Origin of the sequence: Tropicibacter sp. Alg240-R139 (assembly GCF_900537075.1) — a bacterium.
GTDB lineage: Bacteria > Pseudomonadota > Alphaproteobacteria > Rhodobacterales > Rhodobacteraceae > Falsiruegeria.
On record NZ_UNRA01000005.1, the window covers coordinates 115344 to 226676 of the forward strand.

120 protein-coding genes and 1 riboswitch (2 of these 121 running past the window's edge) are annotated in these 111333 nt (G+C 57.0%); of the genes, 57 read left to right on the top strand and 63 right to left on the bottom strand.

Annotated elements, in window-relative coordinates; genetic code table 11:
• A protein-coding gene (locus G6R15_RS18180; RefSeq protein ID WP_164661399.1) for a LysR family transcriptional regulator crosses the window boundary here: on the top strand, nucleotides 1–38 show its final stretch. 838 nt of this gene lie to the left of the window's left edge; only the last 38 of its 876 coding nucleotides appear in the window; the start codon falls outside the window, past its left edge; it ends in the stop codon at nucleotides 36–38.
• Nucleotides 39–190: 152 nt separating this feature from the next.
• On the opposite strand, the gene G6R15_RS18185 is transcribed toward G6R15_RS18180, so the two are convergent.
• The gene (locus G6R15_RS18185) at nucleotides 191–613 is read right to left on the bottom strand and encodes a glyoxalase (protein ID WP_164661400.1); all 423 of its coding nucleotides are present in this window, start codon (nucleotides 611–613) and stop codon (nucleotides 191–193) included.
• 78 nt (nucleotides 614–691) lie between these two features.
• Nucleotides 692–1117, bottom strand: coding sequence for an arsenate reductase family protein (locus G6R15_RS18190; RefSeq protein ID WP_164661401.1), 426 nt, complete (start codon nucleotides 1115–1117; stop codon nucleotides 692–694).
• 88 nt (nucleotides 1118–1205) lie between these two features.
• Between G6R15_RS18190 and ade the strand changes: the two genes are divergently transcribed.
• From ade to G6R15_RS18205, 3 genes are all read left to right on the top strand, one after another.
• The gene (gene ade, locus G6R15_RS18195) at nucleotides 1206–3008 is read left to right on the top strand and encodes an adenine deaminase (protein WP_164661402.1); all 1803 of its coding nucleotides are present in this window, start codon (nucleotides 1206–1208) and stop codon (nucleotides 3006–3008) included.
• Nucleotides 3005–4468, top strand: a complete 1464-nt coding sequence (locus tag G6R15_RS18200) for an AMP nucleosidase (protein ID WP_164661403.1) — start codon at nucleotides 3005–3007, stop codon at nucleotides 4466–4468. The genes ade and G6R15_RS18200 overlap by 4 nt, the downstream gene beginning before the upstream one ends.
• 131 nt (nucleotides 4469–4599) lie before the next feature.
• Nucleotides 4600–4887, top strand: coding sequence for an HU family DNA-binding protein (locus G6R15_RS18205; RefSeq protein WP_164661404.1), 288 nt, complete (start codon nucleotides 4600–4602; stop codon nucleotides 4885–4887).
• A 172-nt stretch (nucleotides 4888–5059) separates the two neighbouring features.
• Here G6R15_RS18205 and G6R15_RS18210 read toward each other — a convergent pair whose 3' ends face one another.
• Nucleotides 5060–5488, bottom strand: coding sequence for a nuclear transport factor 2 family protein (locus G6R15_RS18210; RefSeq protein WP_164661405.1), 429 nt, complete (start codon nucleotides 5486–5488; stop codon nucleotides 5060–5062).
• Between the two features lie 108 nt (nucleotides 5489–5596).
• On the opposite strand from G6R15_RS18210, the gene G6R15_RS18215 reads away from it, so the two are divergent.
• Nucleotides 5597–6046 (top strand): GFA family protein, encoded by a 450-nt coding sequence (locus G6R15_RS18215; RefSeq protein ID WP_164661406.1) that lies wholly within the window; start codon nucleotides 5597–5599, stop codon nucleotides 6044–6046.
• 185 nt (nucleotides 6047–6231) lie between these two features.
• Complete coding sequence (locus tag G6R15_RS18220) at nucleotides 6232–6804, top strand: hypothetical protein (protein ID WP_164661407.1); 573 nt, start codon at nucleotides 6232–6234, stop codon at nucleotides 6802–6804.
• A 6-nt stretch (nucleotides 6805–6810) separates the two neighbouring features.
• On the opposite strand, the gene G6R15_RS18225 is transcribed toward G6R15_RS18220, so the two are convergent.
• Nucleotides 6811–6972 (bottom strand): hypothetical protein, encoded by a 162-nt coding sequence (locus G6R15_RS18225; protein ID WP_164661408.1) that lies wholly within the window; start codon nucleotides 6970–6972, stop codon nucleotides 6811–6813.
• 96 nt (nucleotides 6973–7068) lie between these two features.
• Here G6R15_RS18225 and G6R15_RS18230 point away from each other — a divergent pair, with 96 nt between their 5' ends.
• The 3 genes from G6R15_RS18230 (at nucleotide 7069) to msrA (G6R15_RS18240) (ending at nucleotide 8991) form a co-directional block, all read left to right on the top strand.
• Nucleotides 7069–7971, top strand: coding sequence for a DMT family transporter (locus tag G6R15_RS18230; RefSeq protein ID WP_164661409.1), 903 nt, complete (start codon nucleotides 7069–7071; stop codon nucleotides 7969–7971).
• Nucleotides 7972–8032: 61 nt separating this feature from the next.
• Nucleotides 8033–8482 carry a peptide-methionine (R)-S-oxide reductase MsrB gene (gene msrB, locus G6R15_RS18235; RefSeq protein ID WP_164661410.1) on the top strand — a complete coding sequence of 150 codons (450 nt, stop codon included), beginning with the start codon at nucleotides 8033–8035 and terminating at the stop codon, nucleotides 8480–8482.
• The gene (gene msrA, locus G6R15_RS18240; protein ID WP_164661411.1) at nucleotides 8479–8991 is read left to right on the top strand and encodes a peptide-methionine (S)-S-oxide reductase MsrA; all 513 of its coding nucleotides are present in this window, start codon (nucleotides 8479–8481) and stop codon (nucleotides 8989–8991) included. The genes msrB and msrA (G6R15_RS18240) overlap by 4 nt, the downstream gene beginning before the upstream one ends.
• A 62-nt stretch (nucleotides 8992–9053) precedes the next feature.
• On the opposite strand, the gene G6R15_RS18245 is transcribed toward msrA (G6R15_RS18240), so the two are convergent.
• Nucleotides 9054–9767 carry a class II aldolase/adducin family protein gene (locus G6R15_RS18245; protein ID WP_164661412.1) on the bottom strand — a complete coding sequence of 238 codons (714 nt, stop codon included), beginning with the start codon at nucleotides 9765–9767 and terminating at the stop codon, nucleotides 9054–9056.
• Nucleotides 9768–9891: 124 nt separating this feature from the next.
• Here G6R15_RS18245 and G6R15_RS18250 point away from each other — a divergent pair, with 124 nt between their 5' ends.
• Nucleotides 9892–10428 (top strand): dihydrofolate reductase family protein, encoded by a 537-nt coding sequence (locus tag G6R15_RS18250; protein WP_164661413.1) that lies wholly within the window; start codon nucleotides 9892–9894, stop codon nucleotides 10426–10428.
• Nucleotides 10429–10434: 6 nt separating this feature from the next.
• Here G6R15_RS18250 and G6R15_RS18255 read toward each other — a convergent pair whose 3' ends face one another.
• The 5 genes from G6R15_RS18255 to G6R15_RS18275 all read right to left on the bottom strand — a co-directional run bounded on the left by G6R15_RS18255 (nucleotide 10435) and on the right by G6R15_RS18275 (nucleotide 16230).
• Nucleotides 10435–12438: a hydantoinase/oxoprolinase family protein gene (locus G6R15_RS18255; RefSeq protein ID WP_164661414.1), complete on the bottom strand. Its 2004-nt coding sequence runs from the start codon at nucleotides 12436–12438 to the stop codon at nucleotides 10435–10437.
• A 73-nt stretch (nucleotides 12439–12511) separates the two neighbouring features.
• Nucleotides 12512–13549 (bottom strand): tRNA epoxyqueuosine(34) reductase QueG, encoded by a 1038-nt coding sequence (gene queG, locus G6R15_RS18260; RefSeq protein WP_164661415.1) that lies wholly within the window; start codon nucleotides 13547–13549, stop codon nucleotides 12512–12514.
• 28 nt (nucleotides 13550–13577) lie between these two features.
• Nucleotides 13578–14243: a glutathione S-transferase family protein gene (locus G6R15_RS18265; RefSeq protein ID WP_164661416.1), complete on the bottom strand. Its 666-nt coding sequence runs from the start codon at nucleotides 14241–14243 to the stop codon at nucleotides 13578–13580.
• A gap of 57 nt (nucleotides 14244–14300) precedes the next feature.
• Nucleotides 14301–15041, bottom strand: a complete 741-nt coding sequence (gene mtgA / locus G6R15_RS18270; RefSeq protein ID WP_164661417.1) for a monofunctional biosynthetic peptidoglycan transglycosylase — start codon at nucleotides 15039–15041, stop codon at nucleotides 14301–14303.
• Nucleotides 15042–15081: 40 nt separating this feature from the next.
• On the bottom strand, nucleotides 15082–16230 hold the full coding sequence (locus tag G6R15_RS18275) for an NnrS family protein (RefSeq protein WP_240336807.1): 1149 nt from the start codon (nucleotides 16228–16230) through the stop codon (nucleotides 15082–15084).
• 182 nt (nucleotides 16231–16412) lie between these two features.
• On the opposite strand from G6R15_RS18275, the gene G6R15_RS18280 reads away from it, so the two are divergent.
• The 7 genes from G6R15_RS18280 to G6R15_RS18310 all read left to right on the top strand — a co-directional run bounded on the left by G6R15_RS18280 (nucleotide 16413) and on the right by G6R15_RS18310 (nucleotide 21201).
• A complete protein-coding gene (locus G6R15_RS18280; protein WP_164661419.1) occupies nucleotides 16413–17027 on the top strand; it encodes a ribonuclease D in 615 nt (204 codons plus the stop codon).
• Nucleotides 17024–17983, top strand: coding sequence for an SIS domain-containing protein (locus tag G6R15_RS18285; RefSeq protein WP_164661420.1), 960 nt, complete (start codon nucleotides 17024–17026; stop codon nucleotides 17981–17983). Before G6R15_RS18280 ends, G6R15_RS18285 begins: the two co-directional genes overlap by 4 nt.
• Before the next feature lie 11 nt (nucleotides 17984–17994).
• Nucleotides 17995–18594, top strand: coding sequence for an LPS export ABC transporter periplasmic protein LptC (lptC, locus tag G6R15_RS18290; protein ID WP_164661421.1), 600 nt, complete (start codon nucleotides 17995–17997; stop codon nucleotides 18592–18594).
• Between the two features lie 3 nt (nucleotides 18595–18597).
• On the top strand, nucleotides 18598–19089 hold the full coding sequence (locus G6R15_RS18295) for an LptA/OstA family protein (RefSeq protein ID WP_164661422.1): 492 nt from the start codon (nucleotides 18598–18600) through the stop codon (nucleotides 19087–19089).
• Nucleotides 19089–19847: an LPS export ABC transporter ATP-binding protein gene (gene lptB / locus G6R15_RS18300; protein ID WP_085797753.1), complete on the top strand. Its 759-nt coding sequence runs from the start codon at nucleotides 19089–19091 to the stop codon at nucleotides 19845–19847. The genes G6R15_RS18295 and lptB overlap by 1 nt, the downstream gene beginning before the upstream one ends.
• 254 nt (nucleotides 19848–20101) lie before the next feature.
• Nucleotides 20102–20665 carry a ribosome hibernation-promoting factor, HPF/YfiA family gene (gene hpf / locus G6R15_RS18305; RefSeq protein WP_164661423.1) on the top strand — a complete coding sequence of 188 codons (564 nt, stop codon included), beginning with the start codon at nucleotides 20102–20104 and terminating at the stop codon, nucleotides 20663–20665.
• Between the two features lie 71 nt (nucleotides 20666–20736).
• Nucleotides 20737–21201 (top strand): PTS sugar transporter subunit IIA, encoded by a 465-nt coding sequence (locus G6R15_RS18310; protein WP_164661550.1) that lies wholly within the window; start codon nucleotides 20737–20739, stop codon nucleotides 21199–21201.
• 68 nt (nucleotides 21202–21269) lie between these two features.
• Here G6R15_RS18310 and G6R15_RS18315 read toward each other — a convergent pair whose 3' ends face one another.
• On the bottom strand, nucleotides 21270–21782 hold the full coding sequence (locus tag G6R15_RS18315) for a CAP domain-containing protein (RefSeq protein ID WP_164661424.1): 513 nt from the start codon (nucleotides 21780–21782) through the stop codon (nucleotides 21270–21272).
• Between the two features lie 168 nt (nucleotides 21783–21950).
• Here G6R15_RS18315 and G6R15_RS18320 point away from each other — a divergent pair, with 168 nt between their 5' ends.
• Nucleotides 21951–22550, top strand: a complete 600-nt coding sequence (locus G6R15_RS18320; protein ID WP_164661425.1) for a L,D-transpeptidase — start codon at nucleotides 21951–21953, stop codon at nucleotides 22548–22550.
• Between the two features lie 138 nt (nucleotides 22551–22688).
• Nucleotides 22689–22871, top strand: a complete 183-nt coding sequence (locus tag G6R15_RS18325) for a hypothetical protein (RefSeq protein WP_085797748.1) — start codon at nucleotides 22689–22691, stop codon at nucleotides 22869–22871.
• Nucleotides 22872–22949: 78 nt separating this feature from the next.
• On the opposite strand, the gene hemH is transcribed toward G6R15_RS18325, so the two are convergent.
• The gene (hemH, locus tag G6R15_RS18330) at nucleotides 22950–23999 is read right to left on the bottom strand and encodes a ferrochelatase (protein ID WP_164661426.1); all 1050 of its coding nucleotides are present in this window, start codon (nucleotides 23997–23999) and stop codon (nucleotides 22950–22952) included.
• A gap of 57 nt (nucleotides 24000–24056) precedes the next feature.
• Nucleotides 24057–24887, bottom strand: a complete 831-nt coding sequence (locus G6R15_RS18335; RefSeq protein WP_164661427.1) for a methyltransferase domain-containing protein — start codon at nucleotides 24885–24887, stop codon at nucleotides 24057–24059.
• A 17-nt stretch (nucleotides 24888–24904) separates the two neighbouring features.
• Here G6R15_RS18335 and G6R15_RS18340 point away from each other — a divergent pair, with 17 nt between their 5' ends.
• Genes G6R15_RS18340 through G6R15_RS18355 form a run of 4 tightly spaced genes read left to right on the top strand, consistent with a single transcriptional unit; the run spans nucleotide 24905 to nucleotide 27214 of the window.
• Nucleotides 24905–25633 carry a ComF family protein gene (locus tag G6R15_RS18340; RefSeq protein WP_164661428.1) on the top strand — a complete coding sequence of 243 codons (729 nt, stop codon included), beginning with the start codon at nucleotides 24905–24907 and terminating at the stop codon, nucleotides 25631–25633.
• A 39-nt stretch (nucleotides 25634–25672) separates the two neighbouring features.
• Nucleotides 25673–25930 carry a glutaredoxin 3 gene (gene grxC / locus G6R15_RS18345; protein ID WP_085797744.1) on the top strand — a complete coding sequence of 86 codons (258 nt, stop codon included), beginning with the start codon at nucleotides 25673–25675 and terminating at the stop codon, nucleotides 25928–25930.
• Complete coding sequence (locus G6R15_RS18350) at nucleotides 25930–26760, top strand: carbon-nitrogen hydrolase family protein (RefSeq protein ID WP_164661429.1); 831 nt, start codon at nucleotides 25930–25932, stop codon at nucleotides 26758–26760. The genes grxC and G6R15_RS18350 overlap by 1 nt, the downstream gene beginning before the upstream one ends.
• 13 nt (nucleotides 26761–26773) lie before the next feature.
• On the top strand, nucleotides 26774–27214 hold the full coding sequence (locus G6R15_RS18355) for a MarR family winged helix-turn-helix transcriptional regulator (protein ID WP_164661430.1): 441 nt from the start codon (nucleotides 26774–26776) through the stop codon (nucleotides 27212–27214).
• Nucleotides 27215–27224: 10 nt separating this feature from the next.
• Here the strand turns inward: G6R15_RS18355 and ubiG are convergent, their stop codons facing one another.
• Nucleotides 27225–27971, bottom strand: coding sequence for a bifunctional 2-polyprenyl-6-hydroxyphenol methylase/3-demethylubiquinol 3-O-methyltransferase UbiG (gene ubiG, locus G6R15_RS18360; RefSeq protein WP_164661431.1), 747 nt, complete (start codon nucleotides 27969–27971; stop codon nucleotides 27225–27227).
• Between the two features lie 48 nt (nucleotides 27972–28019).
• On the opposite strand from ubiG, the gene pip reads away from it, so the two are divergent.
• The 6 genes from pip to infB all read left to right on the top strand — a co-directional run bounded on the left by pip (nucleotide 28020) and on the right by infB (nucleotide 35318).
• Complete coding sequence (pip, locus tag G6R15_RS18365; protein WP_164661432.1) at nucleotides 28020–28997, top strand: prolyl aminopeptidase; 978 nt, start codon at nucleotides 28020–28022, stop codon at nucleotides 28995–28997.
• Entirely contained in the window at nucleotides 28994–29800 is an 807-nt protein-coding gene (locus tag G6R15_RS18370; RefSeq protein ID WP_164661433.1) for an ABC transporter substrate-binding protein, read from the top strand. Before pip ends, G6R15_RS18370 begins: the two co-directional genes overlap by 4 nt.
• A gap of 171 nt (nucleotides 29801–29971) precedes the next feature.
• Nucleotides 29972–30562, top strand: a complete 591-nt coding sequence (gene rimP, locus G6R15_RS18375; protein ID WP_164661434.1) for a ribosome maturation factor RimP — start codon at nucleotides 29972–29974, stop codon at nucleotides 30560–30562.
• A complete protein-coding gene (gene nusA / locus G6R15_RS18380; RefSeq protein WP_164661435.1) occupies nucleotides 30562–32190 on the top strand; it encodes a transcription termination factor NusA in 1629 nt (542 codons plus the stop codon). The genes rimP and nusA overlap by 1 nt, the downstream gene beginning before the upstream one ends.
• Before the next feature lie 23 nt (nucleotides 32191–32213).
• Nucleotides 32214–32837 carry an RNA-binding protein gene (locus G6R15_RS18385; RefSeq protein WP_164661436.1) on the top strand — a complete coding sequence of 208 codons (624 nt, stop codon included), beginning with the start codon at nucleotides 32214–32216 and terminating at the stop codon, nucleotides 32835–32837.
• A gap of 9 nt (nucleotides 32838–32846) precedes the next feature.
• Nucleotides 32847–35318 (top strand): translation initiation factor IF-2, encoded by a 2472-nt coding sequence (infB, locus tag G6R15_RS18390; RefSeq protein WP_164661437.1) that lies wholly within the window; start codon nucleotides 32847–32849, stop codon nucleotides 35316–35318.
• Nucleotides 35319–35782: 464 nt separating this feature from the next.
• Here infB and mutT read toward each other — a convergent pair whose 3' ends face one another.
• The 3 genes from mutT to G6R15_RS18405 are packed head-to-tail and all read right to left on the bottom strand — an operon-like array spanning nucleotide 35783 to nucleotide 38261.
• Nucleotides 35783–36181 (bottom strand): 8-oxo-dGTP diphosphatase MutT, encoded by a 399-nt coding sequence (gene mutT, locus G6R15_RS18395; RefSeq protein WP_164661438.1) that lies wholly within the window; start codon nucleotides 36179–36181, stop codon nucleotides 35783–35785.
• The gene (argJ, locus tag G6R15_RS18400; RefSeq protein WP_164661439.1) at nucleotides 36178–37404 is read right to left on the bottom strand and encodes a bifunctional glutamate N-acetyltransferase/amino-acid acetyltransferase ArgJ; all 1227 of its coding nucleotides are present in this window, start codon (nucleotides 37402–37404) and stop codon (nucleotides 36178–36180) included. Before argJ ends, mutT begins: the two co-directional genes overlap by 4 nt.
• Nucleotides 37405–37409: 5 nt before the next feature.
• Entirely contained in the window at nucleotides 37410–38261 is an 852-nt protein-coding gene (locus G6R15_RS18405; RefSeq protein ID WP_164661440.1) for a peptidylprolyl isomerase, read from the bottom strand.
• A gap of 177 nt (nucleotides 38262–38438) precedes the next feature.
• On the opposite strand from G6R15_RS18405, the gene secA reads away from it, so the two are divergent.
• From secA to G6R15_RS18420, 3 genes are all read left to right on the top strand, one after another.
• Complete coding sequence (secA, locus tag G6R15_RS18410; protein WP_164661441.1) at nucleotides 38439–41156, top strand: preprotein translocase subunit SecA; 2718 nt, start codon at nucleotides 38439–38441, stop codon at nucleotides 41154–41156.
• A gap of 127 nt (nucleotides 41157–41283) precedes the next feature.
• Nucleotides 41284–42270: a hypothetical protein gene (locus tag G6R15_RS18415; protein ID WP_164661442.1), complete on the top strand. Its 987-nt coding sequence runs from the start codon at nucleotides 41284–41286 to the stop codon at nucleotides 42268–42270.
• A gap of 24 nt (nucleotides 42271–42294) precedes the next feature.
• Nucleotides 42295–43854 carry a phosphate ABC transporter substrate-binding/OmpA family protein gene (locus G6R15_RS18420; protein ID WP_164661443.1) on the top strand — a complete coding sequence of 520 codons (1560 nt, stop codon included), beginning with the start codon at nucleotides 42295–42297 and terminating at the stop codon, nucleotides 43852–43854.
• Nucleotides 43855–43860: 6 nt separating this feature from the next.
• On the opposite strand, the gene radC is transcribed toward G6R15_RS18420, so the two are convergent.
• The 13 genes from radC to dnaK all read right to left on the bottom strand — a co-directional run bounded on the left by radC (nucleotide 43861) and on the right by dnaK (nucleotide 55446).
• Nucleotides 43861–44616, bottom strand: a complete 756-nt coding sequence (gene radC / locus G6R15_RS18425) for a DNA repair protein RadC (protein ID WP_164661444.1) — start codon at nucleotides 44614–44616, stop codon at nucleotides 43861–43863.
• Between the two features lie 36 nt (nucleotides 44617–44652).
• Entirely contained in the window at nucleotides 44653–45387 is a 735-nt protein-coding gene (locus tag G6R15_RS18430; protein WP_164661551.1) for an ABC transporter permease, read from the bottom strand.
• Nucleotides 45387–46115 (bottom strand): ABC transporter ATP-binding protein, encoded by a 729-nt coding sequence (locus tag G6R15_RS18435; protein WP_164661445.1) that lies wholly within the window; start codon nucleotides 46113–46115, stop codon nucleotides 45387–45389. The genes G6R15_RS18430 and G6R15_RS18435 overlap by 1 nt, the downstream gene beginning before the upstream one ends.
• Nucleotides 46112–46795: a thiaminase II gene (tenA, locus tag G6R15_RS18440; protein ID WP_164661446.1), complete on the bottom strand. Its 684-nt coding sequence runs from the start codon at nucleotides 46793–46795 to the stop codon at nucleotides 46112–46114. The genes G6R15_RS18435 and tenA overlap by 4 nt, the downstream gene beginning before the upstream one ends.
• Nucleotides 46792–47727, bottom strand: a complete 936-nt coding sequence (locus tag G6R15_RS18445; protein ID WP_164661447.1) for an ABC transporter substrate-binding protein — start codon at nucleotides 47725–47727, stop codon at nucleotides 46792–46794. Before G6R15_RS18445 ends, tenA begins: the two co-directional genes overlap by 4 nt.
• A gap of 19 nt (nucleotides 47728–47746) precedes the next feature.
• Nucleotides 47747–48712 (bottom strand): thiazole biosynthesis adenylyltransferase ThiF, encoded by a 966-nt coding sequence (locus G6R15_RS18450; protein ID WP_164661448.1) that lies wholly within the window; start codon nucleotides 48710–48712, stop codon nucleotides 47747–47749.
• Nucleotides 48709–49305 (bottom strand): thiamine phosphate synthase, encoded by a 597-nt coding sequence (locus G6R15_RS18455; RefSeq protein WP_164661449.1) that lies wholly within the window; start codon nucleotides 49303–49305, stop codon nucleotides 48709–48711. Before G6R15_RS18455 ends, G6R15_RS18450 begins: the two co-directional genes overlap by 4 nt.
• Nucleotides 49302–50066 carry a thiazole synthase gene (locus tag G6R15_RS18460; RefSeq protein ID WP_164661450.1) on the bottom strand — a complete coding sequence of 255 codons (765 nt, stop codon included), beginning with the start codon at nucleotides 50064–50066 and terminating at the stop codon, nucleotides 49302–49304. The genes G6R15_RS18455 and G6R15_RS18460 overlap by 4 nt, the downstream gene beginning before the upstream one ends.
• 3 nt (nucleotides 50067–50069) lie before the next feature.
• Nucleotides 50070–50264, bottom strand: coding sequence for a sulfur carrier protein ThiS (gene thiS / locus G6R15_RS18465; protein WP_164661451.1), 195 nt, complete (start codon nucleotides 50262–50264; stop codon nucleotides 50070–50072).
• Complete coding sequence (locus G6R15_RS18470) at nucleotides 50248–51225, bottom strand: FAD-dependent oxidoreductase (protein ID WP_164661452.1); 978 nt, start codon at nucleotides 51223–51225, stop codon at nucleotides 50248–50250. The genes thiS and G6R15_RS18470 overlap by 17 nt, the downstream gene beginning before the upstream one ends.
• Nucleotides 51222–52022 carry a bifunctional hydroxymethylpyrimidine kinase/phosphomethylpyrimidine kinase gene (gene thiD, locus G6R15_RS18475; RefSeq protein WP_164661453.1) on the bottom strand — a complete coding sequence of 267 codons (801 nt, stop codon included), beginning with the start codon at nucleotides 52020–52022 and terminating at the stop codon, nucleotides 51222–51224. Before thiD ends, G6R15_RS18470 begins: the two co-directional genes overlap by 4 nt.
• Nucleotides 52023–52067: 45 nt before the next feature.
• A riboswitch (TPP riboswitch) is annotated at nucleotides 52068–52170 on the bottom strand.
• 139 nt (nucleotides 52171–52309) lie between these two features.
• Complete coding sequence (dnaJ, locus tag G6R15_RS18480) at nucleotides 52310–53461, bottom strand: molecular chaperone DnaJ (protein ID WP_164661454.1); 1152 nt, start codon at nucleotides 53459–53461, stop codon at nucleotides 52310–52312.
• 74 nt (nucleotides 53462–53535) lie between these two features.
• Complete coding sequence (dnaK, locus tag G6R15_RS18485) at nucleotides 53536–55446, bottom strand: molecular chaperone DnaK (protein ID WP_164661455.1); 1911 nt, start codon at nucleotides 55444–55446, stop codon at nucleotides 53536–53538.
• Between the two features lie 213 nt (nucleotides 55447–55659).
• Here dnaK and G6R15_RS18490 point away from each other — a divergent pair, with 213 nt between their 5' ends.
• Nucleotides 55660–56262, top strand: coding sequence for an alpha-ketoglutarate-dependent dioxygenase AlkB (locus G6R15_RS18490; protein WP_164661456.1), 603 nt, complete (start codon nucleotides 55660–55662; stop codon nucleotides 56260–56262).
• On the opposite strand, the gene G6R15_RS18495 is transcribed toward G6R15_RS18490, so the two are convergent.
• Nucleotides 56259–56852, bottom strand: a complete 594-nt coding sequence (locus G6R15_RS18495) for a COG3650 family protein (protein WP_164661457.1) — start codon at nucleotides 56850–56852, stop codon at nucleotides 56259–56261. The two genes, G6R15_RS18490 and G6R15_RS18495, sit on opposite strands and share 4 nt — an antisense overlap.
• Nucleotides 56849–57622 (bottom strand): ABC transporter permease, encoded by a 774-nt coding sequence (locus G6R15_RS18500; RefSeq protein WP_164661458.1) that lies wholly within the window; start codon nucleotides 57620–57622, stop codon nucleotides 56849–56851. The genes G6R15_RS18495 and G6R15_RS18500 overlap by 4 nt, the downstream gene beginning before the upstream one ends.
• A 169-nt stretch (nucleotides 57623–57791) precedes the next feature.
• Here G6R15_RS18500 and cysQ point away from each other — a divergent pair, with 169 nt between their 5' ends.
• The 6 genes from cysQ to G6R15_RS18530 all read left to right on the top strand — a co-directional run bounded on the left by cysQ (nucleotide 57792) and on the right by G6R15_RS18530 (nucleotide 64773).
• On the top strand, nucleotides 57792–58589 hold the full coding sequence (gene cysQ, locus G6R15_RS18505; RefSeq protein ID WP_164661459.1) for a 3'(2'),5'-bisphosphate nucleotidase CysQ: 798 nt from the start codon (nucleotides 57792–57794) through the stop codon (nucleotides 58587–58589).
• Entirely contained in the window at nucleotides 58589–59389 is an 801-nt protein-coding gene (locus G6R15_RS18510; protein WP_164661460.1) for a manno-octulosonate cytidylyltransferase, read from the top strand. Before cysQ ends, G6R15_RS18510 begins: the two co-directional genes overlap by 1 nt.
• A gap of 8 nt (nucleotides 59390–59397) precedes the next feature.
• Nucleotides 59398–60438 (top strand): glycosyltransferase family 2 protein, encoded by a 1041-nt coding sequence (locus tag G6R15_RS18515; protein ID WP_164661461.1) that lies wholly within the window; start codon nucleotides 59398–59400, stop codon nucleotides 60436–60438.
• 214 nt (nucleotides 60439–60652) lie between these two features.
• On the top strand, nucleotides 60653–61639 hold the full coding sequence (locus G6R15_RS18520; RefSeq protein WP_164661552.1) for a glycosyltransferase family 2 protein: 987 nt from the start codon (nucleotides 60653–60655) through the stop codon (nucleotides 61637–61639).
• A complete protein-coding gene (locus G6R15_RS18525; RefSeq protein ID WP_164661462.1) occupies nucleotides 61636–63333 on the top strand; it encodes a beta-1,6-N-acetylglucosaminyltransferase in 1698 nt (565 codons plus the stop codon). The genes G6R15_RS18520 and G6R15_RS18525 overlap by 4 nt, the downstream gene beginning before the upstream one ends.
• A gap of 6 nt (nucleotides 63334–63339) precedes the next feature.
• Nucleotides 63340–64773 carry a sulfotransferase family 2 domain-containing protein gene (locus tag G6R15_RS18530; protein WP_164661463.1) on the top strand — a complete coding sequence of 478 codons (1434 nt, stop codon included), beginning with the start codon at nucleotides 63340–63342 and terminating at the stop codon, nucleotides 64771–64773.
• Nucleotides 64774–64776: 3 nt separating this feature from the next.
• Here G6R15_RS18530 and G6R15_RS18535 read toward each other — a convergent pair whose 3' ends face one another.
• The 8 genes from G6R15_RS18535 to G6R15_RS18570 form a co-directional block, all read right to left on the bottom strand.
• Nucleotides 64777–65298, bottom strand: a complete 522-nt coding sequence (locus G6R15_RS18535) for a murein L,D-transpeptidase family protein (protein ID WP_164661464.1) — start codon at nucleotides 65296–65298, stop codon at nucleotides 64777–64779.
• A gap of 61 nt (nucleotides 65299–65359) precedes the next feature.
• The gene (locus G6R15_RS18540; RefSeq protein WP_164661465.1) at nucleotides 65360–66145 is read right to left on the bottom strand and encodes an ion transporter; all 786 of its coding nucleotides are present in this window, start codon (nucleotides 66143–66145) and stop codon (nucleotides 65360–65362) included.
• Nucleotides 66146–66166: 21 nt separating this feature from the next.
• Nucleotides 66167–67399 (bottom strand): class I SAM-dependent RNA methyltransferase, encoded by a 1233-nt coding sequence (locus G6R15_RS18545; RefSeq protein WP_164661466.1) that lies wholly within the window; start codon nucleotides 67397–67399, stop codon nucleotides 66167–66169.
• 38 nt (nucleotides 67400–67437) lie between these two features.
• The gene (locus tag G6R15_RS18550; RefSeq protein WP_164661467.1) at nucleotides 67438–69270 is read right to left on the bottom strand and encodes an ABC transporter ATP-binding protein; all 1833 of its coding nucleotides are present in this window, start codon (nucleotides 69268–69270) and stop codon (nucleotides 67438–67440) included.
• Nucleotides 69267–71105 (bottom strand): ABC transporter ATP-binding protein, encoded by a 1839-nt coding sequence (locus G6R15_RS18555; RefSeq protein ID WP_164661468.1) that lies wholly within the window; start codon nucleotides 71103–71105, stop codon nucleotides 69267–69269. Before G6R15_RS18555 ends, G6R15_RS18550 begins: the two co-directional genes overlap by 4 nt.
• Before the next feature lie 197 nt (nucleotides 71106–71302).
• The gene (locus G6R15_RS18560) at nucleotides 71303–72457 is read right to left on the bottom strand and encodes a CCA tRNA nucleotidyltransferase (protein WP_164661469.1); all 1155 of its coding nucleotides are present in this window, start codon (nucleotides 72455–72457) and stop codon (nucleotides 71303–71305) included.
• The gene (locus G6R15_RS18565; protein ID WP_164661470.1) at nucleotides 72454–73017 is read right to left on the bottom strand and encodes a CoA pyrophosphatase; all 564 of its coding nucleotides are present in this window, start codon (nucleotides 73015–73017) and stop codon (nucleotides 72454–72456) included. Before G6R15_RS18565 ends, G6R15_RS18560 begins: the two co-directional genes overlap by 4 nt.
• A 25-nt stretch (nucleotides 73018–73042) precedes the next feature.
• On the bottom strand, nucleotides 73043–74029 hold the full coding sequence (locus tag G6R15_RS18570) for an Hsp33 family molecular chaperone HslO (protein WP_164661471.1): 987 nt from the start codon (nucleotides 74027–74029) through the stop codon (nucleotides 73043–73045).
• 77 nt (nucleotides 74030–74106) lie between these two features.
• On the opposite strand from G6R15_RS18570, the gene G6R15_RS18575 reads away from it, so the two are divergent.
• Complete coding sequence (locus tag G6R15_RS18575) at nucleotides 74107–74553, top strand: NUDIX hydrolase (protein ID WP_164661472.1); 447 nt, start codon at nucleotides 74107–74109, stop codon at nucleotides 74551–74553.
• A gap of 66 nt (nucleotides 74554–74619) precedes the next feature.
• Here the strand turns inward: G6R15_RS18575 and G6R15_RS18580 are convergent, their stop codons facing one another.
• A complete protein-coding gene (locus G6R15_RS18580; protein ID WP_306432355.1) occupies nucleotides 74620–75888 on the bottom strand; it encodes a PP2C family protein-serine/threonine phosphatase in 1269 nt (422 codons plus the stop codon).
• Nucleotides 75889–76064: 176 nt separating this feature from the next.
• Between G6R15_RS18580 and G6R15_RS18585 the strand changes: the two genes are divergently transcribed.
• A complete protein-coding gene (locus tag G6R15_RS18585; RefSeq protein ID WP_164661474.1) occupies nucleotides 76065–76391 on the top strand; it encodes an Hpt domain-containing protein in 327 nt (108 codons plus the stop codon).
• Here G6R15_RS18585 and ilvA read toward each other — a convergent pair whose 3' ends face one another.
• The 4 genes from ilvA to G6R15_RS18605 form a co-directional block, all read right to left on the bottom strand.
• Complete coding sequence (gene ilvA, locus G6R15_RS18590; protein WP_164661475.1) at nucleotides 76392–77618, bottom strand: threonine ammonia-lyase IlvA; 1227 nt, start codon at nucleotides 77616–77618, stop codon at nucleotides 76392–76394.
• 50 nt (nucleotides 77619–77668) lie between these two features.
• On the bottom strand, nucleotides 77669–78379 hold the full coding sequence (locus tag G6R15_RS18595; protein WP_164661476.1) for a hypothetical protein: 711 nt from the start codon (nucleotides 78377–78379) through the stop codon (nucleotides 77669–77671).
• Nucleotides 78380–78479: 100 nt separating this feature from the next.
• Nucleotides 78480–78788 (bottom strand): hypothetical protein, encoded by a 309-nt coding sequence (locus G6R15_RS18600; protein WP_164661477.1) that lies wholly within the window; start codon nucleotides 78786–78788, stop codon nucleotides 78480–78482.
• 80 nt (nucleotides 78789–78868) lie between these two features.
• Nucleotides 78869–79228, bottom strand: a complete 360-nt coding sequence (locus tag G6R15_RS18605) for a hypothetical protein (RefSeq protein WP_205520561.1) — start codon at nucleotides 79226–79228, stop codon at nucleotides 78869–78871.
• 219 nt (nucleotides 79229–79447) lie between these two features.
• Here G6R15_RS18605 and G6R15_RS18610 point away from each other — a divergent pair, with 219 nt between their 5' ends.
• The gene (locus tag G6R15_RS18610; RefSeq protein WP_164661479.1) at nucleotides 79448–80671 is read left to right on the top strand and encodes an argininosuccinate synthase; all 1224 of its coding nucleotides are present in this window, start codon (nucleotides 79448–79450) and stop codon (nucleotides 80669–80671) included.
• Between the two features lie 104 nt (nucleotides 80672–80775).
• Here G6R15_RS18610 and G6R15_RS18615 read toward each other — a convergent pair whose 3' ends face one another.
• Together G6R15_RS18615 and G6R15_RS18620 are read right to left on the bottom strand one after the other, a co-directional pair.
• Nucleotides 80776–81294, bottom strand: a complete 519-nt coding sequence (locus G6R15_RS18615) for a toxin-activating lysine-acyltransferase (RefSeq protein WP_164661480.1) — start codon at nucleotides 81292–81294, stop codon at nucleotides 80776–80778.
• Nucleotides 81291–82247, bottom strand: a complete 957-nt coding sequence (locus tag G6R15_RS18620; protein WP_164661481.1) for a Hint domain-containing protein — start codon at nucleotides 82245–82247, stop codon at nucleotides 81291–81293. The genes G6R15_RS18615 and G6R15_RS18620 overlap by 4 nt, the downstream gene beginning before the upstream one ends.
• Nucleotides 82248–82466: 219 nt before the next feature.
• Here G6R15_RS18620 and G6R15_RS18625 point away from each other — a divergent pair, with 219 nt between their 5' ends.
• The gene (locus G6R15_RS18625) at nucleotides 82467–82751 is read left to right on the top strand and encodes an SCP2 sterol-binding domain-containing protein (protein ID WP_164661482.1); all 285 of its coding nucleotides are present in this window, start codon (nucleotides 82467–82469) and stop codon (nucleotides 82749–82751) included.
• A 41-nt stretch (nucleotides 82752–82792) separates the two neighbouring features.
• On the opposite strand, the gene G6R15_RS18630 is transcribed toward G6R15_RS18625, so the two are convergent.
• Nucleotides 82793–83506 (bottom strand): HAD family hydrolase, encoded by a 714-nt coding sequence (locus G6R15_RS18630; protein ID WP_164661483.1) that lies wholly within the window; start codon nucleotides 83504–83506, stop codon nucleotides 82793–82795.
• Between the two features lie 138 nt (nucleotides 83507–83644).
• On the opposite strand from G6R15_RS18630, the gene tmpT reads away from it, so the two are divergent.
• Together tmpT and msrA (G6R15_RS18640) are read left to right on the top strand one after the other, a co-directional pair.
• Nucleotides 83645–84283 (top strand): thiopurine S-methyltransferase, encoded by a 639-nt coding sequence (gene tmpT / locus G6R15_RS18635; RefSeq protein WP_164661484.1) that lies wholly within the window; start codon nucleotides 83645–83647, stop codon nucleotides 84281–84283.
• Between the two features lie 107 nt (nucleotides 84284–84390).
• Nucleotides 84391–85065, top strand: coding sequence for a peptide-methionine (S)-S-oxide reductase MsrA (msrA, locus tag G6R15_RS18640; protein WP_164661485.1), 675 nt, complete (start codon nucleotides 84391–84393; stop codon nucleotides 85063–85065).
• Here the strand turns inward: msrA (G6R15_RS18640) and G6R15_RS18645 are convergent.
• Together G6R15_RS18645 and G6R15_RS18650 are read right to left on the bottom strand one after the other, a co-directional pair.
• Entirely contained in the window at nucleotides 85062–85934 is an 873-nt protein-coding gene (locus tag G6R15_RS18645; protein ID WP_164661486.1) for a ribokinase, read from the bottom strand. The genes msrA (G6R15_RS18640) and G6R15_RS18645 overlap by 4 nt on opposite strands.
• 3 nt (nucleotides 85935–85937) lie before the next feature.
• Nucleotides 85938–88193 (bottom strand): NADP-dependent malic enzyme, encoded by a 2256-nt coding sequence (locus tag G6R15_RS18650; protein WP_164661487.1) that lies wholly within the window; start codon nucleotides 88191–88193, stop codon nucleotides 85938–85940.
• Nucleotides 88194–88353: 160 nt separating this feature from the next.
• On the opposite strand from G6R15_RS18650, the gene mutS reads away from it, so the two are divergent.
• Nucleotides 88354–90972, top strand: a complete 2619-nt coding sequence (mutS, locus tag G6R15_RS18655; RefSeq protein ID WP_164661553.1) for a DNA mismatch repair protein MutS — start codon at nucleotides 88354–88356, stop codon at nucleotides 90970–90972.
• 46 nt (nucleotides 90973–91018) lie between these two features.
• Here mutS and G6R15_RS18660 read toward each other — a convergent pair whose 3' ends face one another.
• Together G6R15_RS18660 and hrcA are read right to left on the bottom strand one after the other, a co-directional pair.
• A complete protein-coding gene (locus G6R15_RS18660; RefSeq protein ID WP_164661488.1) occupies nucleotides 91019–91582 on the bottom strand; it encodes a nucleotide exchange factor GrpE in 564 nt (187 codons plus the stop codon).
• A gap of 10 nt (nucleotides 91583–91592) precedes the next feature.
• Complete coding sequence (gene hrcA, locus G6R15_RS18665; protein ID WP_164661489.1) at nucleotides 91593–92657, bottom strand: heat-inducible transcriptional repressor HrcA; 1065 nt, start codon at nucleotides 92655–92657, stop codon at nucleotides 91593–91595.
• Nucleotides 92658–92769: 112 nt separating this feature from the next.
• Between hrcA and rph the strand changes: the two genes are divergently transcribed.
• Genes rph through G6R15_RS18685 form a run of 4 tightly spaced genes read left to right on the top strand, consistent with a single transcriptional unit; the run spans nucleotide 92770 to nucleotide 95598 of the window.
• Nucleotides 92770–93483 carry a ribonuclease PH gene (rph, locus tag G6R15_RS18670; RefSeq protein ID WP_108785306.1) on the top strand — a complete coding sequence of 238 codons (714 nt, stop codon included), beginning with the start codon at nucleotides 92770–92772 and terminating at the stop codon, nucleotides 93481–93483.
• Nucleotides 93480–94094 (top strand): RdgB/HAM1 family non-canonical purine NTP pyrophosphatase, encoded by a 615-nt coding sequence (gene rdgB / locus G6R15_RS18675; RefSeq protein ID WP_164661490.1) that lies wholly within the window; start codon nucleotides 93480–93482, stop codon nucleotides 94092–94094. Before rph ends, rdgB begins: the two co-directional genes overlap by 4 nt.
• Complete coding sequence (gene hemW, locus G6R15_RS18680; protein WP_164661491.1) at nucleotides 94084–95241, top strand: radical SAM family heme chaperone HemW; 1158 nt, start codon at nucleotides 94084–94086, stop codon at nucleotides 95239–95241. Before rdgB ends, hemW begins: the two co-directional genes overlap by 11 nt.
• A gap of 3 nt (nucleotides 95242–95244) precedes the next feature.
• Nucleotides 95245–95598: a YbaN family protein gene (locus G6R15_RS18685; protein ID WP_164661492.1), complete on the top strand. Its 354-nt coding sequence runs from the start codon at nucleotides 95245–95247 to the stop codon at nucleotides 95596–95598.
• Here G6R15_RS18685 and G6R15_RS18690 read toward each other — a convergent pair.
• The 7 genes from G6R15_RS18690 to G6R15_RS18720 all read right to left on the bottom strand — a co-directional run bounded on the left by G6R15_RS18690 (nucleotide 95588) and on the right by G6R15_RS18720 (nucleotide 102966).
• A complete protein-coding gene (locus G6R15_RS18690) occupies nucleotides 95588–96484 on the bottom strand; it encodes a ParB/RepB/Spo0J family partition protein (RefSeq protein WP_164661493.1) in 897 nt (298 codons plus the stop codon). The genes G6R15_RS18685 and G6R15_RS18690 overlap by 11 nt on opposite strands.
• 15 nt (nucleotides 96485–96499) lie before the next feature.
• A complete protein-coding gene (locus G6R15_RS18695; RefSeq protein ID WP_164661494.1) occupies nucleotides 96500–97309 on the bottom strand; it encodes a ParA family protein in 810 nt (269 codons plus the stop codon).
• Nucleotides 97302–97925 (bottom strand): 16S rRNA (guanine(527)-N(7))-methyltransferase RsmG, encoded by a 624-nt coding sequence (gene rsmG / locus G6R15_RS18700; RefSeq protein WP_205520563.1) that lies wholly within the window; start codon nucleotides 97923–97925, stop codon nucleotides 97302–97304. The genes G6R15_RS18695 and rsmG overlap by 8 nt, the downstream gene beginning before the upstream one ends.
• Nucleotides 97922–99790 carry a tRNA uridine-5-carboxymethylaminomethyl(34) synthesis enzyme MnmG gene (mnmG, locus tag G6R15_RS18705; protein WP_164661495.1) on the bottom strand — a complete coding sequence of 623 codons (1869 nt, stop codon included), beginning with the start codon at nucleotides 99788–99790 and terminating at the stop codon, nucleotides 97922–97924. The genes rsmG and mnmG overlap by 4 nt, the downstream gene beginning before the upstream one ends.
• A gap of 12 nt (nucleotides 99791–99802) precedes the next feature.
• Complete coding sequence (gene mnmE, locus G6R15_RS18710; protein WP_164661496.1) at nucleotides 99803–101092, bottom strand: tRNA uridine-5-carboxymethylaminomethyl(34) synthesis GTPase MnmE; 1290 nt, start codon at nucleotides 101090–101092, stop codon at nucleotides 99803–99805.
• Nucleotides 101093–101122: 30 nt separating this feature from the next.
• The gene (gene rho / locus G6R15_RS18715; protein ID WP_164661497.1) at nucleotides 101123–102394 is read right to left on the bottom strand and encodes a transcription termination factor Rho; all 1272 of its coding nucleotides are present in this window, start codon (nucleotides 102392–102394) and stop codon (nucleotides 101123–101125) included.
• A 122-nt stretch (nucleotides 102395–102516) separates the two neighbouring features.
• Nucleotides 102517–102966 carry a CopD family protein gene (locus G6R15_RS18720; RefSeq protein WP_164661498.1) on the bottom strand — a complete coding sequence of 150 codons (450 nt, stop codon included), beginning with the start codon at nucleotides 102964–102966 and terminating at the stop codon, nucleotides 102517–102519.
• Nucleotides 102967–103372: 406 nt separating this feature from the next.
• Here G6R15_RS18720 and G6R15_RS18725 point away from each other — a divergent pair, with 406 nt between their 5' ends.
• From G6R15_RS18725 to dnaQ, 4 genes are read left to right on the top strand one after another with little or no spacing between them, the layout of a single operon-like run.
• The gene (locus G6R15_RS18725; protein WP_164661499.1) at nucleotides 103373–103972 is read left to right on the top strand and encodes a nucleoside triphosphate pyrophosphatase; all 600 of its coding nucleotides are present in this window, start codon (nucleotides 103373–103375) and stop codon (nucleotides 103970–103972) included.
• The gene (locus G6R15_RS18730; RefSeq protein WP_164661500.1) at nucleotides 103969–104802 is read left to right on the top strand and encodes a shikimate dehydrogenase; all 834 of its coding nucleotides are present in this window, start codon (nucleotides 103969–103971) and stop codon (nucleotides 104800–104802) included. Before G6R15_RS18725 ends, G6R15_RS18730 begins: the two co-directional genes overlap by 4 nt.
• A complete protein-coding gene (gene coaE / locus G6R15_RS18735; RefSeq protein ID WP_164661501.1) occupies nucleotides 104799–105392 on the top strand; it encodes a dephospho-CoA kinase in 594 nt (197 codons plus the stop codon). The genes G6R15_RS18730 and coaE overlap by 4 nt, the downstream gene beginning before the upstream one ends.
• Complete coding sequence (gene dnaQ, locus G6R15_RS18740) at nucleotides 105385–106110, top strand: DNA polymerase III subunit epsilon (protein WP_164661502.1); 726 nt, start codon at nucleotides 105385–105387, stop codon at nucleotides 106108–106110. Before coaE ends, dnaQ begins: the two co-directional genes overlap by 8 nt.
• A gap of 28 nt (nucleotides 106111–106138) precedes the next feature.
• Here the strand turns inward: dnaQ and secB are convergent, their stop codons facing one another.
• Nucleotides 106139–106642: a protein-export chaperone SecB gene (secB, locus tag G6R15_RS18745; protein ID WP_164661503.1), complete on the bottom strand. Its 504-nt coding sequence runs from the start codon at nucleotides 106640–106642 to the stop codon at nucleotides 106139–106141.
• Nucleotides 106643–106698: 56 nt separating this feature from the next.
• Nucleotides 106699–107232, bottom strand: coding sequence for an FxsA family protein (locus G6R15_RS18750; protein WP_164661504.1), 534 nt, complete (start codon nucleotides 107230–107232; stop codon nucleotides 106699–106701).
• A 108-nt stretch (nucleotides 107233–107340) separates the two neighbouring features.
• Here G6R15_RS18750 and G6R15_RS18755 point away from each other — a divergent pair, with 108 nt between their 5' ends.
• The 3 genes from G6R15_RS18755 to G6R15_RS18765 are packed head-to-tail and all read left to right on the top strand — an operon-like array spanning nucleotide 107341 to nucleotide 109633.
• The gene (locus G6R15_RS18755; protein ID WP_164661505.1) at nucleotides 107341–107997 is read left to right on the top strand and encodes a Tim44/TimA family putative adaptor protein; all 657 of its coding nucleotides are present in this window, start codon (nucleotides 107341–107343) and stop codon (nucleotides 107995–107997) included.
• Nucleotides 107994–109046, top strand: a complete 1053-nt coding sequence (locus tag G6R15_RS18760; RefSeq protein WP_164661506.1) for a murein transglycosylase A — start codon at nucleotides 107994–107996, stop codon at nucleotides 109044–109046. The genes G6R15_RS18755 and G6R15_RS18760 overlap by 4 nt, the downstream gene beginning before the upstream one ends.
• Nucleotides 109046–109633 (top strand): Smr/MutS family protein, encoded by a 588-nt coding sequence (locus G6R15_RS18765; protein ID WP_164661507.1) that lies wholly within the window; start codon nucleotides 109046–109048, stop codon nucleotides 109631–109633. Before G6R15_RS18760 ends, G6R15_RS18765 begins: the two co-directional genes overlap by 1 nt.
• On the opposite strand, the gene G6R15_RS18770 is transcribed toward G6R15_RS18765, so the two are convergent.
• The gene (locus G6R15_RS18770; RefSeq protein WP_164661508.1) at nucleotides 109630–110850 is read right to left on the bottom strand and encodes an MFS transporter; all 1221 of its coding nucleotides are present in this window, start codon (nucleotides 110848–110850) and stop codon (nucleotides 109630–109632) included. The genes G6R15_RS18765 and G6R15_RS18770 overlap by 4 nt on opposite strands.
• Nucleotides 110847–111333, bottom strand: the 3' portion of a protein-coding gene (locus tag G6R15_RS18775) for an alpha/beta hydrolase (protein ID WP_240336808.1). The gene runs 635 nt beyond the window's last position; only the last 487 of its 1122 coding nucleotides appear in the window; the start codon falls outside the window, past its right edge — the gene reads right to left on this strand; the stop codon is at nucleotides 110847–110849. Before G6R15_RS18775 ends, G6R15_RS18770 begins: the two co-directional genes overlap by 4 nt.

The following is a 111333-nucleotide window of genomic DNA, read 5'->3' on the forward strand; positions in this document are numbered from 1 at the left end:
GGCTGAGGTCCGAGATATCTGCCGAGATATCTCTTTGATCCACAAGCACTCCCGCCCGTCGTCGATGCTCCTATCGGAACATCTCCTCCCGTTGGGCCAGGCTCATGTGGGCTTTGCCCACATGAGCCTGGCCCCCTGCCGTCCGCAGGACGCGTAACCGCAAGCTCGCGCTGCTTGGCAATTGGCTTGACTAGCCCTTGGGTCTGCTTGGCACCCAAGCATACCCATCCGCGCACAGAATATACGCCTCGCGCAGCCCATGCGGTTTGTCCGTCGCTGCTTGCAAAACGGTGGCTCCGAACGCGTCTGCCCGCTGTACGGCCGAATCCGGGTCGCTGTCATAAAGGCGGATTTCCAGACCCGCCCCGCGGGGTGGGTTTTCGGGCAGCAGGCTCAGCAACGGGTTTGCGTGATACGTACCATCCGAATGCAGCTGAAACAGCTGATCGCCATACGTCACGATAGCAAAGTCCGCTGACACTTGATGGCTCTGCATCCTGAACACTTCGGACAGAAAGGCGCATTCGGCCTGCACATCCCGCACCAGTAGGTTCAGGCCAATCCCCTTTAGAGACCGACCAAAGGCATCTGCACCCACTGTTTCATAATCCATGGTTTGCCTCCCGTTCCGCCATCTGATGAGAGCGAAAAGGGCGGCGGCATACAAGGGGATTTCCGACGAGAACACCGCCTATTCCGGCAAACGTTTCCCCTGTTCGTTGATCAGCAACGTGCCATCTTCCTTGGCCCAAGGTGCTGGCGGCCATTTGTTCAGCAGATCCAGGACGACTCCGGACGGGCGACAAAGCTTCACCCCGTTGGCGCAGGCCACGATGGGGCGGTTCACCAAAACCGGGTGCTCCAACATCGCATCAAGCAAACCTTCGTCCAAGACGGACAGGTCGAGCAAACCAAATTCTTCAGCCCGGGATTTGCTGGTGCGCAGCGCCTGGCGCGGTGTAATACCAGCGACTGCAAACAGCGCTTGCAATTGCGGGCGGGTCCAGCCGGTGTCCATGTACGGGACAACAACCGGATCATAGCCAGCGTCGCGGATGATCCGCAGCACGTTGCGCGAGGTGCCGCAGGCGGGGTTGTGATGAATGACGATTTCCATGAGGCCCTATACCCGACCACATGTAACCCTTTCATGATACCGCGACGGGAGGGGTTGCACAGGCGCTAACATTCGGGAAAGTTGAACCATGGAACAGACAACTTTCCCCAGCTGGCCGGACGTGGCCCCCCGATTGATCGCCGTCGCCGCAGGGCGTGAGGCCGCAGACACTGTCATCAACGGTGGAATTTGGGTCAATGTCCACACCCGCGAAACTCTCGCTGATCACTCGGTCGCCATCGCTGCCGGGCGGATTGCCTTTGTTGGCCCCGATGCCAGCCATTGCACTGGCCCCGACACGCAGATCATCGAGGCCAACGGGCGTTACATGATCCCCGGCCTGTGTGATGCGCATATGCACATCGAAAGCGGCATGCTAACGCCCGCCGAGTTTGCCCGCGCCGTGATCCCGCATGGTACCACGTCGATGTTCACTGATCCCCATGAAATCGCCAACGTCCTTGGTCTTGATGGCGTGCGCATGATGCATGACGAGGCGCTGATGCAGCCCGTCAATATCTTTACCCAGATGCCGTCTTGCGCACCCTCGGCGCCGGGCCTGGAAACCACCGGGTACGAAATTTCACCCGAGGACGTGGCCGAAGCGATGACATGGCCGGGCATTGTCGGGTTAGGTGAGATGATGAACTTTCCCGGTGTCACAAACGCCGATCCCAAGATGCTGGCCGAAATCGCCGCCACACAGAACGCAGGCAAAACCGTAGGCGGGCATTATGCCTCGCCTGATCTGGGCCCGGCCTTTTCGGCCTATGTCGCGGGTGGCCCGGCGGATGATCACGAAGGGACATGTGAGGCTGACGCGATTGCCCGTGTCAGGCAGGGCATGCGGTCGATGATGCGGCTGGGGTCTGCTTGGTACGATGTCGAAAGCCAGATTACGGCTGTGACGGAAAATGGGCTGGACCCGCGCAACTTTATCCTGTGCACCGACGACTGCCATTCGGGCACGCTGGTCAACGAGGGCCACATGAATCGGGTTGTGCGTCATGCAATTGCTTGCGGTTGTGATCCGGTGATCGCGTTGCAAATGGCAACGATCAACACCGCAACTCATTTTGGCCTGGAGCGTGAGATCGGTTCGATTACGCCTGGTCGGCGGGCGGACATCATCCTGACCTCGGACCTTGCTGAACTGCCGATTGAAACCGTGATTGCACGGGGGCGGATCGTTGCTGAAAACGGCTCTATCATGATTGAATGCCCGCATTTCGCTTGGCCGGACAGCGCACGGGGTACCGTGCATCTGGGTCATGAACTGAGCGGCGGTGACTTTGAAATCAAGGCCCCCGAAGGCGCAAATTCGGTCCGCGCCAATGTAATCGGCGTTGTGGAAAATCAAGCCCCAACCAAGGCGCTCAAGACGGACCTGCCGGTGCGCGAGGGGCTGGTTGAAGGTGATGGGGAAACTTGCCAGATCGCTCTGGTGGAACGGCATCAGGCCACAGGCGGTGTGACCAATGCCTTTGTTTCGGGGTTTGGGTATCAGGGCCGTATGGCTATGGCCTCGACCGTGGCGCATGACAGCCATCACATGATCGTTGTCGGCACCGACCGCGCGCAGATGGCTTTGGCTGCAAACCGGCTGGCCGAGGTTGGCGGCGGCATTACGATCTGGCAGGATGACGAAGAACTGGCGCTGGTGGAGCTGCCCATAGCCGGGCTTATGTCCGACAGCCCCGCGACAGACGTGGCCGAAAAGGCCGAAAAGATGGTTGCCGCGATGCAATCTTGCGGCTGTGACCTGAACAACGCTTACATGCAGCACTCACTGTTGGCGCTGGTGGTGATCCCGGAATTGCGGATCTCGGACCTTGGGTTGATAGATGTGCGAACCTTTGAAAAGATTGACCTGCTGGATCCCCTTGAATGACAAAATACGCCACCCCTGAGATCCTTGAACCAGAGAACTTTACCGACCCGGCACAGGCTGTCGAGCGATTGATAGTTCTGTATGATCAGGCAACGGCCTTTCTGTGTCAGCGGTTTTCTCAGGCGATGGTCGAAGGCGCGCCCGAGCGTCATGTGCGCGCGTTCTACCCCGAGGTTCGTATCAAGACGACCAGCTATGCACAAGTCGACAGTCGGCTGAGCTATGGGCATGTCACCAATCCGGGTACCCACGCCACGACCATCACACAGCCACGGCTGTTCCGGTCTTATCTGACGCAACAGATTGCACTGTTGATCAAGAACCACGGACAACCCGTCACGATCGGCCCTTCGACGACGCCAATTCCGGTGCATTTCGCCGTGGCCGCTAACCCCGGACTGACAGTTCCGCAAGAAGGGGCCGCAGGTTTCACTCTACGCGATGTGTTTGACGTACCGGATTTGAGCACCACAAACGACGACATCGTCAACGGGACGTATGTGCCCAGTAACGGCACCGGTCCGCTAGCTCTGTTTACTGCACAGCGCATCGATTATTCACTGGCGCGGCTGTCACACTATACGGCGACAGACCCGGATCACTTCCAGAACCACGTCCTGTTCACCAACTATCAATTCTACGTCTCTGAATTCGAAGCCTACGCTCGCGCCCAGCTTGCTGACCCTGACAGCGGCTACACCAGCTTTGTCAGCACGGGGAATGTTGAGATCACGAATGCCGACACACCCATCGAAACGCCCGCTAAGCTGCCGCAAATGCCGACCTATCACTTGAAGCGGGCTGATGGGTCGGGGATCACTTTGGTCAACATCGGTGTGGGCCCCTCTAACGCCAAAACCGCGACTGACCACATAGCGGTTCTACGTCCACACGCCTGGTTGATGGTCGGGCATTGTGCTGGCCTGCGGAACACACAGGCCTTGGGGGACTTTGTGCTGGCGCATGCTTACTTGCGCGAAGATCACGTGCTGGACGACGATCTGCCGGTCTGGGTACCGATCCCGGCGCTGGCAGAGATCCAGATCGCCCTGGAACAGGCCGTGGCCGAGGTGACAGAACTGGCCGGTTATGATCTGAAACGAGTGATGCGCACCGGCACTGTTGCCACCATCGATAACCGTAACTGGGAACTGCGCGATCAATCCGGCCCGGTACAGCGTCTCAGCCAGTCGCGTGCCATCGCGCTGGACATGGAAAGCGCTACGATTGCCGCCAATGGCTATAGGTTCCGTGTGCCTTATGGCACCTTGTTGTGCGTCTCGGACAAGCCCCTGCATGGCGAGTTGAAGTTGCCAGGCATGGCGTCCGAGTTCTATACAACCCAGGTCAGCCGCCATCTGGCCATTGGAATTCGCGCGATGGAGGCCCTGCGCGGGATGCCTCTGGAACGTCTACACAGCCGGAAATTGCGCTCGTTTGATGAGACCGCCTTCCTTTGATCGCAAAAAACCGCCGAAAACCCCATATTTTCTTGGTTTTCGGTGCTACTATTCGTTGTGTTACCTCACAATATCCAGTTAGAGTTGCGCGATGAGGCCCAACTGATCGGGCACAGTAAGGAGACCAAGAAATGGCAAAGCCTATGACCAAAACTCAGCTCGTCGCAGCACTGGCCGAGGAAATGGGTACCGATAAAAAAGCCGCTGGCGCAGCGCTCGACGCCGTCACTGGCCTGATCACCCGCGAAGTTTCCGGCGGTGGTGCCGTGACTCTGCCGGGCGTTGGCAAGATCTATTGCCGTGAGCGCCCCGAGCGTATGGTGCGCAACCCTGCCACCGGCGAGCAGTTCAAGAAAGAAGCCGACAAGGTCGTGAAAATGACCATCGCCAAAGCGCTAAAAGACAGCGTGAACGGCTGATCGGATCATCTTGATCTGAACGGATTGGGGTCGCCAACTGGCGGCCCTTTTTCTTTCAATTGGGCAAGTAGCGGGCCAACCCTGAACAGTGAAAATGTCCGCTATGAGCCCATTTAGCGAAATGCTGCATTGTGCATGTCAGGTGCAATAACGGCCAAAACCAAACCTAGTTTCAGTCTCTGTTGGTAGGATAGGCAGCTCCATCCTCTTGTGAGCCCGCGGCGGCGGAAGCGTGACGGTGAACCCACTTCCATCCTTCATTGGTCATTACGAGTGAAACAGTCCAGCGGACCGGCACGACGAGGTTTTCACCTTCCATAGTCAAGTGGATGAAAAGCGTGATGGCTACGGTCGCGGCTTTCCCATGAATTGCGATGTCTTTCCACTTCCACTCGAATTGCGTTGCCGCTGCGTCTCTGAATTTGCGCTCAAACACAGATGCGACAGCTTTCCGACCGGAACACAGCTCATCGGCCCCGGTCCCGATGAGGGAAATATCCACGCCATCCACGAATATCGCCATAAGGCGTTTCAAATCTTTGGCGCAATACGCTTCGGCATACTCCTCCAGAGTCGCTAACACGGCGGTCCGGTCATTCATCACAATCCCTTTCTGAAAAAGCCCCATCTCGATGGAAGATCGAGTACACAGGGTCGAGGTTGGAGTGCACGACAGAACTCCGGAGCCGAGCAGAAAGCGGGGAAGACGATGAGCGAATACCCAAATACTGCGACAGGTGGCTGCCTTTGCGGCGCTGTTCGATACCAGGCAACGGCAGAGCCTGACTTCGTTGCTTACTGCCACTGCAACTCTTGTCGTAAAGCCACCGGCGCGCCTGTTGCGGTCTATGCAACCTACTTTGAAAAGGATGTTCATTTCACTCAAGGTAGGCGAAAAACCTATGCATCGTCGCCAGGTGTCAGCCGGACGTTCTGCGGGGATTGCGGGACGCCTATCTCATACGAAGCGGAGTGGAACGGCGACATCGTCATCGGTTTTTTTGTCAGCACGTTGGACAACCCAGAAAACTTCCCACCGCAGAAACACGTCGCCCACGGTGATCGAATTAGCTGGTTCGACGCCGCCGATAAATTGCCACGGTTCCTTGGTTTTCCCGGTACCGGCCAGAAACCGGACAGTGTTGGTCCCGAGCCGTAAGTAATGGGCCCTTCACTTTATGCCCAACTCAGTCACGTTGGAGACGCCCAGCAAACACCTCTTCGTTCACAGCGCCGCTTACAGAGGCGTGGGGTTGCAGTCATAGATAATATCACGTGATACATGACGTTTTCTCGTAAGCCTGTCGATTTCCAGCTATAGTCGCCCCCTGAGAGGAGCAGATCATGAAAGACGGAGTTCGAGCGACCCTGAGACAGTTGATATTTCTGGCCTCTTTCATGAACTTGGGTGTGCCAGGAATGGCGTGGGCCAATGATGATTGCGACGTTTCAAACATTGCGAGCATGGTGAAGACAATAAGCATCCTCCGGCAGGTTGAGAATTCATTGAACTTACTGGCTTTATCCCAAATCGACGCAATTGCGGATATTGCAACTGGCGTACATACCTTAGAACTCTACAATCACGAAAGCGGCTTTTATGGACCGTTGGGTGGATTGCGCAAAGCAACAGATAAAAACGAAGCCGTACTGGGCAGTTTTGATAAAGCCATCCGTCGTCTGACTACTTTTGAAGCAGTTGAACCACGGTATCGCGATATTCGTGAAAACGCGGCTCAAATCATTGCCGCAGGCTACGACGTACTCAGCAAGTTAGAAGCCGGCGACACTGCCCAAGCAACGCGAGTCTATGCAAGTACAACTGTTGTTGCACTTAACGAGGCCAGAGCCGATGCATACACCGCCATGTCCGGGTTAGAACAAAGCATATCCCTTGCCGGAGCGCGCTGCCGATAGTCGCTGTCAGTCCCTCAACACTTGCTCGTCACACAAGCGTTGTTGTGCGCCGACCACGGTCATTGGCCCACCTGCAGCAAAAATAGGTTTTTTCCTGCACATCAGACACAGCAGGAAAAATCGTTGTTTGAAGTCAGCGAACGCCGCCCGCAAAATCGAGTCGAACATTCCGCAGCACATTTGTATCAACACGTACCTACGCTCTTGCATGCATGTGTGATTTGAGGAACTGTCGCCCGCGACGTGAGGAAGAGGGACAGCATCATGGACATGCGCGCCATCATCATGGGTCTGGCCTTTGCTTTCATGTGGTCGTCGGCCTTTACGTCAGCACGGATTATCGTTGCCGATGCCTCGCCGCTGTTCTCGCTCGCGCTCCGGTTCCTGATTTCCGGGCTACTAGGAGTGCTCATCGCGCGCGCCATGGGGCAAAGCTGGCGGCTGACCCGTCCGCAGCTGTTTGCAACAATTATGTTCGGGGTTTGTCAGAACGCCCTGTATTTGGGTCTGAACTTTTACGCGATGCAAACGATCGAGGCCTCGGTTGCGGCCATCATTGCCTCAACCATGCCACTGATGGTGGCTTTGGCAAATTGGCTGATCTTCAAGGAACGTCTGCGGCCCTTGGGCATGATTGGCCTGCTTTTGGGGTTCGGAGGCGTTGCCTTGATCATGGGCGCGCGAATTTCGGGGGGTATCGACCTGTTTGGCCTGATGCTGTGCGGGTTGGGCGCCTTGGCGCTGACCTTTGCCACACTATCAGTACGCGGTGCCACCTCGGGCGGGAATTTCATGATGGTGGTGGGGCTGCAGATGCTGGTTGGCTCGGCCGTTCTGTTCGCCGCAGCACCCGTGTTTGAAACAATCTACATCAACCCGACGATGCCCTTCCTTCTGGCCTTTGCCTATACCACGCTGGTTCCGGGGCTTGCCGCGACGCTGATCTGGTTCCTTCTTCTGGATCGGATTGGGGCGATCCGCGCCTCAACCTTTCATTTCTTGAATCCCGCGTTCGGTGTTGCCGTAGCCGCCGCGCTGCTCGGCGAAAGCATAGATCTGCTTGACGGTCTCGGCGTTGTGATCACTACACTGGGCATATTGGCGGTACAACTGGCACGCCAACCGGCACCTTCGCCAATGCACGAGCGCGCGAGCAACGTGAAATAAACCTTTGAATTTGGCATCGGTCAGCCCATTTACTGGCCAACATGAATGACCGGAGGACGACATGACCAACTACACCAAGGACCCTCAGGCCATCGCCGCCCTGTCGCGCGAAGAGTTCTATGTGACCCAAAACAGTGGCACGGAACGCCCCGGCACCGGCAAGTTGCTGGGCAATAAAGAACCCGGCATCTATGTGGACATCGTATCGGGCGAGCCACTGTTTGCATCATCCGACAAATACGAATCCGGCTGCGGCTGGCCCAGCTTTACCAAAGCCATCGAACCCGCCCACGTGCAAGAAATCGAAGACCGCACCCTGGGCATGATCCGGACCGAGGTCCGCTCGACCCATGGCGATAGTCATCTAGGACACGTCTTTCCTGACGGCCCGATGGATCGGGGCGGGCTGCGGTACTGCATCAATTCTGCCTCGCTCCGTTTCGTTCACCGCAACGACATGGTGGCCGAAGGCTATGGCGACTACATCAATCAAGTGGAGGATATCGCATGAGCACTGGACGCGCCGTTCTGGCAGGTGGCTGTTTCTGGGGCATGCAGGACCTGATCCGCAAAATGCCCGGCGTTTCCAAAACGTCCGTCGGATACACCGGCGGGGACGTTCCCAACGCCACCTATCGCAACCACGGCACCCACGCCGAAGGGATCGAGATTTTTTTTGACCCCGCGCAAATCAGCTATCGCAAGCTGCTGGAATTCTTTTTCCAGATTCATGACCCGACCACAGTGAACCGTCAGGGCAACGACATGGGCATGAGCTATCGCTCGGCGATCTACTATGTGGATGAGGCCCAAAAGGCGACCGCGCTGGATACCATCGCGGATGTAAACGCCAGTGGCATTTGGCCCGGCAAGGTCGTGACCGAAGTTGAATCTGTGGGTGATTTCTGGGGCGCAGAGCCCGAGCATCAGGACTATCTGGAGCGCATACCCAACGGGTATACCTGTCACTTTGCGCGTCCTGATTGGGTGCTGCCGAAACGGTCAGAGGCCGCGGAATAACTAACCGGTAAGACCCCAAAATCCTCGCCCCTCCGTTTTCGGTGGGGCGTTTTTAGTTCTGCTCAACCGACGTAATCCGGTTCGTCCCGATCCAACAGCCGTTTCATCGCCGCAAAATGAAAGTCGATCTGCCGTTCATCCCACATGCCTGCCGCGAGCTTTTTGGCCACATCATCGGGCAATATGGCAAGCGGACGGCCCGAGGCCATCGCGATCATCTGGTATTCGCAGGCCGCTTCAAAATTGTAGAAATCATCATACGCGCGCGCCACGGTTTCCCCGACCACAGTGATCCCGTGATGGGCCATGACCACGATATTTCCGGTTCCGATAGTGGCCGCTATCCGCCGGCCTTCGCCGTCATCAAATGCCGATCCACCAAAATCCCCATCGTAGGAAACACGGCCCAAGAACCGCAAGGAGTCCTGATGGCAGTTCTCCAACCGTCCCCCTTCGATACAGCCAAGCGTAGTCGAATAGGTTGGATGAGCATGCAGAACACAGCGCGCATGGGGCACCTTGCGATGGATGTGCGAGTGAATGTAGAAGGCCGACGCCTCGATCTCTCCCGCGCCTTCCACCACGTTGCCGGTGTGATCGACCAGCAACAAGTTCGATGCAGTGACTTCGGACCAATGCAGGCCTCGTGCGTTGACCAGGAAATGGTCGCTGTCCACAGACAACGAAAAGTGATTGTCGACCCCCCGCTGCCATCCATTGCGTGCGGCCAGCCGTAAGCTCGCTGCTAGGTCGATTCTATCTTGTTGGTGCCGCATCGTCATCCTCGCTGAAAACTGCATGCACGATAGACTCAAATGTCAGTGACGCCCGATCCGAAACCGTCACCGCTGTCGCAAGTGGGCATCGCCCTGTATTACTGTCGATCCAAAGGAGATCATCATGACCACAGGCCACGTCTTTATCGCCACAAGTTTGGACGGCTATGTCGCACGCCCTGATCATGCATTGGATTGGCTCATGAAGCAGCCGACCGTCGAAGGCGACGACGGCGGGTTTTCAGCGTTCTTCGATACTGTGGACGGGTTGATCATGGGGGCAGGTTCGTTTCGAACGGTCGCCGGTTTCGGAAAGTGGCCATATACCAAACCGGTGATTGTTATGAGTCATTCGATGGTCAGTGATGACATTCCCGACGACTTGAAGTCCAAAGTTGAACTGTCTCAATTGGAACCGGCGGCCTTGATGGAAAGCTTGGATGCGCGTGGCTGGTCGCGTGCTTATGTCGATGGTGGCCGCCTGGTCCAGTCGTTTCTGCGGGCGGGGTTGATTGCGGATCTGACGATCACCCAAGTGCCCATCCTGATTGGCCAAGGCATCCCGCTGTTCGGGGAGCTGGACCGCGACATCGACCTGAAACTGGCAGGTGCCAAGACATTGACGTCCGGCATGTTACAGACCACCTATCGCGTTCTCTGATCCAAACTAACCAACAGCAACCCGGGGTCGTCCGCTGGCCTCGACGGTCAACATTCCTTCGACGAACACATCCCGAGCTTCAATTCGGGCGGTGCGGATGTCACGTTCGACCAGAACCCTGATATCCGCCGCACCTGCGGCTTTGGCTTCACCTTCGGCTTCTTGGCGTAAAACCGTCTCTAACAAGGTCAAAGCCGCATCGGATTCGGTAAAATCTTGCGGTCCGGTTTCCAGGTGGACGCGGTATCTTCCCTCGGACGGGGACGTCACGGTGCCACTGCGCCGGAACGTGACCCGCCCGACAACAGCCCCTACGGCATTGGCCACACCTGCATGCTCTGGCAGGATCATGTTACAACGCAGCCGTTCTCCCACCGCTGGGTAATAGCTGGGCGCCGAAGCGCCAAGGCCCACGACATCGACATTTAACGACGCTTCCAAGGCCAGTAGGCCGCGATGATTGGATAGACCCTTTTGCAACAGAACATGGCGTGCAAGTTGTTCAGGCGGCACACCAAAGTCTTCAGCCTCTTCTGCAAAAGCAGTCTCTAACAAAGTCAAAGCCGTCTGTTCGGTCAATTGATCCACAATGATTCGCGCCATGTCGCGGGGCGACGCGGCAATACGATCGCCCGTGCCAACACGTTTACGCGCAAAAAGCTCAAGCGCCTTTTCCGCCGCCGCAGTGTCCCATGTTTCCAACCGGCCCAAGACATGACTCGCGTCCGAGGGGGTCACGCCCGAAACCTGAACGATCCCGCGATCCACCAGCCGCCCAAGCGTGCCATGCTCCATTCGGGTCCGCAGGACCTGATCCAGTGGCACAACTCGATCCCCTAGGCGTTCGATCAATACGGCCTCGCGATCCCCTACACCGTCAACCGGCACACCCGGTACGATCCGCGCAAAGCGGGCGTCGTGTTCTCCCGGCGTGGGCGAGTGTAGTTGCATGTCCAACACATCATGCACCACCTCGGGCGCCTCGAACGCGATCAACGAAACAGGCACTACCCGGCGCGGGCCAAGGAAGACGCCGCCTGACAGCCCCTCGCTCACCACATGCACCTGACTGTCGCCGCCCAGGCCGCTGGTGCGCATCGCCACAGCCTCGACCATGGTGCGAAAACCGCCAACCCGCGCGCCTGCGGGGTCAATCGCGGGCTTTCCGTCCTTGATCAGAGCCACATCCGTCGTCGTTCCGCCAATGTCCGAGACCAGCGCGTTTTCCGTATCAGTCAGCCAACACGCGCCGACGATAGACGCTGCTGGACCGCTCAAAATAGTTTCGATGGGCCGCTCGCGCGCCTGTTCGGCGCTCATCAGTGCTCCATCGCCACGCACCACCATCATCGGCGCCGTGATTCCCAAGTCCACCAATGTGTCCTGCGCCCGACCAATCAGGCGATCAATCATGCCGATCAGACGGGCATTCAACACGGCCGTCACCGCCCGTTTGGGACCGTTCAACTTGGCCGACAGCTGGTGCGAACAAGTCACCGGAACGCCGGTGCGCTCGGTGATGATGCGGGCCGCTTCAAGCTCGTGCGCAGGGTTTCGGGTAGCGAACTGCGCAGCAACCGCATAGCCCGATATCCCTGAATTGGCGTCAATGAATGCCTCAAGTGTGGCTACATCAAGTGGTGCTTTTTCGCTGCCTGCATGACTGTGCCCGCCCGCAATCACCAGCGCCGGGTCACCTTTGAGCGCATCTGAAAGCCCGTGCTTTTCCAGGTCTTGCTCGCGAAATCCGATGTAGATCAGCGCAACCCGCCCACCTTGCCCTTCGACCAGGGCGTTGGTGGCCAGCGTGGTCGACAAAGAGGCCAGCGTCACCTGATCCGCGCTGACATCTGCCTGCGCCAGAACCGACTTGATCGCCTTGCCAACGCCAATCGCCAGATCGGTCCGTGTGGTGAGCGACTTGGCCGAGGCGATCACATCCCGTTCGTCCCGGATCAGCACCGCATCCGTATAGGTCCCGCCAGTATCCACGCCCAAAGACAGCGCCATCTTGATCCTCCATTTGCGTCGTGATCCCACCACATAGCGAGTTCGCGCGACACGTCCTGCCTGTTTGCGTCACTTATTGCAATTGTTCCACGGCCCAACGGGCGGCATCGGCCACGGTTGCATCCGCATCTTTGGTCAAACCCTGTGCGGTTGGCATCAATGCCGCATCACCCGAGTTGCCGATGGCATAGAGGACATTGCGCACGAACCGGTTCCGCCCGATCCGTTTGATCGGCGAGCCCGAGAAAAAAGCCCGGAACGCTGCATCATCCAGCGCCGCCAATTCAGCCAACGCCGGAGCTTTAAGCTCTTCACGGGCGGCGTATCGCATGTCACTGGCCGCCACTGCGAATTTGTTCCAAGGACACGCGGCGAGGCAATCGTCGCAACCGTAGATGCGGTTGCCCAGTTTGCCGCGCAGTTCTTCGTCAACCGGGCCTTTGTGTTCGATGGTCAGATACGAAATGCAGCGCCGCGCGTCCAATTGGTAGGGCGCAGGAAAAGCATCAGTTGGACAAGCCGCCAAACAAGACCGGCAAGAGCCGCAATGGTCAATCTCTGGCGCGTCTGCAGACAGGTCGAGTGTGGTAAAAACAGAGCCTATGAAGGCCCAATTGCCCCAATCCCGACTGACGAGGTTGGTGTGCTTGCCTTGCCATCCCAGACCAGCAGCCATGCCCAACGCCTTTTCCGAAACCGGAGCGGTGTCGACAAAGACCTTCACCTCTCCGCCGCCCTCGGCGATCAGCCAACGGGCCAGCCGTTTAAGGCGTTTCTTGACTAGATCATGATAGTCCTTGTTCTGCGCATAGACAGAGATTGCACCGCGATCGGGAAGTTCCAAAATGGCACGCGGGTCGTGATCCGGGGCATAGCTTTCGGCCAGCATGATAACTGACTGCGCTTCAGGCCAAAGCTCGGCAGGGTTGCTGCGCCAGTGCATCCGCTCGGCCATCCAGCCCATCTGCCCGTGATACCCAGCCTCGACAAAGGCGGCCAAACGGTCCGGCACCTGCGGGATGTCCCACGGGCGACAAATACGACAGGACACGAACCCCTCGTCCAGGGCTTGCTGGGTCAGTCTCTGTTTCAGGTCGGAACTGGTGGTCATGGGATTTGGGCCTCTGCCCAAAGGTCTATCAGAAATCCAGATCGGCGTAATGGGCGGGCGGGCGGAAGCCCGGGATCTGATCAGCCAGAATCGAGCGGAACGCAGGACGCGATTTGATCTTGGCGTACCAATCCTTGACGATCTGGCTGCGGTTCCAATCCACGTCCGAGATATAGTCCAGCGACGACAAATGTGCGGCAGCAGCAAAATCAGCCAATGTCATCGCATCACCCGCAAGCCAGCGGCGGTGATCCAACAGCCAGGCCATATAGTCCAGATGATACTTGATCGCTTTGGCGCCAGCTTTGACGTTACGGCTGTCAGGATAGCCCTGCCCCTCCATTTTTTTGTTCACCCGTTCATAAAGCAGCTTCGACGTCACCTCATGGTGAAATTTGTCATCAAACCAACTGATCAAACGGCGTACTTCATAACGAGCATCAGCGTCTTTGGGCATCAAAGAAAGTTCCGGGCGGGTCTCTTCGATGTATTCGCAGATGGCCGCACTTTCCGCCATCATCTTGCCGTCCAGTTTGATCACCGGCACCTTGCCCGCAGGGTTTCGGCGCAGAAAGTCTGGGTCTTCTTCCCAGTATCTTTCTTCGACCAGCTCAACCTCGATCTTCTTTTCGGCAAGCGAAAGCCGAACCTTGCGACAAAATGGGGAAAGGGGAACGTGAAACAGGCGGGCCATGGTGATCCAGTTGAACGAATTGTGTTGATCCAGCAATGCCCTGTAGCGTCGGGATTTTCAATCCTCGAAACAATCGGCGCGCCCGTCTGCGCGGATGGTGGCCGCTCCATCGATGATAGAAGCCGTCCGCCGACGAACCTTCGCGCTTGGTTTCGAGGCCGAGCGCGACTTGGGCGCGGGCAACACCGCCGCGATGCGCGCAGCCTGCAAAGGCGTGAGCTTATCTGGTGTCACGCCAAAATACTCTTGCGCCGCCGCATCAATGCCGAACACGCCCTCGTCCATCTCGGCCACGTTCAAATAGACCTCAAGTATGCGCCGTTTGGACCAGATCACCTCGACCGCGGGAGTAATCGCCGTTTCCAGCGCCTTGCGAATCCAACTGCGGCCTTGCCAGAGGAACACGTTCTTGACCACTTGTTGCGAGATCGTGGATGCCCCTCGCCCGCTGCCGGAATCGATAGCGGCCCGAATCGCCTTGATGTCGAATCCCCAATGCACGCAGAAATCCGCATCTTCGGCTGCAACAACAGACCGTGCCATCACCGGGGCAATATCCTCGATCGGGACCCATTGGCGATCAACCGAACCCAAACGGCGTTTTTCGGACCAGATGGTATGTGTGATCGGCGGGTTAACGACAGTGTACAGCAGCACCAGCGCAAGAACTGTCAAAATCAGAACCGTGGTGCCACGCAATGCGATGAACCCAGCCCAAGACAATAGCCAAGGCAGCGGTTTGAACCGTGTCTTTGCCTTAGATCTGCTCTTTTTCTTGCCTGCCGTTTTTTTGGCCATGGTCACTCTATAATCGACGTCAGGCCATCCGACAAACCTTCTAAGGGGTCTTTGAGGGCCGCAAAAGCCACGGCCCAACCCGGAAAGCGAAAACACCAAAGGACAAGATCCAAAGTGTCGCCGACATATCCAGCATCCATGCAGGTAATCCCCAAAGTGACCACGCAGCCCGAGCGCCTGCGGCCAGAACCAGAGCAATCAAGGCTGCATTCATCCAGCCATCAGATTTCAGCGGCCGCCCGGTGTGCCCCATGCTGGCGCGCAACATTACGGCAAATGTCATCCCGCCAATCGCAGCGATCCCGATGACGTGCAGACCAGCAGCATAAAACGCCCAATCAAGCGGCGCAGCTGCCAGCATGAGCAACCCCAAAGGAATCATCGCAAAGCACCCATGCAGTGCAAAGAGGATCGGGTTCGAAAAGGTTCGCAATCCGCGCCATCGCCCCAGACGCACCGCTTGCAGGAAGGCCGCAACCGACAATAGACCACCACAATAATATGTGTCCGGCCAAACGATCCACAGAACCAAGGCTAGAACGCTGATCAAAAGGCTGACAGCATCAAATCGGCCAAAAGTGGGCGGCAGATGTGAGCTGCCCTGTTTCTTTAGCCAACTGCGCGTGAACGCAGGCGTGATCCGCCCCCCGATCAGCATTAGCAATACCGTGATGCCCGCGAACCCGGCACGAGTGGAATATTCAGCGTATCCAGTCTGCGCGACCTCGATATGAAATCCCAAGTTCGCCAGAGCAAACACGCTGACTGGTCCCACCACCATCAGATTGCGCCAGTTGCGACTGGCAACTATCTCGCGCGCGATAATGGCCAGCACGGCAAACAGAAAAAGCGCGTCGACGACCGCCACATTCCATCCACTGCCCCATAGCATCGCCGCGCGGCCTGCAATCCACAAAACCGTCAGGCCCAATAGTAAGGACCCCGCAACAGGGGTCCTCCCAGTCCAGCTAGGCACAGCGGTCAGCAAAAACCCGGTCAAAACAGCTGAAATGTAACCAAACAACATCTCGTGCGTATGCCATAGGTAGGGATCATCATAGAGCGGTAGATCAACGGCACCGCGTATAGTCAGAATCCAGACCAGAACGGATAGGATTGCAAACAGCGACGCGCCCAGAAACATCGGGCGAAATCCATAAGAAAAGAAAGTGGTTTGATGAAGGGACATTAACCTACGCGACATGATCGTATTCCATTGAACAGCCCCCGCATAACATGCAGCCCCAAAGTTGAGTTTGTGATAGATCAATCTTTGCGCCGACCCGCAGTTTTGTTCGGTTCCGCCATCGCAGTTGAGTTTGGCATCCAAACCCCCTATCTCAGCCGCATACGGCGCAAAGGACATCATTCGTGGCAAACCACCTGTACAAAAACGACCTACCCGACGGGCTGGACCTGGGCCCCATCGTGGCCATCGATTGCGAAACCATGGGCCTGAACCCGCATCGAGACCGGCTGTGTGTGATCCAGATGTCCGGCGGTGATGGCGATGCTCATATCGTTCAGGTCGAAAAGGGCCAGACCGCCGCGCCGAACCTGTGCGCGATGCTGGAGAACCCGGAAGTGCTGAAGCTCTTTCACTTTGGCCGCTTTGACATCGCCGCGATGTACAACGCCTTTGGTGCACTGACGGCCCCGGTCTATTGCACCAAGATCGCCAGCCGCCTTGTGCGCACCTACACCGACCGCCACGGGTTGAAGAACCTGACACAGGAGTTAATCGGCGTCGACATCTCGAAACAGCAGCAGATGAGCGATTGGGGCGCCGAAACTCTGACCACTGCGCAGTTGGATTATGCGGCGTCCGATGTGCTGCATTTGCACAAGCTGCGTGAAGAACTGAACAAGCGCCTGGCGCGCGAAGGCCGCACAGAAATGGCGCAGGCCTGTTTTGATTTTCTGCCCATGCGCGCCAAGCTGGATTTGGCGGGTTGGCCCGAAACGGATATATTTGCACACTCATGACCGATTTTCAGAAAATCGCGCGTCGCGTCATAGCGGTCGAGCAAGACGGGCTGAGGCAACTGGCTGACGGTCTGGACGAAAGCTTTGACAAGGCCGTTGAAACCCTGCTGAACGCCACCGGGCGCATCATCATCTCTGGCATGGGCAAATCAGGTCATATCGCGCGTAAAATCGCGGCCACGCTTGCATCCACTGGGACGCCCGCGCATTTCGTGCACCCGGCCGAGGCCAGCCATGGCGATCTTGGCATGATGGCGCAGGGTGATGTGGCTCTGGTCTTGTCCAATTCGGGCGAAACGCCCGAACTCGCCGACATGGTTGCCTATACCCGGCGCTTCAACATCCCATTGATCGGGGTCGCAAGCCGACCAGATTCGACCTTGCTTAAGCAATCGGATGTGGCACTGGTTTTGCCAAAAGCCCAAGAAGCTTGCGGAACCGGCATCGTGCCCACGACGTCAACCACGATGACCCTGACCTTGGGCGATGCTCTGGCTGTGGCACTGATGGAACACCGCTCGTTCACGCCGGAGAATTTCCGCGAGTTCCACCCAGGTGGCAAATTGGGGGCTCAGCTCAGCAAGGTGCGCGATTTGATGCACCGCGATCTGCCTTTGGTGGCTTCGGGTACATCTATGGGTGACGCTCTGCTGGTCATGAGCCAAAAAAGTTTCGGGGTTGTTGGCGTGACCGATGCGGGCAATGCGTTGCTGGGCATCGTGACAGATGGTGACTTGCGTCGACATATGAAAAACCTGCTTGAGTTGGACGTTGATCATGTGATGACGACCACGCCCCGAACGATCGGTCCCGACGCTATGGCGGAAGAGGCCGTGGCGATGATGACGCTCCAGTCCCCTCAGATCACCTGCCTCTTTGTTGTCGATCCGGACGGCTCAGGCAACGCCGAAGGGATCTTGCATATCCACGACTGTCTGCGCGCTGGTCTGGGGTAGGAGTTTCCACTGTGGACGGTTATTCGCGTGTAGTTCAACTGCTCAAGGTGCTGCTGCCACTGGCCGCACTTGCGCTGTTGTCGACTTTGTTCTTGCTGTCCCGTAGCGTCGATCCCAACGCCACTATCCCCTTTGCGGAACAGGATATGGCAGATCGAATGCGCGACCAGCAGGTGACAAAACCGTATTTCTCGGGCACGACTGCCAAGGGAGAAGAGGTACTGGTCACAGCCTTGATCGCGCGACCGGGTGGCCCGAATGCTCCTGCTGAGGCAACGGATCTGGACGCTCAGATCAAGCTCATCGACGGCAAGATCATACGCCTGACTTCAAAACTGGGAAATGTCGCTCTGGATCAGGACATGGCGGTTTTTTCCGGCGACGTGCGGATCACCTCGACCGACGGCACCGAAATCCGGACCGAAGTGTTGAACACTGCGCTTAGCGGGATCAGGGGATCGACTCCTGGAACCGTCACAGGAACGGGCCCAATCGGTGACTTTACGGCCGGAAACATGGAAATGGGCGCAAAAAACGACGATGGACCCATCCACATGCTATTCAAAAACGGGGTTAAGCTGATATATGATCCCCAAAAGCAAGAAAGATAACCTGTGATCTATTTTCGCGCTCTGATTTTCAGCATCCTTTCGGTCTTGGGCGCGGCATCAGTGTCGGCACAGGGCGCTAACGTTGCATTTGGCGCGATCAAGGCTGATCCGAGCCTACCTGTCGAGGTCACGGCCGACACGCTGGACGTAAACCAGGAAAGCGGATCTGCAGAATTCAAGGGTAACGTATTGGTAGGACAAGGCGAAATGCGCCTGTCGGCACAGCGCGTCCTTGTTATCTACAATCAGGAACAATCTGGCATCCAGCGGATGGAGGCGACGGGCGACGTCGTGCTGGTCAGCGGTCCCGACGCTGCGCAAGCAGAGCGCGCTGATTACACCATCGATACCGGCGTTATCGTGATGACCGGAAATGTGTTGCTGACGCAGGGTGAAAACGCCCTGACGTCGAATAGGATGACCGTCAATCTGATCACCGGAACAGCGCAGATGGTTGGCCGAGTGAAAACAATTTTGAACTCGGACAAGAATTGATGGCGAAACCGAAACTCAGCGTGACCGAAGGCTCCTCGGGGCTGAAAATCGAGAAACTGCGCAAATCTTATAGCAAAAAAACCGTGATTCGGGATGTGTCCATGTCGCTGGACCGATCCGAGGTTGTTGCGTTGCTGGGTCCGAACGGATCGGGCAAAACGACGACATTTTATTCCATCGCGGGACTGGTATTTCCCGAAGCGGGCTCCGTAACCATCGACGGGCAGAACGTGACAACGCTGCCGATGTATCGTCGTGCACGTTTGGGGATCGGATACCTGCCGCAGGAAATGTCGATCTTTCGCGGCCTAAGTGTCGAAGACAACATCTCGGCCGTGCTGGATGTGACTGTCAAACATGCACACAAGCGCAAGGAACGGCTCGAAGAATTACTGTCTGACTTTTCCGTCGAGCACCTGCGCCGCGCACCGGCGCTGGCCCTGTCTGGCGGTGAACGTCGCCGGGTTGAAATCGCACGATGCCTGGCTGCGGACCCAAAATACCTGCTGCTCGACGAACCATTTGCGGGTGTTGACCCGATCAGCGTTGGCGACATTCGCCATCTGGTCGCGGATCTGAAAAAGCGCGGCATCGGCGTGCTGATCACAGACCACAATGTGCGCGAAACGCTCGAGATCGTGGACCGCGCCTATATTCTGCATGACGGTCAGGTCCTGATGTCCGGCACCCCCGAAGAGGTGGTGGACAACGAAAACGTGCGCCGTGTCTACTTGGGCGAAAACTTCCGTATTTCATGAACTTACGGCGGATGAGCGCCGAAGGTGACGAAGAATCGCACAACTTCTTTGCTGCTTTCGATTGACTCTCGGCGCGTCTCTTGCCTCAATCAGGATATGGCAAACTTGCGGTTCTATGCTGTCTTGGGTCGCCCCTTCATCGAAGGGTCAAATAGGACGCAACCTGCGCAAATGCCTAATCCAATCACCCGTTATTGACAGGCGCGGCCAATTTATTGGGCGTGAATGCGGGTGAGAATTGTGAAGGAGATCACATGCGTTACCAAATCAGCGGAAAACAGATTGATATCGGCGAAGCCCTGCAAACTCACGTGCAGACGGAACTGGGCGATGCTGTGGCAAAATATGCAGAACGCCCCACGGATGCCAATGTCGTCTTTTCCCGCTCGGCGCATGAATATGTGTGCGAAACAACTGTTCATCTTTCGACCGGCCTGACGGCTCAGGCCAAGGCTCATGCCAACGAAATTTACGCCGCGTTCGAGGCGTGCTGCGACAAGATGGAGACGCAACTGCGTCGCTACAAGCGCCGCCTAAAGGATCACCATAAGGATCGGTCGGAGCCGGTTGAACTCTTTGGCGCGTCCTCGTATATCCTCGCGTCGGAAGAACAGAACACCGATAATGAGCCCGAGTCGCTACAGCCGATTATTGTGGCCGAGATGGAGACTAAGATTCCATCGCTTTCGGTTGGCGAGGCCGTTATGCAAATGGAGCTGGCTGGCGCCCCGGTGCTGGTCTTTCGGAATGAAGGCAAGGATGGGTTGAACGTGGTGTACCGTCGCGATGACGGAAACATCGGTTGGATCGACCCGTAATAGGCAAGAAATATCAAATGGCCGCCCTCTGGCATGATGATCAGGGGGCGCCCGTGCGGAGCAAGCAAGACATGGAGCTTTCAAGCATCCTCAAGCCTGAGGCGGTAAAGGTATTTGCCGCTGCCTCGAGCAAGAAACGTCTGTTCCAGGAAATCGCCGAAGTGGCACATGCCGCTCATGGGTTTGAACCCCAGTCGACGGTCGAGGCCCTGATGGAACGCGAGAGCCTGGGACCGACCGGCGTTGGTCACGGTGTGGCCCTGCCGCATGCGCGCTTGTCAGGTATGGACAAGGTTACCGGCGTATTCGTCGTGCTGGAAAAGCCGATGGATTTTGGCTCGGTTGACCGTCAGCCGGTCGACATCGCCTTTACCCTCTTCGCCCCCGAAGAAGCAGGTGTCGAACACCTTAAAGCGCTTGCTCTGGTGTCGCGTACGCTGCGCGAGCAACCGCTTTGCACCAAACTGCGTGCCAATCTGGATCCCACAAAGCTTTATGCGATCTTGACCGAGGCCCAGTCTGTTCAAGCTGCTTGATCCCAAACACAGTATTCAGAATCAAAAAGGCCCCGCGCGGGGCCTTTTTTCGTGGGAATCGGTCGGGTTTAGCCGCCCATTTCCATCGTCCACCAGATCTTGCCGCCTTTTTCCTGAAACCAGGCAAATCCCATGTTGATCGCCGTCGGGTCCAGTATCACCGAGCGGGTGCCGGGCTCTTCCATCCAAGCGGCCAGAGTTTCCAGCTCAGTTTCATAAGTTTCCGAGATCGCCTCGCCCACCAGGGGGCCTGGATATCCGGCCCGCGCAATTCGATCCAACGGCGACGAGCCGTCCGAGCCAAAGTGCCAGGGGCGATTCTGTGCCGCCATGTCACGCGAATGAGTTGCGGCCGCCGCGTTCAGCTGTGCGTTCAACTGAACTGGGGACACCCCCGATGCCGAGCGTAGCGCATTGACCGAGTCCAACATACGGAACTGAAGCTTCGATGCATTGCCCCGAATCTTGTAAACCGTAGGCAGAGGCTGGCCATCTGCACCCAGTCGGTCCGGTCCCGAAGTGGGCGTACAGGCGGCCAAGCCCAGGAACAGTATCGTCAAAAGGGAAATCAGTCGCGTCATAAGGCACCCCGGTACATCTATCGGACCATGAGATAGCGCGACACGGGTTCAGGCGCAAATGCAACTCTGCCACAGTGTGCGCATTCGCGCTGGTTTGATTTGCGACTGAGGCTTTCGCGCCATATTATGCTCCGAATACTGGGATTGAACACATAAAGGTCTGCAACCATGGTCAAAAAGTCATTCGAATCCCCGACTCGCCGTAGTTTCTTGATTGGCGCGACAGCCACGTTGGGCACTCCTGCTATCGCTCAATACACGCCAAACGATCCATTGCGCCCTGCACCAGAGGCTGAACCAGCGGTTCGTCGCAATATTTCGAGCTTCCGTGCCAAGAGTTGGAAACCCTACTTCAGCAACACCCGCAACGGTGCGATTCTGGTCGATACCACGTCGCGCGCGCTGCATTATTGGTCAGACGATCAGTCTATCTATAAGCTGTATCCTTCGTCAGTGCCCTTGACCGAGGAACTAACCCGACTTGGCCGCACCAGCGTAATTCGCAAGGTCGAAGGCCCCAGCTGGTCGCCGACCCCTTCGATGAAAAAACGCAATCCGGAGTGGCCAGATTACATTCCGCCAGGCCCCGACAACCCGCTGGGCACCCATGCATTGTATCTCAGCTGGAAATATTACCGCATCCACGGCACGCACGACACACGCAAGATTGGTCGTCGATCGTCGAACGGGTGCATTGGTCTGTACAACGAGCATATCTCTGAATTGTTCTCAATGGCCAAGGTGGGTACGCAAGTGTTGCTAATTTGACGACATTTCAGCGCACTGAATCGGGTTCGGGGTAAGTAGCATTTGCAATTCAACCCCATAGCTGATTAGAAAAAACCACGAGGTAAGTCTTGGCTGTGCGGTTCATTATGTCGAATCGCGCAAATTCTGGAGGTTAATATGAAAAAACTCGTTCTTGCTGCTGCTCTGACAGCCGCTGCTTCGACCGCATACGCAGGCAACATCGCTGAGCCGATCGTTGAACCGCCGGTCATCGTTGAAGAAACTCAGTCGTCGTCGTCGGGCATCGTCCTGCCGCTGCTGCTGCTGGTTCTGGTCGGTGCCGCTGTTGCATCGAGCTAAGATTTTCAGCTTCGGCTGATACGGAAAAGGCGGTGGTCACCCACCGCCTTTTTCATTTTCTGAAACGGGCTTTGGGCGTCAGTCGATCCATCCCGACAGATTCTCTGCAACCACGGTACTCAGCGCTTTGATATGCGCGTCATCATCGTTCAGGCATGGGATATAGGTGAACCGCTCACCACCCGCCCTTTCAAAGCTTTCCTTGATCTCTTCGTTGATCTCTTCGAGCGTTTCGATGCAATCGGCCGAAAAAGCGGGCGCACAAACAGCGATGTTCTTTTTACCCTGTTTTGCAAGTTCAGCCACGTGGTCAACTGTGTAAGGCTTTAGCCACTCTTCGGGTCCAAAGCGCGACTGAAAGGTCGACACAATATCCGTCTCTTCCCAGCCCAGGCGTTCGCGCAGCAAACGGGTCGTTTTCACACATTGGCAATGATAGGGATCACCCTGCTGCAGGTAACGCTCGGGCATGCCGTGGTAGGAACACACCAGAACATCGGGGCGCGTTTTCATATCTGCATAGGCCCGCTCGATCGACTGCGCCAACGCCTCGATATACCTCGGGTGGTCAAAATAGGGGGCGACCGTGCGGCTGGCCGGTTGCCAGGTTTCCCGCATCAACGCACGGAAAAACTGGTCATTGGCGGTAGCCGAAGTCGCGCCCGCGTAATGCGGATAAAGCGGAAAAAACAGGATCTTGTCACATCCTGCAGCCACCATCTCTCGCACCTTTGATTGCGTGGACGGGTTGCCGTAGCGCATGGAGAAATCCACCACCACCTGGTCGCCGTACCGTTCAGACAAGGCCTCGGCCATCTTGGCGGTTTGATCCTTGGTGATCGTCATCAGCGGACTTTCGCCCTGATTATGGTTCCAGATGGATTTGTACGCCGCCCCAGACGTGAACGGTCGCTTGGTCAGGATGATCAACTGCAACAGCGGTTGCCATTTCCATTTGGGGTAATCGATCACCCGCTGATCGGACAGAAATTCGTTCAGATAGCGCCGCATCGGCCAGTATGAATAGTCATCCGGTGTGCCCAGATTGGCCAGTAACACGCCAACCTTGCCGAACTTCACCTTGGGGTGCTCGGTCGGCGCATGGGTGGGGCGGGTGGCATCAAACATGTTTGGCGTCCTGAATTTGTCGTGTGTAGGGCTGAGATAACCGGAAATCCCTTTGGGTCAATCCGGCAGTTTACCCTCAGGGGTTTTGAGAACATCGGCCAGCCTTGCCGTGGCAGAGCCGGGGCGCAGAGGTTTGGGTTGGCTTTCGTCCGGGGACCAACCGGTGAGGCAAATCAAATCGAAAGTGGCAGGCAATCGCCCACTCCCAGTCACAAAGTTGCTCTGATACAGTTCTTGCGCCCGTTGGAACACTCCCCGTCGGGTGGGATGGCGCAAGCGCGCATGGAGGGCGTTACCCTCGCCCATGGTGCGCAGATCACGCATCAGATGCCAGATGTCTCGGTATTCAGCCCGCAGTTCCACGTTGTCTGCTACAGGCAGAGCAAACCCTGCGCGCTGCAACAACCCACCCAGATCCCGAATCTCGGCCATCGGGGCGATTCGCGGAGATAGGCCGCCAGATACTTCAACCTCTGCTTGCCCCAGAGCGGCACGCAATTCGTGCAATGTCTCGCCGCCCAGCGCGACGGCCAGCAGCAAGCCGTCCGGTCTTAGTGCGCGCCGACATTGGATCAACTGCCCCACAGGGTCATTTGCCCAATGCAACCCCATCGCATGCACGACAAGGTCATACGAACCCGGCCCTAAGTCTAAAACCTCAGTATCTTCGATCACATGCGCTCCGGGTATCACATCGTCCCAGACCTGCGGCAAAGGCGTCACGACGGCAGGCAGCGTAAACACTCTGTTAACCATGGACAGGCGATCCTGCACTTCGTCGATGGCCGCGTCGTGCAGAAACAGCGCATCTGGATTGATACGGCGGCGATTGGCGGCACGGGCAACGCGATCGACCAGTTTTGGCGTGTCTTGGGGTGGAATTCTCATGGGGGGCAGATAATCCGATGTGGAGCAGGATTCAAACCGCTGTCGAAATGATCTATCCGCCACGCTGTCTGGGCTGCGGCGAATTGGTGACGTCCGACTTTGGCCTGTGTGGATCCTGCTGGCGCGATACCCCGTTCGTCGCGGGCACCGTGTGCGAGGCTTGCGGCACCCCCCTGCCAGGCCAGCAAGACGGCTATCGCATCGAATGCGACGACTGCATGGCCACTCCACGCCCATGGAAAGATGGGCGGGCGGCGCTGCTTTACACAGGACGTGCACGGCGGATGATCCTGGCGCTCAAGCACGGCGACCGGCCCGAATTGGCGCGCCCTGCGGCCCTGTGGATGGCCAAGGCGGGCAGATACATGCTGCACGACAAGATGCTGATCGCACCAGTCCCGCTGCATTGGACCCGCCTGCTCAAACGTCGATACAACCAATCGGCCCTGCTGGCCCAACATTTGTCAGATGAAACCGGCCTATCCCATTGCCCAGACCTTATGATCCGGTCCAAGAAGACACCGATGCTTGAAGGGAAAACGCTCCGGGAGCGAACCGAGATCTTGTCCCAAGCGATTGGAGTGCACTCCAAACGCCGCCATCGGCTGACATCACGTGACATCCTGCTGGTGGATGACGTGATGACATCTGGCGCAACCTTGACGGCCTGTGCACGCGCCTGTTTGGACGCCGGGGCAAATCATATTTTCGTGCTCACACTGGCACGCGTTGCCAAAGATGCCTAGTTCCCCCTAGATTACGCCAAATTTGCCAAGGGAACGCCCATGAAAGCCGTTGAAATCTACACCTCGCCGCTCTGCGGTTTTTGCCACGCGGCCAAGCGCCTGCTGAACCAGAAGGGCGTCGAATTCACCGAGATTGACGTGATGCGGAACCCTGACCGCAAGCCCGAGATGATCCAGCGCGCCAATGGTGGCCGCACCGTGCCGCAGATATTTGTCGGCGAAACCCACGTGGGCGGCTGTGACGACCTGTATGACCTGGAACGCTCCGGCAAGCTTGACCCGCTGCTGGCTGCCTGATGAAAACCGCCCTGATCCAGATCACTTCATCTGACGATCCTGCTGCAAACCTGGACATGGTCCACGACATGATTGCCGAGGCTGCAACCAACGGCGTCCGGTTCGTTCTGACGCCCGAGGTCACCAATTGTGTCTCTACTAGCACAACGCGACAGCGCGAGGTGTTGCAGTATCAAGAAGATGACATCACCTTGGCCAGTCTGCAGGCGCAGGCAGCTGAGCTGGGGATCTGGCTCCTGATCGGATCACTGGGGATCAAGACGCATGATGCGGACGGACGTTTCGCCAACCGCTCGTTCATGATCAACCCGCAGGGCGAAATCGTCGCGCAGTACGACAAGATCCACATGTTCGACGTCCAAGTGACCGAGCATGAGACATTCCGCGAATCCGCCAACTATCGCCCCGGCACGCAGGCGGTTGTGGCGGATACGGACTTTGGCAAGGTCGGCATGACCATCTGCTATGATGTCCGTTTTCCACATCTGCACGCCAAACTGGCGCAAGAGGGCGCGACGATCCTGACTGTTCCGGCGGCCTTCTCTCCGGTCACGGGTGCTGCGCATTGGGAACCCCTGCTGCGCGCCCGCGCGATTGAAACGGGATGCTGGGTTCTGGCCCCCGCCCAATGCGGCGAGCACCCCAAGACCCGCGGCAAGACTCGCTATACCCATGGTCACTCGCTGATTGTCGCCCCGTGGGGAGAGGTCGTGATTGACGCAGGCAGCGAACCGGGCATTCACTATTTTGATCTGGATGATACATCTGTTACAGACGCACGACGCAAAGTGCCGTCTCTGACTCACGCTCGGCCGTTCGACGGTCCCTGACCCAGATCTGGAAATGACAGACGAAACCAATGCCCTAGCGGTCACGCTGTTCAGCGAGATCCTGACAGCAGACCAGTTGTTGCGCAACCGGCTCAGCCGGGTGCTGCCAAAGGGCATGGAAATCTCACATTTCTCGGTCTTGAATCATCTGGTCTTTGTTGGCGGCGAGCGCACCCCCGCGCAATTGGCCGACACGTTCCATGTGACACGCGGTGCGATCACCAACACACTCGCGAAACTGGAATGGGCCGGATACATCCACATCCGCCCCGATTGGGACGACGCCCGCCGCAAGATGGTCGCCATCAGCCCCGCAGGCCGCCAAGCCCGCGATCAGGCAATTTCGTCCATCGCACCGCTGATCAACAAGGTGGTCGGAGAGCTGGGACCGGATCGCGTTCGATCTACTCTACCAGTTTTGCGAGACCTGCGAATAAAGCTCGAAGACGAATAGGCGGCGCCGACTATTCCGGTTTCACGCTCGCCGTCACATAGTTCACGCTCAGATCGCGGTCGGAAATTGACCAGCTCCACAGGATCGGATTGAATACGAACCCCTTGCGGTCGACCGGGTCCAAACCCGCCTGGCGCAGCAGATCAAACAGCTCGTCCGGTGTGATGAACTTGTTCCATTCATGCGTGCCCTTGGGCAGCCAGCGCATCACCACCTCGGCCCCAAATATCGCAACGGCATATGATTTCGGGTTGCGGTTGATCGTCGAGCAGATTTCCAGCCCGCCGGGTTTGAGCAGCTGCTGCGTCGCGGTCAGATAGCTGAGTGGATCGGCAACATGTTCGACCACTTCCATGTTCAGAATCACATCGAACTGCTCGCCCGCTTCGGCCAAAGCCTCCGCCGTGGTGTGGCGATAGTCGATGTTCAGCCCGGACTGTTCCGCGTGAATGCGCGCGACAGGCAAATTGCCCTCAGCCGCATCAGCGCCAACAACCTCGGCCCCCAAACGCGCCATCGGCTCGCTCAGCAACCCGCCACCACAGCCTATGTCCAAAAGTCGCAGGCCAGCGAACGGGCGCGGCCCGGTCAGATCACGTTCGAACTCACCAGCGATTTGCTGCGTGATGTAGTCCAATCGGCACGGGTTGAGCATGTGCAGCGGCTTGAATTTGCCGTTGGGGTCCCACCATTCGGCGGCCATAGCCTCGAATTTTGCGATCTCCGAAGGGTCAACCGTGTTCGCAGGCGCTTGCATTCCTGTCTCCGTGTGCTCTTTTACGCTTAAGGACTATATAGGGCCATAATGGACAAGTACTCGGACCAAAAGCGCGCAGTGCAATTTCTTTACCCGCCGATCGAACCTTTCGATCAGCAGTTGATTGATGTTGGACAAGGCCATCGCGTTTATTTTGAACAGTGTGGCAACCCCAACGGTATCCCGGTCGTGGTGCTGCACGGCGGCCCCGGTGGCGGCTGTAGCCCTGCGATGCGGCGCTATTTCGATCCCGAAGTGTACCGGGTGATTCTTTTTGATCAGCGCGGATGTGGCCGGTCGCGGCCCCATGCATCGGTCGAAAACAACACGACGCATCATTTGGTCGCAGATATAGAGCTGATCCGGCGCCAGCTGGACATCGACGCTTGGATCGCATTCGGCGGCAGTTGGGGCGCAACGTTGGCGTTGATTTATGCCCAGGCACACCCGGACCGCGTAACGCATCTGGTGCTGCGCGGCGTGTTCCTGATGACGCAAAGCGAGCTGGATTGGTTCTATGGCGGTGGGGCTGGCAAGTTCTGGCCGGAAACCTGGGCCAAGTTCGCCTCGCTCATCCCCGAAAACGAACAGCACGACATGATCGCCGCTTATAACAAGCGGTTGTTCTCCGGCGACCGCCCGCTTGAGACGCGTTATGCCCGTGCCTGGTCGGCGTGGGAGAACGCGCTGGCGTCGATCCATTCGTCTGGCACCAGCGGTGAAAGCCCCGGCGATTACGCCCGCGCCTTTGCCCGGCTGGAGAACCACTATTTCATCAATAACGGCTTTCTCGAGGTCGATGGGCAAATTCTGGCCAACATGGGGCGGATATCGCATATTCCCGGCGTTATCGTTCAGGGGCGCTATGACATGATCTGCCCCCCCACATCCGCTTGGAAGCTTAACAACCTCTGGCCCGCGTCCGAGCTGCGGATGGTCCGCAATGCAGGTCACGCCCTATCGGAACCAGGCATCAGTGCCGAACTTGTACGCACCATGGACCGGATCGCCGAGGTTCTGACATGACCCGCATCGACCGCCGTGCGCTTTTTTCCACCGGTGCCGCCGCCGCTTTGCTGGCGGCCACTGGTGTGTCGCTGGACGCAGCACCCAAAGCTGGCGGAACCCTGCGGCTGGCCGTACCCAAGGACGGATCGCTTGACTGTGTCGCACGTGGCGCCATGTTCGACACCCTGACCGAGATTGCGCCAGACGGCACCTTGCGCGGCGAACTGGCACAAAGCTGGCACAGCTCGGATGAAGCCCGCATCTGGACTTTTGATCTGCGTGCGGACGTGATGTTTCACGACGGCGCACCCCTTAGGCCCGAAGACGTTATCCAAGCGCTCACTCGTCTGCCTGATCTGGCCAGCATCGAAACTGTCGCTGACCATCAATTGCGCGTCGAACTTACAAACAGCACGCCCGGCCTGCCATTCACCCTTGCAGATGACGCCTTTTGCATCACACGGGATCAGACCATTGGAACCGGCTGTTACCGTGCCGTACACCTGCAAGAAGGCCGGAATTTCCGTGGGGCAAAAATTAAGAATCACTACAAGGCTGGTCAGGCCGGTTGGCTGAACCAGATCGAGGTCATCATGATCCCCAACGCCAACGTCCGCGCCGAAGCGCTGCGCGACGGCTATGTTGACGTTGCCGCCCTGCCTGCCCCCAGCGGTCTGCGCGAGCGCGCCAAGTATCGCTATCACCCCTCGGAACGTGACATGGCTTTGGCTGTCGCAGACACCGTTGGCTTACCCCGTCAGGTCAGCATCCGCGCTGCTTTGGACGACGGGCGCATCGCGGAACGGTGGTGGATGACCTGATCCAAACAAGGTCTTAGCTGACAATTTCACGCTCCCCCTTGCAGACTCACCTCATCCGCCGTATATGGCTTGATAACAGCGGCGCGTCGGGTCCTTGGATCCGAGGTTCCACCGGAGTTTCGACGGGCCGCGCGCCCGTTTTTTTGTGCCCGGAGCTTGGGTAATCTGACCATGACAAACGACCTGATAGCAAAAGCAGCCATCGACCAGCGCCTGGCCGAAATCATCTCCCCCGTGATCGAAGATCTGGGGTATGAATTGGTCCGCGTTCGTCTGATGAGCGGCAAGGAATCAACGCTGCAGATTATGGCCGACAAGGCCGGTGGCGGCATCGAAGTGGACGACTGCGGCGAAATCTCGAACGCGGTCAGCGCCACACTGGATGTCGAGGACCCTATCCTTGACGCCTATACGCTTGAGGTGTCTAGCCCCGGTATCGACCGCCCGCTGACACGCCTGAAAGATTTCGACATGTTCGAAGGCTACGAGGCCAAGCTGGAAACCACCGAACTTATCGACGGACGCCGCCGCTTTAAGGGCGAACTGGCGGGCATCGAAGGGGACGAGGTTCTGATCAATATCGACCAGAACGGCGAAACCGTGACCATCGGGTTGCAGTTCGACTGGCTCAGCGACGCCAAACTGGTGCTGACTGACGAGCTGATCAAGGAAATGCTGCGCCAGCGCAAAGACGCCGGCGTTCTGAACGAAGACGCGTTCGACGACATCGAGACCGAAGGGTCCCAAGAGGAGACGAAGTAATGGCAATCACCTCTGCAAACCAGCTGGAGCTGTTGCAAACCGCCGAGGCCGTGGCCCGCGAAAAGATGATCGACCCCGGTCTGGTCGTCGAAGCGATGGAAGAATCCCTCGCTCGCGCCGCGAAATCCCGCTACGGCGCCGAGATGGACATCCGCGTCCATATCGACCGCAAGACCGGTAAAGCGACCTTTACCCGGGTCCGCACCGTGGTCGAGGACGAAGAGCTGGAAAACTACCAGTCGGAATTCACCGTCGAGCAGGCCAAGCAGTACATGGCTGACCCAGTGATCGGTGACACCTTTGTCGAAGAGGTTCCGCCGGTTGAAATGGGTCGGATCGCTGCGCAATCCGCCAAGCAGGTGATCCTGCAGAAGGTGCGCGAAGCCGAGCGTGATCGTCAGTTCGAAGAGTTCAAAGACCGAGCGGGCACCATCATCAACGGTGTCGTCAAACGCGAAGAATACGGCAACGTCATCGTCGACGTGGGTGCTGGCGAAGCGATGCTGCGCCGCAACGAAAAGATCGGCCGCGAAAGCTATCGCCCGAACGACCGTGTGCGCTGCTACATCAAGGATGTGCGCCGCGAGGTCCGTGGCCCGCAGATCTTCCTGTCGCGCACCGCGCCGGAATTCATGGCCGAGCTGTTCAAGATGGAAGTGCCGGAAATCTATGACGGCATCATCGAGATCAAGGCTGTGGCCCGTGACCCCGGTTCGCGCGCCAAGATTGCTGTGATCAGCTATGATGGCTCAATCGACCCTGTAGGTGCCTGCGTTGGTATGCGCGGCAGCCGCGTGCAGGCCGTTGTGAACGAGCTGCAGGGTGAAAAGATCGACATCATCCCTTGGAACGAAGATCAGCCGACTTTCCTGGTAAACGCACTGCAGCCCGCCGAGGTGTCCAAGGTGGTTCTGGATGAAGAAGCCGGCAAGATCGAAGTTGTTGTTCCCGAGGAGCAGCTGAGCCTCGCCATTGGTCGCCGTGGTCAAAACGTGCGCCTGGCGTCGCAGCTGACAGCCTTGGACATCGACATCATGACCGAGGCCGAAGAATCGGCGCGCCGTCAGAAAGAATTCGAATCCCGCACCAAACTGTTCATGGACAGCCTGGACCTGGACGAATTCTTTGCACAGCTGCTGGTGTCGGAAGGGTTCACCAACCTGGAAGAAGTCGCATACGTCGAAATCGACGAACTGCTGGTCATCGACGGCATCGACGAAGGCACTGCCAACGAGCTGCAGACCCGCGCCCGCGAAAATCTGGAAGCACAGGCCAAAGCCGCTCTGGACAACGCCCGCGCTTTGGGTGTCGAAGACAGCCTGGTTGAATTCGAGGGCCTGACACCCCAGATGATCGAAGCGCTTGCTCAGGATGGTGTGAAAACGCTGGAAGACTTTGCAACCTGCGCCGATTGGGAATTGGCTGGTGGTTGGACGTCCGTCGATGGCGAGCGTGTAAAAGACGATGGTATCCTGGAGCCCTTCGAACTGTCTCTGGAAGATGCACAAGATATGGTTATGACCGCCCGCGTATTGCTGGGTTGGGTTGACCCCGCCGAACTGGAAGCCGAAGCGGAAGAAGTCGAAGACGACGATCAAGACGAAACAGCAACGGAGGCCGGGGCCTGATCTCAGGCCCCAGGGGTTTCGAGATGGGTCGCGGTGGCGTTCCAAAGGATCACACGGATGGTCCAGACCGCAAGTGCATTGCCACGGGTGACGTGCAGCCAAAATTTGGGCTGATTCGCTTTGTGGTGGGCCCTGACGGTCAGGTCTATCCCGATGTCATGGGCAAATTGCCCGGCCGAGGCGCCTATGTCGCTGCGGATCGGGAAGCGTTGGCCATGGCGGTGAAAAAGAAACTGTTTTCCCGCGGTTTCAAAATGCAAGTAACGGTTCCCGACAACCTGATAGATGAAGTCGAACGTCTGCTGGCCCGTCGCGTGGTCGATCTGCTGAGCCTGGCCCGCAAGTCAGGCGATGCAGTTGCCGGTTACGAAAAGGTAAAATCCAGTCTGGATCGAGAAGAGGCAAGCGTTTTGATTCAAGCCTCGGACGGATCAGGACGCGGGAAGTCAAAGCTGAGCACGCCACACCGCGGAAATTACATCGGTTGGCTGACAGCGGATGAGTTAGGCATGGCGTTTGGACGCCAAACTGTGATACATGCCGCCCTCGCCTCTGGTGGACTCAGTAAACGTGTTGTAGAGGAAGCGCAGCGTTTGCGTGGCGTGCGCGAAACGGATGACGGCGGCAAGGGCCGCACGGAAGGGTAGTTAGGCTTTATGAGCGATAGTGACGGCAAAAAGACATTGGGTCTGCGTGGGTCCCGTCCCGCGAATGTGAAACAGAGTTTCAGCCACGGACGGACCAAGAATGTCGTGGTGGAAACCAAGCGCAAACGCGTTGTGGTTCCCAAGCCCGGCGCTGGCAAACCCGGAGGCTCGACGCCTTCTGGCGACCCGTCGCGTCGCCCGGCTGGCATCACAGATGCGGAAATGGCGCGCCGCCTGAAGGCTGTTCAAGCGGCCAAAGCTCGTGAAGCTGAAGAAACCGCAAAGCGCGCTGCCGAAGAAAAGGCACGCGAAGAAGATCGTGCGCGCCGCCGCGCCGAGATTGAAGCCAAGGACCGCGAAGAAAAAGAGCGCGCCGAACGGGCCCGTCAAAAGGCCGAAGACGAAGAGCGCAAGCGTAAAGAGGCTGAAGAAGCTGCCAAACGCGTTGCCCAAGCGCCCGCTCCCAAAGCGGATGCACCGTCACGCCCGACGCCCAACAAACCGGCACCTGCCGCGACCCCGCGTAAATCCGACCGTGAGCGCGAACAGCGCAACAACCGTGGCAAAGGCCGCGATGATGGTCGTCGTTCGGGTAAGCTGACATTAGGTCAGGCCACCGGTGGCGAAAACAACCGTCACCGTTCGATGGCCTCGATGAAGCGCAAGCAAGAGCGCGCACGTCAAAAGGCGATGGGCGGTTCGGTCGAGCGCGAAAAGGTATTCCACGACGTTCAGCTGCCCGAGGCCATCGTGGTTTCGGAGCTGGCCAACCGTATGGCCGAACGTGTTTCCGATGTCGTCAAATCGCTGATGAACATGGGCATGATGGTCACGCAGAACCAGACCATCGACGCTGACACAGCCGAACTGATCATCGAAGAGTTTGGCCACAAGGTTACTCGTGTCTCTGACTCGGACGTTGAAGACGTCATCAAAGAGGTCATCGACAACGACGAAGATCTGCAGTCGCGTCCCCCTGTCATCACCATCATGGGTCACGTCGACCACGGCAAAACCTCGTTGCTGGATGCCATCCGCGACGCGCGCGTTGTGGCAGGCGAAGCTGGCGGCATCACCCAGCACATCGGTGCTTATCAGGTGACCACCGACAGCGGCTCTGTGCTGAGCTTCCTGGATACGCCCGGCCACGCGGCATTTACCTCGATGCGCTCACGTGGTGCTCAGGTGACGGACATCGTGGTTCTGGTTGTTGCGGCGGACGACTCGGTCATGCCGCAGACGGTCGAGGCGATCAACCACGCCAAGGCGGCCGGTGTTCCGATGATCGTTGCGATCAACAAAATCGACCGCCCCGCAGCCGACCCGAACAAGGTCCGCGCCGAGTTGCTGCAACACGAAGTGATCGTGGAACAGATGTCGGGTGAAGTGCAGGACGTCGAGGTTTCGGCGGTAACAGGTCAGGGCCTGGATCAACTGCTGGAAGCCATTGCGCTGCAGGCCGAGATCCTGGAACTCAAGGCGAACCCGGATCGGGCCGCACAAGGTGCCGTAATCGAAGCACAGCTGGATGTGGGCCGCGGTCCCGTTGCCACCGTTCTGATCCAGAATGGTACACTGCGCCAGGGTGACATTTTTGTTGTGGGTGAGCAGTACGGTAAGGTCCGTGCGCTGATCAACGACAAAGGCGAGCGTGTTCAAGAAGCTGGCCCCTCGGTTCCGGTCGAGGTTCTGGGCCTGAATGGCACGCCCGAAGCAGGCGACGTTCTGAACGTGACCGAAACCGACGCGCAAGCGCGTGAGATCGCAGAGTACCGTGAGCAGGCTGCCAAAGACAAACGTGCCGCAGCTGGTGCCGCCACCACGTTGGAACAGCTGATGCAGAAGGCGAAAGAAGACGAAAGCGTCTCTGAGCTGCCGATCCTGGTCAAAGCTGACGTACAGGGTTCTGCCGAAGCCATCGTTCAGGCTATGGAAAAGATCGGCAACGACGAAGTGCGCGTGCGCGTCCTGCACTCGGGTGTGGGTGCCATCACCGAGACCGATATCGGCCTGGCCGAAGCGTCGGGTGCTCCGGTTATGGGCTTTAACGTTCGTGCCAACACATCGGCACGCAACACCGCCAACCAAAAAGGCGTCGAGATCCGGTACTACTCGGTGATCTATGACCTGGTGGATGACGTCAAAGCCGCCGCATCGGGCCTGCTGAGCGCAGAGATCCGCGAAAACTTCATCGGTTACTCCGAAATCCGCGAAGTCTTCAAGGTTACCGGCGTTGGCAAGGTTGCCGGCTGTCTGATCACCGAAGGCGTCGCACGCCGTTCGGCTGGCGTCCGCCTGCTGCGCGACAACGTGGTTATCCACGAAGGCACGCTGAAGACCCTCAAGCGCTTCAAGGACGAAGTGGCCGAGGTTCAGTCGGGTCAGGAATGCGGCATGGCGTTCGAGAACTACGACGATATTCGCGCTGGTGACGTGATCGAAATCTTCGAGCGGGAAGAAGTTACTCGGACCCTGGATTGATCTGAACCAACCTGAAACAAAGAGCGGCGGTCCCATTGGGCCGCCGTTTTTCATTTGTGCGCACAAAACAAAAAAGGGACGACAAACATGCCATCCCCATTTTGCAGTTAGTGTGAGTGGTGGTGCAATTTATATTCAGGCTGCAGCAGTAATAGCCTTACCGACAAACACCTTGTCATCCACGCGGACTACAATACGTCCGTTTGGCAGGCTACGGACAAATGTACCTTGAATTGAGACACAGCTGCCGATTGTGATCGTACGAAGCAAGTCAAATCCTCCCCAAAGGAATAGACAAAATTATCATACCATAAAGGAGAGTAAAAATACACGGAAACTCTGCCTTTGATTTCTTGGGTTTAAAGAATAAAATACCAAATATCGGTTCAACAAAGGCCGATTGGTCTAAATGAGCGAGAGCTGCCATGTTTGCGAACTCATCCTATAGACGAATCACGAAACCGTCATAGCCAATCTCGCAAAATTGGAACCAGCGGCACGTCAGCGGCAGGCATTGGGTAATCCCGCAGCTGATTTGCGGTAACCCATTTCAGCGCCTGCCCTTCTTTCGATTGCGGGATGCCTTCCCATTTGCGGCAGGCAAACAGCGGCATCAACAGGTGAAAGTCATCGTAGCTGTGGCTGGCAAATGTCAGCGGAGCCAGGCACGAGGCCCAAGTGTTGATCCCCAACTCTTCTTCCAGCTCGCGGATCAGGGCCACCTCTGGGGTTTCTCCGGCCTCTATCTTTCCGCCTGGAAACTCCCACAGGCCCGCCATGGATTTACCTTCCGGGCGCTGCGCCAACAGCACCCGGCCGTCAACGTCAATCAACGCAACCGCCGACACCAGAACTGTTTTCATGAGCGATAGTCCGCGTTGATCTCGATATAGCCGTGAGTCAGATCACAGGTCCAAACGGTCAATTGCCCGTCACCCAAACCCAAGTCCACAGCGATCACCAGCTCTTGGCCTTTCATATAGGCTGCAGCTTCATCCTCGCCGTAGCTCGGGCTGACCCAGCCGTTTTCCGCCACCAGGATATCTCCGAACCAGATACTCAGCTTGTCCCGGTCCGCAACCGCACCCGACTTGCCGATGGCCATGACCACGCGGCCCCAGTTGGGGTCTTCTCCCGCCACAGCGGTCTTGATCAGCGGAGAGTTCGCAATCGCCAGCCCGTGCACCTTGGCGTCCGCATCTGACGCGGCACTGGTCACGCGGATCTCGACGAACTTCGTCGCGCCTTCACCATCGCGCACCACCTGATGCGCAAGATCCAGCATCACACCATTCATCGCTTCGGCAAATACGGCATTGCCAGTCACATCCACACCCGAAGCACCCGTCGCACATAGCAGCAAGCTGTCCGAGGTCGACGTATCACTGTCCACCGTGATGCAATTGAACGACGTATCTGTCTGACTGCTCAACAGGGATTGCAACGCGCCCTGTTCGACCTTGGCATCGGTGAAGATGTAAACCAGCATCGTTGCCATATCCGGTGCGATCATGCCCGAACCCTTGGCGATGCCAGCAATGGACACCACTTGACCATCAATCTCGACCTGGGCGCTTGCGCCCTTTGGGAAGGTATCGGTGGTCATAATGGCGCGCGCCGCGTCCTCGATCGCGTCACCAGACAACGCGCCATTCAATCCCTCAAGCTGAGCCAGAATGCGGTCATGCGCCAGCGGTTCGCCAATCACGCCCGTGGACGAGGTAAAAACGCGCTCCACCGCAACACCGGTCACATCCGCAACCGCCTGCGTCACCGCTGCGACCGAGGCTTGACCGTAATGCCCGGTGAACGCGTTAGCATTGCCCGAGTTCACAAGGATCGCAGCCGGGCCATCGCTGGCCCCGCCGATTTTTTCCTGACAGTCCAGTACCGGAGCAGCACGGGTGGACGAGCGTGTGAACACACCCGCTACTGAAGTGCCTGCATCCAAAACCGCCAACATGACGTCCGTCCGGCCCTGATACCGCACGCCCGCCTCGACGGTTGCAAATCGCACACCGTCAATGACCGGCAGCTTGGGAAACGCAGCAGGCGCCAGAGGCGAGACTTTGGTGATCGTGGCCATAGACGTTACTCCTGTACCAGCTCGACGTCGCGCAGGATCGACGGCTCTAGCCCCTCGACCTCAGGACGCTCGATCTCGCCTGCTTTGGTCAGTTCAGCCACTTTGGCGTCAACCGCGTCCTGCTGGATCTTGCTGGCTAGCTCACCGCGCACCGCGTCCAGCGTGGGTGCCTCGGCCTTGCGCTTGTCGCTGAGCAGCACAACGTGCCAGCCAAACTGCGTTTTGACCGGGTCCGAAACCTCGCCTGGGTTCAGGCCAACAACCGCTTCTTCGAACTCTGGCACCATGGCACCCATGCCAAACCACCCCAGCGAGCCGCCATTGGGGCCGGATGGCCCAGTCGACTTTTCTTTGGCCATAGCGGCAAAATCTGCGCCGTTGTCCAGATCAGCCTTGATTGCTTTGGCTTCTTCTTCGGTTTCGACCAGGATATGCGAGGCTTGGAATTCATCACCCCCGGTCCATTCGGAATACTGAGCGTCATAAGCAGCCTGAACGGCATCGTCTGACATGGCACCGCTTGCGATGTCTTCCAGCAGATCTGCCGCCAAAAGCGAGCGCTGTTCGTTTTCCAGAGCCAATTCGACATGCTTGGGCACATCCGCACCGCGCGACTGCTTCAGCAGGTTTTGCTGGATCAGCTGATCCAAGATCGCTTGAAACAGAACCTCATCCGGCAGCTGCTGATACTGCTGCGGCAGGGCGGCGCGCGCCAGGATCATGTGACCCAATGTGATCTCTTCGCCGTTGACGCTGGCAACAACTGTATCGGCGGTCGGCTTTGTCTCGGCCGCCAACGGCAGAGCCATAACGACTGCTAGCGCCAGCGATGGCAAAAAAGTGAGGCCTTTGGGCATTCAAATCATCCTATTCTCAGGCCGCGACGGGGCGCGGCGTTGACACTCTATGACCTGCCGCTTACATCGCTTGAAGCCTAGGACAGGACCGCCTTTCACTCCCCGTATCTATGGGTTGACTGCGTGGCGGGCAAGCCTGTCGAAATGCACGATTAAGATAGACCCGTTGGAGTGAACATGCTGGGATTCGGAACGCTTGCCAAAAAGGTCTTCGGAACGCCGAACGATCGCATGATCAAGGCGACCCGCCCGCTGATCGCCAAGGTCAACGCACTTGAAGAAGAGTTCGAACAACTGTCGGACGACGGTCTGATCGAAAAAACCGCCGAGCTGCGCAAACGCGCGCTGGATGGCGAGAGCTTGGACGATCTGCTGCCCGAAGCCTTTGCCAACTGCCGCGAGGCAGCGCGCCGCGCCTTGGGTCTGCGCGCGTTCGACACACAGTTGATGGGGGGCGTATTCCTGCATCAGGGCAACATTTCAGAAATGAAGACGGGTGAGGGTAAGACCCTCGTTGCCACCTTCCCGGCCTATCTGAACGCGCTGACCGGCAAGGGCGTACATGTCGTCACCGTCAACGAATACCTGGCCAAGCGTGACTCGGAATGGATGGGCAAGGTGTTTGGTGCCCTCGGCATGACCACCGGCGTGATCTATTCCAACCAGCCCGACAACGAAAAGATGGCCGCCTACTCCAGCGATGTTACCTATTCGACCAACAATGAATTGGGTTTTGACTATCTGCGCGACAATATGAAGTCCGAGCTGGATCAGGTGTTCCAGAAGTATCACAACTTTGCCATCGTCGACGAGGTCGACTCGATCCTGATCGACGAAGCCCGGACTCCGCTGATCATTTCCGGTCCCGCTCAGGACCGCTCGGATCTGTACGTCGCCATCGACGCAGTGATCCCGTCGCTGACCGACGAGCACTTTGAGCTGGACGAAAAAACCCGCAACGTAACCTTTACCGACGACGGCAACGAATACCTTGAGCAGCAGCTCAGGGCGCGTGGCCTGTTGGAAGAAGAACAGTCGCTGTACGATCCGGAAAGCACCACTGTAGTGCACCACGTCAACCAGGGTCTGCGTGCGCACAAACTGTTCACCCGCGACAAGGACTACATCGTGCGCGATAACGAAGTGGTGCTGATCGACGAATTCACTGGCCGCATGATGCCGGGCCGCCGCCTGTCGGATGGTCTGCACCAGGCGATCGAGGCCAAAGAAAATGCTCAGATTCAGCCGGAAAACGTGACACTGGCCAGCGTTACGTTTCAAAACTACTTCCGCTTGTACAACAAGCTGTCGGGCATGACCGGCACCGCCGTGACCGAAGCCGAAGAATTTGGCGAAATCTATGGTCTGGGCGTGGTCGAGGTTCCGACCAACCGCCCCATCGCTCGTGCAGACGAGGACGATCAGGTCTATCGCACCGCCAAAGAGAAGTATGAGGCGATGATCCGCGAGATCAAAAAATCATACGAAAAGGGTCAACCCGTTCTGGCGGGTACCACCTCGATCGAAAAGTCGGAAATGCTCAGCCAGATGCTGACTGCAGAGAATATCAAGCACAACGTCCTGAATGCCCGTCAGCACGAACAAGAGGCGCAAATCGTCGCCGATGCCGGTCGTCTGGCGGCGGTTACCATCGCCACCAACATGGCCGGCCGCGGCACCGACATTCAGCTGGGCGGCAACGTCGAGATGAACGTGCTCGAAGCCATCGCTGCCGACCCCGAGGCCGACCCCGCTGAACTGCGTACCAAAGAAGAGGCGCGTCATGCCGAAGAGAAACAAAAGGTGCTCGACGCGGGCGGCCTGTTTGTTCTGGCGTCCGAACGTCACGAAAGCCGCCGAATCGACAACCAGCTGCGCGGCCGTTCGGGCCGTCAGGGCGATCCGGGTCGCACCGTGTTCTTCCTAAGCCTCGAAGACGACCTGATGCGCATCTTTGGCTCGGAACGTTTGGACAAGGTGCTCAAGACTTTGGGCATGAAAGAGGGCGAAGCGATCATCCACCCTTGGGTGAACAAATCGCTGGAGCGGGCCCAAGCCAAGGTCGAAGGCCGCAACTTTGACATTCGCAAAAACGTTCTGAAATTCGATGACGTGATGAACGATCAGCGTAAGGTGATCTTTAACCAGCGCCGCGAAATCATGTCTGCCGGTGACCTGGCTGAGATCGTATCGGATATGCGCGAGCAGGTGATCGACGACCTGATCGACCACCATATGCCGCCTAAAACCTATGCCGATCAATGGGACACCGAAGGTCTGCACACCTCGGTCATGGAAAAGCTGGGCGTTGATGTTCCAGTTGTCGAATGGGCTGCCGAAGAAGGCGTCGATGACGAAGACATTCGCGAGCGTCTGATCAAGGTCACGGACGAGCAGATGGCCAAAAAGGCCGTCGATTTCGGCCCCGAGAACATGCGCAACATCGAAAAACAGGTGCTGTTGCAGACCATCGACAGCAAGTGGCGTGAACATCTTCTGACGTTGGAACACCTACGCTCGGTCGTGGGTTTCCGGGGCTATGCGCAACGCGATCCGCTGAACGAATACAAAAACGAAAGCTTCCAGCTGTTCGAAAGCATGCTGGACGGCCTACGCGAAACCGTAACCCAGCAACTGGCCATGGTGCGCCCTCTCACCGAGGAAGAGCAGCGTGAGATGATGGCCCAGATGGCCGCGCAGCAAGCACAGATGCAGCAGACCGCCGCAGATGCCACCAACCAGGCCGAAGCAATTGCCGAAGCCGACGCATCAGGCGATCCGCGCCCCGGCTTTGACGAGAGCGATCCCAGCACCTGGGGTAACCCCTCGCGCAACGACAAATGCCCCTGCGGATCGGGCAAAAAGTTCAAACATTGTCACGGTCGGCTGGCGTAAGCCTGCCTTATCTCTGACAAAATGACTCCTCAAGGCGGCCATATGTTGGCCGTCTTTTTTAACGACACTGCCTCTGAGCCAATGTGTGATGAGGTGTGGAATGTTGCCTGCTCGACGTAGAATTCTGATGGCCGCCGGAACGATGTCCTGCGCGCTTGCAACCGGCTACCTAATGCAACAGGACAGCCCGTATCGGAACCCCAACATCGCCACCAAACCCGCAATCGTCTCGGCGCAACCCGCCCCGACCGCGCAGACTGTTGCCGCAGATACGACTGCCGATCAAATCATGCTGGACAGTGTTCAGGATATCACTTTGACGTCCGCTCTGCCCGATTTGCCCGCACCGCGCCGCTTGCCCGACGCCCCGATGGAGGGCGTCAATTCGGGTCGCGGATTGCTGGATGGGGCCGTTCTGCCAGAAACACCGCAAGATCCCGAGGTACCACAACTGGGCTGCGCCGTCACCGCAACGACAGCTCCGGCGCCCATGGCCAGCGTCACGCTGTCAGTCGACGCGCCGTGCTTTGGAAACCAGCGTGTGAGCGTTCACCACAGCGGCCTAATCTTTACCGAAATCACAGATGAAGTCGGTAAATTGAACGTTACCGTCCCCGCCCTGTCCGAAAACGCCGTCTTTGTCGTGGCCTTTAGCAACGGCAAGGGAGCTGTTGCGATGACACAGGTACCCGATTTGGATTTGATCGACCGTGTTGCTGTGCAATGGGCTGACCGCGCTGGCCTGCAAATCCACGCCCGCGAATTTGGCGCCGGATACGGCGATACGGGCCATGTCTGGGCCAACGCAGCGCAGGCCGGGCAAGGCACGTTCACCCGCTTGGGCCGCGCCGACACGTTCGAGCCGCAATTGGCCGAGGTTTACAGCTTTCCCCAGGGCGACACGGCCACCGAAGGCTCCATAGCCCTCAGCATCGAAGCAGAGGTGACCCAAGCCAACTGCGGACGCGAGATTTCGGCACAATCGCTGGAACGCCGTGACGGAAATGCGCTAAAGACCCGCGACCTGACATTGTCAATCCCCGGATGTGACGCCGCAGGTGATTTTCTGGTGTTGAATAATCTTGTCGAAGACCTGAAAATCGCGGCCAAGTGATCCGCAGGTAATTTCAGGTTTCTCATGGCTTGGTATCGTGCGGCGGTTTTCGCCGCACTTTTTCTTTTTGTTGCCCCCTTAAGTGGGTTTGCGCAGGACATCACGCTGACGTCCCGCGATGGCAAAGTTGAAATCAACGGAACCCTGCTGGGTTTCGATGGCGAGTTCTATCGCGTTGACACTCAATTCGGTGAACTGACAGTAGATGGGTCAGGTGTGATCTGTGACGGTCCCGCCTGCCCCAGCCTTGTGGATTATGTGGCCAAGATCACCCTGTCGGGCTCTTCCACTATGGCCGAGGTGCTGCTGCCGGCCCTGATCGAAGGCTTCGCGCTGCGCAACGGCTATCAGGCACAGCGCAAAAATCTAGGCGGCGCGCAGTTTCTGTACAGCCTCAGCCAAGGCCCCGGCACCGCGCCGATTGCCGAGTTCACATTTCGTGTAACATCCACAGATGAGGGGTTTGCTGATCTTTTGGCAAACGAGGCGGACATCGTCATGGCCTTGCGCGAAATCCGCCCCGACGAACGTAAGCTCGCGCGCGAGGCGGGCATGGGCGACATGACGGAGGCCAACCGCTCACGTGTTCTGGCGCTCGACGCCATGGTGCCAGTCGTGGCGCCGGGCAATCCGGTGCACCGCATCTCCCTGCCGCAACTGGCCGACGTCTATGCGGGCGAAATCACCAACTGGCAGGATCTGGGTGGTCCCGACGCGCCGATTTCAGTTCATTTGCCGACAGCAGGTTCTGGTCTCGCGCAGGCTGCAGAGGATCGGCTGCTGCGTCCTTTGGACACCCCACTTGTTAACGACGTTGTCCGCCACAAACGCAGCAGTGACCTGGCGCGTGTGGTTACCACTGACCCCTTCGCCATAGGCATTGCCAGTTTTGCCGAAACCGGTACCGCACGGGCATTGACGCTCACTGGTGCTTGCGGCTTTTCGCTGTCCGCCAGCCGCCGCACGATCAAGACCGAGGACTATCCGCTCAACTCGCCCATGTTCCTCTACTTGCCTGCCCGCCGCCTTCCAGATGTAGCAAGACAATTTCTGTCTTACACGCGTGGACCTGCCGCCCAGCTTGTGATCCGGCGCGCGGGCTTTGTGGATCAGACGCCCGAATCGATTTCAATGAATGCCCAAGGCGACCGCCTGGCCAATGCCATCTCATCTGCAGGAGAAGAGGTACCGCTGGACGAGCTGCATCGCATGATCGCACGGCTGTCTACTATGACTCGCCTGTCGACATCGTTTCGATTTGAAACCGGATCAACCCGCCCCGACGCTCAGTCTCGCGCCAATATTGCGCAATTGGCCCGCGCGCTTGAGGCTGGTCGATACGACGCTCGCCAATTGGCCTTTGTCGGGTTCAGCGACGGCGAAGGTCCGGCCGCAGGCAACGCAAGGATCGCCATGAAACGCGCCGAAGCTGTCCGAGATGCTGTCCTTAGTGCGGCCGAAACCGCCAATCCCGAACGGGTGGACATCACCATCGACGCCTTTGGCGAAGCGATGCCCATGGCCTGCGACGACAGTGATTGGGGTCGTCAGGTCAACCGCCGGGTCGAAGTGTGGGTCAGATAACCAACTCTACAGATACCCCTCGGACCGAAAACTCAGCTCGGTCGACTTTCCGATGATAAGGTGATCGTGCAAGGTCAGCCCCAAAGCGACACAGGCACTTTGTATCTGATTGGTCATGTCGACATCCGACTGCGACGGCGTTGGATCGCCTGATGGGTGATTGTGCACCAGAATGAGCGCCGAGGCATTCAGCTCCAACGCACGTTTGGCGACTTCACGCGGATAGACCGGCACATGATCCACTGTGCCGCGCGCCTGTTCCTCGTCTGCGATCAGCACATTTTTGCGATCCAGATAGAACACGCGGAATTGCTCGGTCTCGCGATGCGCCATGGTGGTATGGCAGTAATCCAGCAGCGCGTCCCAGCCCGAAATCACCTGTCGCTGCATCACCCGCGCTCGCGCCATGCGATGCGCCGAGGCCTCAAGGATCTTGAGATCGGTGATCACCGCGTCACCCACACCCTTGACCTCTTGTAGCCGCTCAACCGGGGCTGTCAGCACACAATTGAAATCGCCAAACGTGTCCAGCAATAAACGCGCCAAAGGTTTCACATCCTGACGCGGGATCGAACGGAACAGCACCAGCTCCAACAGCTCATAATCCGGCATGGCAGCTGCCCCACCCTCCATGAACCGTTCGCGCAGGCGTTTGCGGTGATCCTTGATGTAAGATGGCAAGCGACCCGACGGCAGCGGGGCCTCGGGCGCCTCGTCCAGGTCAAACAGCATCGGGGCTTCGGCAAAAGCATTTTGGGTCATACCGGCAAGCGTCAACCCGAATCGGTTTCTGAAAGGTTAACCGCCCTCGCCCGCCATCCGCATCGTGGCCTTACGCACGGCGATGTGCAGCAGGACCGAAAACACCCCTAGCGTCAGCATCGCAGCAAACATCAGGTCGGTCTTGGCGCGGCCATTAGCCAACAGCATCAGATACCCCAGCCCTTTGGACGCGCCCACCCATTCGCCGATCACGGCCCCAATGGGCGCATAGACTGCTGCCAACCGCAGGCCCGACGCCAAGTTTGGCAAGGCTGCAGGAATACGGATGTGCCACAGCACCGCGCGTGGGCTTGCCTGCATCGTGCGCGCCAGATCCAGATAACCAGGCGGCGTGCGCATCAGCCCATCAAAGAACGACGACGTCACCGGAAAATAGATGATCAGCACCGCCATCGCCACTTTGGACCACAAACCATAACCCAACCACAGCGTCAGGATCGGCGCCAGCGCAAAGACCGGCAGCGCCTGCGTGAACACCAGCATCGGCTGCACCAGCACCCGCGCAACGCGGGACGTGGCCAATTGAATCGCGGTCACGATCCCAAGCGCAGCCCCGACAGCCAGACCAATCAAAACCTCGATCCCGGTGATCAATGTATGTTCGGCAATCAAGGCGCGGCTTTTCCACCAAGTTTCCGCCACCAGCAGCGGCCCAGGCAAGATAAATTTGGGCAGGTCCGTCAGACTGACGATCAACTGCCAGATTGCCACCGCAAAGACCGCCGCCGCCAAAGCGGGAAGGTAGCGCATCATGCGGCCTCTCCTCTTAGCAGGCGCAATAGCGCTGCTTGCGACGCCAATGTGTCAAGATCATCAACCTTGCGCGGCACGTCAGCTTGCGGAGGTGGGCAATGTGTCAGACCCGATTGTTCCATAACAACAATCGAATGCCCCAATCGCGCAGCCTCGCCAGGATCATGAGTCACCAACAAGACTGTCCTCCCGGCCAACAATTCCACCGCCAGATCCTGCATGTCCGCGCGCGTCTGCGCATCCAGCGCCGAAAACGGCTCGTCCAGCAGGATGACCGGCTTGTCCTCCATCAGCGTACGTGCCAGCGCAACGCGCTGACGTTGCCCGCCTGAGAGTTCCGCTGGTTTCTTGTTAGCGTGTTCAGTCAACCGCACGCGACCAAGCAACCGCTGTAACCGCGCCTGATCCGGCTTTTCGCTGCGCAACCGCGCGCCCAACGTGACGTTCTGCGTGACGGTCGCCCAAGGTAGCAGCAGATCGTCCTGCGCCATGTAGGCCACGCGCGGGACAACCTCACCGCCATCCGACGCGGTGATAGAGCCGTCAAACACGGCCCCCGTCTGCAACCCGGCGATCAACCGGAGCACAGTGGATTTCCCAACGCCCGAGCCACCCAGCAGGCAGGTCCATTGCCCAGCTGCCAAGGAAAGCGACAGCGGCGCAAAAAGCTGCGCCGCGCCAATGGTGGCCTGCCCCTGAAACGTGATCTCGGGCGCTGGTGTCACGGGGTCATCCCCATCTGCCAAAACCCAACCTCTAGCTGGGTTGCCATGCTGAAGGTGCGGCACAGACCCTCCCACCTCGGCAGTTGGTCATAACCCTTGCCCAAGCGGCGGGTCAGCGCACCATCAAGCAGTTCGCCCACAGCGCGGACCGAACCCTGATAGTCATCCCCGGCATAGGTGTTGATCCAGTCGCGATAAGTCTCGCTGGTCGCCTCGTTCGACAGACGTGCGCCGATCTCGCCATAGCCCATGACGCAAGGAGCAAGTGCCGCAAGCAGGCTAAGCAGATCACCTGAATAACCTGCTTCGAGCACAAAGCGGGTGTAGGCCAGGTTTTCTGGCCGCTCGGGCGTAGTAAACAGATCATCTTGCGATATTCCAGCTTCGGCACAGATGCCGATGTGCAGCTTCATCTCTTCGCTGATCAGACCGTTCACCGTGGCCGAGGCCAGCAACATCTCCTCATGCGTTTCTGATTTCACCACCGCGAGCGCCCAGGCGCGGCTGAAGTGAACTAGGAACACATAGTCCTGCCGTAGGTAATGCAGAAACGCCTCACGCGGCAGGGTGCCGTCTTTCATCCCTTCGACGAAAGCGTGGCGGGTATAATCTCGCCACACATCGCCCGAGGCCGCGCGCATCAGTCCAAAGGCGCGACCATAGTCCGGTGTCGTGTTCATTTCGCGGTCACGTCGATCGCGATCGCATCAACCGGGTTGATGCTGTCGATCATACCGCTGTCTTTCAGGAACGCTTCGAACCGTTCGTAGCGGCCGTGATCGAAGCCCGCGGGACGCAACGCAAAGCGCGGCATCGTATCGACCCAGGCGCGCTTGTTCAGCTCGTCCTGCAGCTCGGTCGAGGTGCCCGAGAAGATTTCCCAGCTTTTGACCGGGTTGTTGACGATGTACTGGGTTGCCAGCTCGGTCGCGCGCAGGAAGCGGGCCACTTTATCGGCGTCCATCGTTTCTGGGTTGGCCACATAGATCAGCTCGTCATAAGACGGCACGCCCTCTTCTTCGATGTAGAAGCAAGTGCCCGGCTCGCCTTCGATGTCCATCTGGTTCAGCTCAAAGTTACGGTAAGCTCCAATGACGGCGTCCACCTGCCCCGACATTAGCGAAGGCGACAGAGAGAAGTTGACGTTGATCATCTCAACATCGCTCAGGGCTACGCCGTATTTACCAAGAACAGCGCCCAGAACCGCCTCTTCCACACCAGCGACCGAGAAGCCGATCTTCTTGTCTTTCAGGTCAGCGGGCGATTTGATCGGGCCGTCTTCCAGAACCAGCAGGCAGTTCAACGGGGTCGCAACCAATGTGCCAACACGCTTGAGCGGCAGACCCTCGTGGATCTGCAGGTGGAGCTGCGGCTGATACGACACGGCCAGATCGGCCTGACCTGCTGCCACCAAGCGCGGCGGCGCTGAAGGGTCGGCAGGCGCAACAATTTCAACCTCCAACCCCTGATCGGCAAAGAACCCTTTTTCCTGCGCTACAATGATGGGCCCGTGGTCGGGGTTGATGAACCAATCCAACAGGACGGTCATCTTGTCGGCAGCCATCGCCGGGGTCGCGGCCAGCATAGCCAATGCAGTCAGCATTTTTTTCATATCAGCGTTTCCTTATGCTTCATGAGGTTGAGGCCGCGACGAGGACAATCTCGCCCGGCCAAATCTGTTGAATGCGCTCAGCCGTGCGCCAGGCCCGTAGCCCAGTGGCACAACATAGCGCAATGCGGGTTTCAGGTTTGGGAAGGTGGTTCTGCACCTCCTCCGGTGGGATACGGGTGGCGGATGCAAGGATCGGCACGGGTGCCTCATCAATTCCGCGCAGTTCGACAATCATGTCCTGATCGGTGAGTTCGGTGGTGGCGGCAAAACGCATAGCGTTCTCGGGCTCAGATGTGCCATCAAAACGGAACGATGTGCTACGATAGGTCTGCGCGTCGAACTGAACCATCTGGCCAAGTGGCGACGGGTCAAGCTGCAACAACACGGCCAACGCCATCTGCGCCTGCAACGCTCCGATCATACCCACGACCGGGCCCAGAACACCCGCCGTAGCGCAACTTGCGCCGCTGTCGGGGGCGTCCGGAAAAATCGCGCGCAGGGACGGCGCACCGCCGCAGAACCCGCCGACATAGGCACCCAGTCCAAGGACCGAGGCGCTGATCAACGGTTTGCCTTGCTTGAGACATGCGTCACTGAGCGTATAACTGGCCGCGTAGCTGTCAGCACAGTCCAAAACCAAATCGGCTTCAGCAACCAAATCGACTACATTTTCGGGTGTAAGAGCCTGTTTTCTTGCCTCAACAGTGATCCCCGAGTTTAGCGCACGGCAACGCCCTGCCGCCACTTCGGCCTTGGACACATCACAATCCGCTTCGGTAAACAGCGTCTGCCGGTGCAAGTTAGACAGGGCAACGACGTCCGCGTCCAACAACAGCAGATGCCCCACACCGGCCCCCGCCAGCAACGGCAAAACCGGAGCGGCCAGCCCACCGCATCCCACCACCAAAACACGGGCACGGGACAGGCGAACCTGTCCCTGCGTTCCGACCTGCGGCAGGATCATTTGGCGAGCGTAGCGGCTCATCTAGTCGCCTCGATCCACTGGCGCACGCGCGCCACGGGATCGGCGTTCAGCGTGATGTCAGTCACGGCTGAAACAATATCTGCACCTGCATCCAGCACACCGGGGGCGCGCTCAACGCTCATACCGCCGATACCGACCAACGGAATATCGCCCACACGCTCTTTCCATTCGGTGACGCGCGGCAAGCCCTGTTGATGCCATTTCATCTCTTTCAGGATGGTGGGATAAACGGGGCCAAGCGCGACATAATCCGGGTCCATTGCCAGAACCCGTTCCAATTCGTCGTCGTCATGGGTCGAAACGCCCAGCTTTAGACCCGCTTTACGGATAGCGGATAAGTCGGCCTCATCCAGATCCTCTTGGCCGAGATGCAGCCACTCGACTCCCAGATCAACCGCCGCTTGCCAATAGTCGTTGATAACCAGAACACAGCCATATTCAGCGCACAGATCCTGCCCCTTGGCGATCTGTTTGCGCACCACTTCGTCCGGTTGGTCCTTGATCCGCAACTGTACCAGCTTGATGCCCAACGGCAGCATCCGTTCCAGCCAGTCGGTATGGTCAAAAATGGGATAGAAACGATCCAGGCTCATGACAGAAACGCCTTTCCGATGACTGGGGTTGAGGGTTCGGCCATGTCGCGCGCCTCGATCGGGTCGGCCTCATAGGCCAGCCGCCCGGCCTCTACCGCAAGCGCCATCGCACGCGCCATCATCTGCGGCTCGCCTGCGCGGGCGACGGCTGTGTTCAGCAACACCGCGTCATAGCCGAGCTCCATTGCGTGCGATGCGTGGGACGGTAGGCCGATGCCCGCATCCACAACCAACGGCACATCGGGGAATTCGGCCCGCATCGCGCGCAATGCGTATTCGTTGTTAAGACCACGACCAGAGCCAATCGGTGCACCCCACGGCATTAACACCTCACACCCGGCTTCAAGCAACCGTTCACCCACGATCAAGTCGTCAGTGGTGTAGGGGAACACTTGAAATCCGTCTTCGGTCAAGATGCGCGCAGCTTCGACCAGTTGGAATACATCGGGTTGCAGGCTGTCAGTGTGGCCAATCAGTTCAAGTTTGATCCACTTGGTGTCAAACACCTCGCGCGCCATATGGGCGGTGGTGACGGCCTCCTTCACCGTGTGGCACCCTGCGGTATTGGGCAAGATCAGAACACCAAGGTCCTTGATCATGGTCCAGAAGGTCTGCCCCGCTCCGCCCTCGCGGCGCAGCGACACGGTTGCGACGCCTGCGCCGCTGTCCCGGAACGCCTGTTCCAGAATTGCGGGGCTTGGGTATTGCGCCGTGCCCAGCATCAATGGGCTGAGTAGCTTTGTACCGTAGAATGTTCGCATAACTCAGCCCCCCTGCATCGGGGCGAGCACTTCGACCCGGTCGCCATCATTCAACCGATGACCGACGCGCAGGGACGAGGGCACAAAACCCTCGTTCACCGCGGTCGCAACCCGACCCGAGAAACCGCATTCATCTAGCAAAGCGGCCAATGTTTCGGCGGCCACCTCGCAGGGTTCGCCGTTAAGCACGATCTTCATCGACCATCTCCGAGTGTTTGTTGTCCAGCAGCAGGTCCGCAACACCGCGCGCCAGGGCGGGCGCCAATAGATACCCGTGCCGGTAAAGACCATTGGCATAAACGCGCCCGCCAAACCGGCGAATGCGTGGCAGATTATCGCGGAACGCGGGTCGCAAATCGACGCCGATTTCCAGCACTTCCGCCTCACCAAAAGCCGGGTTCAAGGCATAAGCAGCGCTCAACAGTTCCAGCATCGAACGTGCCGTGATGCGATTGCTGTCTTCGCTTTCAATCATTGTTGCGCCCAACATGTAAACGCCATCACCACGCGGCACGATGTAGAGTGGCAAACGCGGGTGCAACAGCCGAACAGGCCGTGTTAGAGCCACATCTGGGGCGCGGATCACCACCATCTCGCCCTTCACGCCGCGCAGGTCGGTCAGCCTGTCACGTGCCCCCAAGCCCCGACAATCGACCGTGTTTTTCAAGCTGTCTGGCGCAGCGGACTGGTGGAAGGTCACGCCATTTCCCTCCAACCCGGCGTGCAAGTCAGCCAGAGCCTTACGCGGGTCAAGATGGGCCTCTTTGTCAAAGTACAACCCCTTGCCGAATAGGCCCAGATCAGGCTCTAATTCAGCGATTTTTCCCCGTCCGACGTCCAAAAATCCCTCGGTCCGCCGCGAAAATCGGCGAAGATCCGGAAGGTCACGAGCACTGGCGACCACCAACGTTCCGGCATAGGTCACATCCGTCCTGTCCGCCCACCAACCAATCGCCTCTTGCCCCAAGCGCAGTACCGGTTCTTCGGCATTTTCATACTCGCACCAAGGTGCAAGCATCCCCCCTGCCCACCACGAGCAGCCATGCGGACCGGGGGGTCCTGCAGGATCGTAGACATCGACCGAAGCCCCGCGCGCGACCAGCTCGGTTGCGACCGCCAGACCGGCAACGCCAGCTCCTATGACAGAAAAATCGCTCATGCCCATACTTTGTGGAAATGATGCACCGGCCCGTGCCCGTGGCCCACGCCCAACGTATCCGCTTGGGCAATCGCGCCCTGAAGATAGGTATGTGCTCGGGCAACAGCCGACGGCAAATCCAGCCCTTTGGCCAGGCCAGCGGCAATCGACGACGACAATGTGCATCCTGTCCCATGCGTGTTCTTGGTGTCCCGGCGTGGCGAGGTGTAATCGCCCAACACTCGCTGATCAGACAGTAACAGGTCGTGGCAAATGTCGCCTTCGGCATGGCCGCCCTTCATAAGCACCGCTTGGGCACCCAAAGCACACAGAGCCACCCCGTGCTCGGCCATCTCATCGGTCGTTTCGGCAACCATACGGTCCAGCAGACAAGCCGCCTCGGGCAAGTTCGGGGTTAGAACGGTGGCGCGCGGCAACAGCACCTCGCGCAGGGTCTGCACCGCCTCACGCGCCAGCAGGGCGTCACCGGATTTGGCAATCATCACCGGGTCAAGCACCACGGGGCCACCGAACTCCGCGATTCCATCGGCAACTGTTTGGATAATTTCGGGCGTGGCGAGCATGCCGATCTTGATCGCGCTGACGTTCAGATCGCTTAGCACCGCATCAATCTGCGCCGCAATTACATCCAGCGGAATACCATGCACTGCAGTCACGGCCTGTGTGTTCTGGGCCGTCACGGCGGTGATCACGCTCGCGCTGTAAACACCCAGGGCCGACATCGCCTTGAGGTCGGCCTGAATGCCCGCGCCGCCGCCGCTGTCGGATCCGGCGATTGTAAGCGCAATTGGTGCCATCGGTTGCTCCATCATCTTGGAAGGCAACGGGGCATAGAGAGTGAGCCTGTGACTAAGACCGTTTCCTACGCCGGAATTGCCCGGATCAGGTTCGATGGGTTGATGTCAGACACCTCTCAGCCGGAAAACGGCACCCCAACGGTTGGCGCGAACATCTCAGGGTTTACGCCGATTATCAATAACCAAAAGTCTTGTTTCATATGGTCAATCTGGACTTATTAACCGTTCCAGATGCGAAAAGGCCGCCCGGTTGATGAGGCGGCCTTTAGAATTGTATGTCTTTGGTGTCAGCCCTTCATGCCATCCCAAAAGGATTTGACCGAAGAAAAGAAACTTTTGGATTCGGGGTTGTTGTTATCAGCCAACTCGTCGAATTCCCGCAGAATTTCCTTTTGGCGACTGGTCAGGTTGACTGGCGTTTCAACAGCCAGCTCGATGAACATATCACCGGCGCCACCGCCGCGCAGCGCAGGCATACCTTTGCCCCGCAGGCGCATTTGACGACCCGATTGGCTGCCCGCCGGAATCTGCACGCGACCGCGACCACCGTCGATTGTCGGTACTTCGATCGCGCCGCCAAGCGCGGCATTCGCCATCGAAACCGGCACACGGCAATACAGATTCACGCCATCACGTTCGAACAGTTCGTGCTGTGCCACTTCGACAAAGATATACAGATCACCCGGAGGACCGCCGCGCATCCCGGCCTCACCCTCACCTGCCAGACGAATACGGGTACCGGTTTCGACACCGGCAGGAATGTTCACGCTGAGCGCACGATCCTTTTCAACACGGCCGGCACCCTGACATGAGTTACAGGGGTTCTTGATGATCTGACCCAGACCCGAACAGGTCGGACAGGTCCGCTCAACTGTAAAAAAGCCTTGCTGAGCACGCACCTTGCCCATACCCGAACACGTCGGACAGGTGGTGGGTTCAACGCCGCCTTCGGCACCACTGCCATCGCACGACGAACAGCTAACCGCAGTCGGCACGTTGATCGTCTTTTGCATTCCGGCAAACGCGTCATCCAGCGACACCCGCAGATTATAGCGCAAGTCCGATCCACGCGCGGCACGACGTCCGCCGCCACCGCGTTGGCCACCCATAAAGTCACCAAAGAGATCATCGAACACATCCGAAAACGCCGACGAGAAGTCGCCCGAGCCAAATCCAGGTCCACCGGGACGTCCACCGCCGCCACCCATGCCATTTTCGAACGCGGCATGACCAAAGCGGTCATAGGCTGCCTTTTTCTCGGCGTCCTTCAGAACCTCGTAGGCCTCATTAGCCTCTTTGAATTGTGATTCGGCGTCCGGGTTGTCTTTGTTGCGGTCGGGATGCAGTGCTTTGGCCTTCGTGCGAAAGCCCTTTTTGATCTCGTCCGCCGAAGCGCCCTTGGCCACGCCGAGCACGTCATAATAGTCACGCTTTGACATCCGTTATTCCTTCTGCCTCAACGAAAGAGGGCCGGTCCGTCGACCGGACCGGCCCTCTTTTGCCCGGTTACGCGTTACTGGCGCTTGTCATCGTCCAAATCTTCGAACTCGGCATCGACGATATCATCATCGACAGGACCTGCGTCAGCAGCTGCCGGTTCTTCGTCAGCTTCGGCCTGGCTTGCCTTATAGATCGCTTCGCCCAGCTTCATGGCCGCTTCGGTCACGTTCTGGATGCCCGATTTGATCTTTTCGGCATTGTCCGTTTCAATCTCGTCCTTGAGCGCGACAATTGCCAGTTCGATGGCTTCGATGGTGGTCGGATCAACCTTGTCCGCGTGCTCTTCCATCGACTTCTCGGTCGAATGGATGAGGCTCTCGGCCTGGTTTTTCGCCTCGATCAGCTCGCGGCGTTCTTTGTCCGCCTCGGCGTTCTCTTCTGCGTCCTTGACCATTTTTTCGATGTCGTCATCCGACAGACCACCCGAGGCTTGGATGGTGATCTTCTGCTCTTTGCCAGTGCCCTTGTCGGACGCACCAACCGACACGATGCCGTTGGCGTCGATGTCAAAGGTCACTTCGATCTGGGGCATGCCGCGCGGTGCGGGCGGGATGTTTTCCAGGTTGAACTGACCCAGGATCTTGTTGTCGGCCGCCATTTCGCGCTCGCCCTGGAACACGCGGATGGTCACGGCGTTCTGGTTGTCTTCGGCTGTCGAGAAGATCTGGCTCTTCTTCGTCGGGATGGTGGTATTGCGGTCGATCAGACGGGTGAACACGCCACCCAGGGTTTCAATGCCCAACGACAGCGGCGTCACGTCCAGCAGAACCACGTCTTTGACGTCGCCCTGAAGAACACCGGCCTGAATGGCAGCGCCCATGGCAACAACTTCGTCCGGGTTCACACCCTTGTGCGGCTCTTTGCCAAAGAACTTGGTGACCTCTTCGATGACTTTCGGCATCCGGGTCATACCACCGACCAGAACAACCTCGTCAATGTCTCCAGCCGACAGACCCGCGTCCTTCAGAGCGGCCTGGCAGGGCTTGATCGACGCCTTGATCAGGTCACCGACCAGCTGTTCCAGCTTGGCACGGGTCAGTTTGATAACCATGTGCAGCGGCGTACCGGTGGACGGGTCCATCGAAATAAACGGCTGGTTGATGTCGGTCTGGTTGGCCGAGGACAGTTCGATCTTGGCTTTTTCAGCAGCTTCTTTCAGACGCTGCAGGGCCATCTTGTCCTTGGTCAGGTCGACATTGTGCTCTTTTTTGAACTGGTCGGCCAGGTAGTTGACGATGCGCATGTCAAAGTCTTCACCACCCAGAAAGGTGTCACCATTGGTCGATTTGACCTCGAACAGACCGTCGTCAATTTCCAGGATGGTCACATCGAAGGTACCGCCACCAAGGTCATAGACCGCGATGGTTTGGGTTTCTTCTTTGTCCAGACCATAGGCCAGAGCAGCGGCAGTCGGTTCGTTGATAATGCGCAGCACTTCGAGACCGGCAATCTTGCCTGCGTCTTTGGTGGCCTGACGCTGAGCGTCGTTGAAATACGCGGGAACGGTGATGACGGCCTGTGTGACCTCTTCGCCTAGATAGCTCTCGGCGGTTTCTTTCATCTTGCCCAGCGTGAAGGCCGAGATTTGCGACGGCGAATACTTTTCGCCTTTTGCTTCAACCCATGCATCACCATTGCCGCCATTGATCACGTTGAACGGCAGGTTCTTCTTGTCTTTGGCCAGATGCTCGTCGTCGAACCGACGGCCGATCAGGCGTTTGACACCAAAGACGGTATTGTCAGGGTTGGTGACCGCCTGGCGTTTCGCCGGCTGACCGACCAGACGCTCTTCATCCGTGAAGGCGACGATCGAGGGCGTGGTCCGCGCCCCTTCTGCGTTTTCGATAACCCGAGGTTGCGATCCATCCATGATGGCGACGCAGCTGTTTGTGGTACCCAGGTCGATCCCAATAACTTTACTCATATTCGATCCCTTTTCTCTTCCAGGCGATTACCCGAGGCTTGAACCCGTTACGGCATCCCGGCCTCGATCCGTTTGCGCGAATGGCACTACACCATCGCGCGTCCCGGCGTATATAAGGTCGCGTGAACGGGCCTGCAAGCACTGTGAAACGCGGGTTTTCTGGATTCTTGAACCTTTTTTGACAAGGTTTTGCTAACGAATGGGGAACAGCGGGTGCAGCGGCTTTTGATACGGGGGTTCGAGGTCTGGAAATCACATTTGGATTCCAAGGCACAAACCACCTTAATCGACGATTTACGCCCGATCCTGAAAGCCGTGCCATTGTTTAATCCCACAACGTCGTCAGGCAAGAAAATGTCGGTGCGCATGACGTCGGCGGGGTCGTGCGGCTGGATTTCGGATTCTTCTGGCTATCGCTATGAAACACAGCATCCTATGAGGCGCCCGTGGCCCGCGATCCCGGATTCGGTTCTGTCGATCTGGCGCGACACCACCGGGTTGACGCGTCTGCCCGACAGCTGCCTGATCAATTATTATGGTGAAGACACCAAGATGGGACTGCATCAGGACAAGGACGAAGCTGATTTCTCGTGGCCGGTGGTGTCGGTGTCCTTGGGTGACGATGCCTTGTTTCGAATGGGAAGCCCGACACGCGGCGGCAAAACCGAATCTTTGTGGCTCAGCTCCGGTGATGTGGTGATAATGGGGGGCGAGGCGCGACTCAGCTATCACGGGATCGACCGTATCCGGTTCAAATCGTCCCGCCTGCTACCCAAGGGCGGGCGCATAAATCTGACTCTGCGGGTCGTGAATTAGTGGGCGATGACAGAGCAGCAGCCCGAATAAAGCACGCCGTCATGATGCAAATAATCGACGTCCAATCCATAGGCCCGTTCAGACATCCCGTCCGAGCACTGCTGCGCCCGCACCATCGCCACGCCGGACAGTCCAACGGTCAGTGAAAACCGATCAATGCGACCACGCGCTTGCTGCATCACATCCGCCGTCATGCTCACGGCCTGCAAACCCAGACCATCGAACCTGGCCTGCTTACCCTGCTCGATTTCAAGCGACCATAAGGGTTCTGTCCCGGAACACGTGAGCTTGCGCCCGATTGAGAAATCCGGGTTCTCGGCGTGAGGTGCAAGATAGCGCAAAGACACCCACCCCGAAGCCTCACCACTGTTCACAAGCCCCCATTTACCATCGGGCGAGCGGTCGACAACTTCGACATTGGCAACATCATGCGCCAGTTCCGATACCTTCTCGGACAAGGCATTGGGCGCGGCGCGAACATTCAACACGTCGTTGGGGGCAACACCGGTCACATCATGTAATTCTGGCAAGGTGAACGCCCAAATAACGCCGGGCCACAGGATCAAGAGGATGACCCAAACCCGAATCATCGGCGCGCGTACCAGCTGCTCGACACTTGGCGTCGGGTATAAAACTCGAGCATCAGACCAATCATGATCAGCGCAACGCCAACCCAAAAAGCATAATGCCAGTCAGTGTTGCGAGGGTTGTAGTTCCGAAACACAAAACCGCGGCATTGGTCGATGCAATGAAACAGAGGATTCCAGTCAAACATCATCAGCATGAACGGCGGAAGCGTATTGGCCACAAACATCTTGCCAGAAGCGATCATGTTTGCGCGCTGATAGATCGTGCTCATAATGCCCACAACAGTTGGGAGCCATGGCTTCATGGCGAAAAACACAAGACCAACAGAACAGCCAGTGAACCACGACAGCAGTAGCATTCCAAAGGCTCCGCCCGGATCATCGATAAAAATCGGCGTAACTGCGACGTGATACCCAAACAGAATAATGAACAAGGTCAGCATTTGCGTATAAAGCGACCCGATGGCCGCCGCCAAAAGCGCGATGATCGTATTCATCGGCGCGTGCTTCATCATGGCACTGTTCGGTCCTTCGGCACCCATAACGGCCCCAACGGCCTTGATATGCACCATGAACAAAAAGACGCCCGACATGATGTACAACAGGAAGTCGCCTCGGATCGCACCGCCGCGTAGTCCAAGCATTGTGAACATCAGATAAAAGATCAAAACGAACACGACGACCTGCATCATGTTTTTGCCCAGCGCAATGAACGCGTTATTGTGGCCGGATCGAATAGATCGAACCACCGCGTGAAAAATGATCTCTGCCATGGTGAACGCACCACTAAGCAGGGATCTATGCTGTCGATATCCAAACACTAAAACGGTTTCCCATAACACTGCTCAACATTTTGGCACGGAATTCTTGCTGTTCCGTTGCCTGCAAAGCATAAGAACAGCAGGCCCAATAAGCAACAAAACACAAAATCGGAGCATTTTTGTGACCTATGATGACCTTATTCCCGTGATCCGCACGCTGGCGCTCGAGGCGGGCGACAAGATCATGGAGATATATAATTCAGATGATTTCGACGTGAAGGTCAAATCCGATGACAGTCCGGTGACCGAAGCGGATGAGGCAGCTGACGCCCTAATTTCGGCGGGGCTACGTGCGGCCTTTCCCGATGTGTTGCTGGTAACCGAAGAACAGGCCGAGTCACATTCGACCAAAGGGGACACCTTTTTGATCGTTGATCCGTTGGATGGCACCAAGGAGTTCATTCACCGTCGTGGCGACTTCACTGTCAACATTGCACTGGTCGAAAACGGCACCCCGACGCGGGGCGTAGTCTACGCTCCGGCTAAGGGGCGTATGTTTTACACGCAGGCAGATGGTCAATCGGTCGAAGAAACCGGCGCGCTGGACAAGAACACCATAGGTGCGGTTCAACCCATTGCAGTTTCAAACGCCGACAATGATGCGCTGCTGGTCGTCGCCTCAAAGTCACACCGCGATCAGGCGACGGACGACTATATCAAAAAATACAACGTCAAAGACAGCAAAAGCGCGGGCTCTTCGCTGAAATTTTGTCTTGTCGCCACGGGCGAAGCTGACATCTACCCTCGTGTGGGCCGAACGATGGAATGGGACACCGCCGCTGGCCACGCAGTTTTGGCCGGCGCAGGCGGCAAGGTCGTCCGTTTCGATGATCACACCCCACTGCAATACGGCAAGGACGGTTATGCCAATCCGTTCTTCATCGCCTTTGCCCCTAACGTCGAGTTGAAGGAGGCCTGATGTCTGTCCTAATTGCCATCCCGGCCCGATATGCCTCAACCCGCTATCCCGGCAAACCGTTGGTTCCGCTGACAGGGGCATCCGGCAACAGCCAATCCCTGATCGAACGATCCTGGCGCGCAGCAATGGCAGTAGAGGGCGTCGACCGTGTGGTGGTCGCAACTGACGACGACCGCATTCAAAAAGCCGCCGAAGGGTTCGGGGCCGAAGTGGTGATGACTTCGGAAAACTGTGCCAACGGAACCGAACGCTGCGCCGAGGCGCATCAAGTTCTGGGGGGTGGGTTTGATATCGTGGTCAATCTGCAGGGTGATGCGCCCCTGACCCCGCACTGGTTTATCGAGGATCTGGTTACAGGCCTGCGCAATGCGCCCAATGCCGGCATCGCCACTCCGGTTCTGCGATGCGACGGTGACGCACTGAACAGCCTGCTGAACGACCGCAAGCATGGCCGCGTGGGCGGGACCACAGCCGTTTTTGCCCGTGACAACAGTGCCATGTACTTCTCAAAAGAAGTGGTGCCGTTCACCTCGCAAACTTATGATTCGACCGATCCGACCCCCGTGTTCCACCATGTCGGCGTCTACGCTTATCGCGCAGACGCGCTGTCAGCTTACCCCACATGGACGACCGGTCCGCTCGAAACGCTTGAGGGCCTTGAGCAGCTGCGGTTCATGGAAAACAACCACAAGGTTCTGTGCGTCGAAGTCGAGGCCCGCGGGCGTCAATTCTGGGAGCTAAACAACCCATCGGACGTGCCAAAGCTCGAAGAGATGATGGCCGCCATGGGTCTGGACTAAAGGCACCGATGACACGCACTTCCACCGCAAACACGCGTGAACTGACATTGGCCCAGGCCTATCGTCTGCGGTGGAAACGGCGTCGCTTGTTGTGGAGGTCGTTTCGCAGCCGACATGGGCTGAGCTCTGTGGCGGATCGCACCAACCAGATCAAGCCGCGCGATATTCTGATCGTGATGACGGTCCGAAACGAAATGAGCCGCCTGCCCTATTTCCTGCAGTACTACCGAGGTCTAGGCGTTGGGCATTTCCTTGTGATCGACAACGACAGCACCGATGGGACTGACGTCATGCTGGCGAAACAGCCAGACGTTTCGCTTTGGCAAACCAGCGACAGCTATCGCTCTGCACGGTTCGGCCTGAACTGGATGACATGGTTACAGCGCAAGTATGCTCATAACCACTGGACCCTAATGGTCGATGCGGACGAGTTGCTGGTTTATGCCCATCACGATACACGCCCCCTGCCCGAACTGACCGCCTGGTTAGAGGCCCGAGGCACCACAGTGTTTGGTGCCTTGATGCTGGACCTTTACCCCAAGGGCGCTTTGAACGAGCAAAGTTACACGCCCGGCGCAGACCCGACACAGACGATCGACTGGTTCGATGCTGGCCCCTATCGGTCGCAGCGCCAGATGCCACTGGGCAACCTGTGGACCCAAGGCGGCATGCGCGAGCGTGTGTTCTTTGCAATAGAGCCGCGACGCTCTCCCACCTTGAACAAGATCCCGTTGGTAAAATGGCATCGCAGCTATGCCTACGTGAATTCCTGCCACTCTATCCTGCCGCCGCACCTGAACCGAGCTTATGACGGGCCAGGCGACACCCACGCATCTGGTGTGCTGTTGCACACCAAATTCCTGCCAGAGATTGTTTCCAAATCAGCGATCGAAAAAGAGCGCGCACAACACTTTCACTCACCGCAAGAGTTCGATGGCTACTATGACAGCATCACGGCAGAGCCTGAGATTTGGACCGATTCCTCGACCCGGTTCCGGAACTGGCAGCAACTTGAAGAACTTGGGTTGATGAGTTCGGGCGGTTGGTGAGATCCACATCTCAGAGTCACACCGTCGCATCTGAGCGACAAAGATTGCTTTTCCCCTGTAACTGTTTCTAAATCCATTGATTCATAGAAGGGATTGATGACATATGACTATAGTTGGCTCGGTCTTATCAGTGCTTTGGTTTCGCTGTATCCGGGTCATGCTCGCGTCATTTTTAAAGGTTGGTTGACACGTGAGCCTGTGGGATTCTTATCGAATGCGAGTGCGGCGTCGGCGCCGTCTTTTGCGGTGCCTGCGGAAATCAAGCGAGCTCAAGGCCGTTCAGGATAACACCGCAGCTATTCGTCCCAATGACGTTTTGCTGATCAGCACCTTTCGAAACGAAAAAGTTCGCCTGCCCTATTTTCTGCGGTACTACCGCGAATTGGGTGTTAATCATTTCCTGTTTGTGGACAATGACAGCACCGATGGGGCGCTCAATTACCTCAAGGGGCAACACGACATTTCGGTCTGGCACACCCAATCCAGCTACAGGCGCGCGACCTTTGGTGTCGACTGGATGAATTGGCTGGCGCGGACCTATGCACACAACCACTGGACGCTGACCGTCGACCCGGACGAATTCTTTGTCTACCCGTTCTGTGACACTCGTCCTATTCAGGCCCTGACCGACTGGCTGGACAATTCGTTGATCCGCAGCTTCAGCGCCATGCTGATCGACGTTTACCCAAAGGGCAGATTGACGGACATCCCATATCAAGAAGGGCAGAACCCGCTGGAGATTGCCAATTGGTTCGACAGTGGCAACTACACGATCAAAAAGAACCCGCTGTACGGCAACTTGTGGATTCAAGGGGGGCCGCGGGCACGGATGTTCTTTGCGGACGTTCCCAAAAAATCGCCTGCTCTGAACAAGACTCCACTGGTCAAATGGAATCGCCGTTACGCCTATGTCAGCTCAACTCACACCTTGCTTCCGCGCGGATTGAATCAGGTCTATGACGAGTGGGGCGGCGAAAAGGCCAGTGGCGCCCTTATGCACACCAAATTCCTGGACACCTTTACTGCCAAGGCAGAAGAAGAACTGCAGCGGCGTCAGCACTTCGCGGGCTCGGCCGAATACAAAGCCTATGCCGACAAGTTGAGCGCACAGCCCGAGCTGTGGTGCAAGTGGTCCGAGAAATACATCAACTGGCGACAGCTTGAGATTCTGGGCCTGATGTCCAAGGGGAACTGGGCATGACGGTCGGAGTTGTCATGCTGGTTCACACGGCACTGGACCGAGCCGAAGAAGTCGCACGGCACTGGACCGCCTCAGGCTGTCCAGTGGTGCTGCATGTAGACAAAAACGTCTCGCGTAAAACTTACAAAAATTTCGTTGCCGCCTGTACTGACAACCCGCTGATCCTGTTTTCCCAGCGCCACAGATGTGAATGGGGTACTTGGGGCATAGTTGCCGCGTCTCAAGCAGCGTCCGAATTGATGCTCAGCGCGTTTCCGGATGTGCGCCACGTTTATTTGGCCTCAGGTTCTTGCCTGCCCCTGCGTCCGGTTCAGGAGCTGATCGATTATCTGTCCGCGCGTCCCAGAACGGATTTCATTGAAAGCGCCACCACTGCCGATGTCCCCTGGACCGTTGGCGGGTTGGACCACGAACGCTTTACCCTGCGGTTCCCGTTTTCGTGGAAAAAGCACCGAATTCTGTTTGATCGCTACGTGGCCATTCAGCGGCTCCTTAGATTCAAACGCAAAGTCCCGTCCGGTTTGGTGCCCCATATGGGCAGCCAGTGGTGGTGCCTGACCCGACAAACGCTATCCGCCATTCTGGAAGACCCCGAGCGCGACGTCTATGACCGCTTTTTCCGGCGCGTCTGGATTCCAGACGAAAGCTATTACCAAACACTCTCGCGGCTTTATTCCAGCAACATCGAAAGCCGCTCTCTGACTCTGTCGAAGTTCGACTTTCAGGGCAAACCGCACATTTTCTACGATGACCATCTGCAGTTGCTGCGTCGATCGGATTGTTTTGTTGCCCGCAAGATTTGGCCACGGGCCGAAAGGTTGTATCAAGCGTTCCTGACCGATCAGGCCGGTGCGATGAAGAAAACCGAACCCAACCCCGGCAAGATCGACCGCATCTTTGCCAAGGCAGTTGAACGTCGGACACGAGGCCGCGACGGTTTATACATGCAAAGCCGCTTTCCGCGACACGGCAACGAAAACGGGCTGACATCCAATCCCTACTCGATGTTTCAGGGCTTTACCGAGCTGTTCGAAAATTTCGAACCCTGGCTGACCAAAGCCACCGGTGCCCGCGTGCATGGCCATCTTTTTGGACCAGAACGGGCAGAATTTGCAGGCGGGCAAAGCTTGATCAACGGCGCCCTCGCCGACAATGCCGTATTGCGCGACTATGACCCGAACCGCTTTCTGACCAGTCTGATCTGGAACACCAGGGGCGAACGGCAATGTTTTCAGTTCGGCCCAGGCGACAATCAGAAAATCAACTGGATGGTGGCCCGCGATCCAAACGCGCAAATCTCTGTCATCACCGGGTCCTGGGCAGTGCCACTGTTCAAATCGAACTGCAACTTCGCGGACCTCCGGAAAGAGGCCGCCCTGCTGCAAAAGGTCGAAAGCGATCACTTGGAAATCCTGCGTTCGGTCTGGACCAAGGCGCGGGTCCGGATCTGGAGCATGGCCGAGTTCGTCGAGGCCCCGATGGAACCAATCCAAACCATCCTTGACGAGATCGGCCCATCAAACCCCCGGCGCCTGAGCGAAGCGCCCAAAATGGTGGATCTGACCGGATTTGGCCAGTTCCTACAGAATCTGAAAAACCAGGGGATGCACCCATATCTGATGGGCGACTTCCCCGTCGAGCAAGGACCAGCCAACATGAGCAAACCAAACCGCAAACCCTATTTGGTGCGATAACGCGGTATGACATCCAAGTTCGACTATTTCATCGTCTTTGCCGAGATGCGGACAGGCTCCAACTTTTTGGAAACCAACTTGAACGCGCTGTCGGATGTCACCTGCTTTGGCGAGGCGTTCAATCCCCATTTCATCGGCTATCCGAACAAGGCTGAAATCCTTGATATCTCGCAGGCGATGCGCGACGGGGATCCCAATTGTTTGATCAGTGCGATCCGTGAAACGCCGGACGTGTTGGGTGGATTCCGCTTCTTTCATGACCACGATCAACGTGTGCTTGATACTGCCCTAACTGACCCCCGCTGCGCCAAGATCATCCTGACGCGCAACCCGCTGGACAGCTACGTATCTTGGAAGATCGCACAGGAAACAGGTCAATGGAAACTGACCAACGTCAAAAAGCGACGAGAAGCCCAGGTTCAGTTTGATCCCGAGGAGTTCTCGCGCCATGTCGAAGCATTGCAGGACTTTCAGGTATTCCTGCTCAACAGTTTGCAGACGCAAGGGCAAACCCCATTTTATGTCGACTATGACGATCTGCAAAGCGTGGACGTGATGAACGGCCTGGCCGCTTGGTTGGGCGTCAATGGGCGGCTTGATGGATTGGATAAAAGCCTGAAACGGCAAAACCCCAGTCCGGTGACCTCTAAGGTGACCAACGTTGATGAAATGACCGACGCCTTGGGGGGCCTGGATCGCTTCAATCTAACCCGAACGCCAAACTTTGAACCCCGCCGTGGCCCTGCCGTGCCCAGCTATGTTGCCGGTGTGGTCACCCCGATGCTTTACCTGCCGATCCGTGGTGGCCCCGAAGATGAGGTGATGTCGTGGATGGCTGGTCTGGACGGCGTACCGGTAAGCTCGCTCAACACCGGCATGAACCAGAAACAGATGCGCCAATGGATGCGCAACAACCACGGGCATCGTCGGTTCACAGTGTTGCGCCACCCGCTTGCGCGATTGCATCAGGTATTTTGCCGCAAGATCCTAAGCACAGGGCCGGGAAGCTACAAGAAAATCCGCGAGACCCTGCGCCGCCAATACAAACTACCGATCCCTCAGGATGCTCCAGACGCGCGCTATTCGCGGTCAGATCATCGCGCAGCGTTTGAAGCGTTCATGGGGTTTGTCCGCATGAACCTAGCAGGACAGACCGCGATCCGGGTCGACGGCGGTTGGTGCTCTCAGTCACAAGCACTGTCGTCGATGTCAGACTTTGCCGTCCCCGATCACGTGTTCCGCGAGGATGAAATCGCCGAACTACTGCCGACCCTGGCTGCACGTTATGGCCACCAAGAAGTCGAAGCCCCAGCAACCGCGCAACCGGATACGCCCTATTCTCTGGATGACATCTATGATGCCGATCTGGAGAAAGAAGCCACCAATATCTATCAGCGCGACTATGTGATGTTCAGCTTTGGACCTTGGCGAAAAATCTAGGCATCAGGCACGCAGTGAAATGGCTGTTCCGTCGCGCACCATTGCATAGATCTCTTCGATCTCGTCGTTTTTCACGGCGATGCAGCCCGCGGTCCAGTCCTTGGTCCGCCGCGCCCGCTTCAGCTCTTTCAGCAAGTTCGGCTGCCCGTGAATAAATATCTCGCCGCCCGGCCTGCGGCCAAGCGCCTTGGCTTCGGCGATATCGCGCGAATTAGGGTAAGAGATCCCAATCGACAGATGATAACTGCTGTTTGGGTTGCGCCGGTCGATCAAATAAGTGCCTTCGGGGGTTTTGCCGTCCCCTTCGACCTTTTTGTCGCCCGCCGGCGCAAAGCCCAGATCGACCTTGTATTCCTTTAAGACATCCTGATGGTGCAACAGATACATGCGGCGCGCGCCTTTATTGACCACGATCGACGTGACCTTGGGGCCGTAATATGACCGGAACCTATTGTCCCGACGACTTCCACACGCGGTCAATCCAACCGCTGCCACTGCACCCAGTCCGAAAACTCGACGTTTCATCTGCTAACACTGCCTCACTTGTCTCATGGCTCAAATACGACAAAATTGCCGCCGTGCAAAATCACATTTTTGTCTCAGAGCGTTCCGCCAATCGTTGTTCAATGGCTTCCAACCGCGAAATTACCTCATCCCGATAGGCATCGGTGCGCTCGTGATCCTCTTCCTGATGCGCATCCTGCATCGAATTTACAATGAGACCAACCAGCAGGTTCACCACTGCAAACGTGGTGATCATGATGAAGGGCACAAAAAATGCCCAAGCGTAGGGATAAACTTCCATCACGGGACGGACGATCCCCATAGACCAGCTTTCCAGTGTCATGATCTGGAACAGTGTGTAGGCCGACAAACCCAGATCACCGAACCACGCAGGGAAGGATTGCGAGAAGAGTTTCGTCGCGATCACCGCCCCGATGTAAAAGATGATTGCCATCAGCAAAAACACACTCGCCATGCCGGGCAGAGCGGTGATGAACCCCTCGACCACGCGGCGCAAACGCGGCGCTACCGAGATGACGCGCAGCACCCGCAAGATTCGCAGTGCGCGCAAAACCGACAGGCCCTGACCACCGGGCACCAGGGCAATACCGACAATGATGAAATCAAACAGGTTCCAGCCATTGGTAAAGAAACGCCGTCCCTGCGCCACCAGCTTCAGCGCGATCTCGACAATAAAGATGCAGAGGCAGGCGGTATCCAGTGTTTTGATCACCCCGCCAAAATCGGCCATGATCCCAGGCGATGTCTCCAGACCCAACAGCACTGCGTTGATCACGATCACACCGGTGATGAACTGCCCAAAGGACGGGTGGTCGATAAAGCTGCCCAAACGCTGCCTGAAACTCATTGCTGCCGGTCTCCGTGAACTTTAGCCGCTGATATGGGATAAGGTGAACGAGGCTGCAAGTTCCGTGTGCGAAGACCAGCGGAACTGATCCACTACCTGCACCCAGTTCAGACGGTATCCCGCAGACACAAGCACCTTGGCGTCCCGCGCAAATGTCACCGGATTGCACGACACATAGGCGATCACCGGCACTTGCGCCTCAGCCAGTTCGGTGACTTGAGCCTCGGCCCCAGCGCGCGGAGGGTCCAGAACGACCGCATCGATCTTGCGCAGTTCGTCCGGCATCAGCGGGCGGCGGAATAGATCTCGCGCCTCGGTCGTGACCCGCTTCAAACCCTGCGCCATGCGCCACCCTTGATCCAACGCGTGGGTCATCGCCTTATCGCCCTCGACCGCGTGCACTTCGGCATCTGCGGCAAGTGGCATGCTAAAGGTGCCGCAACCGGCAAACAAATCCACGATTTTCTTGGAACCTGCGACGACTTCTTGCACAGCAGTTAAGAGTGCGGCTTCGCCGTCTTTGGTGGCCTGTAGAAAGGCGCCAGGCGGGGGTGCGACTTTTGCAGCACCAAATTGTTGATACGGCGGATTACGCATTGCCAGCACTTCGCCGTCCCAAGCCAACCGCGCCAACCCTTGTTGTTCCGCAGCCTGAGCTAATGACGCCTCAAGCGGGCCATCCAGTGGCTTGCCACCCTGAACGGACACGTCTAACCCAACCTCGGACAGCGTCAACGTCACTGACAAAACACCCTTGCGGCTGCCGCCGATCACGGCCAGCGCCTCGGCCACGGGGATCGCGGCCAGCAGCTCGGGGACCAGCAATTGGCAGTCGGGGATTTCAGTGATCACGCCGGATGCACGCCCATGAAACCCGGCCAGCGTCCCTTTCTTGGTGCGCCGTACCGCAATGGTCGCCCGGCGGCGTGAGTTGGGCAGAGAGGTGTGGATCGGGCGCATTTCAGCGTCCAGTCCCTGTGCAGACAACGCCGCACGCACCACATCAACCTTCCAATTTCCCACAAAAGCATCTGAGGCGTGCTGCAACTGGCAGCCACCACATGCCTTGTAATGGCGGCACAACGGTTTCACCCGGTCATCCGACGGCGTGTCGATCCGAATGTCGGTCAGTTGTTGCCCATCGACATCGCCGGTGACAACTTCACCCGGAAGGGTACGGGGGGCAAAAATCGGGCCATCGGCGATCCCGTCGCCCTGATGGCCAAGCCTGGCTATGGTGTATTGCTGGGTCATGCCGCGTGATAGCGGGGGATCGGTTCTATAGAAAGGGCTTATTCCGCCGCCTCGGTCTGAATAAACCCACCGGACTGCCGCTGCCAGAACTGCGCATAGAGGCCACCGTGGGTCAACAGCGCCTCATGCGTGCCGCTTTCCACGAGCCGACCCTCGTCCATGACCACAATCCGATCCATCTCGCTTAGCGTCGACAAACGGTGCGCAATGGCCAGCACGGTCTTGCCTTCCATCACCCGGTGCAATGCGGCTTGAATGGAGGCCTCAACCTCGGAATCAAGCGCCGATGTCGCCTCGTCCAGCACCAGAATGGGCGCGTCTTTCAGGATGGCGCGCGCCAAGGCGATCCGTTGCCGTTGCCCACCTGACAGCTTGACGCCCCGCTCGCCCAGATGGGCGTCATACCCCTTGCGCCCACTGCCGTCTTGCAGCCCTAAAATGAACTCATGCGCTTCGGCCTTTTGGGCGGCGTCGATCAGCTCTTCCTCGGATGCGTCGGGCCGCCCATAAAAGATGTTCTCGCGCGCCGAGCGGTTGAACATCGCCGTTTCCTGCGTGACCATGCCGATGTTACGACGCAGGCTGTTCTGCGTAACCTTTGCCACATCCTGCCCGTCGATCGTAATCTGCCCCGCCTCGCCGTCATAAAGCCGTAACAAGAGCGAAACGAGCGTGGATTTTCCCGCACCAGACGCGCCAACGATGCCCAGCTTTTCGCCTGCAGCGATATGCAGGTCGATACCTTGCACCCCACCCACGTCGCGACCATAGGCAAAACCCACATCCGAAAACGCAATCTCTCCGCCCGGTACGGTCAGATCCGTAGCGCCCGGCGCATCCTCGACCCGGACACGTTGGGTCAGTGTTTTCATCCCGTTTTCGATCTCGCCAATGCTTGCATACATCGACATCAGCGTGAAACTGACCCATCCGGTCATCTGAGCGATCCGGATCGCCATGGCGCCGGCCGCCGCCACATCCCCGGTGGTCGCCGATCCACTCTGCCACAGCAGCAGGGTCGACCCCATCAACAGCACCGGCAACATTCCCGCCAAAGCCACCAAGAAAAACCGGAACGAGGCTGAAAGCCATCCGAACTCCAACGCGCGTTCGCGCAGATCGACCATAGCCTCGCGCGCGGCTTGATCCTCTTGCGTGGCGTGGGCGAATAACTTGACCGTCTTTATGTTGGTAATTGCATCCACCACCTGCCCCGACACCATAGCCCGAGCCCCTGCCCGCGCCGCCGAGCGTTTGCGGATGCGAGGCAGATACCACCGGATCAGGGCGAAATAGGCGACCATCCACACCAAAAAGGGCAACACCACCAGCGGATGGATTGCCCCAAGCAGGGCCATTGTGCCCACGAGCGTCGAGAGCGCAAAGACCACTGCGTTGACCACATCTGTGACGACAGAGGCCAGCGAGTTGGACGTTTGCATCTGCTTTTGCGCAATGCGTCCAGCGAAATCATCGTCGAAATAGGTGACCGACTGCCCCAGCGTCCACCGGTTCAATTTGGCCAGAACCAGGGGCGGGATATTGGGTAAAACCACATAATTGTTCGCAAACGACGCAAGTCCCGCCACCAGCGGGCGGAGCAGCATAAAGAATATCATGCCGCCCAGGATCAGACCCAGATTGCGGGCGTCAAAGAACCCTTCGGGCCCGCTGGCCGTCGCCCGATCGATCACCTGCCCCAGGATCCAGGCTGTCGCTACCTCTAGCGCGCCGCCCATCGCCGAGAAACTGGCGGCGAGAAACAGCATGGGCCAGGCCCCCGACAGCGCCCAGCGCACAAACGCCCCCAAGGTCTGAGGGGGCGGTGTGTTCGTGTCACGAAATGGCTTGATTAAGTCGGCAACCCTCATTCAGCAGCCTCCGGGTTCATGAAGCCACCAGATTGCCGCGCCCAGAACTGTGCGTACAGCCCCTTTTGTGCCAATAGCTCGGCGTGGCTGCCCTGTTCAACGATCCGGCCCTGATCCATGACCAGAATACGGTCCATCTGCGCGATGGTGGACAGGCGGTGCGCAATCGCGATCACCGTCTTGCCCTGCATCATGCCATAAAGTGTGTCCTGAATCGCGGCCTCAACTTCGGAATCCAAGGCGCTTGTCGCCTCGTCCAACAGCAAGATCGGCGCGTCCTTCAAAACCACCCGCGCCAGCGTGATCCGCTGACGTTGACCGCCCGAAAGTTTCACGCCCCGCTCGCCTACATGAGCGTCATAGCCGGTGCGGCCTTGGGGATCCTCAAGATCCAGAATAAACTCATGCGCTTCGGCCTGTTTGGCGGCGGCGATGATTTGCGCCTCGGTCGCGTCGGGACGGCCGTACAGAATGTTATCCCGCACCGAGCGATGCAGCAATGAGCTGTCCTGCTGGACCATGCCGATATTGGAACGCAGGCTGTCCTGGGTCACGGTGACGATATCCTGCCCATCGATCAGAATACGCCCCCTATCGGCGTCATAGAACCGCAAGAGCAGCTTGACCAAGGTCGACTTGCCCGCCCCTGACCGACCGATCAGACCGACCTTTTCGCCCGCACCGATTGCCAAATCGACAGCATCCAGCCCGCCGGTCTCGCGCCCATAGTGGTGCGACAGGCCGTCCAACTGAATGGCGCCTAGGGTCAGAGTCAGCGGTTGGGCGCCTTTGTCATCTACCAGATCAATAGGCTGCGCGATGGTTTCCATACCTTCGGCCACAACGCCCAATTGACGGAAGAACGTGGTCAATGCCCACATGATCCAGCCGGTCATGGCGTTCAGGCGCAACGTCAACGCGGTGGCCGCAGCCACAACTCCGACCGAGGCCTGGCCTTGCATCCATAAAGCAACCGCCCAGCCGACAACACCCACGATGAGCAAACCGTTCAGTGTCACCAGCACGGTGTCCATGATGGTGAAAATCCGCATCTCGACCTGGAACGTCTTACGTGTGTTTTCAATCGCTTCCTTGGCATATGCCAATTCGTGATCGTTGTGGGCAAACATCTTGACCGAATGGATGTTGGAATAACTGTCAACCACCCGGCCTGTCACGGTCGAGCGCGCGTCCGACGCCGCCTGCGAAGCGGGCCCTACGCGTCTGACGGTCCAGCGCACCAGCACCGCATAAAGCGCGAACCAGATGAGAAGTGGGATCAACAACCGAACATCAGCGACCATCAGCAGCACCGCCGCGCCGATCAGATAGGCCAGCGAAAACGAAATCGCATCAAAGACTTGAAAGATCACTTCGCCCGCTGCTGGTGGCGTTTGCATGATCCGGTTAGCAATGCGCCCGGCAAAGTCATTTTCGAACCAGCCAACCGACTGACGCAAAACGTGTTTATGCGACCGCCAACGGATCAACGTGCCAAAGTTCGGCAGGATCGCGTTGTTCAACAGCATGACGTCGAGAATATGCAACGCGGGCCGCAGGAACAGGACAAACAGGGCCACCAACACCAGTTCAGTGCCGTACGTCTGCCACACCTGCTCGGGCCCACCACTCAACAGATCAACGACTCGACCCATGTAATAGATCAACCCAACTTCGACGCCTGCGACAATGATCGACAGAAGGGCCGTCCAGAAAAAGACCTTCATGAAGGGTTGAGAATATTCCAACAAAAACGGCCACAGACGTGTGGGCGGCGTGTCCACTTCGTCGTAGTCGGTATAGGGGTCAACAAGGTTTTCGAAAAAACGAAACATAACGGATGCTCCACATGAGCGTAATTTTGGACGTGCGAAATTAGGTGTGCCAAGGCATCACCCAAACGGGGGCGTGACCTCAGCCGATGCTGAACCAGATCCCGTAATACATTCGCATTCCTCCGTTAGTTGATTTGGCAAACGTAAACGGAAAGGATTGCGCTTGTCACCCCGGAAAATAAAGTATCAAATTGACGCTACGTCGCCAAAAGTTGTTCTCGTGTCAGCGAAAAACCAGATGCGATCCATTTGCTTTCGATCAGGGACAATTTATCACCCAGCTCCCGCCCTTTGAAGTCAGGCAACAGGTCTTTGGCTGACACTGGGAAAACGGCCTGTGATCCCTTCTCCGCATCGCGGCGCACGGCTGAAGCAATTGGCACCTCCAGCAGTGCAGATCTCAGGATCATCGCCTTGATGGCTGTTTTCTGCCCCAAACGATAACCCAGCTCGGCCGCGTTGGCGGTTCCGGTTGCAGCCTCGCGCAGCGCCGTAATCGCCTTCAACTGCACTTTGCTCAATCGCAAAGTTCCGGCCACGTCGGCGTCAGCCAAGGATGCCAACCGCAGCAGAGCATCCAAAGGCACTGTCAATTCATGCTCCAAGTGAACAACTGGGGCCAGCGACCGATCGTCCGCACCCGGCAAAACCACGCCCAGAACCCCTGCCATTCGCATGGCAGCGACCGAAGGCGCAGGGTCCTCGGCGCCTAAGAGTTTCAGAAATTCGGCCCCGACCCGTTCGCGTGACAGGCGTTCCAGTCCGTCCAAATTGACGGCAATCGCGGCGAGCGCATCTGCATCTAATCCTGCCTGCGGATCGCCATACCACGCGTGGAATCGGAAAAAGCGCAGCGAACGCAAGAAATCTTCGCGAATGCGATGTTCTGCCGTCCCGATGAATCGCACCCTGCGCTCGGTCAGATCCGGCAGCCCGTTCAATGGATCAATCACCGTGCCGTCAGGCCGCGCGTAGATGGCGTTCATGGTGAAATCGCGGCGCGCTGCGTCTTCTTCGATCGTGTCGGCAAAAGCCACCACAGCACGGCGACCATCGGTTTTCACGTCTCGACGAAAGGTGGTAATTTCGAACGGCTCGCCATCCTGCACCAGCGTAACGGTTCCGTGCTCGATGCCGGTGGGCACCGCCTTAATACGCGCCGCGCGCGCCAATTTCATCACCCGTTCAGGGTGTGCATCGGTCGAGATGTCGATGTCTGAAGTCGGCGACCCCAGCAGAGCGTTACGAACGCAACCGCCCACAAAGAGCGCCTGCGCCCCGCCGTCGGTCAACGCGGCGCAAACTTTTTGCGTCGCGCGCGACGTCAGCCAATCCTCAGCGATCCGTGTCATGCTTGCATCCGCGCAGCCAACCCGCGCAGCATCCGCGCGGTTGCGCCCCAGATGTAATAAGGGCCAAAGGGCACGGTGTAGTAATACCGCTGCTGACCTTGCCAACGACGCGATTCCACCGCGTAATTCTCTAACCGCATCAGGTGATCGAACGGTACGGAAAACACCTCGTCTACTTCACCCGGCTCCGCGATCACGTCAAAGGAATCGTCCAAGATCGCAATTACCGGGGTGACGGTGAACGACGTGACTGTCTCATGTGATGGCAAGTGGCCCAGAATGCGCGGCAGTGCGCGCGGCAGGCCGATCTCTTCCTGTGCTTCACGCACGGCGGTTGCGGTGACGTCGGCGTCGCCTTCGTCCTGCTTGCCACCGGGAAAAGCAATCTGACCGGGGTGATGTTTCAGCGCCGACGAGCGTTTCGTCAGGATAATCCGAGGTTCGGTATGCGCCAGCGACACCGGCACCAAAACCCCGGCGGGACGCAGTTTACGCCCCTGAGGAAGCACTGTGTCGGGGTTCAGGTCAAAGTCGCTTGACCCGTCCCCCGTTCGGGCCATGGCAGCCCTCAGTTTTGTTTCGGCTTCATGCACCGTTTTTCTGTTCCGCCTCAAATCCTACGGACTTGGGGTCCAGATCATAATGGGCACCACAGAACTGACAATCGGCTGTAACACGCCCATCGTCGGTCGTCATGGTACCAATGTCACGCGCAGAATAGATCGACAGGCTTTGTCGCACGCGATCTTCGGAACAAGTACAGCCGAACCGCACTGATTGGGCATCATATACACGCGGCTGTTCTTCGTGAAACAGACGTACCAGCAGATCCGTAGGTGGCACGCTGGGTCCGATCAGTTCCAAATCCTCGACCGTGTCGAGCAGGATGTTGACGCGGTTCCAGTTGTCTCCTTCCTCACCATCCACCAGATCGGTCGCTGTCAGGATCTCGCCATCGCCATCCCCCTTTGCGGCAAACGGCGACGCCTTGGGCATGCTTTGCAGCATAATTCCACCTGCGCGCCAATGCTCACCCAAACCCGGCTCGGTCGACTTTCCAAAGCTGAGCGAAAAGCGCGTCGGCAACTGTTCGGACTGCGCAAAATACGCCTCGGCACAAGCGCTAAGCGATCCACCCGCCAGCGGAGTGATCCCCTGATAGGGCTTCATGCCATCGCCCTGATCAACCATGATGGCGAAATATCCTTCCCCGACTTGGTCAAAGGGGACACCATCGGTCAGGCGCTCGGCATCATAGCTGGAATAAGCACGGATCTGCGCCGCACGACCGCCCTCTTGCGGGGCATAATAGTCGGTCGCGATCATGCGCACCGCGCCTTTGGACTGCACTTGCAGCGACAACTTCCAACGCAGGTCGATGGTTTGCCCGATCAGCGCGGTGAGCAGGGCCATTTCAGCCACCAGCGCCTCGACTTGGTCGGGGTAGTCGTGCTGCTTTAGGACACCGTCCAGCACGCCGTCCAGACGGGCCACGCGACCGCGCATGTCCGATGCATCAAGTTGAAAGGGCAGGACAGTGTCGTCCCACGCGATTTTGGATCCGAGAGTCATGGGGTTTCCTTACACGCCACGGGTTGGCATACCGCGTCCATATAGGTGGAACAAGTCGCGATGGAAGGGGTGCATACATGATCCGACGCGTTGGGGAAACCCCGGAACACGGACGACGCTATACACGTCGTCCGGGGGCTTATGTTCTCTTGCCACGTGGACATCAGCTTTTGGTGACGTGGTACGACGACGGGCAGAACCCCGAATTGCAGTTGCCAGGCGGCGGAATCGACCCAGGCGAATCGCCAATCACTGCCCTGCACCGTGAAGTGTTCGAGGAAACCGGCTGGTCCATTGCTGCCCCCCGCCGCCTGGGTGCATTTCGCCGGTTCACTTATATGCCGGAATACGATTTGTGGGCTGAAAAAGTCTGTACCGTCTTTTGTGCCCGCCCCGTGCTGTGCAAAGGACCGCCAACAGAAAAATTTCACGAAGCCGTTTGGATGGACGTTAATGTGGCGATCCAGGCCTTGGGTAACCCAGGGGATCGGCATTTTGCATCACAGTTTGCTGGGGTATTGTAACCTGCCAGGGAGTGATCATACGGATAATCGCCCAGCGCTTGGCCTTTTGACCCTGCAGCGCTGATCTTAGGGTCCGTTGTATTCAAAGAACGTCGCGGACACGTCATCCTCCATCCCGAATTCATCTGACATGACTTGTGTCAGACGCCAGAACAGGTCGTCCAAAAACTCTTGCCCGCCCTGTTGAGGGTCGCAGTCGCGGACCAATTGCAATAACCCTTCGGGCTCCAACATTTCGCCATTGGACAGCCGACATTCGGTGAAGCCGTCAGAGTACAGCAGAAGCCGATCACCAGGGCTAAGTTGTGTTTCGAAATGTGCATAGGGAATGTCCGGTAGCAGCCCAATAGGCACACCGCCATCCCCCAAGAATTCGGCCCGCCCGTCCCGACGCAAGACCAACGGATGCGGATGTCCGGCCTGCACCATTTTCAGCAGCCCGCTGCGCAGATCCACGATGGCATAGACCATTGTGAAATACTCCTCGATCCCGGTATCTGCGATCAGGCGAGAGTTCAGGGATGCCGCGACCTCATCCGGCTGGCGCAGGGCATAGAATCGATTGAAACGTCGCTCCATTGCTACGTTCTGCTCAAAGTAGGTGCTGGACAGGTAACTGCCCAAACGCGCTGTCATCATCGCCGACGTTATACCGTGACCAGAGACATCGATGCTGTAAAACCCCAAGCGATTGACGCCGGGCGAGAACATGCCCACCAGATCGCCGCCGATATGACCGCAGGGTTTAAGCAACAGGCTGACACGCGACGATCCAAATTCTCGGGTCAATTCGGGTACGAGGGATTCCTGGATCTTTCGGGCCTGAATCAGGTCCTTGTCGATGGCGTCATGGGCTACCTTCAATTTATCAAGGGCATCCTCGATCATGCGGTTCTTTTTCGACAGCTCGCGCTGCATACCCAAGATTCGGTCACCGGCAGAAATTCGGGCGCGAAGCTCGTCTGAACTGACCGGCTTGATCAGGAAATCATCGGCCCCTGCATCCAAACCCTGCGCGATCTCGTTTTTTTCACTCTTGGACGTTAAAAGGATGAAATAAGAATAGGCATCATTCCGAAGCTCGCGCACCGCCTTGCAGAATTCCAATCCGCTCATCCCGGGCATGACCCAATCGCTGAGCACCAGATCGGGCGGCGAGATTTGGCAAATCTCCAACGCCGCCTCTCCACAATCGGCCTCGATCACATCAAAGCCCCACTTTTTCAGCGAGCTCACAAGGATACGGCGCTGCAGTCGACTGTCATCGACCACCAATACCTGCTGGATCGCGCCGGATTCCTTTTCGGTTTCCACCTGCACTTTCTCACCCTGCAACACCGAATTTCCTCACATTCAGCCCCGGAACTGATGGTCAAAGCCTAAGACCGCGCGTCTTAACATCGCGTGAAGTCTGGAACTGACAAAATTCCTCACCTCGTCTTAACGCGGTGTTTACGACCAAAGAGCTACGAAAGAGTAAAGTGCGGGGCAAAAACGTCAGAGGGTGAAGAATGATACATTGGTCGCGCGTGAACGAGTTGCGGAATGAGGTTGGCACCGACGATTTTCACGAGGTTGTGGATCTGTTTTTGGAAGAAGTCGAAGAGGTGATCGACCGGCTGCGCGCAGACGGCTCGCGCGATGCGTTGGAACAGGATCTTCATTTTCTAAAAGGCAGCGCGCTGAGCCTGGGCTTTGAGAGTTTTTCGACCCTATGTCAGGATGGTGAACGACAGTCTGCTTCGGGCGACGCTGAAACCGTCGACGTCAACGCGATCATCAACAATTATGAACAATCAAAGACCGTTTTCCTGTACGAACTGCCGCAACATAGCTGATCAAATCACAAATTGCGCCAGCGTCTCGTCATTGGTGATGTCGGTGTAGGTAAAGCCTGCATCATCAAGGCGGGCAAACAGGCGCACAAAATTTTCAGGCCTGCTGGTTTCGATCCCAATCAAGACCGAGCCAAAGTTTCGCGCGGATTTCTTCATGTATTCAAACCGGGCGATATCGTCGTCCGGACCCAAAATACCCAGAAACTCTTTCAACGCACCGGGGCGTTGCGGCAATCGCAGGATGAAATACTTTTTGACCCCGGAATATCGCTGCGCACGTTCCTTGACCTCGGGCAGACGTTCGAAATCGAAGTTTCCGCCAGACGTTACACAGACCACGGTCTTGCCGCGAACAAAGCTCTGGATGTCCTCGACCGCCTCAACCGCCAAGGCCCCAGCCGGCTCCAGAACGATGCCTTCGATGTTGAGCATTTCTATCATTGTGGTGCAAATCCGATCCCCGGACAGGACATGGACATCGGAGAGGTGCACATTGCGCAGCAAATCAAAGGTCTTTTCTCCGATCCGGCCCACGGCTGCCCCGTCGACAAAGGTATCCACGTGATCCAAGGTCACCGGATGCCCCGCCGCCAACGCCGCCCGCAGGCATGCGCCACCAGCTGGTTCCACAAACAGGCAATGGGTACGATCCCCGAACCAAGTCGACACGCCCGATGACATGCCGCCACCGCCCACGGGTAACACGACATGATCCGGAACCCGCCCCAACTGCTGCTCGATTTCGACCGCGAGCGAGGCTTGGCCTTCGATCACATCCTCATCATCGAACGGCGAAAGAAAATGCCCACCCTTGTCCGCGCACCACGCTTTGGCCGCCGCTAGACAATCGTCGAAGTAGTCACCGATCAGATGAATTTCGACCTGATCCCCGCCAAAGGTCCGCGTCTTGTGAATTTTTTGCTGCGGTGTGGTCACCGGCATGAAGATCACGCCCTTGACCCCCAAATGCTTGCACATGAACGCCACGCCCTGCGCATGATTGCCCGCACTCGCACAGACAAACAGATCCTGACTCGGTTGCTTGCGCATGGCGTTGAACGCACCGCGGATCTTGTAGGATCGCACCGGGCTCAGATCTTCGCGTTTGAGCCAGATGTCGGCGCCAAATCGCTCAGACAGATGCGCATTCCGCTGCAATGGGGTGGCGGGAAACACTTGGCGCATCGCCTCTTCGGCGGCGCGGGCGCGGGTCATGAAATCAGTCATGCAGGTTCACTGCCGCAAGCCCAACCGGTTGGCAAGGAATACATAAGTATTCAGTCAATGTCTCTCCCTTCGACATAGATGCCATACATGGTGGTCAGAATACTCACGTTGATCAGTGGCAGGATCAGGATCGACGGAATCAGAACCAAGGCCAGACCGATCACAGGGATTGCCATGAGCAGACCAAATATCACCTGAACGATGATCTGAAAGATTCCGCTCACGATAAACAGCACAATCAAGGTTCCGAATGTCCTTTCGGTCTTGTTCCAGGCCGTGGCCAGCGTGATTGGCTGTCCAATCGCCGAGGCTGGTAACATGACGCTGAGACGGTAGATGCAGAGGACAAGCGCAATGAAATAGAAGAACCCACCAATGACCACCAAACCAGGCGCGGACTGCGCCATGATTCCCAGCAAGATACCAAATGGGATCATTGCGACCATGGTGATCAATGCCAGCATCAGGATCAAACCAAAATATGCCAAAATGCGATCCGCTCGAAACGGCGGCAGCCAACCCTGCGGCATCTCTTCGAGCAGAACGTATCGGTGCCAAGACACGACGATCCAAAATACTATCGTCCAGAAGATAAGTATGGCAAAGACGCCAAACGCGCCAAAGCCACTCAAATCTGTCATTGTTGGTTCGGAGTTCAGATCAGACAAAGGCGCTTGCAAATTATCCCAAGTCCCGGTCATCATCGCCAACCCGACCAGCAGCGCCATCCCGATTACACCCGGCACAAGCGCGATCTGCAATGCCTGCTGAAAATTTCGCAAAACCATCCGCACCGAATGCCTGAAAATCCGCCAACCCATCATGTTTGAAATCCTGTATGCAGACGTTTTCTATCTCTCTTTAACGCAGTTCACGTCCCTGCACGATGTACCCATACATCGTTGTTAGAATGCTGACACTCAGCATCAAAAGAACCCACTGGGCAACCACCACATAAGCAAAGCCTCCGAGGATCCGCGCCAGCGATGTCAGCAACAGAAAGTTAGGGGTCAATGTCAATACGCCGATGCAGAGCGCTACATCCCACAGCGCTTTCGAATGGGCTTTCGTCTTCTCCCAAGATTCCGGAACGCTCAGAAATACCCCAACGGCGGCCGAAGGCAGAACCAGTGACAGTCGCAACGAGACATAGGAGATCGCAGTGCTCATCAGAAATCCAAGCACCGTACCGTCACCGCTAGACGCCTGATGCTGCCCGATCAAGGGACCCACCGCAACAGCAACCAACCCTATAAAAAACCCAAAAGCAGGGTCAGAGGCACCAACCTGAAGCACGCCCAGATATATGAGCTCACCGACTGCCCGCTCCATTTCGGCCATGCAGGACTGGGCTTCGCTTCGAGCAGGACATAGCGGTGCCATCCGACGGCGATCCAGACAAACACACCCACATAGGCAATGACCAGCACGACAATCAGCAAGCCAATCCCAGTCCTGGCCGAAAAATCATCCGTCTCGCTGATCCCGGCGAACATCAGAACGGTCAGCGCATACAAGGCAAGAAATGGAAGTACGCTCATCCGAAGAGCAACGACGATGTTGTCGATCAACATCAACACCGCGTGGCGAAACAAGTGATACCCGACCACGAAACCTCCCATAGGCTATACAGCAGGCGCTTGGGGAAACATCGGCCTGCAAAGGTCTTCAAATTTGGGATTAGGCACATGTCGCTACGCGACTTCAATCCAAAGATGCGGCCTGCACTTATCGCTCCCCCAGAGCACCCCTGCGACACCGCACACAACTTGCCCCCGCGCGGAAAAACCGTTAGGGGCGATCCGTCATACGTTTAAGGGGAAATGCTGATGTCCGCGCCCAAGAAAGTTGTCCTGGCCTATTCCGGTGGCCTTGATACCTCGATCATCCTGAAATGGCTGCAAACCGAGTATGGTTGTGAAGTCGTAACCTTCACCGCCGATCTGGGTCAGGGTGAAGAGCTAGAGCCCGCCCGCCAAAAGGCCGAACTGCTGGGCATCGCGCCTGAAAACATCTTTATCGAAGACGTCCGCGAAGAGTTCGTGCGCGATTTCGTCTTCCCGATGTTCCGCGCCAATGCGGTTTACGAAGGTCTGTATCTGCTAGGTACTTCAATTGCGCGTCCCCTGATTTCGAAACGTCTGGTCGAGATCGCCGAAGCAACCGGTGCCGACGCTGTGGCACACGGCGCGACAGGCAAGGGCAACGACCAGGTGCGGTTCGAACTGGCGGCTTATGCGCTGAACCCCGACATCAAAGTGATCGCACCCTGGCGTGAATGGGACCTAACCTCGCGGACACGCTTGCTGGAATTCGCAGAACAGAACCAGATCCCCGTTGCCAAGGACAAACGCGGCGAAGCGCCGTTTTCTGTCGACGCCAACCTTCTGCACACCTCGTCCGAGGGCAAAGTGCTGGAAGATCCCGCCGTCGAAGCGCCCGATTACGTCTATCAGCGCACCGTCCACCCCGAGGACGCGCCAAACGAGCCCGAGTTCATAGAGATCGGTTTCGAAAAAGGCGATGCGGTCAGCATCAATGGCGAGGCGATGAGCCCCGCGACCATCCTGACGAAGCTGAACGAATACGGCGGCAAGCACGGCATTGGCCGTCTGGACCTGGTCGAGGGCCGCTTTGTCGGCATGAAGTCGCGCGGCATCTACGAAACCCCCGGCGGCACCGTTCTGCTTGAGGCACACCGTGGCATCGAATCCATCACCATGGACCGCGGCGCAATGCATCTGAAAGACGAGCTGATGCCGAAATACGCCGAGCTGATCTATAACGGATTCTGGTACTCACCCGAGCGCGAAATGCTGCAGGCCGCCATCGACGCCTCGCAGACCCACGTGACCGGCACCGTTCGTATCAAACTGTACAAAGGGTCGGCGACATGTGTGGGCCGCTGGTCCGAGCATTCGCTGTATTCCGAAGCACACGTAACGTTCGAAGAAGACGCAGGCGCCTATGATCAGACCGACGCTGCGGGTTTCATCCAGCTGAACGCACTGCGCCTGAAACTGCTTGCGGCACGCAACAAACGCGTCAGTTAAACTGCTGCAACCTTATTGGTTCGGAAATTCAAATGCCCGCCGTTTATAACGGCGGGCATTTGAATTTTTTGCGGTCGTAACAAGGATGATGTCGCCTGAGCGGTTTATCCCAATCGCTCCAGATATGCGGCGTCGGAATACACCCGAGACAGGCGGTCAGCGTCGAAGTCAATATGAACAATTCTACGGGTTTCATTTTGCCCGCCAACCCGCCGGAAGTAAAAATCCCGCTCGGCAAAATTGCCACGCACCATGATCCACCGGACAATCTGCGCCGTCAGCCCGCGATAGGGCGCAATCAAGTCAACGATCCACAGGTGATCGCCGGATGTCCAATCGGTTGCATCCAACGCCTCTCCCGTGATCAGCTTGCGTTCAGCCTCGGGTCCCAGCCAGCCCCATGTGAACAGGGCGCGCGGAACGTCATCGAACCGGAAAATACGAAACTGCCCCGACACAATGGGCGGCTCCATGTAAGAGCGCAGCGTGGCGACGCTCATCCTGGTATGGCGCGCACTGCGCAGCGCCAGAAAGGAAAAATCGCCGTAAACGCGCAACCGTTCTACTGGTGGTGCCTCATGATCGGGAAGCGGCTTCCCTTGACTGTCCACCAACCCACTCACGCAGGTTGCTCCAGCTCCATCGCGGATGACAAAAGGGTCGCCTCCCACGGCCGCAATGCCGTGCGCGCGGTATCGCCATACCCGTCTTCCGATTGCAGTTGGGGAAACAACGAGAGCAGCTCCTGGCGAACTGCATCATCCAGTTCGGACAAGGTATAAGCCCCTGGGTGAAAACTCTCGGTCGGGGCCCCTTCGGTAAAGATGATCTGATGTTCATCGAACAGCAAATGAAAGTACTCGACCTCATCCGTTACCTTGGATTGCCTGACCGATGATCCGTTCACAAGGCTTTTCGCCGGAACCAGAACCTGATCCTCGCCAAACAAAAGCTGTGCCTGCCAGCCTTGCAAGAACATCCGATGTTGTGGAGAGACGCGTAAGTCACGTTCCGGTAGGCCTTTTCCCAAGGAGCCAGGTTCGAAAACAATGGGGCGTTTGTTTTCCTCCATGATGAGGTCCGCAACCGACAGCTTACGCGACCCAATCCACCGCACTGGTTGCGGCAAACCATCGAGGGTTTCCACCAGATTATCGCTGCGCAAGTCCTCAACCGGAACCGGCCCGACTGTTGTCTGAATCAAAGTCCCCCGTGTGACGCAAATGAGCAGGTTGATGACAACCGTATCTGTGTCCGAGTTACCGCCTGAAGTTCCCGTAACAGTAAAGCTGACGGCCTGATCCGATCCGGTCGCCAAAACAGCGCCCCAATCTACCGTAAACGTGTATGTACCTGACGTTTCATCAAGCACCAGAGATCCCAGGGTTGGATCAGACAGCGCCGAAAAACTGTAGCCGTCCGCTGCTTCGCCCTGCGACGCGCCAGAGAAAATCGAGACCACATCGAAATCACCGCTGACCGTGGTCGCGTTCGATAGACTCAGATCCAGCGTCGCGTTCCATACGTCGACGCCGTCGGTGGCTTCGCCACCAACATCACTGATGTTGTAACCCATCTTGAACCTGCTCGATCGCGCCTGTTTTCAGGCGCTGAATTGTGTTTTGTGAGACTAGAATACTCGAATTTTCCCGATTTGTCATGTGGCGGCAGCGCTAACCGAGTTTAGCCACGAAACATGTGCAAAATTACCGCAACGCGACCCACGGCTCCTGCTACGTCATCATTGCGTAACCGACTCCATGCACCCAATAATCCCCCAAATCAGGAGGGCAAGATGGCACTGAGAGACATTGCTGACGGTATTCAATCGGGTTTGGGCGACAAGAACTTTGACGGCACGCTAAAATTCGACTGTGGCGACGATGGCGTTATCGTTCTGGCCAATAACACGGCCACAATCCAGAACCGCGACACCGACTGCACCATCCGCATCAGCCAGGACAATCTGGTCAAACTGCTTACCGGCAAGCTGAACCCCATGACGGGTGTGGCCATGGGCAAGCTCAAGATCTCGGGCAACATGGGCGTGGCGATGAAGTTGGGGCAACTGCTTGGGTAACCGCTTCTTGTTTTCAAGAGTACGGCGAGGGCAACGCCCCCTTACAACTTAATCGCCTTCATCTTTTCATAAAACGGCAGCGCCGCCGCTAATACCGGCTGCAGATGCTCGGGCACATCGGGCAGTTCCCCTTCGGGCCCCGCGAAACCCGTGCTGCGCCACACCGCGCCATACCAGTGCGACGCCCAAACCCCGTCTTGTGGATGCCCCCCTTGCGGCCAGTTGAGCATGTTGGGGGAAAACGGAACCCCGATCACGTCGCACAAGCGCTCTAACATTCCGGCAGGGTTGTCGCGGATGTCGTGGCTGTCAATCACCACAGGATCGCCGCCCCAACCATGAACCTCGTCAAACAGCTCGGCCTGTTGCCAGAACCCAATATCGTCCAGAGTCGGGTTCTCGCGTTTTGCGGCATAGCTGGCGATTACGCGGGCCGGGTGGCGGATAAGGAACACATTGCGCACCTCGCGCATCCAGTCGCGCGGCACGTCGGAGATCATGTGTTGCGTCATGTGTTTTTGGTACCAGAACGGCCGCGCGCCGGGTTTGGGGCCAATCAAAGCATCGGCCACCTCAGCGGGGTCTTGCGACTGCGAGGCCATAATCTCTTCGCGCATGGGGTGACCAAGCCCGGTCATCCGCAGATAGGCTGCGTAGAACGGCTCATCCACGACGGCGCAATCGGTGCGCGCGCCAAAACTGTACATCATGGCCGTCGAAAGATTCCGCGGCCCGGACCACATCGCAATACGCATTCTGCCCTCAAAAAATCGAAGTTCACTTGCCCGCACCAAACGCCGAATTTCAGGTCAATGCAATCCGTTTGCATCGCACCTTGACGACCAGGCCTCGTGCGCTCCAACTGCGTCACGCAACCAAAAGGAAACGGTGGAATGGATAGGCAATTCTGGATCAACCGATGGGAAGAAAACCGCTTGGGCTGGCACCAAGAGGACGCGCATCCGTTGCTGATAAAGTTCATCGCAGATCATCCTTTACCCTCAGGCGCTCGCGTATTTGTTCCGCTTTGCGGCAAGACTCGAGACATCGGTTGGCTGCTGTCCCGCGGGTATCAAGTGGTTGCAGCCGAACTGAGTGAGATTGCGATCCGGCAATTGTTCGACGAACAGGGAATTATACCAACCATCCGAGAATTGAATTCGCTGAAGCATTTTATTGCGCCGGGTTTGGACATCTATGTGGGCGACGTCTTTGACCTGACTAGGGAACACGTCGGACTTGTCGACCTAATCCACGATCGCGCCGCAATGGTTGCCCTGCCCGACGACATGCGCGCCAGATATGTTTCGCATCTGGCCGAAATCACCGACTCTGCGCGACAGTTCGTGATTTCATTTGACTATGATCAGAATCTGATTGCCGGGCCTCCGTTTTCGGTACCTCAGTCGCAGATCAAGGCGCTTTATGGCCCCAGCTACACAACCACCCTGCTATTTCAGCGGGACATTCCCGGCGGATTGAAGGGGATCGCTCCAACAACGGAACAGGGTTGGTTGATGGAAAAGCAGTAACAATTTGTCACCGATGTTCACCCACCCTCACCTCGGCGTGACATGACATGACAGTGACTTGCTGCGTGATGGATCGCCTGTCAGCTTCAGGTCAAAGGAGATTTGCCATGACCCTGACCCTCGATCTCAAATCCGACTTTAAAATTATCGCGCTTGTGATTCTGATCGCTGCTGCTTCGCTATTGCGCGTTGGCTCGGCTTCGGCAGCAGGCACTGAAACCTTGACGGTTGCGGGTGGCTGCTTTTGGTGCGTCGAATCCGATTTCGAATCTGTCCCCGGCGTGATCGAAGTCGTCTCGGGCTATACCGGTGGCACAGCCAAGGACCCGACCTACAAGATGGTCACCGCTGGCGGCACCGGCCATTACGAGGCGGTGCAGATCACCTTTGATCCGGCCAAAGTCTCGCGCGAGCAACTGCTTTCCATGTTCTTCCGCTCGGTCGACCCCACAGACGCGGGCGGGCAGTTCTGTGATCGTGGTGACAGCTACAGAACTGCAATATTTGTCTCTAACACAGGCGAAAAGGCCATAGCGGACAAGGTCAAAGCCCAAGCGCAAAGCGCATTGGGTCAAACAATTGTGACACCCGTTCTGTCCGAAAGCACGTTCTTCCCGGCTGAGTCTTATCATCAGGATTATTACAAGGGATCGAAACTGGTTTTCACTCGCTTTGGCCCTAAACGTCAGGCGTCAGCCTACAAGGCCTATCGCAATGCCTGCGGCCGCGATCAGCGTGTGAAACAGCTTTGGGGCAGCGACGCGCCCTTTGTTGGTAGCTAAAGATCGGCGTCTTGAACGTCCTTGAGGTCCGGGATCACATCTGCAGTGCCGTGCCGCGTGACCATGATGGCCGCGGCACGCATTGCTTGACCGATGGCCTGGGGCATGGGCAGGCCCCGATCCATCCCAGCCAAGACATACCCCGTAAATGTGTCCCCTGCGCCTGTCGTATCCACAGCCTTGACTTGAAAAGCCGGAAAATCCCGCGTTTCCCCTGTATTAGTGTCGAAATACCGCGCGCCGACTGCTCCCAGCGTGACAATGACCTGCGCCACCGGCAAATCCTGGGGTGCCATTCCACTTGCCTCCTGCAGCTGCGCCGCTTCGACTTCGTTCAGGATCAGGAAATCAAGGTACGGCAGTACCGCCTGAACGGCATCCGCATCAAATGGCGCGGCTGCATAACAGACCTTCAAACCCAATGCGCGACCCATCTTTGCCGCATCGACCTGCGCGTTGGTTTCGTTCTGTAAAACCAGGATGTCCCCTGCCTCAGCCTGAGACAGCGCTTGTCCCAACCGACTCTGCGAGATCGCATGATTGGCCCCGGCAAAGAGTAAGATCTGGTTTTCGCCCGACGCCTCAACCGCGATAATCGCGTGACCGGTTGGCGATGACACCTCAACGATCTGCCGGGTGTCCACACCGTATTCAGTCAACCGGTCAACGGCCCAGCGCCCATCCGCACCCACCGCACCGATGTGACACACATGCGCTCCGGCCCGCGCCGCAGCGACGGACATGTTCGCCCCCTTGCCGCCCAGAAACTGCGAAAGGTCTGTCGCGGCCAGGGTTTCACCCGGGCCGGGCAGATGCGGCACGGCATACACCATGTCCGCATTGATCGAGCCCAAGTTCCAGATCGCCATGGTTTACCCGATGTCGCAAGCGGCCAGGATGGCCATGTTCAGAATGTCGTTTGCGGTCGAACCGGTCGAACAGATCTGGATCGGCTTGTCGACGCCTGACAGGATTGGTCCGATGACGGTCGCCCCACCCATTTCCTGCATCAGCTTGGTCGAAATGCTGGCCGAGTGCCGCGCCGGTACAATTAGGATGTTCGCCGGGCCGGTCAGCCGCGAGAAAGGGTATGCCTCTTGCTGATGCGCGTTCAGGGCCACGTCGACAGTCATCTCGCCTTCGTATTCGAAATCGACGCCGCGGCGGTCCAGAACCTCAGGGGCGATGTGCATCTTTTCGGCGCGTTCAGAAACCGGATAGCCGAAGGTCGAGAAGCTGACAAAGGCCACACGCGGGTCAAGCCCCATGTGACGAGCGACATTTGCAGCGCGCTCTGCAATATCTGCCAGATTATTTTCGTCAGGCCATTCATGAACCAGCGTATCGCCAATCAGCACGATCCGACCCTTGTGCAGCAACGCCGTGACACCCGCTGCTCCATGGGCCGCGTCAGCGTCAAACACGTGGTTGATCCGGTCCAGAACATGCGCTGATTTGCGCGTCGCACCGGACACCACCCCGTCACCGTGCCCATGCGCCAGCATCAAAGCCGAAAACACATGCCGGTCACGGGCAGCCAGACGATGAATATCCTTACCATCAAAACCTTTACGCTGCAGGCGCTTGTAGAGGAAGCTCTTATAGGTATCGAGGTGATTGGTGTTGGCGGCATTCACCACCTCCAGCTCACGCACGGCGTCGCCCAGACCCGCGGTCTCGAGCTTTTCCTTCACGTCTTCGGCGCGACCAACAACAAGTGCCTTACCGAAACCAGAACGTTGATACATTACAGCTGCGCGCAGCACGCGAGGATCGTCGCCTTCGGCAAAGATCATCCGGCTTTGCGCCGCACGTGCGCGGGCGTTCAGGCCACGCAGGATGCTTGCCGTCGGATCCATCCGCGATTTCAGGCTCAGCTCATAAGCGTCCATGTCGATGATCGGACGGCGCGCCGCGCCGGTGTCCATGCCAGCCCGAGCAACAGCCGGGGGTATACGATAGATCAAGCGTGGGTCAAACGGCGTGGGGATGATGTAATCTCGGCCAAAGGTCAGCGACTTGCCATAAGCCATCGCCACCTCGTCCGGCACGTCCTCGCGTGCGAGTTGCGCCAAGGCATGGGCACAGGCGATTTTCATCTCGTCATTGATGGCGCGGGCGTGAATGTCCAGCGCCCCGCGGAACAGGTAAGGAAAACCCAGAACGTTGTTGACCTGGTTTGGATAATCCGAACGCCCAGTGGCAACGATGGCGTCCACCCGCACTTCATGTGCCTCTTCCGGGGTAATCTCGGGGTCGGGGTTTGCCATCGCAAAGATAACCGGATTGTCGGCCATGCTTGCAACCATGTCAGGCGTTACCGCACCTTTGACCGACACGCCCAGAAATACGTCAGCGTCTTTCATCGCTTCTTCCAAGGTGCGCAGTTCGGTAGAGATCGCATGAGCCGATTTCCACTGATTCATGCCTTCGGTTCGACCCTGATAGATCACACCTTTGGTGTCGCAGACGACGCAGTTTTCATGCTGCGCGCCCATCGACTTGAGCAATTCGATACAAGCGATCCCGGCAGCACCCGCACCGTTCAGGACAATTTTGACGTCTTCGATTTTTTTGCCGGAGATGTGCAGCGCGTTTAACAGGCCTGCCGCACAGATCACCGCCGTGCCGTGCTGGTCATCGTGGAAGACAGGAATGTCCATTTCTTCCTTCAGGCGCTGTTCAATGATGAAGCATTCTGGCGCCTTAATGTCTTCCAGATTGATACCGCCAAAGGTCGGGCCCATTAGCCTAACCGCACGGCAGAATTCATCTGGGTCTTCGGTGTCCAGCTCGATGTCAATCGAATTTACGTCGGCGAACCGCTTGAACAAGACAGATTTGCCTTCCATAACCGGCTTTGAGCCCAGCGCGCCCAGGTTCCCCAGACCCAGAACGGCCGTACCGTTCGAGATCACCGCAACAAGGTTGCCCTTGTTGGTGTAATCATAAGCAGTTTCCGGGTTGGCTGCGATTGCTTCGCATGGAACTGCGACACCGGGGGAATACGCCAGCGACAGATCGCGCTGTGTGGTCATTGGGACCGTAGCCTGCACCTCCCACTTGCCAGGGGTGGGTTCCAGGTGAAAGGCTAGCGCCTCTTGGTCGGTAATTTTCGCTTTGGGCATCAGATCGGTCGTTCTTTTCACAGTTCGGGCTTTTTGCCTCATAGCGCAGGCAGCACGCAGTCTCAACGACAATGCGTTTTCGACTTTCACCAGACTGGTCGGATTTGTAAGGTCCCGCTCGGTCCAGTCGGAGAAAACGCCCTTGTCCACCGTCACGCCCATGATGGCGCAATACCTCGAAATCAAAGAGGCCCACGCCGATGCCCTGCTATTTTACCGCATGGGTGATTTTTATGAGATGTTCTTTGACGATGCGGTGGATGCCGCCCAAGCGCTAGACATTGCTCTGACCAAACGGGGCAAGCACAACGGCAATGACATTCCGATGTGCGGCGTACCTGTTCACGCGGCCGAAGGGTATCTGCTATCCCTGATCCGCAAGGGGTTCCGTGTGGCTGTATGTGAACAGATGGAAAGCCCGGCTGAAGCCAAGAAAAGAGGCTCTAAATCGGTCGTTAGACGCGATGTTGTGCGTCTGGTGACCCCCGGCACCCTGACCGAAGATGCCTTACTCGACGCACGCCGCCACAACTTTTTGGTGGCCTATGCCGAGGTTCGTGACAACAGCGCGCTGGCCTGGGCCGACATTTCAACCGGTGCATTTCATGTCATGACCGTGTCGCGGCAACGGCTAAGCCCCGAGCTGGCCCGCCTTGCCCCGTCCGAATTGCTGGTTGTGGATGATCCTGTGTTTCAGACGCTGCGCCCGCTGGCGGATGACTTCAAGATCCCGCTGACGCCCATGGGCAAAGCCAGCTTTGACAGCGCCGGCGCCGAGAAACGCCTGCAAGAGCTGTTCAATGTCGGTTCACTGGACGGGTTCGGAAAATTTTCGCGACACGAATTGTCGGCCATGGGCGCACTGGTCGATTATCTAGAGATCACGCAAAAAGGCAAACTACCCCTACTCTTGCCGCCCGAGCAGGACAGCGAGGACCGCGTCATGCAGATCGACGCGGCCACACGGCGCAATCTAGAACTGACCCGATCGCTGAGTGGTGATAAGTTCGGCTCGCTGTTGTCTGTCATCGACCGCACAGTGACACCGGGCGGTGGACGCCTGTTGGAACAAAGGATTTCCAGCCCCTCGCGCAAGCTCGATACCATTCACGCCCGGCTTGCTGCGCTTGACTTCTGTGTCGAGCAATCCTCTCTTGCCGAGCAGCTGCGCGAAGCGCTCCGCAAAACACCCGATCTGGACCGCGCTTTGTCGCGACTGGCGTTAGAACGAGGAGGCCCTCGGGACCTTACTGCCATTCGCAATGGGCTGATCCAAGCAGAACAGATTGCCATCTCGACTGATGATATCGAACTGCCTGAGCTCATTGCTCAAGCCACAGCCAACCTACGCGGGTTCGACGATCTGCTAGGCCTACTTGACGCATCACTGGTCGCCGAACCACCCTTGCTGGCTCGCGACGGTGGATTCATCGCTCCGGGCTATGACGTGGAACTGGACGAGGCCCGCACCCTTCGGGACGAAGGCCGTTCGGTCATCGCTGGTTTTCAAAAGAAATATGCCGAGCACACTGGGATCAACTCACTCAAGATCAAGCATAACAACGTGCTTGGCTACTTCATCGAAACGACGGCGACGCACGCCGACAAGATGTTAGGCCCGCCATTCTCAGAGACCTATATTCACCGACAAACCACCGCCAATCAGGTCCGGTTCACAACTGTCGAACTCAGCGAAATCGAAACCCGAATTTTAAACGCCGGCAATTTGGCGCTAGAGATTGAAAAGCGGCTCTATCAAAGGCTGTCCGACAAGATTTTGTCTCAAGCCGCCCTGCTCAATCAGGCCGCGCGTGGTCTGGCAGAATTGGATCTGGCAACGGCACTAGCTGATTTGGCGCGGGGCGAAAACTGGTGTCGCCCTTCGGTCGACAACACCCGGTCATTCACCATAACTGGGGGTCGTCATCCGGTCGTCGAACGGGCACTCCAACAACAATCAGGCGATGCTTTCATTGCAAACGACTGTGATTTGACGGCCAACGGCGGCGCTGCTGTCTGGCTTTTGACGGGTCCCAACATGGCCGGTAAGTCAACCTTTCTACGTCAGAACGCACTGATTGCCCTGCTGGCACAGATGGGCAGCTATGTTCCCGCCGAACGCGCTGAAATTGGGCTGGTAAGTCAGCTGTTCAGTCGCGTCGGTGCCTCGGACGATCTGGCGCGCGGGCGTTCCACATTCATGGTCGAGATGGTGGAAACTGCGGCGATCCTAAACCAGGCCGACGAACGCGCGTTGGTTATCCTGGACGAGATCGGGCGTGGCACCGCCACTTATGACGGTCTGTCGATTGCCTGGGCGACGCTGGAACATCTGCACGCCACCAACAGTTGCCGCGCCCTATTTGCCACTCATTATCATGAGCTTACTGCCCTTGCCGGTAACCTGAAAGGTGTCGAAAATGCCACCGTCGCCGTCAAGGAATGGGAAGGTGAAGTCATTTTCCTGCACGAGGTGCGCAAAGGGGCCGCCGACCGCTCTTATGGCGTTCAGGTCGCCCAACTTGCCGGCCTGCCCAAGTCCGTTGTCGAACGTGCCCGCGTGGTTTTGGATCAACTGGAACAAAACGAACGGGAGGGTGGCAAACAAAGGGCGCTGATTGACGATCTGCCGCTTTTCTCGGCCGCGCTGCCCTCACCGCCGCCGACCCCCAAAGTCTCGACCATCGACGGGATGTTGGGTGACATCCATCCTGATGAGCTGAGCCCTCGCGAAGCGCTGGACCTGATCTATAGACTGAAAGAAGCGGCCAGATCCTGACCGCTTCTTCACCGTGTTTCCAAATACGCTCGCCGAAAGTGGAACTTTAGCCAGCCGACGTTGAACTGACGCCAACTTGCGCCGGACGCAGCAAACGGTCGTGCAACATGAACCCTTCTGCCGACACCTGAATGATGTCGCCTGCTTTGGTCCCGGGCACCGGGGCTTCGAACATCGCTTCGTGCATTTGCGGGTCGAACCGATCGCCAACTTCGGGCGACACGATGTGAACACCATGCTTGTTGAATACATCCAACAGGGCACGCATGGTCAGTTCCACGCCCTCGATCAGCGCTGCCGAAACTTCGCGCTGTTCATCAGTTGCCGCCTCAAGGCCGCGCTTGAGGTTGTCGTAAACCGGCAGCATATCGCGGGCCAATTTCGAGCCGCCGTAGTTTTCGGCATCGCGACGGGCTTTGTCGCCGCGCTTGCGGGCGTTTTCCGCATCCGCCAGCGCGCGCATGAATTTGTCCTTTAGCTGGTCGCGTTCGGCGCGCAGCTCGTCCAGTTCTATCGCCTCACCGCTGATCTCAGCCAGCTCTTCGGCCAGCTCTTCGGCTTCAGCCGTTGCGATGTCATCCAGAAAATCTTCGTTCTTTGGCTCAGCCATCTTTCTACCTCTAACTCCGGTCTGATACGAGCTTGCCGACCAACTGCGCGGTATAGTCGACGATGGGCACGATCCGTCCGTAATTCAGGCGCGTCGGGCCAATCACCCCAACCGCACCGATGATCTTACGATCAGCGTTCATATAGGGAGACACCACCAAAGAGGAACCCGAAAGTGAAAAAAGTTTGTTCTCAGAGCCGATAAAAATGCGTACACCGTCGCCGTCTTCGGTCAGTTCCAGAAATTCAGCGATGTCCCGCTTGCGTTCCAGGTCGTCAAACAGGGATCTGATCCGCTCCAGCTCTTCTTCCTGCCCCGTATCTGCCAACAGATTCGCCCGTCCGCGTACGATCAGGCGCGCCGAATCCTGCCCCTCGGCGTCCCAAACGGCTAGGCCACCCTCGACCATCGCACGGGCCAGCACGTCGATCTCTTGTTTGCGTGCGGTGATCTGAGACTGAATAACTGTGCTTACTTCGCTCAGAGTCCGCCCCTCGATCAGCGAATTCAGGAAATTCGCCGCCTCACGCATCGAACTGGGAGTCTGCCCCGGTGGCGGTGTAAACAGGCGGTTTTCCACGTGACCATCGGCAAAAACCAGAACCACCAGCGCCCGATCATGGGCCAGCGACACAAACTCTATATGCTTGATCTCGGCCTCATGCTTGGGCGTCAGCACCAGCGAGGCACCTTGCGTTACCCCCGACAGCACAGACCCGACGCGATCTAGCAAGCCACTGACATCTGACGAGTTGCTGTCCACCGTCGCGTCAATCTTTTTGCGGTCCGCCACGTTCAAATCGCCGACCTCAAGCAGACCGTCGACGAACATCCGCAACCCCATTTGTGTCGGCACCCGACCGGCGCTGACATGGGGGCTATCGAGCAATCCCAGAAACTCTAGATCCTGCATCACGTTGCGGATCGTCGCGGCGCTAACCTTTTCGCTCAACGTACGGGTCAGGGTTCGACTGCCCACCGGCTCGCCGCTGTCCAGGTAACCTTCAACGATCAATCGGAACACTTCACGCGAGCGGTCGTTCATGTCGTCCAGAATTTTGCTCGCGTCACTCATTGGGCTTCTCCGGCTTTGATGTCATTAAATCCCACTTGCGGTAAAGGTCAATCGGGGTTGCATCCCTGCCCCGCCGAGAGTTATCCCCAAGCCAGCAAACAAAGGATTTCCCATGCGACCCTCTGGACGTGATCTGAACCAAATGCGCGCGGTTTCCATCGAGACCGGCTTTACCAAACATGCCGAAGGCTCTTGCCTGATCAAGATGGGTGACACGCACGTTTTGTGCACCGCCACCATCGAAGATCGCGTGCCGCCCTTTATTAAGGGATCCGGCCTGGGTTGGGTTACTGCTGAGTACGGGATGCTTCCGCGCGCAACCAACACCCGGATGCGCCGCGAGGCCGCCAGTGGCAAGCAAGGCGGCCGTACCGTCGAAATCCAGCGTCTGATCGGCCGAGCCCTGCGCGCCGGCGTTGACCGCGTTGCCCTGGGCGAACGCCAGATCACTGTCGACTGCGACGTGATCCAAGCCGACGGGGGCACACGTTGCGCCTCGATCACAGGTGGCTGGGTCGCGCTGCGTCTGGCGGTCAACAAGCTGATGAAAGCCGGCGATGTGATTTCCGATCCGCTGGTTGATCCGGTCGCAGCCGTGTCTTGCGGCATCTACGCCGGCCAGCCAGTGCTGGACCTAGACTACCCCGAGGATTCCGAGGCCGGCGTTGACGGCAACTTTATCATGACCGGTTCGGGCAAGCTGATCGAAGTGCAGATGAGCGCGGAAGGGTCAGTGTTCAGCCGTGCGCAAATGGATCAACTGATGGATCTGGCCGAAAAAGGCGTGGGCGAACTGGCCGCAGCCCAAAAGGCCGCCACCGCATGACCCGCGCATTCGATGGTGATACGTTGGTCTTTGCCACCCACAACAAGGGCAAGCTAGAGGAGATGGAACATCTCCTCACCCCATTTGGGGTCAAGGTTGTGGGTGCCGCGGACTTGGATCTGCCGGAACCAAGAGAGACCGAAGATACGTTCGTTGGTAACGCCCGGATCAAGGCCCACGCCGCCGCCAAGGCCACCGGCCTGCCCTGCCTCTCAGATGACAGCGGGATCACCATCGACGCATTGAACGGTGCCCCCGGTGTCTATACCGCCGATTGGGCCGAGACCGGAAATGGCCGTGACTTTGTCATGGCCATGACTCGCGCCCATACCGAGCTTGAGGCAATCAGCGCCCCCTACCCGCGTCTCGCGCAATTCCGCAGCACATTGGTTGTCGCCTGGCCTGACGGACATGACGAAGTATTCGAAGGCGTAGCGCCCGGCCATCTGACCTGGCCGATGCGCGGCGATCAGGGTTTTGGTTATGACCCGATGTTTATCCCCGAGGGGCGTGACATCACCTTTGCCGAGATGGATCGCTGGGAAAAGAACAAGATCAGCCACCGCGCGCTTGCGGTGCAAAAGTTCGTAAAGGGCTGTTTTGGCGGATGATTGGCAAAACGGGGGCTTTGGCCTGTATGTACATTGGCCATTTTGCGAGGCCAAATGCCCCTATTGCGATTTCAACAGTCATGTCAGCCGACAGATAGACCAATCCGCCTGGGTTGATGCCTATTTGCTCGAACTGGAACGCTATGCGGCTCAAACACCAGGCCGCGTCCTGAACACCATCTTTTTTGGCGGCGGAACCCCGTCCTTGATGTCCCCTGATACGGTTGACGCCGTCATTCAGGCTGCACGCGGACATTGGCATGCCGCGAACGACATGGAAATCACGCTCGAGGCAAATCCCGGCTCGGTCGAGGCTGGACGCTTTGCCGGCTATCGCGACGCAGGCGTGAACCGGATCTCGATGGGAATCCAGGCGCTTAATGATGAGGACTTAAAACGCCTGGGCCGCATCCACACCGTGGCCGAGGCGCAAAAAGCCTTTGATGTCGCCCGAAATTGCTTTGATCGCGTTAGTTTCGACCTGATCTATGCCCGCCAGCACCAGACCTTATTGGACTGGCAGGCCGAGTTGAAACAAGCCCTATCAATGGCGATAGATCACCTATCGCTCTATCAGCTGACAATCGAGCAAGGCACCGCCTTTGGCGATCGCTATGCGGTTGGAAAGCTGCGCGGCTTGCCAGTAGATGATACAGCTGCCGACATGTACATGGCCACGCAAGAGATTTGCGAGGACGCTGGATTGCCGGCCTACGAAATCTCGAACCACGCCAAACCAGGTTCGGAATCGCAGCACAATCAGGTCTATTGGCGGTATGGCGATTACGTGGGCATCGGCCCAGGCGCGCATGGTCGCCTGACCATTAATGAATCAAAGTTCGCAACTGAATCCTTTCTGAACCCAAACAACTGGCTCACTCAAGTCAGCGAAAACACCGGAGAATCGGTTAGAACACAGCTGCAGACACAAGATCAGGCTAATGAATACCTGATGATGGGGCTGAGATTGACCCAAGGAATAGATATGGAGCGTTTTCAAGCTCTCTCATCAGCACCTATTCCCCACGATCGTTTGGACTATCTGGTAGACATCGGAATGGTAGAGCAGGATGGTTCTACACTGAAGGCAACCAAAAATGGGCGCGCGGTCTTGAACGCCGTCATCCGGGAATTGTTGGTGGATTAGAATATGCGTGTGGTTTGGGTTGTCTTGGGAGTGTTTTGCATGGCGCTTGCCATGATTGGCGTTGTCCTCCCCCTCCTCCCAACGGTTCCGTTCCTATTACTGGCTGCCTTTTGCTTTGCCCGATCGTCTGAACGGTTGCATGATTGGCTGCTGTCCCATCAGATCTTTGGCCCAATGATCGTGGACTGGAATACCAGTGGAGCTATTCGCCCAGCCGCAAAAAAAGCCGCAACCCTGTCGGTCACGGCTGTCTTTGGTATGTCTCTGGCACTTGGTTTAGCCAGTCATATTCTAATAGTTCAGGCTGTCACGCTCGGCGCAGTCCTGATCTTCATCTGGACTCGCCCTAGCGGCTAAGCTTAGCACATAGATCGTCGAGCTGATCCAGGTTCTCATACGTTAGAACCACCTGACCAGTTTCCGTTCCAGACTTGTGGTTGATTGCAACTTTCATCGCAAGTATCGCTGAAAGATCTTTCTCTAACGCCCTTGTATCAGCGTCCTTTTCCGATCCAATGCTGCGCGCTTTCGGGGCCGGTGCTGGTTCGTCTTTTTTCTGTTGGCGCTTCACGAGTGCCTCGGTTGCGCGCACAGACAAAGCGTCACGCACAACGATCTTTGCCAACTCTGATGGATCTTCTGACGTTATCAAAGCACGCGCGTGACCTGCCGACAAAAGTCCGTCAACGACCAATTGTTGCACATCTTCAGGCAACGCCAACAGTCGGAGCAAATTGGCGATGTAGCTTCGGCTCTTTCCCAGTGCTTCGGCCAATTTTTCCTGCGTGTGGCCAAAACGATCCATCAACTGACGAAAGCCTGCCGCCTCTTCCACGGCATTCAGATCAGCTCGCTGAATATTCTCGATAATCCCTATTTCAAGAACTTCGGTGTCATCCAATTCCCGCACCAGCACAGGAACGTCATGAAGTTGAACCAGCTGAGCCGCTCGCCATCGACGCTCACCTGCGACAATTTCATAATTTCCACCGTTCACTGATCGTACGATCAATGGCTGCAGAATTCCCTTTTCCTTAATTGATGCAGCCAGATCATCCAAATCTTCCTGTTTGAACGTTCGACGAGGCTGATCCGGATTCGCGCGCAGCTTCTCGATGGGAACGGTGACCTCACCTTGGCGCGGCGCCCCAACGGTTGTCACTTCTTCTTCAAGAGTTACGTCAGCCATCAGTGCCGACAATCCGCGTCCCAAACCTCTGGGTTTTCCTTTACTCTTGGACATTTCTGCTTCTCCTCTTTACGCGGACATTTTGTTGTTTTTTATCATGAGTTCATCTGCAAGCTCTCTATACGCCTGAGCACCCAGTGAATTTGGATCGTAGCTTAATACTGGGAGTGCATAAGACGGCGCCTCACTGACACGAACATTTCTCGGTATCTTTGTATCAAACACCAGATCTCCTAAGTTTTCACGTGCGTCGGCCTCAACTTGCTGTGACAGGTTGTTCCGACGATCATACATCGTCAAGACAATCCCCTCTATCCGGAGCTTTGAATTTGCTGTCTGACGCACCTCACGGATCGTCAACATGAGCTGTGACAACCCTTCCAAGGCAAAAAACTCACTTTGCAATGGCACCAAAACAGAATGTGCCGCAACCATTGCGTTTACCGTCAAGAGGTTCAGGGACGGCGGGCAATCAACCAGAATATAATCCCACTGAAAAGCGTCCATAGCCGTCTGGTGCAGAGCATCATGGAGCAAAAAGCTGCGCTTTTCGTTCGAGACCAGTTCAATATCGGCCGAACTTAGATCGACAGTCGCTGGAATGATCGACAGCCCGTCAAAGTCCGTGTCCTGTATAACATCATCCGGTGACGCATCATCAACCAGCAAATCATAGCTGGTTTGCGATCTATCAGAGCGTTCAATCCCCAATCCGGTCGAAGCGTTCCCTTGTGGATCAAGATCAACAACTAGAACACGCAACCCACGTTCGACTAATGCCGCCGCCAAATTAATTGTTGTCGTTGTTTTTCCAACCCCGCCCTTTTGATTGGCTACAGCTATGATTTTTGGTCCGTCAGGACGAGACAGATCATGCACGCTCGATTCCCTTGATTTTTAGGATTACGGCCTCGGGTTCAGTGATACTAGTAATCGGATCGAAGTCGAATTTCCATTCCCTTTGAGCCTCGGTAACTTCTTTTTTCCAGGTAGCTCCTTTTGGAAACAAGGCGGATCCAGAAGGCTTCATATGACGCTCACAAAATGCAAATAACCCTTTGAGATCCGTCAATGCGCGCGCAGATATTACGTCGGCACCCTGTGGCTCTGCTTGCTCAATCCTCTTACTGATAACTTTAAAGCCACAAGATGTTTCACGTGAAACAGTACGCAAAAAAGCTGACTTCCTTTGGTCGCTTTCCATAAGAGTTACACGAGAGTCCACAGAGGCTTGATTAGAGAGTATTCCAATTACTGCTCCAGGAAAGCCGCCACCACTACCCAAATCCAACCAGGAACCCAACTCTTTGACGCATAAAAATACTTGAACTGAATCAATCACATGTCGCGCCCAAATTGCTTCCAAACTTCTTCGAGAAACAACGTTGATTACTGGATTCCACTTTTTCACGAGTTCAACATAAACTTCGATTCGCTCAAATGTTTCACGTGAAACATCCATACGGGTGAGATCCTCAAACTCGTTCTTCTTCATGCCGATTTGACCCGCTTTGTCCTTCGCAAGTGCGCAAATAACAGAGCCATAGCGGCCGGCGTCATCCCTTCAACGCGCCCAGCTTGGGCAAGATTTTCTGGTTTGAGTTTCACCAGCTTCTGTTTCAACTCATTTGACAGACCATCAAGCCTATCATATGGAAAATTCTCGGGAATCGTTGTATTTTCGTCTTTTTTTAGAGCTTCAATTTCGTTCTTTTGACGCGCGATATAATTGGCGTACAACGCATCACGTTCAACCTGCCGTTGGATATTCAATTCGACATCAGCCAACTCGGGAATCAGAACTTGAATGTCGGAAAAACTCACCTCAGGAAAAGCGAGAACCGCCATCCCGCTGCGCTTATTACCATCCTGGTTTACCGCAATTCCGCTGTCCTTCAACTGTTTAGGTGTGAACACTTCGTTGGTTAAAGCTGTTGTTGCTTCTTTCAGTGCATCCATTTTTGCACTAAAAACCGACTTTCGAGTTTTTCCAACGCAGCCAAGTTCAATGCCAAGTCCGGTAAGTCTTTGGTCTGCATTGTCCGCTCGAAGTGACAGTCGAAATTCTGCACGCGAAGTAAACATTCGGTAAGGCTCTGCTACACCCCGTGTAGTAAGGTCATCTATCATGACCCCGATATAGCTGTTTGCGCGGCTAAACTGAATAGGCCTCTTCCCATCCGCAGACAAAGCGGCGTTTAGCCCTGCAACCATACCTTGAGCTGCAGCTTCTTCGTATCCAGTAGTACCGTTGATCTGACCCGCCAGATACAGGTTTTTCATAGTCCTTAGCATCAATTGAGAATTTAGTGACCTTGGATCGACGTAGTCATATTCAATCGCATAGCCCAGTTGCAGAATTTCAGCTCTCTCTAATCCAGCGATAGAACGGACATAATTTTCCTGCACATCTTTGGGTAACGATGTCGAGATTCCATTTGGATAAACTGTATGGTCATTTGCACCTTCCGGCTCCAGAAATATCTGATGGGATGTCTTTTCTGAAAATCGGACGATCTTGTCTTCTATCGAAGGACAGTATCGTGGCCCCACTCCATCAATATGCCCACCGTACATAGCGGACTGATCCAAGTTTTTCCTAATGATGTCATGTGTTTTTTCATTGGTATGTGTAATCGCGCAAGAGACTTGAGGAGCAGTAACTTTTGACGACAGAAAAGAGAATAGAGTTGGCTCGTCGTCACCCTCTTGGCGCTCCAGGTTGCTCCAGTCGATTGTCCGCCCATCCAATCTAGGTGGTGTTCCTGTTTTTAGGCGGCCTATCTCAAGACCCATATCCTGAATGCGCTCCGCCAACTTGACTGACGGACGATCCCCCATTCGTCCACCTGGACGTGATACGTCGCCAATATGAACAACACCTCGTAGAAATGTACCCGACGTTAGAATGACGGAATGTGCTGTAACCCGGCTTCCGTCGGCAAGAATGACGCCTGACGCTCTGTGATCTTCAGTAATTATGTCAACAACTTCACCGAAAACAAGATCGAGGTTTTCCTGTAATTCGGTAATTTCGAGCATCTTCCGACGATAGATTCCACGATCAGCTTGGGCTCTGGGCCCTTGAACGGCTGGGCCCTTACGACGATTCAGGAGTCTGAACTGAATACCCGCCAGATCGGCAACCCGACCCATTACGCCATCCAGCGCATCTATCTCTCGAACAAGATGTCCTTTTCCCAACCCGCCAATTGCGGGGTTGCATGACATAACCCCGATATCGCTTTGTGACAATGTAATGAGGGCAGTTCGTGCGCCCATACGTGCGGAGGCATGCGCAGCTTCGGTGCCCGCGTGCCCTGCCCCAATCACCACTACATCAAAGTCAAAATGTTTCACGTGAAACACTCCCTACTTACCTAGGCAGAAACTGGCGAAAATTTCATCCAGCAAATTCTCAACGTCAATTCGACCCACCAAAGATTCCAGAGCACGGATCGCTGTCCGAATTTCTTCCGCCCCGATATCATATCGATCTTCTCCGAACGAGAGAATGGTCTTAGCTTCGAATAACGCTTGTTGCGCAACTTGCATTGCATCCCTATGCCTTTCTCGGGTTGCAATTCCTGCACTAGCGCTTGTTTGAAGAAGTCGCTCGGAAATCCGCCCGACAAGTTGATCGATACCCTTGCCGCTTTGACCCGAGACTGCGACAATACCTTCAGGACGCAAATCGCCTTTGGATAAAACAACAATATCCTGCGCTTTGGGTTCGAATTCGGGGCTATCGTCTTGATTTTCCAACAGGAATACCCGAAGGTCGGCCGCCATCGCGCGCTTGCGTGCTAAAGCGATTCCAATGTTTTCCACCGCATCTACGGTTTCCCGAATGCCAGCTGTGTCCAATAGAGTCACCGGTAAACCAGCCAGGTCCATACGTACTTCAATCACGTCTCGGGTGGTACCGGCAAAATCCGAAGTGATGGCTGCATCCCGCCCTGCCAAAGAATTCAGCAAAGTTGATTTACCAACGTTAGGTCGACCGATGATTGCAACCTCGAATCCAGTGCGGATCCTCTCGGCGATACGTACGCCTGAGATTTGCCGAGATAGATCTGTCGTTACACCATCCAATAGATCATTCACTTCGGGTGTGACATCTGTCGGGACATCTTCGTCTGCAAAATCTATAACAGCCTCAAGCAGAGATGCGGCGCGGATCAGATCACGGCGCCAGCGTTCGGCTAGATTTCCCAACTCACCTTTCAAGATGTTTTGCGCCTGACGCCGCTGAGCTTCGGTCTCTGCATCAATCAGATCGGCAAGTCCTTCAACCTGGGCCAAATCCATCTTGCCATTTTCCAAAGCCCGTCGCGTAAACTCTCCTGGTTCGGCCATTCGAGCATCTTTTTGTTCGGCCAAAGCCGACATAACGGAACTCACAACGGCGACACTACCATGAACTTGCAGCTCTACGACATTTTCTCCAGTGAAACTTGCAGGGCCTTGAAATGTCAGAACCAAAGCCTCGTCCAAGCGTTCTCCAGCTGAATTCCGCAATGTTCGCAGGCACATACCCCGTTTTGGTAACGCTTTTTCCACCAGGGATTGCGCAACGTCGTAAGATCCGCGACCCGAGATTCGGATCACGGAAACGCCCGCTTTGCCGGGGGCACTGGCCAAGGCAAAGATCGTATCCATTCCAGTGGCCTCGCTATTTAGACCCGTTTGTTAGGTGTTCATGGAGTCGAAGAATTCGCCATTTGTCTTGGTCTGTTTCAACTTAGACAATAGGAATTCAATCGCGTCCGTTGTGCCCATCGGGTTCAGAATACGGCGCAGAACAAAAGTCTTCTGCAGGTCAATTTTGTCGACCAACAGATCTTCTTTCCGGGTGCCAGACTTGAGGATGTCGATGGCCGGGAACACGCGCTTGTCTGCAATTTTACGATCCAGAACGATTTCCGAGTTACCCGTACCTTTGAATTCCTCAAAGATAACTTCGTCCATCCGGCTGCCTGTGTCGATCAGTGCGGTTGCAATGATCGTTAGCGAACCACCCTCTTCGATGTTCCGAGCAGCACCAAAGAACCGCTTTGGACGCTGCAGTGCATTCGCATCGACACCACCTGTAAGCACCTTACCCGATGAAGGCACCACAGTGTTGAAAGCCCTACCGAGTCTTGTGATTGAGTCGAGAAGAATAACAACATCTCGTTTATGCTCGACCAGGCGCTTCGCTTTTTCGATCACCATCTCGGAGACGGCCACGTGACGCGTTGCAGGTTCATCAAAGGTAGACGACACAACCTCCCCCTTAACCGAGCGCTGCATGTCAGTTACTTCTTCAGGGCGTTCGTCGATCAGCAATACAATCAAATAGCACTCGGGGTGGTTCTTTTCGATCGAGTTGGCGATGTTCTGCAAGATCACGGTTTTACCGGTCCGCGGCGGCGCCACGATAAGCGAACGCTGCCCTTTACCGATCGGCGACACCAGATCGATGACACGAGCGGAACGGTCCTTGATGGTCGGATCTTCGACTTCCATCTTCAGACGCTCATCCGGGTAAAGCGGCGTCAGGTTGTCGAATGCGATCTTGTGCTTGGCTTTTTCCGGGTCTTCAAAGTTGATCGTGGTGACATTGGTCAGCGCAAAATAGCGCTCGTTGTCGAGCGGCGCCTTCATCACACCATCAATGGTGTCACCCGTACGCAGGCTGTGTTGGCGGATCATCTCGGGCGAGACATAGATGTCATCGGGGCCCGGCAGATAGTTCGCCTCAGGAGAGCGCAAAAAGCCAAAACCATCTTGCAGTACCTCGAGCACACCATCGCCTGAAATTTCCCACCCCTCATCCGCGCGTTCGCGCAGGATTTGGAACATCATTTCGCCCTTGCGCATCGTCGATGCGTTTTCGATCTCGAGCTCTTCGGCCATCGACAGCAGGTCTTTAGGGCTCTTGGCCTTGAGATAGGCAAGCGACAGGGATTCAGCAGACATGATCAAACACCCTTTGACCGCGAGCGCGCGGCGTGGATTGAATATGGATTCGGAAGACACGTAACCCGGACGGGTCAGTTGCACCCTACATAGGTACGTAAGCAGATGAAGTCAAACAGCCCTCAGAACTTCAAAATGACTGATAAGACAATGACCACCATCAAAACGGTCGGAACCTCATTCATGAGGCGGTAGGTGCGCCCTGAGAGGGTATTAGTCCCCTCTTCCAGATTACGATGCTGGCTGAGCAACCAATGATGGAACCAGGTCATAGCCAAAACTGACGCGCCCTTGGTCCAGGGCCAGATCCATGACCAGTCGACGATCCCCGGCGTAAACACCATGATCAGGCCGCAGACCCAGGTCACGATCATCGCCGGTCGCATGATGATCTTCAAAAGCTTTTCTTGCATCATCAGAAAGATTTCTGGAGCGCCCTGAACTTTCTTAGCCTGTTCGACATGATGCACAAACAAACGGGGAAGATAGAAGAGGCCTGCCATCCACGAGATGACTGCCATGATGTGCAGTGATTTGACCCATGGGTAAATCGTGAACAGGAATTCGGTCATAGGCGTCTCGCGGAAGGGGTTCGGGCATACCTAATAAAAAAGAAAGAAAGAAAAAAGATTGATGGTTTAGTAGGTCGCCCAAAATCCGTGGATAAGTGATCTGTCCTGCGAGTTTTCCCCATGTGAAGAACGTGAAAACGACAGAGGCGGTTTCTTTCCACATGTCATTTTAAATACTGATGTTCAATCACTTAGGTTGGTAATAAACTGATTAACCTGGGGATAAGTTTCAGGGTAAGTTGGGATCAACAAGTTTTCCACGAGATCAGATTTATCCTTGTCCTGAAAGGATACAGTTGGAACGAATCAGAGATGTTTTCGGTGAAATCCCCGGGGTTGCGTGGCAAGCGGAAAGTCATACAAACCGTTCGAGAACACTCAAAGACTAGTCCAAGGGGTTATCCACATGACTGTCCCCATCGTCCTCGCATCTGGCTCTACCATCCGGGCGCAGCTGCTACGCAATGCCAATGTCCCGTTTGAGATCAATGTGCCTCGGGTTGATGAAGATACTGTTAAAAATGCACTGATTGCAGAAGAGGCCCCACCACGGGATATCGCTGACGCCCTAGCGGAGCTCAAAGCACGTAAGATCAGCCTGAAGACGCCGGGCGCGATGGTTCTGGGCTGTGATCAGGTTTTGGACTTTCAAGGTCGGCTGTTGTCCAAGCCGACCACGCCCCAGGATGCATTTGATCAGCTCACGGCAATGCGGGGCCAACGCCACATGTTGTTGTCGGCCGCAGTCATTTATGAAAACGGCGAACCGATCTGGCGCCATGTGGGTCAGGTGCGATTGCGGATGCGGGTCAGTTCGGATGCCTATCTTAAATCCTACGTCGAACGGAACTGGGACAGCATCCGCCATGCGGTTGGGGCCTACAAACTCGAAGAAGAAGGTGTACGCTTGTTCACAAGCATTGACGGAGACTATTTTAACGTTTTGGGTATGCCCTTGTTAGAGCTGCTCAATTTCCTGACGTTGCGGGGGGTGATCGAACAATGACGAACACACGAATTCCTTTGGCCGGGGTGATCGGACATCCGATAGCGCATTCCAAATCTCCTCGATTACACGGGCATTGGCTGAAAACCTATGGCATCGCCGGGCATTACACCCCTATGGACGTCGCACCCCAAGATCTGGAAACGGTTCTGCGCACCTTGCCAAAGGCTGGCTTTGTGGGTGTCAACGTTACGGTTCCGCACAAAGAGGCAGTGATGGCCATCGCTGACCAGATTACGGATCGCGCGACGCTGATTGGGGCGGCAAACACATTGATCTTCCGCGAGGACGGTAAGATTCACGCCGATAACACCGATGGCTATGGATTCATGGAAAACCTGCACAGCGGCGCGCCTGATTGGGATCCTAAATCTGGGCCCGCTTTGGTGCTTGGTGCCGGTGGCGCATCCCGCGCAGTTATCTCGGCCCTGCTTGAAGCGGGCGTGCCCGAGATCTTTTTGTCAAACCGCACCCGTGTCCGCGCCGATAAACTGCGCGATGATTTTGGCAAGCGGGTGCGGGTGATCGATTGGGTGCAGGCCGGCAATGTGGTCGAAGACGCTGATCTGGTGGTGAACACAACCTCGCTTGGAATGGTTGGCAATTCCGATCTGCGCGTCCCGATGGATGGGCTTAAGAAGACAGCAGTAGTTACTGATCTTGTTTATGCGCCGCTCAAAACCCGGCTGCTGCAGACGGCAGAAGAGGCGGGTTGCACCACTGTCGACGGTTTGGGCATGTTGCTCCATCAAGCGGTTCCTGGTTTTGAACGGTGGTTTGGCGAACGGCCCAAGGTCGACAGCGCCACACGCGCGGCGGCCCTGCGATGAGCTTTCTTCTGGGGCTGACCGGCTCTATCGGGATGGGCAAAAGCACGACGGCACAGCTGTTTGCAGAAATGGGCTGTGCCGTTTGGGATGCGGATGCGGCAGTTCACAGGCTTTATGCGCCCGGCGGCGCAGCGGTCGAACCGATGCAGGCGGCATTTCCGGACGCTATTGTGGACGGTGCGGTTATCCGCGATGCGCTGCGTCAGGTCATTCAGGCTGATCCAACCGCGTTGAAGCAGATCGAACAGATCGTGCATCCACTGGTTGGGCAGGATCGCGAACAGTTTAAGGCCGACACGGATGCTGACATTCTGGTATTCGATGTGCCGTTGATGTTTGAAACAGGTGGCAATGCCGCAATGGATGCGGTGGCTTGTGTCTCGGTTCCGGCCGAGGTTCAACAAGAGCGCGTGATGGCACGTGGTACGATGACGTTGGAGCAATTCCAGCAGATTCGCTCCAAGCAGATGCCGAACGATGAAAAATGTGAGCGGTCCGATTTTGTGATCCTGACCGACACGCTGGACCACGCGCGCCAACAGGTGCAGGCTGTGGTGGATCAGATCAGAGCAGGGCTAAGCGATGCGTGAAATCGTTCTGGATACGGAAACCACTGGGTTTGATCCCGAAAGCGGCGACCGGATTGTTGAAATCGGTGCAATTGAACTGTGGAACCACTTGGCAACTGGCGAAACGTATCACCAATACATCAACCCCGAACGCTCTATGCCGCTTGAGGCGTTTGGTGTTCATGGGATTGGTCCCGACCTGTTGGAATCGCCACAACAGCCCGGCCCAGGTGCTGTGACGCTGCGCGACAAACCAGTGTTTGCCAAGGTTGGTCAGGCCTTTCGTGATTTTATTGGCGATTCCAAGTTGGTGATCCACAACGCGGCCTTTGACATCAAGTTCCTGAACGCTGAACTGCGTTGGATGGGCTTGCCGGAAATCCCATGGGAACAGGCGCTGGACACACTGGCCATCGCGCGCAAAAAATTCCCCGGCTCGCCGGCCTCGCTGGATGCACTGTGCCGACGCTTTGCCATCGACAACACTTCACGAACGTTGCACGGCGCTTTGCTCGACTCCGAAATTCTGGCCGAAGTGTATCTGGAGCTAATTGGCGGCAAACAGCCCGACTTTGGCTTGTCTCAGACGCAAGGTGGCGCTGGTGGCGCATCTGCAGACGACTGGCGCCCGACCGCACGTCCCAACCCCCTACCCGCGCGTGTCACGGAGAAAGAGCAAGAAGCCCATCAGGCCTTTGTCGATAGTTTAGGGGATGATGCGATGTGGAAACGCGCCTGAAGGTCGACCCCAGGCGCGTAATCCGAAATCAGGCGTCGGCCTGCTGTTCTTTTTGTGCGGCCTGTAGGCGGGCTAATTCGTTGCGATACAGCGCAACAAAGTCAATGGTGTCCAGGTTCAACGGCGGATAGCCACCATCGCGGGTCACGTCGCTGACGATGCGGCGCAGGAACGGGAACAGCATGCGGGGGCATTCGATCAGCAGGAACGGATGCAATTGATCCTCGGCCACGCCTTCGACGTGGAAGATGCCGCAGTAATCAATCTCGAACACAAACAGGGTTTCACCCAGTTCCTTGGCCTTGGATTCGATGTTCAGTTTGATCGCCACTTCGTACTGGTGATCGGTTGAACGTTTCTTGGCGTCCAGGTTCACCTGAACGTTGACGTCCGGCTGAACGTCGCCCGATGCGCCCTTTTGGGCCATCACGTTTTCAAACGACAGATCGCGGATGAACTGTCCCAGAACACGCATCTGAACTTGGGGGGGTTGCTGCTGTTGGTTGCCTTCGGCGGCGCCGTTTTCGGCCATGGATTTGCTCCGTGAAAATCAAATTCGACACTGCTTAGCAGCTTGCCCTTATCACCTCAATGGCGGTCCGGCCCTTCGACCCAGCCCGATGGTTGGGCATTTGGGTCACGCGGTTTGCCGACCTCTTCGTATTCGCCATCAATGACGTCACCCGGGTTGCCAGCGTGGTGTGCGCCATGTCCGCGATCAAAGCCGGAATGCATGTTCTGAAACCGGGGGTCGGCGCCCATTTGAAAACTTGAGACAGTTACCTTGGACCGTAGATAGCGAAACACCCCAACCCGGACCCCAGGGACCAGCAGGGCAAAACCGATCGCGTCGGTGAAAAAACCGGGGGTCAGCAACAGCGCGCCCGAAAATAAGATCATTGCCCCATGCGCCAGTGGCTCGGTCGGGTCATCCAGATTGGAAAAGGCCCCCTGTAGCTGTCCCATCGCCATGCGACCTTGTGTCCGCACCAGCCAAGTGCCCAAAACCGCCGTAAGCACGACAATCGCAAGGGTTGGCCATAGCCCGATTAGGCCGCCTACTTGGATGAATAAGGCTATTTCGATGATCGGAACCAGCAAAAAGGCCAGAAACAGGTACATTTAGGTTATCCTTTCTCATAGGCTGAATGGTGGACTTGCACCGTACTGTCCCCTACATAGTGGCCTGAGGCCTTGCTTACAAAGCCTCTTGCCTGAAACGAGGAAGAAATGAACTCACCCTTGATCCAGCTTTTGGTATTGGCCGGCATCGCCGTTTTTCTCATTCTGCGTTTGCGCAGTGTCCTGGGTACGCGTGAAGGTTTTGAAAAACCCCCCGTGCCGCAACAACCCAATGGTCGCGCGCAACGCGACTTTGAAGTGATCGAAGGCGGCCCGGACCGGGACATCACTGATCACGTTGCCGAAGATAGCCCGCAGGCGCAGGAATTGACCGCGATGAAGCGGATCGAGCCCGGTTTTTCGGTCACCGATTTTGTCCAGGGCTCGCGTGGCGCGTACGAGATGATTGTCATGGGGTTTGAACGCGGCGATCTGAATGACATCCAGCCTTTCCTGGCCGAAGATGTGTTCGACACTTTTGTCAGCGTCGTGTCCGACCGCGAGGACCAAGGCCTGAAGATCGAGGCGGAATTTGTCGGGGTGCGCGAGACTACGCTGGTGGATGCCAAGTTCGACAAAGACACACAACTGGCCGAGATTTCCATGCGATTTGTCGCTGAATTGACGTCGGTTGTGCGTGACCGCGGCGGTGACATTATTGAGGGCAACGCCAATACCATCAAACGCCAAAAGGATACGTGGACGTTTGCCCGCACTATGGGCACCGATGATCCGAACTGGCTGCTTGTCGCCACGGACGCATGATTGCAGCGCTGCGGTCGGTATTTCTGGTGTGTGCCGTTATGACCGCAGAAGGTTCTGCTGCGGGCAACGGGTTCGAAGTCACGTATACTGTCGCCTCTTTTGACGATCTCGATGGATGGGCCGCAGATGATCACGCTGCGGCCTTTGACACGTTCCTCAACACGTGCATTGATTTCGATGATCCTGATTGGAAATCGCTTTGTGCGGTGGCGCAGACTCATTCACCCGAAACAGCGCGGTCATTCTTTGAGCTGTTCTTTCGCCCGGTTCTGATCCAGGACGGAAATGACGCGATGTTCACCGGGTATTTCGAACCCGAACTCGAAGGGTCTCGCGTACCGACCAGTCGGTTTCGCTATCCGGTCTACAAAATGCCGGCCGAGGCGAAGGCGTCTAACCCCTGGCTAAGCCGACGTGAGATCCTGACGAGCGGCGTGATGGATAACCGCGGGTTGGAAATTGCCTGGGTCGATGACCCGGTCGAATTGTTCTTCTTGCAGATCCAAGGATCGGGGCGCATCCGCCTGACCAATGGTTCGACCCTTAGGGTTGGGTATGGCGGAGCCAATGGGCACAACTACCGATCTATTGGCGTCGAGCTGGTGCGCCGCGGCGTTTACAGCGCACATCAGGTCAGCGCGCAGGTGATCAAGAACTGGGTACGCCGCAACCCGGCGGCCGGGGTCGAGCTGCTGCTGCACAATCCCAGCTACGTCTTTTTTCGCGAGGTACGGCGCGTGTCGTCAGCCGATGGTCCTTTGGGTGCGATGAACCGGTCGGTGACGGCGATGCGCTCGATTGCGGTTGATCCGGCCTATACGCCGTTGGGCGCACCGGTTTGGGTGGAAAAAGACGGGGCAGGTAAACTGCGTCGCTTGATGATTGCTCAGGACACTGGATCAGCCATCAAGGGTGCACAGCGGGCCGATATCTTCTTTGGCACCGGGGACGCCGCCGGACAGGCCGCCGGCAGGTTGCGCGATCCGGGTCGGATGTTGGTTCTGTTGCCGATTCAGAGAGCCTATGCACTGTTGCCGGATGGATTCTGATGGCCCGGCGCAGATTGTCAAAAGAAGAGGTCGACCTGTGGAACAAGGTTGTTGAAAAGGCAGATCGCCTGAACCCAGATCACGTCGAAGAGAGCCACGCCACTTCATTGCCCAAACCAAGGCCCGCCAAAGAACTGTTTGAGCCGTTGCCTGTGTTTTCGGTGGGCGAGAGAGCTGGGGGAAAACCTGCGCGCAACAACTTGAAGCCGTCGGTGACACAACATCTGTCCAAGATGCCCGTACAGATGGACAATAAGGCCTATGGCCGAATGAAACGCGGTAAGCTCAAACCCGAAGGAAGGCTCGACCTGCATGGAATGCGGGTGGACTCTGCCCACCCTGCGCTGACCCGCTTTATCTTGTCGTCGCAGGCCTCGGGCAAGCGGTTGGTTCTGGTGATCACCGGCAAGGGCAAAGATCGCGATGAACCCGGCCCCATTCCAACCCCGCGCGGGGTGCTACGCAATCAGGTGCCGCAGTGGCTGTCGTTGCCGCCTCTGTCCAAAGTGGTGATGCAGGTCACGCCCGCGCATCTGTCCCATGGTGGTGAGGGCGCATACTACGTCTATCTGCGTCGACTGCGTTAAAGCGTTCTGGCGGCGCGTTTGACGCCCCATGCGGTCAGCACGTTTACTGCGATGAAATAGACCGCAACGCCGATAAGCTGATTGTCGAATCCTACGCCAAGGTCGATCAGCGCCCCGGTGATAGCGGGACCAATAGCAGATCCCAGAACCATGACAGCTGTGGCCAAAGCTTTGATCGCTCCGATGTGTGCGGTGCCATAGAAGTCCGCCCAGAATGCCGGAATCAAAGTCGCAATTGCGCCGCTAGTCAGGCCTAGAAACACAAACCCTGCTAGCGCATCAGGCAGGGACTTGCCCAAGGCGAAGCATAAGAATCCAGCGACAAAGGGCAGCATGTAATAGGACATCAACCGCGATGTGCCGAACCTGTCCAACGCCCAGCCAGTCGTCAGCATCGCCGCAATTCCTGCGACGGTATAGACCGGGAACAAGGACACCAGTTGGATATGAGACCAACCTTTGATGTCTGCCAGATGAACTTGGTGAAAGAACAGCGCAGTCACAAAGGCCGATGGTCCCAAGATCGCAGGGATCAAGACCCAAAACAACGGATGCCGCAGTGCTTGGCCCCGCGTCCAATGACGCCCCTCCATCCCGGTGCTGGAATTGCTTTTGGCCAGGCTTTGCGGTGTCCGCTCATGCCGGAGCAACAAGATCAACGCTGGTATACCCAAAGCACAAATGCCGGCGCTGATGATCCACAAGGTTTGCCAATGGATATGGAGCATTGCAGTGACGAAGATGAGCGGTAGCAGCGCCTCACCAACTGCAAACCCCAATGTCGCGATAGAAAGCGCCCGTCCGCGTGTGGCCGTAAACCATCTCGCCATGGCAACCATCGCAAGATGGCTGCTCATCCCCTGTCCAAAGAACCGCAGTAGAAAGACGCTGAACGGCAGGGCCCAGACCCATGTGTTCAACCCCATGACCAAACAGGCGATAACCAGTCCGGTCAAAATCAGTGGCCCCAACAGGCGCACGCGAAAGAAATCTGTTGCGACACCAGCCCAGACCATAACACCCGCAGATACCATGGTACCCAGTGAATACAGGCCACCCCATTCTCCATGGCTCAGATCGAATGCCTCGCGAATTTCGCCGGCAAAGACCGAGATGAAAAAGGTCTGGCCGAAGCTGGATAAAAACGTCAGCACGCCACCCGCAGCCAGCCACCGGGCGTTCAGCGTCAAAAACTCCAGCGCGGATTGTAGTTTCACCGGTCGTAATTCCCGGTGAACCCACCCTGATCCAGTACGATTTCACGCGCGTGGTCAGGTGTCGGATCGGCGCCCTCGGGTAAGAAAAAATCCAAGTTGCCTGGGTCGGAGTCAAAAGTGCTGTCCATCGCCCGAACGGATTGTAGCATCGCTATCAGCGTCGGTGATGTCCCCGCCACCAAGTGCGAAGATTGGGCATCCCCCGCAAAAGCTGTTGTATCCACAACACTAATCGGCAAGTCCGCAACCGCCGCGATTGAAGAGATGTTTCCCAACCGCTGCGCGTCTGAATTTCCACGCAAGCGGCCCGAAATGTTCAATGCTCTGTCTTTCTCGGAAACCACCACGACAAACGGCTGCGGCACTTTCTTTAGGCTGCCCATTTGTGATTTGAACAGATCCACGTCGATATCCGGGGACAGCAACACAACGCCGCTTAGATTTCGGTCCGCCCAGCCGGGTTCGCGAATGTCGGCTTGTCGC

Excerpts from the sequence above, each read along its gene's own strand:
- G6R15_RS18245 (WP_164661412.1), bottom strand. The coding sequence starts at position 9,767 with ATGCGGCACCAACAAGATAGAATCGACCTAGCAGCGAGCTTACGGCTG.
- G6R15_RS18495 (WP_164661457.1), bottom strand. The coding sequence starts at position 56,852 with ATGATTCGGGTTTGGGTCATCCTCTTGATCCTGTGGCCCGGCGTTATT.
- coaE (WP_164661501.1), top strand. The coding sequence starts at position 104,799 with ATGAGCTTTCTTCTGGGGCTGACCGGCTCTATCGGGATGGGCAAAAGC.
- G6R15_RS18645 (WP_164661486.1), bottom strand. The coding sequence starts at position 85,934 with ATGGCGATCTGGAACTTGGGCTCGATCAATGCGGACATGGTGTATGCC.
- mtgA (WP_164661417.1), bottom strand. The coding sequence starts at position 15,041 with ATGGCCAAAAAAACGGCAGGCAAGAAAAAGAGCAGATCTAAGGCAAAG.
- nusA (WP_164661435.1), top strand. The coding sequence starts at position 30,562 with ATGGCAATCACCTCTGCAAACCAGCTGGAGCTGTTGCAAACCGCCGAG.
- G6R15_RS18470 (WP_164661452.1), bottom strand. The coding sequence starts at position 51,225 with ATGAGCGATTTTTCTGTCATAGGAGCTGGCGTTGCCGGTCTGGCGGTC.
- G6R15_RS18575 (WP_164661472.1), top strand. The coding sequence starts at position 74,107 with ATGATCCGACGCGTTGGGGAAACCCCGGAACACGGACGACGCTATACA.
- G6R15_RS18650 (WP_164661487.1), bottom strand. The coding sequence starts at position 88,193 with ATGCCCAAAGCGAAAATTACCGACCAAGAGGCGCTAGCCTTTCACCTG.
- G6R15_RS18405 (WP_164661440.1), bottom strand. The coding sequence starts at position 38,261 with ATGCCCAAAGGCCTCACTTTTTTGCCATCGCTGGCGCTAGCAGTCGTT.
- G6R15_RS18610 (WP_164661479.1), top strand. The coding sequence starts at position 79,448 with ATGTCCGCGCCCAAGAAAGTTGTCCTGGCCTATTCCGGTGGCCTTGAT.
- G6R15_RS18200 (WP_164661403.1), top strand. The coding sequence starts at position 3,005 with ATGACAAAATACGCCACCCCTGAGATCCTTGAACCAGAGAACTTTACC.
- G6R15_RS18210 (WP_164661405.1), bottom strand. The coding sequence starts at position 5,488 with ATGAATGACCGGACCGCCGTGTTAGCGACTCTGGAGGAGTATGCCGAA.
- G6R15_RS18565 (WP_164661470.1), bottom strand. The coding sequence starts at position 73,017 with ATGGCCCGAACGGGGGACGGGTCAAGCGACTTTGACCTGAACCCCGAC.
- secA (WP_164661441.1), top strand. The coding sequence starts at position 38,439 with ATGCTGGGATTCGGAACGCTTGCCAAAAAGGTCTTCGGAACGCCGAAC.
- G6R15_RS18225 (WP_164661408.1), bottom strand. The coding sequence starts at position 6,972 with ATGTTCGACTCGATTTTGCGGGCGGCGTTCGCTGACTTCAAACAACGA.
- G6R15_RS18385 (WP_164661436.1), top strand. The coding sequence starts at position 32,214 with ATGGGTCGCGGTGGCGTTCCAAAGGATCACACGGATGGTCCAGACCGC.
- G6R15_RS18750 (WP_164661504.1), bottom strand. The coding sequence starts at position 107,232 with ATGTACCTGTTTCTGGCCTTTTTGCTGGTTCCGATCATCGAAATAGCC.
- G6R15_RS18625 (WP_164661482.1), top strand. The coding sequence starts at position 82,467 with ATGGCACTGAGAGACATTGCTGACGGTATTCAATCGGGTTTGGGCGAC.
- G6R15_RS18350 (WP_164661429.1), top strand. The coding sequence starts at position 25,930 with ATGAAAACCGCCCTGATCCAGATCACTTCATCTGACGATCCTGCTGCA.
- tmpT (WP_164661484.1), top strand. The coding sequence starts at position 83,645 with ATGGATAGGCAATTCTGGATCAACCGATGGGAAGAAAACCGCTTGGGC.
- G6R15_RS18420 (WP_164661443.1), top strand. The coding sequence starts at position 42,295 with ATGGCTTGGTATCGTGCGGCGGTTTTCGCCGCACTTTTTCTTTTTGTT.
- G6R15_RS18620 (WP_164661481.1), bottom strand. The coding sequence starts at position 82,247 with ATGGGTTACAACATCAGTGATGTTGGTGGCGAAGCCACCGACGGCGTC.
- G6R15_RS18570 (WP_164661471.1), bottom strand. The coding sequence starts at position 74,029 with ATGACTCTCGGATCCAAAATCGCGTGGGACGACACTGTCCTGCCCTTT.
- G6R15_RS18500 (WP_164661458.1), bottom strand. The coding sequence starts at position 57,622 with ATGGCAGAGATCATTTTTCACGCGGTGGTTCGATCTATTCGATCCGGC.
- G6R15_RS18215 (WP_164661406.1), top strand. The coding sequence starts at position 5,597 with ATGAGCGAATACCCAAATACTGCGACAGGTGGCTGCCTTTGCGGCGCT.
- G6R15_RS18550 (WP_164661467.1), bottom strand. The coding sequence starts at position 69,270 with ATGAGGGTTGCCGACTTAATCAAGCCATTTCGTGACACGAACACACCG.
- G6R15_RS18540 (WP_164661465.1), bottom strand. The coding sequence starts at position 66,145 with ATGAGTTTCAGGCAGCGTTTGGGCAGCTTTATCGACCACCCGTCCTTT.
- G6R15_RS18275 (WP_240336807.1), bottom strand. The coding sequence starts at position 16,230 with ATGTCCCTTCATCAAACCACTTTCTTTTCTTATGGATTTCGCCCGATG.
- G6R15_RS18555 (WP_164661468.1), bottom strand. The coding sequence starts at position 71,105 with ATGTTTCGTTTTTTCGAAAACCTTGTTGACCCCTATACCGACTACGAC.
- G6R15_RS18445 (WP_164661447.1), bottom strand. The coding sequence starts at position 47,727 with ATGAAAAAAATGCTGACTGCATTGGCTATGCTGGCCGCGACCCCGGCG.
- argJ (WP_164661439.1), bottom strand. The coding sequence starts at position 37,404 with ATGGCCACGATCACCAAAGTCTCGCCTCTGGCGCCTGCTGCGTTTCCC.
- G6R15_RS18430 (WP_164661551.1), bottom strand. The coding sequence starts at position 45,387 with ATGCGCTACCTTCCCGCTTTGGCGGCGGCGGTCTTTGCGGTGGCAATC.
- msrA (WP_164661485.1), top strand. The coding sequence starts at position 84,391 with ATGACCCTGACCCTCGATCTCAAATCCGACTTTAAAATTATCGCGCTT.
- G6R15_RS18630 (WP_164661483.1), bottom strand. The coding sequence starts at position 83,506 with ATGCGTATTGCGATGTGGTCCGGGCCGCGGAATCTTTCGACGGCCATG.
- G6R15_RS18220 (WP_164661407.1), top strand. The coding sequence starts at position 6,232 with ATGAAAGACGGAGTTCGAGCGACCCTGAGACAGTTGATATTTCTGGCC.
- G6R15_RS18725 (WP_164661499.1), top strand. The coding sequence starts at position 103,373 with ATGACTGTCCCCATCGTCCTCGCATCTGGCTCTACCATCCGGGCGCAG.
- G6R15_RS18355 (WP_164661430.1), top strand. The coding sequence starts at position 26,774 with ATGACAGACGAAACCAATGCCCTAGCGGTCACGCTGTTCAGCGAGATC.
- mutS (WP_164661553.1), top strand. The coding sequence starts at position 88,354 with ATGATGGCGCAATACCTCGAAATCAAAGAGGCCCACGCCGATGCCCTG.
- mnmE (WP_164661496.1), bottom strand. The coding sequence starts at position 101,092 with ATGGATACGATCTTTGCCTTGGCCAGTGCCCCCGGCAAAGCGGGCGTT.
- G6R15_RS18205 (WP_164661404.1), top strand. The coding sequence starts at position 4,600 with ATGGCAAAGCCTATGACCAAAACTCAGCTCGTCGCAGCACTGGCCGAG.
- G6R15_RS18730 (WP_164661500.1), top strand. The coding sequence starts at position 103,969 with ATGACGAACACACGAATTCCTTTGGCCGGGGTGATCGGACATCCGATA.
- G6R15_RS18315 (WP_164661424.1), bottom strand. The coding sequence starts at position 21,782 with ATGACGCGACTGATTTCCCTTTTGACGATACTGTTCCTGGGCTTGGCC.
- dnaJ (WP_164661454.1), bottom strand. The coding sequence starts at position 53,461 with ATGTCAAAGCGTGACTATTATGACGTGCTCGGCGTGGCCAAGGGCGCT.
- rho (WP_164661497.1), bottom strand. The coding sequence starts at position 102,394 with ATGTCTGCTGAATCCCTGTCGCTTGCCTATCTCAAGGCCAAGAGCCCT.
- hpf (WP_164661423.1), top strand. The coding sequence starts at position 20,102 with ATGCGTTACCAAATCAGCGGAAAACAGATTGATATCGGCGAAGCCCTG.
- G6R15_RS18335 (WP_164661427.1), bottom strand. The coding sequence starts at position 24,887 with ATGAGAATTCCACCCCAAGACACGCCAAAACTGGTCGATCGCGTTGCC.
- G6R15_RS18250 (WP_164661413.1), top strand. The coding sequence starts at position 9,892 with ATGACCACAGGCCACGTCTTTATCGCCACAAGTTTGGACGGCTATGTC.
- G6R15_RS18525 (WP_164661462.1), top strand. The coding sequence starts at position 61,636 with ATGACGGTCGGAGTTGTCATGCTGGTTCACACGGCACTGGACCGAGCC.
- ilvA (WP_164661475.1), bottom strand. The coding sequence starts at position 77,618 with ATGACTGATTTCATGACCCGCGCCCGCGCCGCCGAAGAGGCGATGCGC.
- G6R15_RS18760 (WP_164661506.1), top strand. The coding sequence starts at position 107,994 with ATGATTGCAGCGCTGCGGTCGGTATTTCTGGTGTGTGCCGTTATGACC.
- G6R15_RS18190 (WP_164661401.1), bottom strand. The coding sequence starts at position 1,117 with ATGGAAATCGTCATTCATCACAACCCCGCCTGCGGCACCTCGCGCAAC.
- G6R15_RS18765 (WP_164661507.1), top strand. The coding sequence starts at position 109,046 with ATGGCCCGGCGCAGATTGTCAAAAGAAGAGGTCGACCTGTGGAACAAG.
- ubiG (WP_164661431.1), bottom strand. The coding sequence starts at position 27,971 with ATGCAAGCGCCTGCGAACACGGTTGACCCTTCGGAGATCGCAAAATTC.
- msrA (WP_164661411.1), top strand. The coding sequence starts at position 8,479 with ATGAGCACTGGACGCGCCGTTCTGGCAGGTGGCTGTTTCTGGGGCATG.
- G6R15_RS18755 (WP_164661505.1), top strand. The coding sequence starts at position 107,341 with ATGAACTCACCCTTGATCCAGCTTTTGGTATTGGCCGGCATCGCCGTT.
- G6R15_RS18690 (WP_164661493.1), bottom strand. The coding sequence starts at position 96,484 with ATGTCCAAGAGTAAAGGAAAACCCAGAGGTTTGGGACGCGGATTGTCG.
- thiD (WP_164661453.1), bottom strand. The coding sequence starts at position 52,022 with ATGGCACCAATTGCGCTTACAATCGCCGGATCCGACAGCGGCGGCGGC.
- G6R15_RS18310 (WP_164661550.1), top strand. The coding sequence starts at position 20,737 with ATGGAGCTTTCAAGCATCCTCAAGCCTGAGGCGGTAAAGGTATTTGCC.
- hemH (WP_164661426.1), bottom strand. The coding sequence starts at position 23,999 with ATGTTTGATGCCACCCGCCCCACCCATGCGCCGACCGAGCACCCCAAG.
- rsmG (WP_205520563.1), bottom strand. The coding sequence starts at position 97,925 with ATGAAGAAGAACGAGTTTGAGGATCTCACCCGTATGGATGTTTCACGT.
- G6R15_RS18455 (WP_164661449.1), bottom strand. The coding sequence starts at position 49,305 with ATGAGCCTGGATCGTTTCTATCCCATTTTTGACCATACCGACTGGCTG.
- G6R15_RS18255 (WP_164661414.1), bottom strand. The coding sequence starts at position 12,438 with ATGGCGCTGTCTTTGGGCGTGGATACTGGCGGGACCTATACGGATGCG.
- secB (WP_164661503.1), bottom strand. The coding sequence starts at position 106,642 with ATGGCCGAAAACGGCGCCGCCGAAGGCAACCAACAGCAGCAACCCCCC.
- G6R15_RS18320 (WP_164661425.1), top strand. The coding sequence starts at position 21,951 with ATGGTCAAAAAGTCATTCGAATCCCCGACTCGCCGTAGTTTCTTGATT.
- G6R15_RS18230 (WP_164661409.1), top strand. The coding sequence starts at position 7,069 with ATGGACATGCGCGCCATCATCATGGGTCTGGCCTTTGCTTTCATGTGG.
- hrcA (WP_164661489.1), bottom strand. The coding sequence starts at position 92,657 with ATGAGTGACGCGAGCAAAATTCTGGACGACATGAACGACCGCTCGCGT.
- G6R15_RS18415 (WP_164661442.1), top strand. The coding sequence starts at position 41,284 with ATGGCCGCCGGAACGATGTCCTGCGCGCTTGCAACCGGCTACCTAATG.
- infB (WP_164661437.1), top strand. The coding sequence starts at position 32,847 with ATGAGCGATAGTGACGGCAAAAAGACATTGGGTCTGCGTGGGTCCCGT.
- mutT (WP_164661438.1), bottom strand. The coding sequence starts at position 36,181 with ATGAAAACAGTTCTGGTGTCGGCGGTTGCGTTGATTGACGTTGACGGC.
- G6R15_RS18515 (WP_164661461.1), top strand. The coding sequence starts at position 59,398 with ATGACACGCACTTCCACCGCAAACACGCGTGAACTGACATTGGCCCAG.
- dnaK (WP_164661455.1), bottom strand. The coding sequence starts at position 55,446 with ATGAGTAAAGTTATTGGGATCGACCTGGGTACCACAAACAGCTGCGTC.
- G6R15_RS18600 (WP_164661477.1), bottom strand. The coding sequence starts at position 78,788 with ATGAGCACTGCGATCTCCTATGTCTCGTTGCGACTGTCACTGGTTCTG.
- G6R15_RS18685 (WP_164661492.1), top strand. The coding sequence starts at position 95,245 with ATGCGTGTGGTTTGGGTTGTCTTGGGAGTGTTTTGCATGGCGCTTGCC.
- G6R15_RS18520 (WP_164661552.1), top strand. The coding sequence starts at position 60,653 with ATGCGAGTGCGGCGTCGGCGCCGTCTTTTGCGGTGCCTGCGGAAATCA.
- G6R15_RS18265 (WP_164661416.1), bottom strand. The coding sequence starts at position 14,243 with ATGGCCCGCCTGTTTCACGTTCCCCTTTCCCCATTTTGTCGCAAGGTT.
- ade (WP_164661402.1), top strand. The coding sequence starts at position 1,206 with ATGGAACAGACAACTTTCCCCAGCTGGCCGGACGTGGCCCCCCGATTG.
- G6R15_RS18285 (WP_164661420.1), top strand. The coding sequence starts at position 17,024 with ATGACCGATTTTCAGAAAATCGCGCGTCGCGTCATAGCGGTCGAGCAA.
- G6R15_RS18450 (WP_164661448.1), bottom strand. The coding sequence starts at position 48,712 with ATGAGCCGCTACGCTCGCCAAATGATCCTGCCGCAGGTCGGAACGCAG.
- G6R15_RS18325 (WP_085797748.1), top strand. The coding sequence starts at position 22,689 with ATGAAAAAACTCGTTCTTGCTGCTGCTCTGACAGCCGCTGCTTCGACC.
- G6R15_RS18510 (WP_164661460.1), top strand. The coding sequence starts at position 58,589 with ATGTCTGTCCTAATTGCCATCCCGGCCCGATATGCCTCAACCCGCTAT.
- thiS (WP_164661451.1), bottom strand. The coding sequence starts at position 50,264 with ATGAAGATCGTGCTTAACGGCGAACCCTGCGAGGTGGCCGCCGAAACA.
- rimP (WP_164661434.1), top strand. The coding sequence starts at position 29,972 with ATGACAAACGACCTGATAGCAAAAGCAGCCATCGACCAGCGCCTGGCC.
- G6R15_RS18340 (WP_164661428.1), top strand. The coding sequence starts at position 24,905 with ATGTGGAGCAGGATTCAAACCGCTGTCGAAATGATCTATCCGCCACGC.
- msrB (WP_164661410.1), top strand. The coding sequence starts at position 8,033 with ATGACCAACTACACCAAGGACCCTCAGGCCATCGCCGCCCTGTCGCGC.
- G6R15_RS18545 (WP_164661466.1), bottom strand. The coding sequence starts at position 67,399 with ATGACCCAGCAATACACCATAGCCAGGCTTGGCCATCAGGGCGACGGG.
- dnaQ (WP_164661502.1), top strand. The coding sequence starts at position 105,385 with ATGCGTGAAATCGTTCTGGATACGGAAACCACTGGGTTTGATCCCGAA.
- queG (WP_164661415.1), bottom strand. The coding sequence starts at position 13,549 with ATGACCACCAGTTCCGACCTGAAACAGAGACTGACCCAGCAAGCCCTG.
- G6R15_RS18535 (WP_164661464.1), bottom strand. The coding sequence starts at position 65,298 with ATGAAACGTCGAGTTTTCGGACTGGGTGCAGTGGCAGCGGTTGGATTG.
- G6R15_RS18560 (WP_164661469.1), bottom strand. The coding sequence starts at position 72,457 with ATGACACGGATCGCTGAGGATTGGCTGACGTCGCGCGCGACGCAAAAA.
- G6R15_RS18185 (WP_164661400.1), bottom strand. The coding sequence starts at position 613 with ATGGATTATGAAACAGTGGGTGCAGATGCCTTTGGTCGGTCTCTAAAG.
- G6R15_RS18460 (WP_164661450.1), bottom strand. The coding sequence starts at position 50,066 with ATGCGAACATTCTACGGTACAAAGCTACTCAGCCCATTGATGCTGGGC.
- G6R15_RS18660 (WP_164661488.1), bottom strand. The coding sequence starts at position 91,582 with ATGGCTGAGCCAAAGAACGAAGATTTTCTGGATGACATCGCAACGGCT.
- G6R15_RS18370 (WP_164661433.1), top strand. The coding sequence starts at position 28,994 with ATGACCCGCATCGACCGCCGTGCGCTTTTTTCCACCGGTGCCGCCGCC.
- grxC (WP_085797744.1), top strand. The coding sequence starts at position 25,673 with ATGAAAGCCGTTGAAATCTACACCTCGCCGCTCTGCGGTTTTTGCCAC.
- rdgB (WP_164661490.1), top strand. The coding sequence starts at position 93,480 with ATGACCCGCGCATTCGATGGTGATACGTTGGTCTTTGCCACCCACAAC.
- pip (WP_164661432.1), top strand. The coding sequence starts at position 28,020 with ATGGACAAGTACTCGGACCAAAAGCGCGCAGTGCAATTTCTTTACCCG.
- radC (WP_164661444.1), bottom strand. The coding sequence starts at position 44,616 with ATGACCCAAAATGCTTTTGCCGAAGCCCCGATGCTGTTTGACCTGGAC.
- G6R15_RS18585 (WP_164661474.1), top strand. The coding sequence starts at position 76,065 with ATGATACATTGGTCGCGCGTGAACGAGTTGCGGAATGAGGTTGGCACC.
- lptB (WP_085797753.1), top strand. The coding sequence starts at position 19,089 with ATGGCGAAACCGAAACTCAGCGTGACCGAAGGCTCCTCGGGGCTGAAA.
- G6R15_RS18720 (WP_164661498.1), bottom strand. The coding sequence starts at position 102,966 with ATGACCGAATTCCTGTTCACGATTTACCCATGGGTCAAATCACTGCAC.
- G6R15_RS18530 (WP_164661463.1), top strand. The coding sequence starts at position 63,340 with ATGACATCCAAGTTCGACTATTTCATCGTCTTTGCCGAGATGCGGACA.
- rph (WP_108785306.1), top strand. The coding sequence starts at position 92,770 with ATGCGACCCTCTGGACGTGATCTGAACCAAATGCGCGCGGTTTCCATC.
- tenA (WP_164661446.1), bottom strand. The coding sequence starts at position 46,795 with ATGAACACGACACCGGACTATGGTCGCGCCTTTGGACTGATGCGCGCG.